General features: G+C 45.6%; 111 protein-coding genes, 1 riboswitch and 1 other annotated feature (2 of these 113 only partly in view). Of the genes, 38 read left to right on the top strand and 73 right to left on the bottom strand.

Features of this window, described 5'->3' with window-relative positions; all coding sequences use genetic code 11:
• The 7 genes from NYR53_RS08020 to NYR53_RS07990 form a co-directional block, all read right to left on the bottom strand.
• Nucleotides 1-360, bottom strand: partial view of an AraC family transcriptional regulator gene (locus tag NYR53_RS08020; protein ID WP_261304689.1) — the 5' end (the start) only. Its footprint begins 516 nt before the window's first position; the window shows 360 of its 876 coding nt (coding positions 1-360); it begins with the start codon at nt 358-360; the stop codon falls past the left edge of the window.
• A gap of 115 nt (nt 361-475) precedes the next feature.
• Nucleotides 476-1,486 (bottom strand): zinc-dependent alcohol dehydrogenase, encoded by a 1,011-nt coding sequence (locus NYR53_RS08015; protein WP_261304688.1) that lies wholly within the window; start codon nt 1,484-1,486, stop codon nt 476-478.
• Nucleotides 1,487-2,008: 522 nt separating this feature from the next.
• The gene (locus NYR53_RS08010; RefSeq protein WP_261304687.1) at nt 2,009-3,664 is read right to left on the bottom strand and encodes an ABC transporter substrate-binding protein; all 1,656 of its coding nucleotides are present in this window, start codon (nt 3,662-3,664) and stop codon (nt 2,009-2,011) included.
• Nucleotides 3,665-3,715: 51 nt separating this feature from the next.
• A complete protein-coding gene (locus tag NYR53_RS08005; RefSeq protein ID WP_261304686.1) occupies nt 3,716-4,612 on the bottom strand; it encodes a carbohydrate ABC transporter permease in 897 nt (298 codons plus the stop codon).
• A 24-nt stretch (nt 4,613-4,636) separates the two neighbouring features.
• The gene (locus NYR53_RS08000; protein ID WP_261304685.1) at nt 4,637-5,599 is read right to left on the bottom strand and encodes an ABC transporter permease; all 963 of its coding nucleotides are present in this window, start codon (nt 5,597-5,599) and stop codon (nt 4,637-4,639) included.
• A 162-nt stretch (nt 5,600-5,761) separates the two neighbouring features.
• Complete coding sequence (locus tag NYR53_RS07995) at nt 5,762-8,089, bottom strand: helix-turn-helix domain-containing protein (RefSeq protein WP_261304684.1); 2,328 nt, start codon at nt 8,087-8,089, stop codon at nt 5,762-5,764.
• A 319-nt stretch (nt 8,090-8,408) separates the two neighbouring features.
• A complete protein-coding gene (locus tag NYR53_RS07990; protein ID WP_261304683.1) occupies nt 8,409-9,071 on the bottom strand; it encodes a stalk domain-containing protein in 663 nt (220 codons plus the stop codon).
• Between the two features lie 468 nt (nt 9,072-9,539).
• Between NYR53_RS07990 and NYR53_RS07985 the strand changes: the two genes are divergently transcribed.
• Nucleotides 9,540-10,505, top strand: coding sequence for a cation diffusion facilitator family transporter (locus NYR53_RS07985; protein ID WP_261304682.1), 966 nt, complete (start codon nt 9,540-9,542; stop codon nt 10,503-10,505).
• 60 nt (nt 10,506-10,565) lie between these two features.
• Here the strand turns inward: NYR53_RS07985 and NYR53_RS07980 are convergent, their stop codons facing one another.
• Nucleotides 10,566-11,624 carry a LacI family DNA-binding transcriptional regulator gene (locus NYR53_RS07980; protein WP_261304681.1) on the bottom strand — a complete coding sequence of 353 codons (1,059 nt, stop codon included), beginning with the start codon at nt 11,622-11,624 and terminating at the stop codon, nt 10,566-10,568.
• Nucleotides 11,625-11,771: 147 nt separating this feature from the next.
• Between NYR53_RS07980 and NYR53_RS07975 the strand changes: the two genes are divergently transcribed.
• Nucleotides 11,772-12,533: a phosphodiester glycosidase family protein gene (locus NYR53_RS07975; RefSeq protein ID WP_261304680.1), complete on the top strand. Its 762-nt coding sequence runs from the start codon at nt 11,772-11,774 to the stop codon at nt 12,531-12,533.
• A gap of 167 nt (nt 12,534-12,700) precedes the next feature.
• Here the strand turns inward: NYR53_RS07975 and NYR53_RS07970 are convergent, their stop codons facing one another.
• From NYR53_RS07970 to NYR53_RS07945, 6 genes are all read right to left on the bottom strand, one after another.
• Nucleotides 12,701-15,574: an RCC1 domain-containing protein gene (locus NYR53_RS07970; RefSeq protein ID WP_261304679.1), complete on the bottom strand. Its 2,874-nt coding sequence runs from the start codon at nt 15,572-15,574 to the stop codon at nt 12,701-12,703.
• Nucleotides 15,575-15,675: 101 nt separating this feature from the next.
• Nucleotides 15,676-18,828, bottom strand: coding sequence for an efflux RND transporter permease subunit (locus tag NYR53_RS07965; protein ID WP_261304678.1), 3,153 nt, complete (start codon nt 18,826-18,828; stop codon nt 15,676-15,678).
• Nucleotides 18,825-20,816 (bottom strand): efflux RND transporter periplasmic adaptor subunit, encoded by a 1,992-nt coding sequence (locus NYR53_RS07960; RefSeq protein WP_261304677.1) that lies wholly within the window; start codon nt 20,814-20,816, stop codon nt 18,825-18,827. The genes NYR53_RS07965 and NYR53_RS07960 overlap by 4 nt, the downstream gene beginning before the upstream one ends.
• 310 nt (nt 20,817-21,126) lie before the next feature.
• On the bottom strand, nt 21,127-21,936 hold the full coding sequence (locus NYR53_RS07955; protein ID WP_261304676.1) for an ABC transporter ATP-binding protein: 810 nt from the start codon (nt 21,934-21,936) through the stop codon (nt 21,127-21,129).
• A complete protein-coding gene (locus tag NYR53_RS07950) occupies nt 21,937-22,746 on the bottom strand; it encodes an ABC transporter permease (RefSeq protein WP_261304675.1) in 810 nt (269 codons plus the stop codon).
• A 32-nt stretch (nt 22,747-22,778) separates the two neighbouring features.
• A complete protein-coding gene (locus NYR53_RS07945; RefSeq protein WP_261304674.1) occupies nt 22,779-23,801 on the bottom strand; it encodes an ABC transporter substrate-binding protein in 1,023 nt (340 codons plus the stop codon).
• A 65-nt stretch (nt 23,802-23,866) separates the two neighbouring features.
• A riboswitch (guanidine-I (ykkC/yxkD leader) is annotated at nt 23,867-23,975 on the bottom strand.
• A 160-nt stretch (nt 23,976-24,135) separates the two neighbouring features.
• On the opposite strand from NYR53_RS07945, the gene NYR53_RS07940 reads away from it, so the two are divergent.
• Entirely contained in the window at nt 24,136-24,321 is a 186-nt protein-coding gene (locus tag NYR53_RS07940) for a hypothetical protein (RefSeq protein WP_261304673.1), read from the top strand.
• A 162-nt stretch (nt 24,322-24,483) separates the two neighbouring features.
• Here the strand turns inward: NYR53_RS07940 and sdhB are convergent, their stop codons facing one another.
• From sdhB to NYR53_RS07925, 3 genes are read right to left on the bottom strand one after another with little or no spacing between them, the layout of a single operon-like run.
• Nucleotides 24,484-25,248: a succinate dehydrogenase iron-sulfur subunit gene (gene sdhB, locus NYR53_RS07935; RefSeq protein WP_047680827.1), complete on the bottom strand. Its 765-nt coding sequence runs from the start codon at nt 25,246-25,248 to the stop codon at nt 24,484-24,486.
• 2 nt (nt 25,249-25,250) lie between these two features.
• Entirely contained in the window at nt 25,251-27,014 is a 1,764-nt protein-coding gene (sdhA, locus tag NYR53_RS07930; protein ID WP_261304672.1) for a succinate dehydrogenase flavoprotein subunit, read from the bottom strand.
• A 16-nt stretch (nt 27,015-27,030) separates the two neighbouring features.
• Complete coding sequence (locus tag NYR53_RS07925; RefSeq protein ID WP_290428989.1) at nt 27,031-27,684, bottom strand: succinate dehydrogenase cytochrome b558 subunit; 654 nt, start codon at nt 27,682-27,684, stop codon at nt 27,031-27,033.
• Between the two features lie 288 nt (nt 27,685-27,972).
• Here NYR53_RS07925 and NYR53_RS07920 point away from each other — a divergent pair, with 288 nt between their 5' ends.
• Nucleotides 27,973-28,869 (top strand): LysR family transcriptional regulator, encoded by an 897-nt coding sequence (locus tag NYR53_RS07920; RefSeq protein ID WP_261304671.1) that lies wholly within the window; start codon nt 27,973-27,975, stop codon nt 28,867-28,869.
• 52 nt (nt 28,870-28,921) lie between these two features.
• Here the strand turns inward: NYR53_RS07920 and NYR53_RS07915 are convergent, their stop codons facing one another.
• The 4 genes from NYR53_RS07915 to NYR53_RS07900 all read right to left on the bottom strand — a co-directional run bounded on the left by NYR53_RS07915 (nt 28,922) and on the right by NYR53_RS07900 (nt 33,034).
• Complete coding sequence (locus NYR53_RS07915; RefSeq protein ID WP_261304670.1) at nt 28,922-29,662, bottom strand: response regulator transcription factor; 741 nt, start codon at nt 29,660-29,662, stop codon at nt 28,922-28,924.
• A 92-nt stretch (nt 29,663-29,754) separates the two neighbouring features.
• The gene (locus NYR53_RS07910) at nt 29,755-31,005 is read right to left on the bottom strand and encodes a cation:proton antiporter (protein WP_261304669.1); all 1,251 of its coding nucleotides are present in this window, start codon (nt 31,003-31,005) and stop codon (nt 29,755-29,757) included.
• Nucleotides 31,005-31,667 carry a potassium channel family protein gene (locus tag NYR53_RS07905; RefSeq protein WP_261304668.1) on the bottom strand — a complete coding sequence of 221 codons (663 nt, stop codon included), beginning with the start codon at nt 31,665-31,667 and terminating at the stop codon, nt 31,005-31,007. The genes NYR53_RS07910 and NYR53_RS07905 overlap by 1 nt, the downstream gene beginning before the upstream one ends.
• A gap of 14 nt (nt 31,668-31,681) precedes the next feature.
• Nucleotides 31,682-33,034, bottom strand: a complete 1,353-nt coding sequence (locus NYR53_RS07900; protein WP_261304667.1) for a TrkH family potassium uptake protein — start codon at nt 33,032-33,034, stop codon at nt 31,682-31,684.
• 213 nt (nt 33,035-33,247) lie between these two features.
• Here NYR53_RS07900 and NYR53_RS07895 point away from each other — a divergent pair, with 213 nt between their 5' ends.
• Complete coding sequence (locus tag NYR53_RS07895; protein ID WP_261304666.1) at nt 33,248-34,882, top strand: CPBP family intramembrane glutamic endopeptidase; 1,635 nt, start codon at nt 33,248-33,250, stop codon at nt 34,880-34,882.
• Here the strand turns inward: NYR53_RS07895 and uvrC are convergent.
• The 3 genes from uvrC to NYR53_RS07880 form a co-directional block, all read right to left on the bottom strand.
• Nucleotides 34,842-36,806, bottom strand: a complete 1,965-nt coding sequence (uvrC, locus tag NYR53_RS07890; RefSeq protein WP_261304665.1) for an excinuclease ABC subunit UvrC — start codon at nt 36,804-36,806, stop codon at nt 34,842-34,844. The genes NYR53_RS07895 and uvrC overlap by 41 nt on opposite strands.
• Nucleotides 36,807-37,016: 210 nt before the next feature.
• A complete protein-coding gene (gene trxA / locus NYR53_RS07885; RefSeq protein ID WP_029194765.1) occupies nt 37,017-37,331 on the bottom strand; it encodes a thioredoxin in 315 nt (104 codons plus the stop codon).
• Nucleotides 37,332-37,472: 141 nt separating this feature from the next.
• A complete protein-coding gene (locus tag NYR53_RS07880; protein ID WP_029194766.1) occupies nt 37,473-37,856 on the bottom strand; it encodes a MerR family transcriptional regulator in 384 nt (127 codons plus the stop codon).
• Between the two features lie 210 nt (nt 37,857-38,066).
• Between NYR53_RS07880 and NYR53_RS07875 the strand changes: the two genes are divergently transcribed.
• Entirely contained in the window at nt 38,067-38,210 is a 144-nt protein-coding gene (locus NYR53_RS07875; protein WP_261304664.1) for a YqzM family protein, read from the top strand.
• A 207-nt stretch (nt 38,211-38,417) separates the two neighbouring features.
• On the opposite strand, the gene dnaI is transcribed toward NYR53_RS07875, so the two are convergent.
• The 4 genes from dnaI to NYR53_RS07855 all read right to left on the bottom strand — a co-directional run bounded on the left by dnaI (nt 38,418) and on the right by NYR53_RS07855 (nt 42,481).
• The gene (dnaI, locus tag NYR53_RS07870) at nt 38,418-39,368 is read right to left on the bottom strand and encodes a primosomal protein DnaI (RefSeq protein WP_261304663.1); all 951 of its coding nucleotides are present in this window, start codon (nt 39,366-39,368) and stop codon (nt 38,418-38,420) included.
• A gap of 54 nt (nt 39,369-39,422) precedes the next feature.
• Nucleotides 39,423-40,943, bottom strand: coding sequence for a replication initiation and membrane attachment family protein (locus tag NYR53_RS07865; RefSeq protein WP_261304662.1), 1,521 nt, complete (start codon nt 40,941-40,943; stop codon nt 39,423-39,425).
• A 302-nt stretch (nt 40,944-41,245) separates the two neighbouring features.
• Nucleotides 41,246-42,121 carry an alpha/beta fold hydrolase gene (locus NYR53_RS07860; protein WP_261304661.1) on the bottom strand — a complete coding sequence of 292 codons (876 nt, stop codon included), beginning with the start codon at nt 42,119-42,121 and terminating at the stop codon, nt 41,246-41,248.
• A 75-nt stretch (nt 42,122-42,196) separates the two neighbouring features.
• Nucleotides 42,197-42,481 carry a YuiB family protein gene (locus tag NYR53_RS07855; protein WP_261304660.1) on the bottom strand — a complete coding sequence of 95 codons (285 nt, stop codon included), beginning with the start codon at nt 42,479-42,481 and terminating at the stop codon, nt 42,197-42,199.
• Nucleotides 42,482-42,672: 191 nt separating this feature from the next.
• On the opposite strand from NYR53_RS07855, the gene hemQ reads away from it, so the two are divergent.
• Nucleotides 42,673-43,419, top strand: a complete 747-nt coding sequence (hemQ, locus tag NYR53_RS07850) for a hydrogen peroxide-dependent heme synthase (RefSeq protein WP_261304659.1) — start codon at nt 42,673-42,675, stop codon at nt 43,417-43,419.
• A gap of 163 nt (nt 43,420-43,582) precedes the next feature.
• Here hemQ and NYR53_RS07845 read toward each other — a convergent pair whose 3' ends face one another.
• A complete protein-coding gene (locus NYR53_RS07845; RefSeq protein ID WP_261304658.1) occupies nt 43,583-43,864 on the bottom strand; it encodes a hypothetical protein in 282 nt (93 codons plus the stop codon).
• A gap of 27 nt (nt 43,865-43,891) precedes the next feature.
• Nucleotides 43,892-45,082 carry an NAD(P)/FAD-dependent oxidoreductase gene (locus tag NYR53_RS07840; protein ID WP_261304657.1) on the bottom strand — a complete coding sequence of 397 codons (1,191 nt, stop codon included), beginning with the start codon at nt 45,080-45,082 and terminating at the stop codon, nt 43,892-43,894.
• Nucleotides 45,083-45,496: 414 nt separating this feature from the next.
• On the opposite strand from NYR53_RS07840, the gene NYR53_RS07835 reads away from it, so the two are divergent.
• Nucleotides 45,497-46,498, top strand: coding sequence for an NAD(P)/FAD-dependent oxidoreductase (locus tag NYR53_RS07835; protein ID WP_261304656.1), 1,002 nt, complete (start codon nt 45,497-45,499; stop codon nt 46,496-46,498).
• 311 nt (nt 46,499-46,809) lie between these two features.
• On the opposite strand, the gene NYR53_RS07830 is transcribed toward NYR53_RS07835, so the two are convergent.
• The gene (locus NYR53_RS07830) at nt 46,810-46,965 is read right to left on the bottom strand and encodes a sporulation histidine kinase inhibitor Sda (RefSeq protein WP_082562636.1); all 156 of its coding nucleotides are present in this window, start codon (nt 46,963-46,965) and stop codon (nt 46,810-46,812) included.
• 303 nt (nt 46,966-47,268) lie between these two features.
• Between NYR53_RS07830 and NYR53_RS07825 the strand changes: the two genes are divergently transcribed.
• Entirely contained in the window at nt 47,269-47,466 is a 198-nt protein-coding gene (locus tag NYR53_RS07825; protein ID WP_261304655.1) for a mechanosensitive ion channel protein MscL, read from the top strand.
• Nucleotides 47,467-47,513: 47 nt separating this feature from the next.
• On the opposite strand, the gene NYR53_RS07820 is transcribed toward NYR53_RS07825, so the two are convergent.
• From NYR53_RS07820 to NYR53_RS07805, 4 genes are all read right to left on the bottom strand, one after another.
• The gene (locus NYR53_RS07820) at nt 47,514-48,194 is read right to left on the bottom strand and encodes a glycoside hydrolase family 73 protein (protein ID WP_261304654.1); all 681 of its coding nucleotides are present in this window, start codon (nt 48,192-48,194) and stop codon (nt 47,514-47,516) included.
• A gap of 152 nt (nt 48,195-48,346) precedes the next feature.
• Entirely contained in the window at nt 48,347-48,625 is a 279-nt protein-coding gene (locus NYR53_RS07815) for a hypothetical protein (protein ID WP_261304653.1), read from the bottom strand.
• 170 nt (nt 48,626-48,795) lie between these two features.
• A complete protein-coding gene (gene erpA / locus NYR53_RS07810) occupies nt 48,796-49,167 on the bottom strand; it encodes an iron-sulfur cluster insertion protein ErpA (protein WP_029194777.1) in 372 nt (123 codons plus the stop codon).
• A 132-nt stretch (nt 49,168-49,299) separates the two neighbouring features.
• Nucleotides 49,300-49,491, bottom strand: coding sequence for an aspartyl-phosphate phosphatase Spo0E family protein (locus NYR53_RS07805; RefSeq protein ID WP_261304652.1), 192 nt, complete (start codon nt 49,489-49,491; stop codon nt 49,300-49,302).
• 374 nt (nt 49,492-49,865) lie between these two features.
• Between NYR53_RS07805 and mqnE the strand changes: the two genes are divergently transcribed.
• Together mqnE and NYR53_RS07795 are read left to right on the top strand one after the other, a co-directional pair.
• Complete coding sequence (gene mqnE / locus NYR53_RS07800) at nt 49,866-50,966, top strand: aminofutalosine synthase MqnE (RefSeq protein ID WP_261304651.1); 1,101 nt, start codon at nt 49,866-49,868, stop codon at nt 50,964-50,966.
• Nucleotides 50,967-51,010: 44 nt separating this feature from the next.
• Nucleotides 51,011-52,075, top strand: coding sequence for an NAD(P)/FAD-dependent oxidoreductase (locus NYR53_RS07795; RefSeq protein WP_261304650.1), 1,065 nt, complete (start codon nt 51,011-51,013; stop codon nt 52,073-52,075).
• A gap of 2 nt (nt 52,076-52,077) precedes the next feature.
• Here the strand turns inward: NYR53_RS07795 and NYR53_RS07790 are convergent, their stop codons facing one another.
• Nucleotides 52,078-52,332 carry a YuzB family protein gene (locus NYR53_RS07790; RefSeq protein ID WP_261304649.1) on the bottom strand — a complete coding sequence of 85 codons (255 nt, stop codon included), beginning with the start codon at nt 52,330-52,332 and terminating at the stop codon, nt 52,078-52,080.
• 95 nt (nt 52,333-52,427) lie between these two features.
• On the opposite strand from NYR53_RS07790, the gene NYR53_RS07785 reads away from it, so the two are divergent.
• On the top strand, nt 52,428-52,673 hold the full coding sequence (locus tag NYR53_RS07785) for a NifU family protein (RefSeq protein WP_029194781.1): 246 nt from the start codon (nt 52,428-52,430) through the stop codon (nt 52,671-52,673).
• Nucleotides 52,674-52,739: 66 nt separating this feature from the next.
• Here the strand turns inward: NYR53_RS07785 and NYR53_RS07780 are convergent, their stop codons facing one another.
• The 5 genes from NYR53_RS07780 to NYR53_RS07760 form a co-directional block, all read right to left on the bottom strand.
• A complete protein-coding gene (locus tag NYR53_RS07780; RefSeq protein ID WP_261304648.1) occupies nt 52,740-53,531 on the bottom strand; it encodes an SDR family oxidoreductase in 792 nt (263 codons plus the stop codon).
• A gap of 7 nt (nt 53,532-53,538) precedes the next feature.
• Nucleotides 53,539-54,249 (bottom strand): Cthe_2314 family HEPN domain-containing protein, encoded by a 711-nt coding sequence (locus tag NYR53_RS07775; protein WP_261304647.1) that lies wholly within the window; start codon nt 54,247-54,249, stop codon nt 53,539-53,541.
• 37 nt (nt 54,250-54,286) lie between these two features.
• Nucleotides 54,287-55,243: a DMT family transporter gene (locus NYR53_RS07770; protein WP_261304646.1), complete on the bottom strand. Its 957-nt coding sequence runs from the start codon at nt 55,241-55,243 to the stop codon at nt 54,287-54,289.
• Nucleotides 55,240-57,003 carry a UbiD family decarboxylase gene (locus NYR53_RS07765; RefSeq protein ID WP_261304645.1) on the bottom strand — a complete coding sequence of 588 codons (1,764 nt, stop codon included), beginning with the start codon at nt 57,001-57,003 and terminating at the stop codon, nt 55,240-55,242. Before NYR53_RS07765 ends, NYR53_RS07770 begins: the two co-directional genes overlap by 4 nt.
• Before the next feature lie 138 nt (nt 57,004-57,141).
• On the bottom strand, nt 57,142-58,041 hold the full coding sequence (locus tag NYR53_RS07760; protein ID WP_261304644.1) for a COX15/CtaA family protein: 900 nt from the start codon (nt 58,039-58,041) through the stop codon (nt 57,142-57,144).
• 233 nt (nt 58,042-58,274) lie between these two features.
• On the opposite strand from NYR53_RS07760, the gene NYR53_RS07755 reads away from it, so the two are divergent.
• Nucleotides 58,275-58,796, top strand: coding sequence for a general stress protein (locus NYR53_RS07755; RefSeq protein ID WP_261304643.1), 522 nt, complete (start codon nt 58,275-58,277; stop codon nt 58,794-58,796).
• A gap of 98 nt (nt 58,797-58,894) precedes the next feature.
• On the opposite strand, the gene NYR53_RS07750 is transcribed toward NYR53_RS07755, so the two are convergent.
• Nucleotides 58,895-59,239, bottom strand: coding sequence for a thioredoxin family protein (locus NYR53_RS07750; RefSeq protein ID WP_261304642.1), 345 nt, complete (start codon nt 59,237-59,239; stop codon nt 58,895-58,897).
• 164 nt (nt 59,240-59,403) lie between these two features.
• Between NYR53_RS07750 and NYR53_RS07745 the strand changes: the two genes are divergently transcribed.
• From NYR53_RS07745 to NYR53_RS07735, 3 genes are all read left to right on the top strand, one after another.
• A complete protein-coding gene (locus NYR53_RS07745; protein ID WP_261304641.1) occupies nt 59,404-60,243 on the top strand; it encodes an SPFH domain-containing protein in 840 nt (279 codons plus the stop codon).
• 11 nt (nt 60,244-60,254) lie between these two features.
• Entirely contained in the window at nt 60,255-60,446 is a 192-nt protein-coding gene (locus tag NYR53_RS07740) for a type II toxin-antitoxin system antitoxin (RefSeq protein WP_261304640.1), read from the top strand.
• A 570-nt stretch (nt 60,447-61,016) separates the two neighbouring features.
• On the top strand, nt 61,017-62,285 hold the full coding sequence (locus tag NYR53_RS07735; RefSeq protein WP_261304639.1) for a DUF2515 family protein: 1,269 nt from the start codon (nt 61,017-61,019) through the stop codon (nt 62,283-62,285).
• A gap of 16 nt (nt 62,286-62,301) precedes the next feature.
• Here NYR53_RS07735 and NYR53_RS07730 read toward each other — a convergent pair whose 3' ends face one another.
• The 9 genes from NYR53_RS07730 to NYR53_RS07690 all read right to left on the bottom strand — a co-directional run bounded on the left by NYR53_RS07730 (nt 62,302) and on the right by NYR53_RS07690 (nt 72,391).
• On the bottom strand, nt 62,302-63,975 hold the full coding sequence (locus tag NYR53_RS07730) for a putative polysaccharide biosynthesis protein (protein WP_261304638.1): 1,674 nt from the start codon (nt 63,973-63,975) through the stop codon (nt 62,302-62,304).
• Between the two features lie 33 nt (nt 63,976-64,008).
• Entirely contained in the window at nt 64,009-64,488 is a 480-nt protein-coding gene (locus NYR53_RS07725; protein ID WP_261304637.1) for a DUF456 domain-containing protein, read from the bottom strand.
• A gap of 15 nt (nt 64,489-64,503) precedes the next feature.
• Entirely contained in the window at nt 64,504-65,238 is a 735-nt protein-coding gene (locus tag NYR53_RS07720) for a Cof-type HAD-IIB family hydrolase (protein ID WP_261304636.1), read from the bottom strand.
• 36 nt (nt 65,239-65,274) lie between these two features.
• Nucleotides 65,275-67,149 carry an asparagine synthase (glutamine-hydrolyzing) gene (gene asnB / locus NYR53_RS07715; protein WP_261304635.1) on the bottom strand — a complete coding sequence of 625 codons (1,875 nt, stop codon included), beginning with the start codon at nt 67,147-67,149 and terminating at the stop codon, nt 65,275-65,277.
• Between the two features lie 435 nt (nt 67,150-67,584).
• Nucleotides 67,585-69,648 carry a peptidoglycan D,D-transpeptidase FtsI family protein gene (locus NYR53_RS07710; RefSeq protein WP_261304634.1) on the bottom strand — a complete coding sequence of 688 codons (2,064 nt, stop codon included), beginning with the start codon at nt 69,646-69,648 and terminating at the stop codon, nt 67,585-67,587.
• 18 nt (nt 69,649-69,666) lie between these two features.
• Entirely contained in the window at nt 69,667-70,389 is a 723-nt protein-coding gene (locus tag NYR53_RS07705) for an HAD-IA family hydrolase (RefSeq protein WP_261304633.1), read from the bottom strand.
• Nucleotides 70,390-70,557: 168 nt separating this feature from the next.
• Complete coding sequence (locus tag NYR53_RS07700) at nt 70,558-71,706, bottom strand: transglutaminase domain-containing protein (protein WP_261304632.1); 1,149 nt, start codon at nt 71,704-71,706, stop codon at nt 70,558-70,560.
• Between the two features lie 40 nt (nt 71,707-71,746).
• Nucleotides 71,747-72,181, bottom strand: a complete 435-nt coding sequence (locus NYR53_RS07695) for a hypothetical protein (protein WP_261304631.1) — start codon at nt 72,179-72,181, stop codon at nt 71,747-71,749.
• A gap of 54 nt (nt 72,182-72,235) precedes the next feature.
• Nucleotides 72,236-72,391 (bottom strand): hypothetical protein, encoded by a 156-nt coding sequence (locus NYR53_RS07690; protein WP_261304630.1) that lies wholly within the window; start codon nt 72,389-72,391, stop codon nt 72,236-72,238.
• A 111-nt stretch (nt 72,392-72,502) separates the two neighbouring features.
• Between NYR53_RS07690 and NYR53_RS07685 the strand changes: the two genes are divergently transcribed.
• Nucleotides 72,503-73,669 (top strand): MFS transporter, encoded by a 1,167-nt coding sequence (locus NYR53_RS07685; RefSeq protein WP_261304629.1) that lies wholly within the window; start codon nt 72,503-72,505, stop codon nt 73,667-73,669.
• Nucleotides 73,670-73,840: 171 nt separating this feature from the next.
• A complete protein-coding gene (locus NYR53_RS07680; RefSeq protein WP_261304628.1) occupies nt 73,841-74,194 on the top strand; it encodes a toprim domain-containing protein in 354 nt (117 codons plus the stop codon).
• A gap of 21 nt (nt 74,195-74,215) precedes the next feature.
• Here NYR53_RS07680 and NYR53_RS07675 read toward each other — a convergent pair whose 3' ends face one another.
• The 8 genes from NYR53_RS07675 to NYR53_RS07640 all read right to left on the bottom strand — a co-directional run bounded on the left by NYR53_RS07675 (nt 74,216) and on the right by NYR53_RS07640 (nt 80,781).
• Entirely contained in the window at nt 74,216-74,848 is a 633-nt protein-coding gene (locus NYR53_RS07675) for an SCO family protein (protein WP_261304627.1), read from the bottom strand.
• Nucleotides 74,849-74,865: 17 nt separating this feature from the next.
• On the bottom strand, nt 74,866-75,843 hold the full coding sequence (gene cyoE, locus NYR53_RS07670) for a heme o synthase (protein ID WP_367618629.1): 978 nt from the start codon (nt 75,841-75,843) through the stop codon (nt 74,866-74,868).
• Between the two features lie 206 nt (nt 75,844-76,049).
• Entirely contained in the window at nt 76,050-76,904 is an 855-nt protein-coding gene (locus NYR53_RS07665) for an urease accessory protein UreD (protein ID WP_261304626.1), read from the bottom strand.
• On the bottom strand, nt 76,897-77,556 hold the full coding sequence (gene ureG, locus NYR53_RS07660) for an urease accessory protein UreG (RefSeq protein ID WP_261304625.1): 660 nt from the start codon (nt 77,554-77,556) through the stop codon (nt 76,897-76,899). The genes NYR53_RS07665 and ureG overlap by 8 nt, the downstream gene beginning before the upstream one ends.
• Nucleotides 77,557-77,599: 43 nt before the next feature.
• Complete coding sequence (locus NYR53_RS07655; protein ID WP_261304624.1) at nt 77,600-78,325, bottom strand: urease accessory protein UreF; 726 nt, start codon at nt 78,323-78,325, stop codon at nt 77,600-77,602.
• A 40-nt stretch (nt 78,326-78,365) separates the two neighbouring features.
• Complete coding sequence (ureC, locus tag NYR53_RS07650; RefSeq protein WP_437180170.1) at nt 78,366-80,048, bottom strand: urease subunit alpha; 1,683 nt, start codon at nt 80,046-80,048, stop codon at nt 78,366-78,368.
• A 13-nt stretch (nt 80,049-80,061) separates the two neighbouring features.
• Nucleotides 80,062-80,445 carry an urease subunit beta gene (locus NYR53_RS07645; RefSeq protein ID WP_261304622.1) on the bottom strand — a complete coding sequence of 128 codons (384 nt, stop codon included), beginning with the start codon at nt 80,443-80,445 and terminating at the stop codon, nt 80,062-80,064.
• A 33-nt stretch (nt 80,446-80,478) separates the two neighbouring features.
• Nucleotides 80,479-80,781, bottom strand: coding sequence for an urease subunit gamma (locus NYR53_RS07640; RefSeq protein ID WP_261304621.1), 303 nt, complete (start codon nt 80,779-80,781; stop codon nt 80,479-80,481).
• Between the two features lie 283 nt (nt 80,782-81,064).
• Between NYR53_RS07640 and urtA the strand changes: the two genes are divergently transcribed.
• The 7 genes from urtA (at nt 81,065) to gerQ (ending at nt 87,675) form a co-directional block, all read left to right on the top strand.
• Nucleotides 81,065-82,339: an urea ABC transporter substrate-binding protein gene (urtA, locus tag NYR53_RS07635; protein ID WP_261304620.1), complete on the top strand. Its 1,275-nt coding sequence runs from the start codon at nt 81,065-81,067 to the stop codon at nt 82,337-82,339.
• A 169-nt stretch (nt 82,340-82,508) separates the two neighbouring features.
• Nucleotides 82,509-83,414 carry an urea ABC transporter permease subunit UrtB gene (gene urtB, locus NYR53_RS07630; protein WP_261304619.1) on the top strand — a complete coding sequence of 302 codons (906 nt, stop codon included), beginning with the start codon at nt 82,509-82,511 and terminating at the stop codon, nt 83,412-83,414.
• 21 nt (nt 83,415-83,435) lie between these two features.
• The gene (urtC, locus tag NYR53_RS07625; protein WP_261304618.1) at nt 83,436-84,512 is read left to right on the top strand and encodes an urea ABC transporter permease subunit UrtC; all 1,077 of its coding nucleotides are present in this window, start codon (nt 83,436-83,438) and stop codon (nt 84,510-84,512) included.
• Nucleotides 84,513-84,561: 49 nt separating this feature from the next.
• Nucleotides 84,562-85,353 carry an urea ABC transporter ATP-binding protein UrtD gene (urtD, locus tag NYR53_RS07620; RefSeq protein ID WP_261304617.1) on the top strand — a complete coding sequence of 264 codons (792 nt, stop codon included), beginning with the start codon at nt 84,562-84,564 and terminating at the stop codon, nt 85,351-85,353.
• Complete coding sequence (urtE, locus tag NYR53_RS07615) at nt 85,346-86,041, top strand: urea ABC transporter ATP-binding subunit UrtE (RefSeq protein WP_261304616.1); 696 nt, start codon at nt 85,346-85,348, stop codon at nt 86,039-86,041. Before urtD ends, urtE begins: the two co-directional genes overlap by 8 nt.
• 317 nt (nt 86,042-86,358) lie before the next feature.
• On the top strand, nt 86,359-87,045 hold the full coding sequence (locus tag NYR53_RS07610) for a response regulator transcription factor (protein ID WP_261304615.1): 687 nt from the start codon (nt 86,359-86,361) through the stop codon (nt 87,043-87,045).
• Nucleotides 87,046-87,258: 213 nt separating this feature from the next.
• Nucleotides 87,259-87,675: a spore coat protein GerQ gene (gerQ, locus tag NYR53_RS07605; protein WP_437180169.1), complete on the top strand. Its 417-nt coding sequence runs from the start codon at nt 87,259-87,261 to the stop codon at nt 87,673-87,675.
• A 55-nt stretch (nt 87,676-87,730) separates the two neighbouring features.
• Here gerQ and NYR53_RS07600 read toward each other — a convergent pair whose 3' ends face one another.
• Nucleotides 87,731-88,027 (bottom strand): hypothetical protein, encoded by a 297-nt coding sequence (locus NYR53_RS07600; RefSeq protein ID WP_261304613.1) that lies wholly within the window; start codon nt 88,025-88,027, stop codon nt 87,731-87,733.
• A 253-nt stretch (nt 88,028-88,280) separates the two neighbouring features.
• On the opposite strand from NYR53_RS07600, the gene NYR53_RS07595 reads away from it, so the two are divergent.
• Nucleotides 88,281-89,264, top strand: coding sequence for a metal-dependent hydrolase (locus NYR53_RS07595; RefSeq protein ID WP_261304612.1), 984 nt, complete (start codon nt 88,281-88,283; stop codon nt 89,262-89,264).
• A gap of 129 nt (nt 89,265-89,393) precedes the next feature.
• Here the strand turns inward: NYR53_RS07595 and NYR53_RS07590 are convergent, their stop codons facing one another.
• Entirely contained in the window at nt 89,394-89,621 is a 228-nt protein-coding gene (locus tag NYR53_RS07590) for an alpha/beta-type small acid-soluble spore protein (protein WP_047681486.1), read from the bottom strand.
• 153 nt (nt 89,622-89,774) lie between these two features.
• Here NYR53_RS07590 and NYR53_RS07585 point away from each other — a divergent pair, with 153 nt between their 5' ends.
• Nucleotides 89,775-89,957: a DUF5325 family protein gene (locus tag NYR53_RS07585; protein ID WP_029194821.1), complete on the top strand. Its 183-nt coding sequence runs from the start codon at nt 89,775-89,777 to the stop codon at nt 89,955-89,957.
• 70 nt (nt 89,958-90,027) lie between these two features.
• On the opposite strand, the gene trpS is transcribed toward NYR53_RS07585, so the two are convergent.
• A complete protein-coding gene (gene trpS, locus NYR53_RS07580; protein ID WP_261304611.1) occupies nt 90,028-91,011 on the bottom strand; it encodes a tryptophan--tRNA ligase in 984 nt (327 codons plus the stop codon).
• A 65-nt stretch (nt 91,012-91,076) separates the two neighbouring features.
• Nucleotides 91,077-91,341, bottom strand: a binding site (T-box leader).
• Nucleotides 91,342-91,499: 158 nt separating this feature from the next.
• Here trpS and NYR53_RS07575 point away from each other — a divergent pair.
• On the top strand, nt 91,500-92,624 hold the full coding sequence (locus NYR53_RS07575) for a permease (protein ID WP_261304610.1): 1,125 nt from the start codon (nt 91,500-91,502) through the stop codon (nt 92,622-92,624).
• Between the two features lie 171 nt (nt 92,625-92,795).
• Here the strand turns inward: NYR53_RS07575 and ilvD are convergent, their stop codons facing one another.
• The 6 genes from ilvD to NYR53_RS07545 form a co-directional block, all read right to left on the bottom strand.
• Complete coding sequence (ilvD, locus tag NYR53_RS07570) at nt 92,796-94,481, bottom strand: dihydroxy-acid dehydratase (RefSeq protein ID WP_261304609.1); 1,686 nt, start codon at nt 94,479-94,481, stop codon at nt 92,796-92,798.
• Nucleotides 94,482-94,606: 125 nt separating this feature from the next.
• Nucleotides 94,607-95,593 carry an ABC transporter permease gene (locus NYR53_RS07565; RefSeq protein WP_029194825.1) on the bottom strand — a complete coding sequence of 329 codons (987 nt, stop codon included), beginning with the start codon at nt 95,591-95,593 and terminating at the stop codon, nt 94,607-94,609.
• Nucleotide 95,594: 1 nt separating this feature from the next.
• Nucleotides 95,595-97,103 carry a sugar ABC transporter ATP-binding protein gene (locus NYR53_RS07560; RefSeq protein ID WP_437180168.1) on the bottom strand — a complete coding sequence of 503 codons (1,509 nt, stop codon included), beginning with the start codon at nt 97,101-97,103 and terminating at the stop codon, nt 95,595-95,597.
• Between the two features lie 70 nt (nt 97,104-97,173).
• The gene (locus tag NYR53_RS07555; protein WP_261304607.1) at nt 97,174-98,268 is read right to left on the bottom strand and encodes a sugar ABC transporter substrate-binding protein; all 1,095 of its coding nucleotides are present in this window, start codon (nt 98,266-98,268) and stop codon (nt 97,174-97,176) included.
• A 153-nt stretch (nt 98,269-98,421) separates the two neighbouring features.
• Complete coding sequence (gene rnhA, locus NYR53_RS07550; protein WP_261304606.1) at nt 98,422-99,069, bottom strand: ribonuclease H; 648 nt, start codon at nt 99,067-99,069, stop codon at nt 98,422-98,424.
• Between the two features lies 1 nt (nt 99,070).
• Complete coding sequence (locus NYR53_RS07545) at nt 99,071-99,568, bottom strand: hypothetical protein (protein ID WP_261304605.1); 498 nt, start codon at nt 99,566-99,568, stop codon at nt 99,071-99,073.
• A gap of 160 nt (nt 99,569-99,728) precedes the next feature.
• On the opposite strand from NYR53_RS07545, the gene NYR53_RS07540 reads away from it, so the two are divergent.
• Nucleotides 99,729-99,968: an alpha/beta-type small acid-soluble spore protein gene (locus tag NYR53_RS07540; RefSeq protein WP_029194830.1), complete on the top strand. Its 240-nt coding sequence runs from the start codon at nt 99,729-99,731 to the stop codon at nt 99,966-99,968.
• 980 nt (nt 99,969-100,948) lie between these two features.
• Here NYR53_RS07540 and NYR53_RS07535 read toward each other — a convergent pair.
• Nucleotides 100,949-101,947: an ABC transporter substrate-binding protein gene (locus NYR53_RS07535; protein ID WP_261304604.1), complete on the bottom strand. Its 999-nt coding sequence runs from the start codon at nt 101,945-101,947 to the stop codon at nt 100,949-100,951.
• A 180-nt stretch (nt 101,948-102,127) separates the two neighbouring features.
• Here NYR53_RS07535 and NYR53_RS07530 point away from each other — a divergent pair, with 180 nt between their 5' ends.
• Genes NYR53_RS07530 through NYR53_RS07520 form a run of 3 tightly spaced genes read left to right on the top strand, consistent with a single transcriptional unit; the run spans nt 102,128 to nt 105,057 of the window.
• Nucleotides 102,128-103,159: a FecCD family ABC transporter permease gene (locus tag NYR53_RS07530; protein ID WP_261304603.1), complete on the top strand. Its 1,032-nt coding sequence runs from the start codon at nt 102,128-102,130 to the stop codon at nt 103,157-103,159.
• Nucleotides 103,156-104,205, top strand: a complete 1,050-nt coding sequence (locus NYR53_RS07525; protein ID WP_261304602.1) for a FecCD family ABC transporter permease — start codon at nt 103,156-103,158, stop codon at nt 104,203-104,205. The genes NYR53_RS07530 and NYR53_RS07525 overlap by 4 nt, the downstream gene beginning before the upstream one ends.
• Before the next feature lie 33 nt (nt 104,206-104,238).
• Nucleotides 104,239-105,057: an ABC transporter ATP-binding protein gene (locus NYR53_RS07520; protein WP_261304601.1), complete on the top strand. Its 819-nt coding sequence runs from the start codon at nt 104,239-104,241 to the stop codon at nt 105,055-105,057.
• A gap of 54 nt (nt 105,058-105,111) precedes the next feature.
• Here the strand turns inward: NYR53_RS07520 and NYR53_RS07515 are convergent, their stop codons facing one another.
• Entirely contained in the window at nt 105,112-105,480 is a 369-nt protein-coding gene (locus tag NYR53_RS07515) for an O-methyltransferase (RefSeq protein ID WP_171640948.1), read from the bottom strand.
• Between the two features lie 283 nt (nt 105,481-105,763).
• Here NYR53_RS07515 and NYR53_RS07510 point away from each other — a divergent pair, with 283 nt between their 5' ends.
• Nucleotides 105,764-107,023 (top strand): methyl-accepting chemotaxis protein, encoded by a 1,260-nt coding sequence (locus NYR53_RS07510; protein WP_261304600.1) that lies wholly within the window; start codon nt 105,764-105,766, stop codon nt 107,021-107,023.
• A gap of 59 nt (nt 107,024-107,082) precedes the next feature.
• On the opposite strand, the gene NYR53_RS07505 is transcribed toward NYR53_RS07510, so the two are convergent.
• Nucleotides 107,083-108,885 (bottom strand): M3 family oligoendopeptidase, encoded by a 1,803-nt coding sequence (locus NYR53_RS07505; protein WP_261304599.1) that lies wholly within the window; start codon nt 108,883-108,885, stop codon nt 107,083-107,085.
• 154 nt (nt 108,886-109,039) lie between these two features.
• Between NYR53_RS07505 and NYR53_RS07500 the strand changes: the two genes are divergently transcribed.
• Nucleotides 109,040-109,204 (top strand): YycC family protein, encoded by a 165-nt coding sequence (locus NYR53_RS07500; protein WP_082562639.1) that lies wholly within the window; start codon nt 109,040-109,042, stop codon nt 109,202-109,204.
• A gap of 3 nt (nt 109,205-109,207) precedes the next feature.
• Nucleotides 109,208-109,441 carry a hypothetical protein gene (locus NYR53_RS07495; RefSeq protein WP_261304598.1) on the top strand — a complete coding sequence of 78 codons (234 nt, stop codon included), beginning with the start codon at nt 109,208-109,210 and terminating at the stop codon, nt 109,439-109,441.
• Nucleotides 109,442-109,554: 113 nt separating this feature from the next.
• Here the strand turns inward: NYR53_RS07495 and NYR53_RS07490 are convergent, their stop codons facing one another.
• Together NYR53_RS07490 and NYR53_RS07485 are read right to left on the bottom strand one after the other, a co-directional pair.
• Entirely contained in the window at nt 109,555-110,256 is a 702-nt protein-coding gene (locus NYR53_RS07490; protein ID WP_261304597.1) for a DUF2225 domain-containing protein, read from the bottom strand.
• Nucleotides 110,257-110,301: 45 nt separating this feature from the next.
• A complete protein-coding gene (locus NYR53_RS07485; protein ID WP_261304596.1) occupies nt 110,302-110,694 on the bottom strand; it encodes a globin domain-containing protein in 393 nt (130 codons plus the stop codon).
• Nucleotides 110,695-110,974: 280 nt separating this feature from the next.
• Here NYR53_RS07485 and ylbJ point away from each other — a divergent pair, with 280 nt between their 5' ends.
• From ylbJ to NYR53_RS07470, 3 genes are all read left to right on the top strand, one after another.
• Nucleotides 110,975-112,213, top strand: a complete 1,239-nt coding sequence (gene ylbJ, locus NYR53_RS07480) for a sporulation integral membrane protein YlbJ (protein ID WP_261304595.1) — start codon at nt 110,975-110,977, stop codon at nt 112,211-112,213.
• A 46-nt stretch (nt 112,214-112,259) separates the two neighbouring features.
• Entirely contained in the window at nt 112,260-114,815 is a 2,556-nt protein-coding gene (glgP, locus tag NYR53_RS07475) for an alpha-glucan family phosphorylase (protein WP_437180167.1), read from the top strand.
• 127 nt (nt 114,816-114,942) lie between these two features.
• Nucleotides 114,943-115,343 carry the 5' portion of a flagellar brake protein gene (locus NYR53_RS07470; protein ID WP_261304593.1) on the top strand. 274 nt of this gene lie beyond the right edge of the window, so the window shows 401 of its 675 coding nt (coding positions 1-401); its start codon is at nt 114,943-114,945; its stop codon lies off the right edge, out of view.

Below are 115,343 nucleotides of genomic sequence, written 5' to 3'. Positions count from 1 at the left end.
AATTGGGATCGTAGATGCTAGCTGCATCTCCTTTTTATCAATTGCTTTACGCTCTTCAGTAATCGTTTGGTCCTTCCAAGAGCTTCGTTCTTCGTCATAATACAAATCAAAATGAAAGATATATTGGATCAATGGCGCTTCTGACGTAGAGCGAATAATATGCGCCATGAAGGGAGGTATAAGGAGAATGTCTCCTTCCTTCACTTGATATTTGACCCCGTCCAAAAAAAACTCAGCTTCTCCTTGCTCGATATAGGTATACACATGATCGTAATCCATCCATTCACCCGCCAGAGAGAAGGATTTATGAATTTTGACCATTCTGACGAATGGCGAGATGCTGTTCATCCAAGTCTCCATGATACTTCCCTCCTGCGGAATGATAATGATCTACTGCATGATTTTCAAAGTATAACTGAAGCGTATTCCTGTTTTCCATATCTTAACATACCAATATGAATTATTCTTTTACGACTTATGTCTCGCTCCAGTCAAATAAAACACCGTTGTACTTATCCTTAAGCAAACGGAGACCCTCATAAGCTTTCTTTGCTTCCTCCGGCTTCAGCACATGGCTGATTAAAGGTTCAACCTGCAACCGTTTCTGCTTCATCAGCTCGAAAACGATACTTGAGTTTCTAACCAAAGAATGTTTGACAAACTCATTGGGTTCGGTTGGAAATCGCCATTCGTGCGCTCCCTTGAACGTAATACAGCCTCGTCCATATAAATGGCAGTAATTCAAAATTTCAGTAACATCCGCATTATATTCTCCTCGAGGACTGCCCAGGAAAATAATCTCACCTAATTTGGCGATCCACTCAAGACTTTGGACAGCTACTTGAGGCACCCCTGTAGCCTCGATATGGGTTGAAACACCCTTTCCACGTGTGATGTCGGCAATCTGTTCGTTTACGCTGCCTTTTCCACCACTTATAGCATGAATAACACCACATTGCTCGGCAATTCGTAGGCGTTCTTCCGATAAATCAATACCAATCACAGTAGCTCCCTGCAAATGCGCCAGCTGAGCTGCCATATTTCCTATAAGTCCAAGCCCCGTTACGCTTACATAATCTCCGAGCTCAATATTCGAAACACGAATCGCAGTCGTTGCAACGGTCGCCATACGAGTAAACGGTACCCATTTCAAATCTAAATTCTCCGGAACTTTAAGAAAAGTCCCTCTGATCGAAACAACCTCATACTTCGTGTGGTTCCCATAATGAAAAACAATATCGCCGGAATTAAACTCCGTTACTCCTTCCCCTACTTCCACGATCTCACTTACTGCCGCATAGCCTGGAATACCCGGCATCGGGAACCAAGCCTCGTTCCCTGACAGCATAGCCAATTCAGTTCCTGGGCTGATTAAAGTATAAAGCTTCCTAACCAGAACTTCCTGATCGCCAATCTGTGGGGAGAACTTCTCTTCCACCGTTTCAACCTGCCATGGCCCGAGAAACATAACCTTCCTATTATTCATCGCAACGCACTCCTTTTTATTGAACTCATTTTCAATATAATTGTTTTTCTTGGAGGCGTCTTTGACGTAAGAAATGATTTTTTATCGAAAACAACGATGGAGTGTACCATGCAAGAAAAAACCTAGGCTTTGCCTCAGATCCTTGGTGTAATCCCATTCTTTAGTGCGTAGGGAGGGAGTGATGTGGATTCTAACTATACGATTATTATTTGCAGGTTCCTTAGTAAGGGACTACTGCGAAAGTACAGAGATTTTTGCTAAATTCGTTTGAAAAGAGAAAAAGGCTGCTAATTTGCAGGAATTTCCAGACTTTTCCATCCTGGTAGTAAAAAGGACCACAAAAGCCTGCACAATTGCAGGAATTTATGAATAGGAGCTATTCAAAGAAAAAAAGCATGTACAATTGCAGGCTTACCACCACACGGTCACTTCAAAGTGTATATAAATCCTATCTCAAAAAAGGGCCGACTCTCCAGAGCAATTCTCTGGATTATCGACCCCATCTATCGGATTGTATCAAATCTACTTTTTCTTCTTCGCATCATAGGCAGCTTGATAAATTTCCAGATAACGCTTCAGGTTCATATTATCCAAGTTTTTCAGGTAGCCGTCCCAATCTTTCTCCAGACTTGCGTCCCCGATGATGAAGCGAGCGGTCATCTCTTTGACATGATCGGTAATCGTCTTCTCGAGATCGGCTAGCTCCATCGCTTGCTCATTCGTGAAGAACAGCTGTGGCAGGAAAGTATCCAGCTTCTGCTTGTAAGGCTCATACTTGTTTTTCGTTTCATTGTACAAAATGACTTCCAATGGATTTTTCGGATCGGCGACCAAGCCTAAGCGGAAATCATTCGTTCTAAGAGACGGTCCGGTTTGAGCCCATTTCACATTTTGCACATTCGGCAGCTTGGCGTCGGTATATTTCCAGATGGCCTGCTTGCCATTGATGCCGAGCTCGCCTTGAGCCGCATTTTTCCATTCAATATCAGGACGTCCTTCTGTATTACGCAGCGTCATCTCCTGTGTATACATCAGATCAGCCAGTCGGAAAGCAGCTTCCGGATTTTTACTCGCTTTCGTAATCACGTAGCGCCCTTGAGAGACGCTGTTCGTATACGGAGCAACTTGCAAGCCTTTGGGCCCTTTGAGCACTGGCACGGCGGTAACCTCAAGCCATCTTCCGCTAGGTCCGTTGAAGGCTGTAAACGTCCCGTTATGCTGGGCTACCGCTGCGCCCAATATATTAATATTAGGATTTTCCCCCATCTGCTTCGCTTGATCCCGATCCTGCGTGAAGGACTGCGGCGCGATCAAACCTTCGGCATACAACTTGTTCAGATACTTCAAACCCTCTCGCCATTCCTGCTTGTTATAAGGCACATCGACCTTGCCGTTATTGAGGAACAAACGGTTGGTATTGTTAGGATTTAGTGTAAAAGCATTCATAATGAACGAATCGATATTGACGTTTGGTCCCACCGCTGCACCTGCAAGTGGAATCTCATCGGCTTTTCCGTTGCCATTCGGATCCTTTGTTTTAAATGCTTTCAGTACTTCGTACAGCTCATCCGTAGTCGTTGGCACAGCCAGCCCCAATTTATCCAGCCATGGCTTATAAATCCACATTTTTTGGGACATGGAGCAATGGAAACACTCGTTCACAAGCGGCAGCCCGTATATTTTACCGCCTGGCGCTGTAATCGCATCTTTCACTCCTTCAACTTGCTCAAACATCTTCTTGGTTTCGACGCCATACTTATCGATAAAAGGCTTTAAATCGAGGAAATCGCCTTGGCTGCCATAGATCAGCTGTTGTGTAGGGCTAACGTCAAAACCCATGATCACATCAGGCAAATCTCCGCTTCCGAGCACCAAATTAAGCTTTTCTACCGCGGATTTCTCCGGGGCAACATCCCACACGATATGAATGTTCGTCTTCTCCTCTAAGTACTTCGTATATTCATTCGTGGCAAAGTCTTCAACAAATGCGCTTCCCTTTACAAGTACTTTTATGGTCGTTTTTTCATTCGTGATGGGTAATTGCCCCGCGGCTGTCACCCGATCCTCTGCTACTTTAGGTGGTGCATCTGATTTCCCAGCTTCCTTATCTGAACAACCGCTTAAAACCGAAACTGTACCCAAGGCTAACCCTAAGCTTACGACCATCCATTTTTTCATCTAAAAGAACCCTCCCCAGCATTTTTCATTGGAAAAATTTTCATTGAATGACTAACCTTTCAACGAACCGATCATGACTCCCTTAACAAAATGCTTCTGTACAAAAGGGTAAATTATCATAAGTGGCAGCGACGAGACGACAATGAGAGAGTATTTAAGCAGTGCCCGTAGACCCTCCCGATTCGCTTCCTGTCCCAGATCGGTCAGCATAGCGGAATCTACCTCATTTTGAACGAGTATTTCCCTAAGTACAAGCTGTAATGGATAAAGACTCGGCTGCTTCAAATAGATCAACGCATTAAAATATTGATTCCAATAACCTACCGCCGAATACAAGGTAATGACAGCAATGATCGGGCCAGACAGCGGGATCACGACATTCCATACAAACTTAAAATCGTTACAGCCGTCCAGCTGAGCAGCCTCCAGCAGTTCTTCCGGTATCGTCGTTTTGAAATAGGTTCTTGTAATAATGACATTGAATACACTCATTGCCCCTGGCAAAACCATCGACCACATCGTATTTAACATGCCGAGATCTTTGACCAGCAGGTAGCTCGGAATGAGCCCGCCGGAAAACATGGTGGTGAACACCAGTAAAAGCATGACCACGTTTTTCCCAAACAAGTCTCTGCGTGCGAGCGGATAAGCGGCCATAATCGTTAATGCGACATTGATGGCTGTACCCAGAACCGTATAAATGACGGAATTGCGAAACGAGCTCCAAATCAGCTTATGTTTAAATACAGCCGCATAACCGTCGAATGTAGGTTGAACCGGCCACAGCCACACTTTCCCCGTGATAACCGCTTCAGGGCTGCTGAAGGATGCGCTTACAATAAACACTAGCGGATACATCACAATAATAAGAAATAAGGAAAGCACCGTGTAATTGATCACGTTAAACCAACGGTCATTGCTGGCTTCCCGAATGTTAGCATGCTCCATGATGACTTCCTCCCTCTATCCGCCTTACCATAGGCTTTCCTGCTTAGCTTTCTTCGCTATTTGGTTGACCGAGATTAATAAAATCAAACCAATGACTGACTTGAATAAATTGATAGCCGTGGAATAAGAGTAATTCATCGCCTGGGAGGCAAGGCCGACCTTGTACACAAATGTATCAATGACTTCCGAGGTGCGCGCATTCAGCGGATTCTGCAATAGCAGCACTTTTTCAAAGCCCAGATCCAGAATATGACCGGTATTCAAAATAAGCAAAATAATCATAACCGGAACGATGCTCGGCAGATCGATATGCAGCATGCGCTGAAATTTACTTGCCCCATCAATGACTGCCGCTTCATGTTGTGCGGGATCTACACCCGCTAAAGCTGCTAAATAAATGATGCAGGAAAAGCCTACATTTTGCCAAATACCAGACCAGACATAGATCGAACTGAAATATTCCGGCTTGGCCATAAAGTTGATCGTTTTCATGCCCAATTGACCAAGCAGCATGTTCACTAGTCCATTGCGGGGGTCCAGCAGCTCTATGATGATCCCTACCATCACGACGATGGATATAAAATGGGGAGCGTAAGTAATCAGTTGTACGGACTTTTTGAACACCTGGTTTTTCACATAATTCAAAGATAAGGCCAGAATAATCGGAAACGGAATCCCGGCAAGCAAGCTGTACAAGCTGATGATCAACGTGTTTTTCATCAATTTCACAAATTCATAAGAGTTGAAAAATCGGATGAAATGCTTCATACCGACCCACTCGCTCCCAGCAACACCCTTGGATGCAATATAATCCTTGAAGGCAATCTGCGCCCCGTACATCGGATAATATTTAAACACAAGGACATAGATGACTGGAAGCGCAAGCAGGGCATACAGTTGCCAACTTTTCTTCATTTGCTTCCTTGCGACAATCAGTAGACGACTGCTTGCCCCCGTGCTTGCTTTGGTTAAGACAACCTCTTTCATGGTGTGCTCCTCCCCCTTTCAATTGATACCTTTACGATACAAAAATTGCCTCACACCGTAAATTGGAAAGCGCTTTCTCCATGTGCAAATATTAAGATTCAGTCATGTGCACTTCTAAATAAATGTGCAAAAGTAAAGAATACGGCACAATAGTGCCGCATTCTATCCGTGTAATTTCTTATAGGAGGTCGCACTGACGCCATTCAGCCGCTTGAATGCCCGACAAAACGTATTAGAGGAACTATAGCCAACCTTATCGGAAATTTCAAGAATGGTTAGTTCCGTTGTCTGGAGAAGATCTTTGGCCCGATCCATGCGCAGATTTTCCAGATAGTCAGAGAAATTAATGCCCGTTTGCTCTTTGAAAAATTGGGACAGATACACTTTCGAGATGCGAAACCGATCGGCCACTACATCCAGACAAAGCTCACTGTCCATATAGGCGCTGCGCAGCATGCCAAGAATACTTTGAATCAGCAGCACATTTTGACTTTTCTTATGCTCGTTCACACTTTCGCAAATCCATTGATAGGTTGCACGGATCGACTGATAATTTTTGCGCATATTTTCATAGGAGTCTATCTCACTGCTGAGTGATTGGATGCGCTTGTAAACCTCCTGCTGATCGAGCTCCATTTGCGGCAGCAGCTTCACCAGACTTCCCCACATTTCAAACAAGAACAACTGCATAACTGCGAAGGAAAGGTGCCTCAGCTCGAAATTTTCATGGAATATCTCATCAAGCGTATGCTGAACCTCAGCATGGTCCCCCGCTTTCGCCAAATTAATTAAGCGGATCTCCACATCCTGCGGAAAATAGTAGTTATTCATATCTGTCGGGAGCTCGTCATGCCAGACGATTTCATTCTCATTTTTCCATAATTGTACGTTCAATGCTTCTCTTGCCTGTTCATACGATCTGGAGATGCTGGTAAGGCTATCACATAAACCGCCTACACCATAGACGGAGACTAGCTTTAACTGGCTTTTCATCTCCTCACTAACTTCCTTCAACTTCTGTTCAATTGGCGCCTTGTAGGGCTCCGACTGTTCAGCTCGATAGCAAAAAAGCACCGCGAACTGATCCTCCGCAATATCGTAAACAAAGCCTTCCTGATCGATCGTCCTTATCAACATTTCTTTGGCCAGCAAACGCTTCATATCCAGTTCTTCCAACAGGTCATCGTTAAAGCCGTTATCGAAGCCTCGCAAATGAACAACTACGACCCGATAGGACAACCCCTGCAAATCCATACCAACATACTTTAACAAAGCATCTGCATCACGTGCCGAAATAAATTGCCCGTTCAATAACCGCTGAAAATAGGCTGCCCTCAGCAAAGGAACCTGCTGTTCGATCTCAGACTTCATCCTGCGGTTATTGTGGAACAAACCGGTTACCGTTTCTCCGATTAATCCAAAGACATCCCTCTGGTGCGAGATGACGTCCCCTTTTTCCAGAATCACGTTTACGATATTACGTAACGGTTTACTGTTGCGATAAGCCAGCACATACGCGATAAAGACACCTACGACAAGAAAGACGAACGTTAAAGAGAAAGTGATTTTCTGAATATAACGAACCTTCTCTAGTACGACAAAAGTCGGTTCTCCCACCAGATACGTCCAACCGTTATAGGAGGATTTCGTATAAGTAATCATCATCTGCTTCGATTGCAGCGATTGCTCGATTACTCCCTTATCGCCAATAAGATTGCCGATCTCGATCGGTAAGGGGGCTTCACTCGCCGATAACTTGCTAATGATCTTCCCCTCTCCGTCCACAATATAGGCCCATCCCCCTTCGGAAATGTTCAGCCCTTGAAACAGCTTCTGGATTTCCTTCTGGTCAATCATGACAGCAATAGCGCCCTGAGGATTACCAGGGTACCCAAGCGATTGCATATACGTCAGCATAGAATAGGGCACACCCTGTACGACGACCTCCTCAGACGCAAAAGTCTTGCGCGTATGAAATTGCTTAGCGACGAAGTCATACCATGAGGCATAATCACGCTCACTGTAATGAGCTACCCGATCAAAAAAATGCTGAAACGAATAAGAAGCCCCCGGGGTTAGCACCATCTCACTATTTTTGAATAAGACATAATAATTAAATATGAAATTATTAGACATCCTATAGTCGTACAAGCTTTTATTCGTATCCAAAATCCGGTACGTATTCGTCCCCTCAAAAGGATCAGTGACAGACTGAAACCGCATAATCCTTGTATCGGCCGCTAACTGCTGAGTAATCGAGGCGATTTCCTCCAATCTTCGATCAAGGATATCTTTACTCTGCTCCAGCAGGTTCATATGGCTCGCGGTTGCTTCGCTTTCGATTAGCGCCGTCGTCTTCTGATAAATGACCCAGCCAATAATCATCGGCAGCATCAGAAAAACAAGATAAGGAACGAGAATTCGCGCAAACACGCGATGCCTTCCTTTGTTAACGTTAACATTACCGCTTCTCTCTCTCTTGAACAGCATAGTCAATATCCCCATTTCCTTCACGATTCCGTGTTGCGATCATAGTGGAGAGTAAACAATGTGGATGATTTGCTTCATGTATGCGTTTGCAAATTATGATTGAATGAAAACCAAAAAGATAAGCTGTTACTTCCAGTATACCTTGCTGATCTGGTAATCGGAAGCTTTTCATTGTTCTTCTAGTGAAAAGAATAACTATGAATGTTCGTTTTCATCAGATGAAATTAAAAAAAGCTCTCATGCTCAAGATGTAGAATAGATCTTGATACATGAAGCTTTTTAGTTGGTTTCGCATGAATTAAGCGATTTTATTGATATGTCACTTGTAATAAGAAGTAGTTAAAGGTACAAAAATGCCTGATTTACCGTCACTTTTATATGAATAAATAACTGTAACATCGCCTAATCCAGCTATATTGACCTCAATCGTTTTTAATCCGTCATTAACTGTCACTGTATCTTGTTTAAGTAGTTTACTATCCTTGTCTTGAATTTTCAATTCTACATCTGAACCGATAGCAGCAACTTGCAAATAAAGTTTCTGATACTTGCCATTTGGTTCCAATGTAAAATTCGATCCAGAACTTTTCGTATCTTTAATGACTTCCCCATAATCCTTACTTTTGTATTTCGTTAAGTCAGGGTCTTTAATTGCTTGATAAAAAGTTTGATCTGCATTAACCGGAATCCCTTCCACCTTTTCACCAAATAAAACACTATTTGATTCAGCATCGTAATCCACCGCTACGTTCAATGAACTTGCAATAGCTCTAGCAGGCAAATAAGTACTTCCATCGTATGTAATTGGAGTTACTACATTACCTTGCGCATCCAATAATTGTACGACATTTCCGTTTACCTTTACTTTAATATCGTTGTTCAAATAAGCCTTAATTTCCTGCAAATTCGCCCCTGCGTATACGCCTGCTGCCGCACTGAAAATCATAGAAATTCCAACAATCGAAACTATTGTTTTCTTCATAATAATCTCTCCTCTCATTTTAAAAAATGATCTCTCATGACCTAATATATATTACAAAATTAGGAAATACAAGCAAGTTGTGTAACAGGCTACACTAGGAAGGTAAGTGTTAAATGTAATCGCGCTGGTCTTGCTTCGCGAGGCGTATTGGCAAAAAGCCAATCGATGAGCCCGCTTGCTTTGTACCCAAACAAAAAAAGGAACCCAGCCAACGGGGCCGGGTTCAAAAGTTTATATTAAAAAGGGGGTCTTGGTTATTATAATACCTCCTAAACATTATGAAACCATAACAGAAACATTTCAATTATGTTACAAATTAGAAAGCGCTTTATTTTCATACCTTCTCCTTCTCCTACAATTACGACCTCTCACTCTCTTCATATACTCTTTACACAAAATCAGTTGCGCCTGACGAAGGTCTAGCATATAATAGTTTAATTAGAATAATTATAAATAAGGAGGAACCGTATGAGTATCGAATACGACTATCACCATCTTCATCATGTGAAAGAACAGAGCAAATCCAGAAAAACGTTATGGGTGACTCTCATACTGACCGCCTTTTTCACTATCGTAGAAATTGTTGGCGGGGTGCTCTCGAATTCCCTTGCTCTGCTGTCCGACTCTGCTCATATGATCTCTGACGTCATCGCTTTGGGACTTAGTATGGTTGCTCTGAAGCTGGCTACTCGTCAGCCTAATGCGCGGTTCACCTTTGGTTTCCTGCGGTTTGAGATTATTGCGTCTTTTCTGAATGGGTTAGCCCTCTGTATCATTGCTTTAGGAATTTTCATCGAGGGGATTCAACGCATGATTAACCCGCAGCCGATTAAACTGGCTCTTATGCTTGGAATTGCCTCCATCGGTTTCGTTGTCAATCTTGTGCTTACATTGGTTCTCCATAATAGTGTGAAAGAAGAGGACAATCTGAATGTGAAAAGCGCGCTGTGGCACTTTTTCGGCGATTTGCTCAGCTCGGTGGGTGTTATTATCTCTTCTATTATCATTTATTACACAGGTCTTCTCTTTTTCGATCCTCTGATTTCGATGGTTATTGGCGGCATTATTTTCATTGGTGGAAGCAAAATCATTCGAGAATCTTACCTGATTCTGATGGAGTCAGTACCTGAACGCTTCAACTTAGATGAAATTCGCAGTGAGATCGCGCATGTTGAAGGTGTCGAAGATGTGCATGAGATGCATCTGTGGGCAGTTTCGACTGATCATTACTCTTTAACCGCACATGTGTTCATCAATCCTAACATACAACCTTTCTGTGTTATTCTTGCGATTAATGAAACACTGAAAAGTAAATATGGCATCGAGCACTCCACCATCCAAATTGAGCATGCCGACATTAATCCACATGGGGATTATGGCAAAGAGTTTTTGAAGCATCAAAGACAAACGAATAGAAAAGAGCTTCAAATCTAATAAGGGTTCAGCCAAAAAGACCGCTATACTTCTCATCTTAGCGAGAGTATAACGGTCTTTTCATGTTGATGTAGACTTCCGGACAATCATCTCCAAATCAATGAATAGCTCATGTCCGTGAATACGCGGCAGGTGCTCATCAAGCAATTGTACATTCTCCTCGTCCAAGTCTTCACCTATCTGCCGCATCAGAATAGCAGCAACTAAGCTCGTTTGCAGATCGACTGGCATCTCGAAACTTGTGATAGAGGGAAAGCTAGCCTTAGAAAATAGTTCATTATCCATACCAATCAACTGCACATCCTCTGGCACGCGAACGCCTCGCTCATGACACACTGCTAAAAGCTCCAGCGCCAACGCATCATTAAAGGTATAGATGCCAATAGGTCGGTGATCGCCGCTTATACGCAGAGCTTCCTCCAGTATACCTTCGATACCAAGCTCTCCCGCATCCAAAAGAGCATGTACCGTCGACTTGGCATTATCTCTCAGCCCTGCCATAAACCCTTGAATGCGCTGGTCATTGGCCCCCATCCCTTTACGCCTGCCGGCATAAATAATGGAGTGACATCCGTTTGCGAGGAATTGTTGGACAGCTTCCGTCGAAGCCTTCGCGAAATCCAAATTAACCGCCAGCTTGACGATTTCGCTAGGCCAGCCCCAGCCATTAAAGATAACCAGCGGTGTGCCCTCACCGACTAACTGCTGGGTCGATTCCATACTCATCGCTAAACCATGGCTCACTAAACCATCTACTCTTCGCTGCAGCAAGTGCTCCAGGTGACGCTTCTCGATCACTGGATCCATGCCCGCTGCTGAAAATACCGATAAATGATAGCCGAATCGATGTACTTTCTGCTCCAGCTTCTCTGCAAATCGACCATAATAGCCGCCGAAATGCGGTATGATCAGCCCTAACTCATAGGATCGACGCCGACTAAGGTTCGTTGCCATCACATTGCGGCGATAACCCAGCCGTACAACGGCTTCCTCCACTTTGCGTATCGTCTCCGGCGACATCGGCACCTTTCTCCGATTCAAAACATTGGATACCGTCGCAATGGAAACGCCCGCTTCAGAAGCCACATCGACAATGGTGGGCTGTTTACTTCTCTTCATAGGAAATCCCTCATTCTTGAATTGCTTTAACTCATTTTATCGATAAGCAAATCGCTCGTCAAATTTCGATCATCTGTGCATTCCTGCGGTAATTCGTTATAATGAAAAGATTCGTGTACGCCTAGTCTAATTGGAGGAATTCGAAGAATGCTAAAGTATCGTCCACTTGCATTATGGCTCTTTTTTCCCATTCTTGGCCTATTTCTTTCTATGGCGTTATACCCTTTGGCTATCGAAATTGGTAAAAAACCTCATGCCTATACCTACTCTAAACTGCACGCCACCAATGGTGTTGAGCTTCATGTGCTGAAAACGAAGCCTGAGAACATCGCGCTTAGAGCCATTGAGAAAAATGTCACTGAAACAGGCTTATATGGTATTAATGGCGGATTTTTTTACAATGCCGATTTGCTCAGCATCGCTGTAACCAACGACCTTCCAGCCAAAGGAGAAGCCAATGACTACGGAACCGGTTGGTATAATACAGATGTGTCGCGCGGTACGCTCGTCTGGGATGAAGCGCTGCGAGCCTTCAATGTTCAAATCGTCAAGCATGCGGGCGAGCTTAAAGTCACGGATCGCAACCACTATTGGGCGCAAGGCGGAGTTAGTATGAAACTAGGGGATTCTATCGAATGGGAAGCTCAAATGATCGCCGAAGAAATGCCCGCTTATGATGAAAATCGTCTCCGATCAGCAGCAGCCTATGACACCCAAGGCAATGTCTGGTTAATCGTCACGCCGACTTCTTGTACCATAGAACAGTTTCGCAGCGCTATCTTGCAAACTGGCCCGTTAGTTGACGGTATTTTTCTCGATGGAGATGGTTCTTCTCAACTGATGAGCAGAGAGAATAAACTGCATGGCGATGGTCGCGAAGTGTATCAAATCATACAGATTATGAAATAAACCAAGAAGTCGTCTAGTCAGATCTTCATTCATCCTGAGGCAAGGGGAGAGTGGTGATATGAGCGATTTTTACTTAGTAAAGTTGCAGCAAAAATGACCGTGTTTAGAGAATTTACTCTCTAAGTCACGGTCTTCTTCGTAGTCTGTTCTTTTCTAATTCTCAAACTCTACTTATTGTTTCCAGAACTCTGTTTAGCTTGCTCGACAGCTAAGGGGTCTACAGGAAGATTAATCCCCTGCTGAACTTTCAAAATCCGCTCAATGACAATAACCGCTTGCGCTCTGGTTGTCGCCTCGGCCTGAGCGAGGTTTCCAGCGTTTAAGCCTTGAAGAATCCCTTTGTTCACTGCTCCGAGCATGACAAAATTGGGGTTTACAACTGTATTCATTTTTTGTAGCTCAGGGCTTACGAAGCGCAGGGCCAACGTCGCAATCTCCTGCCGAGTAATCGGTAGATCCCAATTTGCTTGAAGATCACCCGCTTGCAATATGCCCGTATTTTGTAGAACGTCTACATAAGGCTGATACCATGCTTGATCTGTACTGGCTGTAGATACAGGCACGTTCAGGGCCTTAACGGCTAGTTTTAAGAATTCGGCTCTGGTAATGGTGTGATCGGGAAGGAAGCTTCCGTTACTGTACCCTTCAACGAAGCCTTTTTCTGCTGCTTGAAGAATCGAATCTTTGGCCCAATGACCAGCAAGATCATTGAAATTAGCACTTAAACCACTAATGAAAGTCGGCAAGCTCCGATTCGTTAATGAGTTGTCACCGAGCTGCCCCGTGTAGTTGCCTCCCCATGACCAAATGGTGCCATCTTTCAACTTCACAATACTGTGAGTCCCGCCAGCGGCTGCTGTATCCGCAGTGCCTAAGTTCTTCACAAGCTCTGGTTTGTTCTGATTGGTTTTTGAACCATCACCTAATTGGCCAAATAAGTTCTGGCCCCAAACCCAGACTGTGCCGTCGTCTTTAATCGCTATGCTGTGATACGTACCGGCTGCAATGGATTTGATATTCATTAAACCGTTAACTTGAACTGGTTTGGTTTGTGTCGTTATGGTACCATCGCCTAGCTCCCCATAAGCGTTATAACCCCACGCCCAAACGGTTCCGTCTTCTTTAAGCGCAAGGGCATAATTTTTCCCAGCGGCTATCGCGATCACTCCGGTTACACCATTAATTTCAACGGGCTGCTGTTTGCTGGCCAAAGTGCCATCTCCCAGTTGTCCGCTCGTATTATCTCCCCAAGCCCAAATCTTCCCTGTATTTTGCAGAGCCAAATTGAAGTTGGAGCCTGCCGCCACTGCAACGATATTCGACAGCTGCACAATTTGATTAGACTCTGCCAAGCGATCATGGCCCAGCTGTCCGTAGGTATTGTCGCCATAGCTCCAAACGGAACCATTATTTAGCAGAGCAATTGTATGATTGCTGCCTGCAGCTGCTGCAACAACGCCAGTCAATGCATTGACTTGTGCAGGTGTAGTCCGAGCCGTCGTTGTGCCATCACCCAGCTGGCCAAAGAAATTTTGCCCCCAAGTCCACAAGGTTCCATCTTCTTTGACGGCCACGGTGTGAGCGTCGCCTGCTTCCACGGCCACTGCTTGCTCAAGTTTCAGTTGCTCTGGTGCTATTTTAGAGGAATTCGAACCCACACCTAGTTGGCCGAACGTGTTACTTCCCCAACCATAAAGACGATTATTCTTAATGACAAATGTATCATTTTCTCCGGCTGTAAGCGGGAGTACTTTAGGACTCTTCATGATGACCGTACCTTCACCTGGCTTTATTACCGGTGGATTTATCCATGTATTCACTTGGATTTGTATGGGAGCAGGTTGGTTATTCAAAGTCTTGTCACCAAGCTGACTGTAACTGTTATTCCCCCAAGCCCAAAGGCTATCATCTTTCCCTACGGCAAATGTAAAATTGGTACCAGCCCCTATACGAATGATCTCTGGGAGCCCATCGACATGATCAGGAAACGTTTGGTTCCACGTTCTACCATCATAAGCCGTTCCTACGCCCAATTGGCCTGAGGCATTGTCCCCCCATGCGTACACGCTGCCATCTTTCTTTAATGCAACAGCATGAGAAGTGCCGGCGGAGATTTGGGTTACGTTGTCCAGCCCTGTTACGAGCAGCGGCAGCTTCTGCTCTTCCGTACCCGAATTAACGGCATTATACATCGAGCTCGGATCAGATGTCATGAGTCCCCATGTCAACACGGTACCATCATCTTTGAGCGCCATGGAATAGTCAAAACCAGCCGCAATTTGCGTAATATGCCAATAAGAGCTCGTTACCATGATAGGCGTATTCAATCGATTTTGGTCATATCCGTAACCAAGCTCTCCAAAATAGTTGTCTCCCCACGCCCATACGACACCATCTTGATCAATCGCCAAGGTATGATAAGCGCCGCTGGCAATGGCTTTAACAGAAACGATGTTGCCTTTGACTTGAACAGGCTTTTTTTGGGCTGTATTCGTGCTGTCCCCTAGCTGTCCATACGTATTGTCGCCCCAGCTCCAGGCTGTTCCGTCATCTTTGACCACTACGGAGTGAAAATTACCCGCTGAGATCGCCGTCACATGGGTCAAGTCCGTAACCTGAACCGGTGAAGTGCGATCCACCGTGGTTCCGTCACCAAGTTGACCAAAGGTGTTTTCCCCCCAAGCCCAGACCGTGCCGTCCGCTTTCAACGCAAGTGTATGGGACTGCCCAACCGCAATTGCTTTAATATTCGTCAATCCGCTAATCGGGGTCGGTTGATTGCGGTTGTTCAATCCCGATCCGAGCTTGCCCCGCAGATTGTCTCCCCATGTCCACACGGTTCCGTCTTTCTTGAGAAGAACGGTGAAGCCTTTTCCGCCACTGATTTGAAGGATGGAAGACGGTTTGATATCGGCAGTCCCAGTGACTGGTACGCTTGCGTCCGCCCAAGCTTTCTCAGGAACTCCTGAGAAAACCGTAAAGGCACTAAGCAGCATAAAGCCTAACAACCAGAAGGAAACGTTACGTTTCATTGTTTTCATGAGCCTTCTCCTTAAAGCTTTCCTTTGGAAAGCTATCTTCGTAAGCATTAACTTGAGTTTTTCGCCAGAAAAACTGGCTTCGAAAGCATATTTTCCAACTATCACAACGAAATTGTCGTTCCCGACTCCTGCGTTGCAGAAGGGTTACGTTTGAATTTCTTTTTGATCCCGTTCATCCAGCCGTCAAGCAGTGTATAAACAACTGGAATCAACACTAAAGTTACAAGTGTGGACAAGGTTAAACCGAACGCGACGACTGTCGCCATCGATGCTTGTGTCTCCGCCCCATCGCCAAAGCCGATAACAAGAGGCAGCATCGCGAGCACCGTCGTTGCCGTCGTCATGAGAATCGGACGTAAACGCACCTTACCGGCTTCAATTAAGGCATCGAAGAGCGGCATTCCTTTGGCGCGCAGTTGATTCGTATAGTCGATCAAAACAATCGCATTGTTCACGACGATACCGACCAGCATAATCATCCCGATAATCGAATTCATATTGATGGTCCGACCTGTCACGACAAGTCCAAGGATCGCCCCAATGAATGTAGGCGGCAAAGAGAACATGATGATAAATGGACCGTATAACGATTCAAATTGACTCGCCATAACCATGTAAACCAATACGACTGAAAGAATTAGGATCAAATACAAGCTCTTAAAAGAATCATTTTGACTTGTCTGCTGACCGCCCATCGTTAACTGATATCCATCAGGTGGTTGAATGGCATCGATCTTCTGTTTCACCAGAGCAGATACTTCCCCAACCGAAGCTCCAAAAACAGATGCCTGAACTGTAGCTACCCGATTCTGATCTTGTCTGCGAATTTGCGCAGGTCCTGTGCCTGGCTCTACCTTGGCAATCTGACTGACAGGAATAACCGTCCCCGCAGTCGTATTAATGGTAATATTGTTGAAGTTTTCAATCTTGTTCGTAAAATCGTTCGGATACTTCACAAGAACCGAGATTTGTGAGCTCGCTGTTTTAAATTGCGTTGCGACATTACCCTGATAGGCTGTCCGCAAAGCCGTCATAACGTCTCGCAGGGAAACCCCGTAGTGTGCAGCTGCATCACGATCAATTGTTAGATTGAATTGCGGGATCGAACGATCCAGTGTATTTTGAACATTACGCGTTCCGTCTACAGAACTGATTTCTTGGGCAACCAAGTCACCCAACTTTTGCAAAATCGTTAAGTCGGGACCGGAAAGATTCACCTGAATGTCGCCACCGCCAAAATTCCCACCGCCGCCAAGACCTGGAAGCCTAACGCCAGAAGGTATACTGACACCAATTTGCGCACCAGCAAAGCCAGTTGTGAGTCCACGAATTTGTTCGGCGACTTGATCTGTGCTCTTCTTCCTATCACTTAGCGGTTTCAGCCTGATCTGAATACTCGCCGTGTTCGTTGCCGAGGATTGAAAAGCACCGCCCCCAGCGGAACCAACGGAAGTAAAAACGGAATCGATTTCCTGTACGTCTTTCAATCTCGTTTCGAGCGTAGTTGCTACTTGATTCGTAACTTCGAAATCTGTCCCCTGCGGCAGGTTGATATTTAAATTAACTTGGCCTTGGTCCGTCTTAGGCGTTAGTTCATTTCCTACAAACCGAACAGAATACACACTGGCTGCAAAAAGCAGCACAGTAATGGAGATAATAATCCACCGATGAAGCATAGACCAACGGAGCAATCGGCCATACAAGTCAGTTGTGCGGTTTAAAGCCCGGCCGAACCAAATGAATGGATTGAATGATCTGCCTTTTGGCAGTTCCTCATCGACTTTCCCCCGCAGAAGTTTGGCGGCAAGCATCGGTACTAATGTTACAGCCGCGAACCATGCAGCAATATGGGAAAAACATACCACGAGTGCCATCGGCCAGAAAAATTGCTTAACCAAGCCACCAATAAATACGGTTGGCAGAAATACAGCAATTTGTGCCAGCGCAGAAGCCATAACCGCCGTTCCTACTTCTGCGGTACCTATTTTTGCAGCTTCTTCCGGAGAGAGTCCTTCGTGCCTTTTGCGGAAAATACTTTCCAGTACGACGACCGCAAAGTCAACAAGTGAGCCCAGACCAAGAGCCAAACCACCTAAGGTAATGGTATTAATCGTTTGATGGCCGAAATACATCATACTAAATGTACTGATGATCGAAATCGGGATCACCACGCCAATAATGAGCGTCGCTCTTATGCTGCGTAAGAAAAATAACAAAATGATGACGGAAAACACGCCGCCCAGCAAAGTATGCTCGATGACCGTATTCAATGAATCGCGAATAAATTTGGCCGTATCGTTCAGTACAGCGACGTGAACGCCCTCAGGCAGCTTGGATTGAATAGATTGAAGTGATTTCTGGATGTTACTGGAAACGGAAACCGTATTGCCGTCGGATTGTTTAAGCACCGAGAGGCTGACACTGGCTTCCCCGTCTTTCCGCGCTTCCAACGTGACATCTTGATACGTGTCGATGATCTGTCCAAGGTCACTTAGCGCGATCGTTTGACCCTTGCCCAGCTGTACCTGAACTTTGCCAATATCTGTGGTGGATTTAAATTCACCATCAATATGCAAAGGCACTAGCTGTTTACCTTTATTAACGAGTCCTGCGTCTGTGGAAGAGTTATCATTTCCAAGAGCGGACACTAGGGTGCTGAAAGAGATGTTATACTGCTGCAGTCGGCTCGGCTCGACGAGAATTTGAATTTGTCTAACACGTCCGCCAGATACACCAACGGATGCTACGCCATCTGCACGCTGAACGTCAGGACTGACGATGTTATCAGCTAAATTACGCAGCGTCACTAAATCGGTTTTCCCAGAGAGTGCCAGTGTCATGATAGGCGTACTGTTTGGATCGACCCTGGAGACAACGGGCGCATCGGCATCGGACGGAAGCTGCCTGCGCACTCTGTCCAATTTATCGCGCATCGTTAATGTCGCCTGGTCAATATCCGTTCCATAGTTAAATTGCAGCGTCACATTGCCCGAACCCGTCCGCGAATTAGAGCTTATGCTCGTTACGCCAGCAACTGTCGCCATGGCATTTTCAATCGGCTTCGTAATTTGCTGCTCAATCTGGCCTGGTGAAGCGCCGCTCCATGAAACAGAAACCGTGGCCGATGGTATTTCTAGGTTCGGATAAAGATCAACTGGCAAAAGTGGAATTGCAATGGCTCCCACAATGACCAGCGCGATCATCATCATGAAAATAGTGACTGGACGATGAACCGAGAAATTAGCTAACTTCACTGTCCAGCCCCCGCTTTCGAAGTGCCTGCATCAGCTCCGTTTGGACTCGGCTTTGCGCCACCTTGACCGCCGGATTTCCCTTGGCCTCCTTGGCCTCCTTGGCCTTGACCTTGTCTGCCTTGACCTTGGCCCTGTCCGCCTTGCCCTTGGCCTTTGCCACCTTGACCTTGACCTTGACCTTGACTACCTTGGCCTCCTTGACCACTTTGTCCACCTTGACTACCTTTGCCGCCTTGGAAATTCCCCTTGCCAGCGCCACCTGCATCTTGCCCTGGTTGACCTACTTGAATAGGCACATTATCCGAGAGAAGCTCCTGACCCTTCACAACAAGCTCGTCTCCAACATTCAAACCGCTTGTAATTTCAAAAGAAGAGCTCGTCATCACGCCGATTTTCACAAGTACCTTTGAGGCTTTGCCATCCTTTACAATGAAAACGGCGTTGCCGCTTGGTTGGCTAAGCACAGCGTCGGCTGGCACGACGATAGATTGTTTGCCTTCGCTTTTCAAAGACGATGTTGCGAACATGCCTGGCAGCAATTCATGCTTATCGTCCTTCAGCTTAATGTCAACCAAATACGATTTGGAAGTAGCATCCATCGTCGGATGGACAATATATACCGTTCCCTCAAACGATTTATTCAGTGTAGGCACATTAACGGACATTGATAATCCCGTTTTGAATTTACCAACGGATGCTTCGGATACGTTCACGGTTGCGATGACCGGGTCAAAGGAAGCAATAGACATAACCGCGGATTGGCCTGTATTTTGTCCAACAGGTACTAGAATATTGCTAACAATTCCGTCTAGTGGACTAGTCAGCACACCGTCCTGAAGCTGCTCGCTCAGTAGTTTTAATTTCATTTGAGATTGCTGCAGCTGAGCGGCGCTAACCTGTACAGAATCCGTGGATTGCGCTGTCATCAGAGATTGTTTGGATTGGTCAAGCGTAGCTTCTGCCGTGTTCTTCGCAATATCCTGCGAAGATTGCGACTGTGCGAATTGTGTCCGGCTAAGCTCAATCTGAGCCGCAGCCGTCCCTTGTGTGTTTGCCAAAGATAAAAGCGCAGCGTTCAGAGACTCTTGAGCTACCTGCACGCTCTGAGAGCTTTGAGCTGTCAGAAGAGCATTTTGCAAGTTTGTCAGCGATTGTTGAGCCGACTGCGTGTCTTTATATTGAGCCTGCTGTGCTTGCTGCAATTGAAGCTGCGCACTCTGCAACTTGGCCATCGCAGAAGCTTTATCTGTTGCTGTATTGTAGGCAGCAACTGCTTGCTGCACATTAAGTTGGTAGGTATCTATATTGTTATTCTGTGTTGTAAGTAGACTATCCAGCTGCGAGTTCAAGTTCGTTTGGGCAACTGTTACGGCAGTAGCCGCATCGGCCTGCGCTTTGCTAAAGCTAGCTTGGGCGTTAGAAACCCCTTGTTTTGCACTCTCGATGGAGTTTTGCTGAGCAGCTATCGCGTTGTTAAGTTGAGCTTGCGCCAAAGCAACCGCGTTTTTTTGATCATTGATCGTTTTTTCGTAAGCCGCTTGCTGTACAGCCAGAGCCTTTTGAGCCAAAGCTACACTATTGGACTGATCATTAACCACTTTACTATACTGCGCTTGGCTTAATGCAACATCACTTTTAGATTGCTCAACGGATTGCTGCAGCACTGTGGTGTCTATATGCGCCAAGGCTTGTCCTACTTTCACACGATCGCCTACATTCACATCCATAGATGTAATGCGCCCGTTGACTTTCGAAGAAAGATTGGTCGTGAAAGCAGGTGTAATTGAGCCTGTAAATACTTGCCCGCCTCCAATGTCTGACAATTTGACTTGCTGTGTTTCTACCGTCATTTGACGTGTTCCCGAACGACCGCTAGCCCCTGGTTTAGCCGTGCTTGTTGCTGCCGTACTGCAACCAGTTATAGTGACGGTTATTGCGGTAACGACTGCGATGATTGTGATGCTGTTGAATGAACTGTACTTCCTCATTGGATTGAAACCTCCGTCAAATTCTATTCATTTGGGCAAATCGTTCTTTATCACCATACTAAAATTTCATGATAGAACTGTGATGCAAATGTGAAAAAAAAGTAAAAATTAAAGAGAATATTTTATCCTTTGGATGAAGCCCTAATTATCCGTATATTGGCGTTTGAAAGTACCGAAAATTTGCTTGTTGAGCCAGAATTTATTATCCGCGATTCATGCCAAAGAAGAGGCTATCCACAAGTCGGTTCTACTTGTGGGACAGCCCCTTTGTTTCGGTTATTCTGCTTACGTTATCGACACTCACTACAGATTACTCCTCATGATCCCCAATAAGCGAAATAATTTGCTTCTTCAGCTTAATAAACGACTCCGAATCTTTACAATCCAAGTTCTCCCGAATTCCTTGCGGAATCACGACTTCTTGGCGAATCCTTCCAGGGTGCGCCTTCATCACATACACGCGCTGCGATAAAAAGATCGCCTCCTCGATGTCATGAGTAATGAAAACGACGGTGGTTTTTTCCTTTTCCCAAATCCGCAATAACAGCTCCTGCATCGAATTCTTCGTCTGCGGATCGAGCGCACCGAATGGCTCATCCATCAGTAGAACTTCCGGATTGTTCGCGAGGGCCCGAGCGATGGCGACCCGCTGCTTCATGCCGCCCGAAAGCTCCTTCGGCAGCGATCTGGCGAACTTCTGCAGCCCGACAAGCTCCATGAAGTGATCGGAAATGGCCCTCTTTTCGAATAAAGGAACGCCTTTAAGCGTCAGTCCGAACTCGATATTCTCCCTCACAGAAAGCCAAGGGAACAAAGTGTACGACTGGAATACCATCCCACGGTCAGCGCCAGGACCATCAATTTCATGTCCGGAGATACGGAGCGATCCAGTCGTCATCGATTCTAATCCCGCAAGGATCCTCAATAAAGAGGACTTGCCACAGCCCGACGGACCTACAAAACTTACAAATTCGTGCGCATCCACATGGAATGAAACACGATCCAGCGCAACAAATTGAGATTTCTTAGTGCTATACACCTTCGTTACATCCGTCGCCGTAATTTTACTCACAGCCAAAGCTTTATCATCAAAGGGCTCCATATTCAAAGCGTGCAACATTTAACGCCCTCCTTCCAGCCACGGGAAAAATCTACGGTGACAATAAGCAAATGTGCGATCCGTTAGCAATCCAAGCAAGCCAATGGCGATAATTCCTACGAAGATCAGATCCGTATTGAGGAACCGCTGCGCTTTCATAATGGAGAACCCTAGTCCGCTGCTAGCCGCAACCAACTCAGCTACAACGAGATATGTCCAAGCCCAACCGATGATTAATCGCATGGTGTTCATTAAATCCGGCAGTAAAGCGGGAATAAGCACCCTCTCTATGACTTGCCAGCGGTTCGCACCGAGGGTATAGGAGGTTTGAAGCAAATCATTGGATACCGAACGTGTATTATCGGCAACCATCAGCATGAGCTGGAAGAAACAGCCGATGAAAATGACGATCACCTTCGCCCATTCACCAATCCCTGCCCAAACCATAATAAGCGGGATGAAAGCTGTCGCTGGCATATACCGGATAAACTCAGTAGGAGGAACGAGCAGCGCTTCTGCAAAGCGAAACGTCCCAGCCAGAATGCCAAGCGGAATACCCAGTAAACAAGCAAGCAGAAAGCCCGCCCCTACTCGAAATATACTAATGCCAACATGGTTCCAGAATACAGAGCTCTGCAGCTGAACGGCAAACTGACGAAGTACTTGATCCGGTGTAGGCAAGAACGTGCGATTCACAAAGTCGCCATAGCTGAGCACACTCCAGAAGAGCATAGCTATCACAACAACGAGCACGACACCGGATGTATAGGTTCTACGGCTAATATCGCCCCGTATGGCAAACAACGTTGATTTGCGCCTTTTTTTCACCATGGTGTTCATTTAGAGCCCTCGCTCTCCAGTAGTTATTTCTTCCGTTCCTTCAGTACTTCTTCTACAAAGTGTCCATCTAAGAAGCTTTCCGCCTTAGGAATGGAAGTTAGCATATCTAATCCCTTCAAGAATTCAGCTGTCTTCTGCGAAGTAAATTGTAGGGATTCTAAGTTATCACCCTTTTGAAAAGCTTTCACATTATCTTCAAGTTGGAAAATTTTAACGCTATCTACGCCAGCTTTATATTCATCTACCGGCGTTTCTGCCGCTTTGGCCATAATTTTCAATGACTCTTCTGGATTGGCCTTCCAATAATCCAAGGCATCGAACCAAGCGTTGATAATTTTTTTCACATCTTCCGGACGGTTCTTCGTTATTTCTTCTTTAAAAACTAGCAGATCAGGGATAAGTCCCGGTGTATCCTTGGAGGAAAATAATAGCTTACCTTTGCCCTCTTGAATCGCCTTGCTGAGGAATGGCTCCCATAGCACCGCGGCATCTAGGTTACCTGAAATGAAAGCAGGTCCTGCATCGTTAACCGTCATATTCGTATAAGCGACATCTTTCTCAGCAAGCCCCGCCTTTTCAAGTGCGGTTAGCATCAGTAGATGATCAACCGTTCCCAGCTCAGTCGCCACTTTCTTCCCCTTCAAATCCTTCAGTGAATTGATGCTTGGCTTCACAACAACACCGTCTCCGCCGTTGGAGTTATCGTTCACCAGTACAGCTTTGAGTTTAATCCCTTTACTTGCTGGAGCAAGCGTATCGCTTAAAGTTTGGCTGTTCGCATCCACTTTACCAGACGCCAATGCCGATAAGGAGTCGCTATACACCGGGAACCAAACGAGATCAACGTTAACCCCATTTTTTTCAAAGAACCCCTTTTCCTTCACTAAATACCATACAAACCAACCCGGCCATGGACTAAGTGCCAATTTAATCGGTTCTCCGCTCTTTCCTGTTGTTGAGCTTGTTGCCCCTTTGCTCGTACATCCGCTAACTACTGTAAAAATCAATAGCAACGCCATCATCAGAAAACCCACTCTTTGTCTCATTCCGATTCTCCCTCTCCATTTGTACTGGTAAAAAGAAAAACCCGGAACGATATCATATTCTGATATCCTCCCGGGCTTTTATCCCTCCGTGTGCACGATGAAGCTCACCGTGTGTCTTCTCTTGGACCTGACCAACAGCCTTCATTCTGTCGCGGAACCCTAGAAAACAAGTTTGCTATGAGGTTGGTACTTCGATGTCTTACATTTGTCTTAATCATACTTACATCCGACTTATATGTCAATATATATAACACAAAAAAATAATAGGTTGTCAAAATAGCTGCATGTGTAATAATATATAACATATAAAGCAACTATAACGGAGGTGTATACGATGTACTCGATTCATTTCCACATCACCATGTTAGATAATCAGCCTATTCCACCTAAACCTGTTGTATTTACGGGGCCTTCTGCTTCTGAAATTCAAGAAGAACACCCCCTATCCGAGCATCCTCTCCTGATTTCCCCTATAAATAATCAAGCAGCCACTCAAGCTGATAGCCTGCCCGCTGACTAGCCTCTTAATCCTGCATAGCCCATCAGGGAGATCATCCTGATGGGCTTTTTCTGTGAGCTTAACATCCGTGGTTACTTATCTTCAACAGCAATACACGAGCATGAAAAAAAGCCCAACACCCTGGAGAACAGGGCATCGGGCTTTATCCTTATTAAGCGGAGTTTACACGCCTAACCATTTTTTGAACATATGTTTCGTTGTATCTGCATTCAGTGCTGCGATTGAAGTCGTCAACGGAATGCCTTTCGGACAGGAGCGTACGCAGTTCTGCGAGTTACCGCAGCCTTCAATACCGCCATCTGTCATCAACGTATCCAGACGCTCGTCTTTGTTCATTTCACCCGTTGGGTGCGCATTGAACAGACGAACTTGAGAAAGTGCGGATGGTCCGATAAAGGAGTTTTTGTCGTTCACGTTCGGACAAGCCTCAAGACAAACGCCGCATGTCATACATTTGGAAAGCTCGTATGCCCATTGACGCTTCGACTCCGCCATACGAGGTCCTGGTCCAAGATCATACGTACCGTCGATCGGAACCCATGCTTTTACTTTCTTCAAAGCAGTGAACATGCGCCCACGGTCGATAACAAGATCACGCATAACAGGGAACGTGCTCATTGGAGCAACGCGAATCGGCTGCTCTAGCTTATCAACAAGAGCTGAACAAGCTTGACGCGGCTTACCGTTGATAACCATGGAACAAGCTCCGCATACTTCCTCAAGACAGTTGGATTCCCAGCATACAGGAGTCGTCTTGTCACCTTTGGCATTCTTCGGATTACGCTGTACTTCCATCAAACCGCTGATGACATTCATATTGGAGCGATAAGGAATTTCAAATTCCTCGGTATAAGGTTTGGAATCTGGACTCTCTTGACGAGTCACGATAAACTTCACTGTCTTTTGTGCGCTTAGTGTCTCAGCCATGATTAATGTCCTCCCTTTTTCTTCTCCGTGGAGTAGTCACGTTTCCGCGGTGCAATCAAAGATACATCGATATCTTCATAGCTGATTTTCGGACCTTCCGGCGTCCAATCGGCAATTGTTGTTTTCATGAAGTTCTCATCATCACGCTCAGTGAATTCTGGCTTATAATGCGCGCCGCGGCTCTCGTTACGTAGCAAGGCGCCAAGTGTCATCGCTTCAGCCAATTCGAACATGTTCCAGAGCTGACGTGTGAACGCAACCCCTTGATTGTTCCAACGAGCTGTATCTGTGATGTTGATGTTGTTGTATCTTTCTTTCAAATCCTTGATCTTACCAATCGTATCTTCGAGACGATCATTGTAACGAACAACCGTCATATTAGCATTCATCATATCGCCAAGCTCTTTATGCAGAACGTAGGCATTCTCGGTGCCGCTGTTCATTTTGAGCAAGTTCTCATAACGGTCTGTATGACGTTTCTTCTCGCGATCATATACGATCGAGGAAGTATCATCAGCATGTTTCTCTAAGCCGCGGACATATTCAACCGCTTTAGGACCGGAAACCATCCCATCATAGATGGCCGAAACGAGCGAGTTCGCTCCAAGACGGTTCGCACCGTGATGTTGATACTCACACTCACCTGCAGCGAATAAGCCGGGAATGTTCGTCATCATGTTGTAATCGACCCAGATTCCGCCCATGGAATAGTGAACCGCAGGGAAAATCTTCATCGGAATTTTACGCGGATCGTCGCCCATGAATTTCTCGTAGATTTCCATAATACCGCCAAGCTTAATATCAAGCTCCTTCGGATCTTTATGAGAAAGATCAAGGTAAACCATGTTCTCACCGTTAATACCAAGCTTCTGGTCTACGCACACTGAGAAGATTTCACGAGTTGCAATATCACGTGGCACCAAGTTACCGTATGCCGGATATTTCTCTTCGAGGAAGTACCAAGGCTTCCCGTCTTTGTATGTCCAAATACGTCCGCCTTCACCACGCGCAGATTCCGACATCAAGCGAAGCTTGTCATCTCCGGGAATCGCTGTTGGGTGAATTTGAATCATTTCGCCATTCGCATACTTAACGCCTTGTTGGTAAACCGCACTTGCTGCCGTACCTGTATTAATGACCGAGTTCGTTGTTTTGCCGAAAATAATACCAGGACCGCCTGTTGCCAAGATGACCGCGTCGGATGGGAATGTTTGAATTTCCATGCTCCGCAAATCTTGAGCTGCAATCCCACGGCATACGCCATCATCATCGAGAACGGAACCTAGGAACTCCCAATGCTCGAATTTCGTTACAAGACCAGCTGTTTCCCAGCGGCGTACTTGCTCGTCAAGTGCGTACAAGAGCTGCTGCCCTGTAGTAGCGCCTGCGAATGCCGTACGGTGATATTTAGTACCGCCGAAACGACGGAAATCCAGAAGGCCCTCTGGTGTACGGTTGAACATAACACCCATACGGTCCATTAAATGGATAATGCCTGGAGCCGCATCGCACAAAGCCTTAACAGGTGGTTGATTTGCTAAGAAATCTCCACCGTATACTGTATCATCAAAGTGCTCCCACGTGGAGTCACCTTCACCCTTCGTATTCACCGCTCCGTTAATGCCGCCTTGCGCACATACGGAATGGGAACGTTTAACAGGGACCAAGGAGAACAATTGCACGTGAACTCCGGCCTCTGCTGCTTTAATTGTCGCCATGAGTCCCGCAAGGCCTCCACCGACGACGATAATTTTTGAATTAGCCACTTCTGTTCACCCTCCCTTATTTCCCCGTATGCGCTTCTACCGGAAGCTGAAATTGCGTATCTGTAAATGCAGTCAAAGACATAATAAACATCACGGACATGACAACGAATAGAGCCATCCAAATGATGGAAGAGATGCGTTGCGCACGCGGACCAATTGTAATCCCCCAGCTAACTAGGAACGACCAAAGTCCATTACAGAAATGGAACGTAGCGGAAACGATACCTACTACATAGATCGTGAACATGACCGGATTCGTTGCAATATCGTGCATCGTTCGACCAAGCTCTTCATGCGCTACGTTACCGAAGGCAACCTGCAAACGAGTTTCGAAGAAATGCCAAGCAACGAACAGGAACGTGATAACGCCTGTAACCCGTTGGAGCATGAACATTTGATTACGGAAATACCCGTAACTCGATACGTTATTACGTGCTTGATACGCCACATAAAGTCCATAAACGGCATGGTAAAGAAGCGGAAGCCAGATCCCCACGATTTCCATGAGCAATACTAACGGCAAACCGTTTAACCAGTTAATTTGGTCCACGAACGCGCCTGGTCCTTTTGTTGCTTCATAGTTTGTGAGCAAATGCTCAATAAGAAAGAAGCCCACAGGAATTACGCCAAGCAAAGAGTGGATCTTTCGAAAGTAATACGAATTACCCATAATTGAACCAATTCCCCCCTCATAAAAATTCATTCATCATTTATCCGACATGATCAGACAAGACAAGCCACATACCATTGTACTCTCGCCGCAAACGAGCGTCAACCCATAATCATCCACGCCTATTTTGCCAAATCAGTGAATGATTATACACCTTCGTACAAGAAATGTGGATAAAAAGTGACATGTACATCGTACCTCTTTCACGCTTATAATGGAAGTGCCGTTTTTTTATATACACTTATAACTAAATCACATATGGATAGCACAAAAGGAGTCGATAGAAGCATGGAACTCTTGGATGTTTTCGCAGTTGTTGTCGAACAAGTAAGCCTCAATAAAGCATCTATGCTATTAAACATCTCGCAACCGGCTCTCTCACGCAAAATAATGAAGCTAGAGGAAGAGCTGGGCGTAGAACTATTTATCCGAAAAGGTAAAAGGCTGGAACTGACCAAAGTCGGTCAAATATGCTATGACCACGCCTTGGAACTGCGTCACTTAGAACGCAAGTTCAAGCAAGCGATCCAAACCTACAAAGCAGCGGGCAGCCACACATCGATTACGATAGGAGCAAGCCTGACAACGCTGCAAACAACGCTCCCGGATCTCATCACAGATTACTTGCAGGATTACCCGCTGACAGAAATTAAGCTGCTTACAGGTAAGACGCACGAGATCGTTACTATGGCGAAAGAAAACAAAGTGGATATCGGCATCGTTGCTTCCCAGATTAATGCTTCCAGCCTTCATTGCGAGCCATTATTCGATGATCACTTATGTCTGGTGCTTCCTTTGGGGCATCCTCTTATCGACCGATCCACCATCACAATGAACGACTTAAATGAATTGCCGATGATCCTCTTCTCCAAGGGCACTTGGTATCGCATTCTGATGGATGAGCTGTTCAACCGTTATACCATATTACCCAACGTGCAAATGGAGATTGACTCCTTCGAAGCCATTATCCGACTCGTTTCAACTTGCAAAACAGCTACCTTGCTTCCAAGATCCTATTTACGTGAAGATTTAATTCGTAATAATGAATTGATTTTGCGCAATTTAGTCGAGTTAGAACAGACGAAACGAACGACTTCACTCATTTACTCCGATCATACAGCGGATAATATGGCGTCTATGAAGTTTATCACGCAAGCGATCAATTACTTCGCCACACAAAAATAAAACCTCTATGCCACGCATCCTAAAAGGTGCAGAGGTTAGAGGTTCTTTTTTTCTAATAAACAAATTTGTATCCTACACCCCAAACCGTCCGAATCCACTTAGGTTCTTTGGGATTGTCCTCGATCTTTTTACGTAGGTTAGCAATATGTACATCAATGGCCCGATCCGTTACTAAACAGTCAAATCCGCGAACCGTTTGCAGTAAGTCTTCCCGGCTATATACGCGACCAGGATGATTAACAAAGCATTTCATAATTTCGAACTCCGAATAAGTCGTCTCTACTAAAACACCATGAACACGCATAGAGCGCGTATTCGGATTGAGCGTAATCTTCTTATCGATATCCAAGACAGCCTCTAATACCGCTGTCGTTGCTCCCCCAACTGCTGCTTCCGTCACTTGACGAGTATTCACACTCGATTTCAAATACAAGTTGGAGCGCCGAATAAGAGCATGGACTCTCGCACTCATTTCATGCATACTGAACGGTTTACACATATAGTCGTCTGCACCTGCCCCGAGCGCATTAACGCGTTCAACGACTTTATTTTTCATCGAGAGGATCATTATAGGTATTTTCGAGGTTTCCCGAACTTGTTTGCATAAGGCAAGACCATCCATATCAGGCAGCATCAGATCAAGCAAAATAACATCTGGATCAAACTGGGAGACGGCTGCAATGCCTTCAGCCCCATTTGCCTTTCTTACGACATGAAATCCTTCTTCACTTAGATACATGGTGACCATATCGCCGATCATGGCATCGTCTTCAATTATTAATACCTTATACATGGGGAGTCCACCTTCAGTTAGAAATTCTCTTGTTGGTAATGTACTCGCAATTTTATTAATTGAATAGTCGAATGGTGATCAAAGAATTTTTTTTAATCATGGTTGTCGGGATCGCCCGGCTTTATTTCAAGACCCAATTTACGCGCCACATAAGCCGTTGTACTTGCTTGAAACAAAATGGTTATAAGCACGGCCATGAACGTAACGCTGGCAATAAGATCACTGTGTTGAACCCCCAACCCAGCTACCATTCCGGATAACGCCGCGGGTATAACCCCTGTCTCCCGAACCCAGAACATGAACAGAATTTCATTTCGCTTCCACTTCGCTTTACGATCCGGCCACGTACAGATCAGAACCGTAAGCGGGCGTGCAATAAACATAAATACAAAGATAACACCTAAGCTTGTCCAGAAATGCTCAAGGATTAATGGGAAGTTCACTTGACTACCTAGTAAGATGAAAATAAGCATGCGCATGATGACCGTAATATTTTCTGAAAAATGATGCATTTCAAGCTGTTTATCCTTCATTTCCAGCTTAAAGGTATGCGCATTCCCCCAGATCAATCCTGCTGTAAAAGTTGCCATAAAGCCGCTTACACCTATTGCTTCACCCGCGATATAAGCACCTAGTGAAGTCACAACCATCGCTATCGTTGCGTAGTCTCTTAGATGACCCAATTTCAAATGTGCTGTCAGGAACGTCATCACATAACCAATGACCGCACCAACAAGAAGCCCGCCCAGTGCTGTCTTCACAAAATCAATGACACCTGAAGTCACAGAAACCTCTTGTGTGCCAAGAATAATCGCTAATAAAGAAAAAGTTAGAATCGAAGCGGTCGCGTCATTAAAAGCAGATTCGCTTTCAACCGTTTCACGTACTTTCGGACGGATCTTCACTTGCTTAAACACTGGGATCAGGGTTGCGGGATCTGTTGAAGCGATAATCGCTCCCAGCAATAGAGCATATAACCAAGGCAAATCCAGCAGTAAATGGGCGACTATCGCCACTGCGCCGCATGTGATTAGAACTCCAGGGACACTAAGTAGACTTACAGTAAGCCATACTTTGCGCAGACCAGAGAGTCTAATATTTCGTCCTCCATCAAATAGGATTAAGGTAGAACCAATGACAAGAATGAATTGATTCGTAAAAGATGTGCTGGATTCAGTAATCCAATGAAAGGCTTGTCCGACCAGCATACCTGCAATGAGAAACAAAGCAACGTCAGGAAGCTTCAACCATTGCGCCGCTTTCCCAGATATCATACCCAACCCAAAAATAAGCACAAGTAATATAAGAACATGTTCAATTAGGATCGAGGTTGTATTTTCCATTATCCGATGACTTCACTTTCAAACTTATCAATTTGGTTGTTGGTTCCGATGATGACCATCACATCATTCTCATTCACGATATCACCCGCGGTTGGTGCAATGATAATCCCATTTTGTTTATTGATAGCTACAATACTGCAGCCATACTTAGCACGAGGATCTAACTCCCTGAGAGCAAAGCCACATAGATTCTTAGGGACTGATAATTCCACGATCGTGTACTCTTTGGAAATCTCAATATAGTCCAGGAGATTAGGTGATACCAGTTGATGTGCAACACGAATCCCCATATCTCGCTCCGGATAAATCACACGATCAACACCAAGCTTATTCAATACTTTGCCGTGCAATTCGGACAATGCTTTAGCGACAACCTTTTTGATCCCCAAATCTTTTAATACAATGGCCGCCAGGATACTCGATTGAATATCATCCCCAATGGCTACAACAGCGCAGTCGAAATTACGTACGCCTAATGATTTCAATACTTCTTCATCCGTCGCATCCGCTACTACTGTATGGGTAAGCACAGAACTCAGCTCATCAACGACTTCTTCATCTTTGTCAATACCCAACACTTCATAACCAAGGTTTATGAGTTCTTTGGAAATACTGGCACCAAAACGACCCAGCCCGATTACGACATATTGATTTTTCTTCATGTTTGTAGTTCCCCTTATCCAATGGTGATTTTACCCTCTGGGTATCTATATAGTTCTTTTTCTTGCTTCGGCTGCAAAGCATAGGCTAGTGTGATGGGTCCTAAACGCCCAGCAAACATCGTCAAACTTATGAGGATCTTCCCAAACGTTGTTAATTCAGGTGTCAACCCCATAGTCAAACCTACAGTCCCGAAGGCGGATGTCACTTCAAACAATATTTTCAATAACTGCGCATCCTCTGTTGTCGATAACAGCATAGTGACAAAAATAACTAAAAACAATGCCATCATTGTTAAAGTAATAGCCTTAAGAATACGATCCTTGGCCAACCGATAACGGAAAATGACAATATCCTCTTTCCCACGGATCATCGTCACTATAGCACTAATTAGAATCGTAAAAGTAGTTGTTTTAATACCTCCCCCAGTTGACCCGGGAGAAGCACCGATAAACATAAGAATGACAATGAAAAATTGAGAAGCCTGGCGAAGTGCTCCAATATCTACCGTATTCGGACCGGCTGTACGCGGAGCAACGGATTGAAAGAAAGAAGCTAATATTTTGCCTCCCATATCCAGTGAACCCATGGTTCTGTTATTTGTAAATTCGAATATAAAGATGACAAGGGCTCCAAACACGATAAGAAATCCCGTCATGCTTAGCACAACTTTGGAATGCAGGGATAGCTTCTTCTTCGTCTTATAATCCATCAAATCGGACATAACAATGAATCCGATACCCCCGAGCACAATAAGTGCCATTACAACGAAGTTCACCACGAAATCATTGGCATAGGCTGTAAAGGAAACAAATGGTGCATCGACAGTTCCAAATAAATCGAAACCTGCGTTATTAAACATGGATATGGCATGCCAAATCCCGAAGTAAAGAGCTTTCGGAAAACCCAAATCAAACGTCCAACGAATCGTGAAAATCACGGCTGCAATAGCTTCAATCGATAACGAATAAATAATAACTTTACGGATAAGTCGTACGATACCTTCCATACTGCCTTGGTTGAAAGCCTCTTGCAGAACGAGTCGTTCTTTTAACGTGATTTTTTTACGGAAGGCAAAAGCAATTAAAGTTGCCATCGTCATGAAACCCAATCCGCCAATTTGAATCAAGCTCACTATGACGATCTGCCCAAACATCGTGTAGGCACTCCCAGTATCCACTACGACCAAACCCGTCACACACGTTGCTGAAGTCGCTGTAAACAGCGCATCAATAAATGCAATGGAATGTCCCGTTGCAGAAGCAAAGGGAAGGGTCAAAAGTCCTGCTCCTAAGAAAATAATAGCAGCAAATCCGAGTACGAGAATTTGCGGAGGCGTCAGCCGCCAAATGTTCATTTTTTTTATCATAGCGCCTCCTGTGTTTGCAAAAAAAGACATAAGGATTCCCAATTCGTTAACGGTAGGGTTCCCCCGTTATTATTTAGAAATTCCGAACGTTACCCAATTGATAGGTATTATATAATTGTTTTGAATTCTTTACCACTAAATTGGCTTTCTTTTTAAACTATGATAACGTGAAAGATGTGATTTTAGAATCGAAAAAGTAGAAGGGAACTCACTATGATCAGGCCAAAATTGAATCGTTTTCTCCTCTTGCTTGCATGCATTGGAGTAGCTCTGTACTTAGGAATATCAACATTATACGGACTTCGGACCGAAGAACCGTCAGCAGCAGACAATCCTTCTATCACGAAGCAGCAGGCTGCTGATCGCGCAGCCCAATTTGTAAGTGAGCGCTACGATTTGCGTAACCCGCAAACTTATGTTGTTTATCAGTCCAAGAAGGACCGCAGCGGTTATTTGCAAAAAGAGCATTTGTTAGAAGCCTATATGAAGGACTATGGGGAAAGATACCCCATTGATTATTATCAAGTAAGTGTAGAAGACACCAAAACCAACCGACAATTTGAAGTTGAAATTAATTACACGAATGCTTCCGTTATTGGATGGCGCGAAAGGCAGAATCCCTCCGATCAGGCAATCATTAGTAAGCAGAAAGCAGACATTTTGGCCAAGCAGGAAATTCGGCAGCAAGGATTTGAGCCTGATGACTTTGCACCCATAGATAAACGGACTGCCGAAGTCGATCAAGCACACGGTACGACCTTATTTTATGAAAAGCAAACAAAACCAATCGGTGAGGCAAAGTTACAAGTACGAGTTGATTTCGATGATAAAAATCTGACCGGTTATAACGTGCAGTTCAGCTTACCTGCATCACATAAACTCTGGATTGATCAGCAGGATCGCTCCGCATCTATCATGACTTGGATTTCCATGGGCTTCACACTCATCATGACCATTGCCGCTATTGTATTCGCCATCATCTATAGAAAACATATGAAATTCAGCAGAGGCCTGCTATTGACAGCCATTTTCTTAGCTATCTATATCACCAACAACTTTAATATGTACCCTGCGTTTAGGTCTATGAGTGGAGTTCTGAACGATGATTTCGCAACATGGGCTGCTATTATTTTCATGAATGTCGTGACTGTGCTGCTCGGCATATCTCTATATCTAGCTTTAGTAGCAGGTAATGGATTGTGGCATTCAATCGGGGAGCGGAAATGGCCAGCTTGGAAGGAGGCCTCATTTGGGACTGAGGTTTATAGCGGCATGGGGCGCGGTTATTTACTGGCTCTTTTCATCTTAGGCGTTCAGCAGGTGCTCTTTTACACAGGTGAAGTGAATTTCGATGTTTGGTCTGTGAACGATCCGTCCGACTCTGTTCTTAATATGGTGGAACCCCGCTTCTTCCCGCTTATGGCCTGGGTTGCTGCCATATCTGAAGAGGCAACCTACCGACTGCTCGGCATCATGCTATTCAAAAAGCTATTCCGCTCAAACTTTATTGCAATTGTCATTCCCAGTGTGATTTGGGCAGCCAGTCATACCCAGTATCCCATTTATCCAGTCTATACTCGGCTAATCGAGGTCACCGTCATAGGCATTATTCTAGGTTATGTCTTCCTCAAATATGGTTTCATTACCGCCGTTTTCGCTCATGCCTGCATGGACAGCATCCTCATGGGGATGTCCCTCTTCTCTCTCGGACATGTAAGCGATGTGCTTGCTGGCATTTTCTACATCCTGCTGCCTGGTTTGATCGGCTTGCTGCTAGCCTGGCTGCATGGAAAAAGGCGGGGTCCCCTTATTCCTGGGGAGCCGCCGCCTCGCCTTGAAGCGCTTTGAGAATCTCGCTAGCTAATTTCTCACCTATACCCAGAGGCTTGAAGTCTTGAACTTCAGCCTCTTTTATTTTGCGCACAGAGCCAAAGTGCTTAAGCAATGCCTTACGGCGCTTCTCCCCGATGCCGGGAATCGCGTCCAGTTGTGATACAACCATTGACTTCGCCCTAGTTTCGCGGTGAAATGTAATCGCGAAACGGTGAACCTCGTCTTGGATCCGCTGCAGCAGGTAAAACTCTTGGCTGTCTCGCGGCAGTGGCACGACTTCAGCGGGATCTCCAATCATGAGCTGCGCTGTTTTGTGCTTGGCATCTTTCACAAGACCACAGATCGGAATGAACAGGCCTAGTTCATTCTCCAGCACGTCGACGGCGGCTGAGATCTGCCCTTTCCCTCCGTCCACGACGATCAGATCAGGCATTGTGAGATTGTCTTTAAGTACACGCTCGTACCTCCGACGAATGACCTCGCGCATCGTTTCATAGTCATCCGGCCCAACGACCGTCTTGACTTTGTACTTGCGGTACTCCTTACGATCGGGCCTGCCGTCCACGAAGACGACCATCGCAGAAACCGGATTCGTCCCTTGTATGTTCGAGTTATCGAACGCTTCGATACGGCGAATCGTTCCCGTGCCGAGCCACTCTCCAAGATTCTCGACCGCTTTGGTTGTGCGGCGCTCATCGCGCTCCACCAAGCGGAATTTCTCATCCAGCGCATTGCGGGCGTTGTCTTTGGCCATATCGACCATTTGCTTCTTCAGCCCTCGCTGCGGGATATGCACCTTGACCTTGAGCCAGGATTCCAAAGCTTCGCGGACATCCTTCTCTTCAGCCTCAACTTGAGCTACAACTTCTGCTGGGACTTCGGCAGATGTGTCTATTGAGGCTTCAGTGGGAGCATCAGGTAGGGCATCTGATGGTGCAGTAGTAGGGGCAACTGCCGTCTGTACCGGTATCGTCGGCAGGAAGATCTCCTTCGGCAGCGCCGGATTGTCGCTGTAGACTTGAGTCACATAGGTGATGAAGTCATTGTATTCATCACCGTAATACGGAAACAGCGAGACGTGCCGCTCGATTAGTTTGCCTTGCCGCATGTACTGGATGTGCACAGCCATCCAGCCTTTGTCGACTGCGTAACCGAACACATCGCGGTCTAGCGCATCTGCCGTCGTGATCTTCTGTTTCTCCATCACGGCGTCGATGTTCATGATATGATCGCGCAGCTCCTTGGCGCGTTCGAAGTTCAGTTCCTCCGCTGCGGCCAGCATTTTGGCCGTCAGCTCTTCTTTAATAACGTCGTGTCCCCCGTTCAGGAAACGACTGATCTCTTGCACCATCCGCTCGTTCGTCTCGGCAGATACGTCGAATTCGCAAGGCGCGAGACACTGGCCGATATGATAGTATAGGCATACTTTCTCGGGCATGGTCTTGCACTTGCGCAGCGGATAAAGCCGGTCCAGCAGCTTCTTCGTCTGCTGGGCCGCAAAGGCATTCGGATAAGGGCCGAAGTACTTGCCCTTATCTTTAAATACCCGCCGCGTGACTTCTAAGCGCGGCTGCTCTTCATGTGTAATCTTGATGTAAGGGAACGTTTTATCATCCTTCAAGAGTACGTTGTACCGCGGATGATGCTGCTTAATCAGATTACACTCTAGAATCAATGCCTCCATGTTGGAGGAGGTAATTATATATTCAAAGTCGCGGATTTCGCTGACTAGTTTTTGCGTCTTCGCACTGTGACTCCCTGTGAAATAGGAGCGCACACGATTCTTAAGAACTTTTGCTTTTCCCACATATATGATGGTACCTTCGCGGTTTTTCATAATATAACAACCTGGCTTATCCGGTAATAAGCTCAGCTTGTGTTTAATTACTTCCAAACTCTGTTCGCGGACTCCAGCGTCCTCATGCTCATGCTCGGTCATGCATCCAATCTCCTCTCACACAAAAACTCATTCCATATTTCCCAGCTAAGTTCTGCACGAACAATTGTTGTATTTCGTACAACATATTCGACGCAGTAGTCACCATTTTTATAAACGCTCCCCTTTTTCGGAAAACAAAAAAAAGCTCCTTTTCAGCATAGCAGAAAAAGAGCTTTTTCTCACGAACAATTGTTTCTAGTTTGTAACAAATTATTGATGACGAGAAACAACATTTTTCAGCGCTTCTTTGGATTGGAAGCCAACCACTTTATCAACAGGCTGTCCGTCTTTGAAAACGATCAATGTTGGGATACTCATAACGCCAAAGCGAGCAGCAGACTCTGGATTGTCATCCACGTTTACTTTTGCGATTTTCAAGGACTCAATTTCTTTATCAAGCTCTTCCAAAACGGGAGCGATCATTTTACAAGGTCCGCACCAAGGTGCCCAGAAGTCTACAAGTACTGTACCTTCTCCTTCAACTTCGGTTTTAAAGCTGTTATCAGAAACATTCACGATTGACATGATAGTTCCTCCTTCTAAGAATGGATTTGATTTATAACATCAAGTAGTACCTAGCTACCGATGAACGTCAACATGTAAAGTATACCACACCAGTGGGTCATTTCAACCAAGCCATAAGTTAGCAAAAAGTTGAAGATGGATCTACTTAGCAGGTAAACCTACAGGCAGCCCCTGAAGTCTTTGCTGCTCGATATAAGCAATACGATCCTTCAAATTCGCTTGCAGCAGCTGCAGCATCTTCATCTGTTGTTCGATTTCTTCGAGCTTCTCTGTGTAGAGTGGCAGCAAATCATCGCACATAGACTCCTGATTTTTCATGACGCAGTTCAGAAAGCTTTCAATCTGTTCGGTCGTAAAGCCTAAGCTCAAATAAAACTGAATAGTCTTCACGCGCTCAACAGCCATCTGGTTGAATACCCGATATCCGTTTTCTTCACGCTGTGTTGCGATTAGCCCTTTCGCCTCATAATACCGCAAAGAACGAATACTGGCTCCGGTAAGCTTGGATAACTCACTAATCCGCATGGCCTTCACCTTTTTCCTTTTCCTTGATCAAGTAAGGATGATTTCATTGTAAACCATGACACTAATGTTAGAGTCAAGTCTTATTTCAACCTTTCCGCTGCTATCTTTTATTGTTTGCATAATTGTCACTTTGATAAGCTTTACAACTTTCGACGAATTTGGGTATACTAAGCTTAAACATACGAATGTCGGACGTTGGGGGGTAACCACATGAGCGATCCTAAACACCCTGAGCTTCACGTGTATGAAGAACCGCGCAATGATTTCATGGATGTAGGCATTGGCTTTGGCGTTTTCTTTGGCTTTTTGTTTGTAATTGCAGCCATTGCAACCGTGATTCAAGTTATGAAATAAGAATGTCCAAGCCTGGAAGAGAACCGTTTTGCACTTGGTGCGAAGCGGTTTTTTTCATGCCGTGCTTTTTATAGGCGGTAAGCTGCAAGTGCTCAGGAATTAACGCCATTCGTGCAAATGATTGAAAATGTGACCGCTGAATTAGAGTTGTTGAAGAAGCAATAATGTAAAAAAGCTGTACAGATGAACGCATCTGCACAGCTTTTGTTATTTCCCACGCTTGTTCGTACCAGTTACCACAACCACATCGACGAAAGGACGAATGCGGTCCATTATCCGCTGTCCCTTGTACTCTTCGTCACCATCTTTATTCGTGAAGCTGAAATGCTTCTCCAAATCAGAGAGCGCATAATTGGACGTGAAAAAGGTCGGCTTACGATTCATGCGATGATTCACGATAGCGCCAATAACATGATCTCGCAGCCACGGATTCAAATTCTCCGCGCCAATATCATCGAAAACTAACAGATCCGTTTCCTTTAGTAGATCAATCGTTTCCTTCAGTTTGGAGGGCTCTTGGAACATTCCTTTCAAGTCCTCGGCAAAATCCGGCATATAGACAATTGCACCTGTCATACCGACTTTGGCCAGCTGGTGCAGCATGTAGCCCATCAGGAACGTCTTCCCCGTTCCAAATGATCCTGACAAGTAGAGTCCTCTAGTCTGAAGTCCTTCTTCCATCGTCAGGCTGACATAGTCGTTAATTTGCATAACGGCTTTCGCCCGATCCAGATCCGTTTCAAGGATATCTCCAAACGAGTAGCTGCGCGAGATCATCCGCGGATCCACGTGAAAGGTGCGGATTCGGCCGTTTATGGCATCCTGCAGCTGTTTCGCGTTGAACTTCTTGCAAGCAACCTTCTCCTCATGAACAAACGGTTTTTCATTGACGGAGTCGGCTGTTAACATCGTATAATGTCCTGTCATATCATTGGGACAGTTTTCTAAACCTGGACAGTTGGAACAGTTTTTGTACTCTGTCACATATTGATAAAGCTTGTTCATATTAATCTTAATAGTATAGTCATCGACGAATGGATACTTTTGACGAAATTTGTGAACTAGGACGTCGTCCATGACAACTTTAATTTTCGCTTCTGCCTTCCGTCTCCATTCGGATTGCGGCATTGATTTGAGTAAGTGAGACAGGGAATCCATGCTTCCTGCACCTCCTTATAATTCTCTTGTACGTTGTTCCATCGACACTAACCGTCAGCTCTTCCGATTAAAGCGCTCGTCCAGCTTCTGCGCCATCCTTCTTGCGGCTTCCAGCTCTTCATCCGTCAGTCTCGAAGCAGCCGCTGTCCCGGCATCCGGCACTACGATCGGAATATGAGGCTTCTGCGTCTTGCCTTGTCGACCTCTCGTTACAGAACCGCCGCTAGCTTTAGCGGCCTCCACTTTGGAAGCGGCCTTCTGTTTGTAGCTGATTTTCTCACGCACGTATTCCACGGCTTGTTCGTAAGTGGCAATTTGCTTGCCCAGCAGATCCGATGCGACCGCTTCAATCGAAGACTTAGCCCACGAGCGGCGGTCGATATGTAGGAAGTGGATCAAAACATTAATGACTTCCTCTTTCAATTTATAATTCAAATCAATCTTCTCAAATATATTAAGTACACCGTCCGGAATGGAGCCCTGAGTGAAGAACATTTTCAGAACTGCCGTGTACGGCTCATTTCGCATAATGTAATTGTATTGATGATCTGTGCATTCGCCGCGGAGCTGCTGCGGCACTTCTAAGTAATAAGCCATTTCGACTGACTTGTCTCCAGACGTGTCTAGCATATCCTCGTTCGCTTCACCTTGAGACTTCTCTTCCGACCTGGACAACGTTCGCTCTCGTTCCTCATCCCGCTTCTTGCTCTGTCGGTAGAACAGATTCGCATTATACTGCATAAGATCCATCTGCAGTTCGCCCTCTTCGGTGAATGCGCCATCCTCATCCAGCAAACGGCATGTTTCCTGAAGTGATAGGTTATACTTCTTCGCCACAATATTAATCGCAGCCATCTGATCCGGTTTATGCTTGAGAGCCTCAACAAAAACTCGATTGCTCGCCCCTCGCGGGAACCTCATAATAATATCCGCATACTGGAATCCTTTGGTTGTCACGTCCATCCGAGCCTCTCCCTGTTTACTGGCCGAGGCCTCATACAGGGCTTGCTCTAGTTCGTAGTCGACCACCTGGGTATTGAGGCGGAATAGATCATAGAACGGTACAGACAGATTCTCTTCACTCGCGTCACGGCACTCTTCCGGCTCTGGCGAGAGCAGCTCTTCCCGAAGGGATAGGAGCATGAACTTACCGACCTTATCGCGGAGCAGAAGAGTCAAATGCTGATTGCGGAAAAACTCATTGGGGCCAAGCGGGGGGAACAAGGTGTATACGAAGACATAGTCTTCTTCGCCCGGCAGAAATTTGCGAGTTGTCTGCAGGAGCCCAATGGCTTCAAGCTTCGAAGATTGCTCTATTAGATATTTGCGTCCTCGCTCCCCCTGCTCAAGCTCGAGTAGTAGAAACAGCTTTCGCTGTTGTTCCAGAGGCGAATATCCGACTTTTTCTGCACTCATCTGCAGATAGAGAGCTTGATAGAGACTAATCGCCAATCCGCCAATCATAGGTTGATACATCATTGCTAACATTTTATAATCCAGACTGCTCAAAGAAAACTCACGGTTCACACAAAACCTGTGGTTCTCGGTGAAATGCAGCATATTCGTCATTCTCATTCCGTTACAGCACCATCCTGCCTCAACCAATTACAGCTATGTAAGCTTCTCGGTTTCTCTCTATTAGTCTACCACAAAAATCGACACGCTTGGTATCTCAGAGAGAAAGATAATATTACCTAAAATGAAAAAACCAACCTTTCGGATGGTCAGATTCCGACAAATTAGCTGTTAGACTGTACTTCCAGCATGTTTTTATAAGCATTACGAACCTTGCGGCGGATAAATTACCCTTGATTTTTGGATATAAAAATAGAGCCAGTTGAGTTTAATCAACAAGCTCTTCAAGCTACCGGTTGGTTTTAATGAAGTGGCAGCTGAGTTTCATGGGTATCCTCACCATACAAAGCCGGATTTAGCTTCTTTGCAATCGCTAAGTCCAACAGTATTCGCTGTGTCTGATGATCATCCAGACTGTCCGCCCAGAGGCGGATCAAGTCATTCATCTTTGAAGGGTTTTTAAGCGGGATTTGATGCTTAGCATCCTTGATGAAATAGAGGGAGCTATGCGGCAGCTCTTCATGGAGTATGTTCGCATACCGCTTAAATGCACGGTCCTTTTGACCATAAATCAGTAGGATCGGATGATGGATGCCCCGGAGACGGCGGGTACAGTTGTAGGTAAGTGACTGTTCAAAATACGGCTTCACAATTTTTGCATCATCGCTAACGGAGCTTTGGTACAGTTCGTGATAAGTAGCCGCATTATCCGCATTCCCAATGGCAATCGATTTTTTCAACAAATTCATAAAGAGACCAGAACCGGCCATCTGCACTGCGAGCCAAACCCTGCCTTTATTATAAGGATCTGTTAATTCAGACATCCCGCTAACTACGATTCCCCCAAGGAAGCGTTTCGGATATGTGAGGAGCGCTTCCAGCACTAAGGTGCCACCTGTCGAATAGCCGCACAGGAACACTTTTTCAATACCCAGGTAATCCAGCAACTGTCTTATATCTTCAACAATAAGCGCATAGCTAAATGTACGTGCTGACGACTTGCTCGCGCCGTGCCCCCTGATATCGAAAGTAATGACTTGAAAATGGTCCGAAAGCCGCTCTCTTTGATAAGCAAAAGTCTGTGACGTTAATAAAGGTGGATGAATAAAGACGATTGGGGTGCCAGTCCCCGTAATCTCATAATACAATTGGGTTCCGTTCACAAGAGCCAAAGGCAAAATAGTCTCCTCCGTAAGGTCAAATTAGGTAACTCAACCTTATCGTGACCAGTTCTGCCTATTTCTATGAGAACCTTAAAACATTTTGAAGCCTCTAATCCTCAGCGCTTTAATGGCCGATCCACTTAAAATAGCGCCAACCAAGCCACCGATAGCCGGAACAATATCAACAATTGTAAAACTATCTCCGCTGGAAAGAAAAGACGCCTCTCCTATTGAACCATAAATAACAACACCGATAACCAAAGCTATAAAAGCATAGAGTGGAAACCATGTTGTTTTCATTAGCATATTCAAAATAAACCCGATCCCAAAAAATAACACTACCATTAAGACAGTGGCAATGACCATTTGTAACAATGTATGTTCCCCCTTAGCAATGTAAGAAGCCCGTTCATCTATCTGACTTCCTTATAATTGTAATCCACGAAATGTCGCAGGTAAAGTGTACACAAATTGAACATTTCCCTCTTCACCCTTTGTTCATTTGCCCTTTCCCCATGAATTGGATACAATGTAGGGGATATTAGCCCTTGAATGGAGGAAAACCAATGAGTGAAGCCGTACAAACCCTTGAAGGCTGGTATGCGCTCCATGATTTCCGTCTGATCGACTGGAACGCATGGCATGCCGCAACCCCGCAGGAGCGTAAGCATGCAACGGACGAGCTGAATACATTCCTGTCCCAGTGGCAGCAATTCGAGAACGATAAACTAGGCAGTACTGCCGTTTATAGCATCGTTGGTCAGAAAGCCGACTTTGTATTCATGCAAATGCGCGAAACGCTTGAAGAACTGAATGAATTGGAAAATACGTTTAATAAATCAAGCTTCGCCGCTTTTACAATCCCGGTCTATTCCTACGTATCCATTGTAGAATTAAGCAGTTACCTAGCTAAGCCAGGCGTGGATCCTTCGGAAGATCCGGAAATTCAAGCCCGCTTGAAGCCTATCCTGCCTAAATCGAAGCACATCTGCTTCTATCCGATGAATAAGCGTCGCGAAGGCAATGACAACTGGTACATGCTGCCTGCCGAAGATCGCAAAACGATGATGCGCAGCCATGGCATGATTGGTCGAACATACGCAGGTAAAGTCAAACAAATCATTACGGGTTCCGTAGGACTCGATGATTGGGAGTGGGGCGTAACCCTGTTCTCCGATGATCCTCTTCATTTCAAAAAGCTCGTATATGAAATGCGTTTCGACGAAGTGAGCGCACGTTTCGGTGAGTTCGGCGACTTCTATGTCGGCAACCTGCTGACACCTGATAAATTTGTAAAATTAATTCAAATTTAAGATATAACGTAAGAGTGAGGGACCATGTCCTTCACTCTTTTTGTATAACTACATACAATCAACATTGTGCACATTTTTGAAAGAGGGTAAACAGCCCTTGAAGGTGAATGAAGCAAAAAAAGAAAGCTTGCTCAATGAGGAGCAAAGCTTTCTTATCATACAATCAATCCTCATCGTCGTCGTCACGCAGAGCAGCCGCTAATTCGGCTTCCATCTGAGCTTTGCGGGCTAGATACTCTTCGGTATCTCGGTCACGCTGACGACTTTTTTCCTTCAATCGTTCAATTGCGGGAAGAATAAGGATATCAATTTCCTTTTGCACAACAGCTACATGATCATAGCGTTTCTCAGTCTCTAAAAAGTGACCGACCTCGATCAGGGCATGGTAACGATCCAGTTCATCCCGGGTAAGAAGTCCTCTTACTTGGACACTGCAGTGCCGCATGGCGATCCCCCCGTTAAATAATGATGACTAGAAACGTCCCTTACGTATAACTAGTGGAATACCGCCGATAATGTAGAGGTATCTCATATCAACCACTTTTTTCATCATGGCTGCAACGTTACCTTTGAGCTTACGGGAACCAACAATACCGATAGCTTGACCTTTACCTAAGGAAGCAACTGTACCTTTGTTGGAGTATTTGAAAGTTTTCATTTGCGAACCGCGAATGGAAGCAATCAGGTTGTGCGCAACAGCTTCACCTTGCTGCATAGCGATTTGAGCTGTTGGAGGGTATGGTCTGCCTTCATCGTTCATCACGATAGAACAGTCACCTACAACATAGATGTTATCGAACCCAGGTGCATGCAGGTACTCATCGACTTTAATTCTGCCGCGCATCGTTTCGAAGCCAGCTTCATCAAGCATATGGTTACCGCGGATACCGCCTGTCCAAACAACTGTAGCTGCTTTGATGAACTCATCACCAGCGATCAGCACACCTTCAGGTGTACATTCTTTAATTGCTGTGCCAATTTTGAAAGTAATGCCTTTGTCAGTCAACACTTTCATCGCATACTCAACAAGCTCTGGATCAAATCCAGGTAGCGCCGTTGGAGCTGCTTCAATATTATAAATCTTCACAAGGGAAGGATCTACGTCGAACTCTTTGCAAAGCTGTGGAATACGGTCAGCAAGTTCACCAATGAACTCGATGCCAGTAAACCCTGCTCCACCGATAACGAATGTCAGGTAATCTTTGCGGTCTGGTTCACGCTTGAACTTCGCGAATTGATATTCAATGTGTTCACGAATGAAGCGAACGCTGTTGATACTGCGAATGTTCAATGCGTTTTCTTTAAGACCTGGGATACCGAAAGTTTCAGCTTCACCACCAAGACCAATAACCAGGTAGTCATAAGAAAGTGTACCATCTTCGAGAATAACCTTTTTCTCGTGCGGACGGATTTGAGTAACGGTGGATTTCACGAAATCAACTTTAAATTCATCAATCAATTTCAAAATGTTCACGCGTGCATTTTCAGGATTATCCGTTCCTGCAGCAGGCATATGAAGATGGGTAGTAATGTAATGATAGTCATGTTTGTTTACAAGTGTTACATCGGCTTCATTGTAATTTAACTCTTTTTGCAAACGAATTGCGGAAAGGATTCCGCCATAGCCTGCTCCTAAAATTACGATTCTTGGTATTCTACTCATTTCTCTCTCACTTCCATATCCGTATTTATTGTCCTATGGTTTCTCTATCTTGTGAAAAATTACACAAACAGCTTCAAAAGTAGTATACTGCCTCTAGTTTGCTCACAATCGCAGCGAATTATGATGAAACAGGATGAAATTAGTCACAACATGCTTAAAACTATTCTCATGATATAATATAATTTTCATAAGTAAATATCAAGTGCTATTTTCCTTTAAAATAAGGCGTACAGGCCCTTCTAACCTGACCAACCAATGTAAGCATTATTTATCATATATATAAGCGATTTATATAAAGAAATCTCACTTTTCTGTTTCCTTCAATAGAAGAGACGTTTATAATGGAATAATGATTGTGACTGTACTCAGGAGAATCACACACAACAAAGGAAATGAATCGGAGGAGTTTAAACAATGAACGAGAGAGAAACAAATCAAGATATCGTAGATATCATAGTAATTGGCGGTGGCCCTGCTGGCATGTTCGCATCATTCTATGCAGGTATGCGCCAAGCATCCGTTAAAATTATCGAAAGTATGCCGCAGCTTGGTGGTCAGCTTGCAGCTTTATATCCTGAGAAATACATTTATGATGTAGCTGGCTTTCCGAAAGTAACTGCACAAGAACTAGTGGACAACTTATTGGCTCAAATGAAACACTTTCAAATCAACACTTGCTTGGAAGAGAAAGTACACCAAGTGATCAAAAAAGAAGAGCGTCTCTTCGAAATAACAACAGATAAAGGCATACATTACAGTCGCGCCGTTATTATTTCGGGTGGGGTTGGCGCATTCGAGCCGCGTCGTCTTGAATTACCGGAAGCTGCGCAATTCGAGAAGAAAAACTTGCATTACTTCGTTAGCGATTTGAATGCTTTTGCTGGCCAGAAAGTGTTAATCAGCGGCGGCGGCGATTCAGCTGTTGACTGGGCTTTAATGCTTGAGCCTATCGCGGAGAAAGTTACGCTTATTCACCGTAGAGATAAATTCCGTGCACATGAGCACAGTGTAGAAAACCTGATGAACTCCAAAGTAAACGTTGTAACTCCAACGGAAATCACTAAACTTCACGGTAGTGACCGCATTGAACAAGTCACGCTTAAAGATATCAAATCAGGCGAAGAAACCGTACATGATGTCGACGCTGTTATCATTAACTTCGGCTTCGTTTCTTCCCTTGGACCGATCTCCGAGTGGGGCCTTGAGATTGAAAACGGCTCAATCGTTGTTGACTCCAGAATGGAAACAAACATTCCAGGCATCTTCGCTGCTGGAGATATCACAACTTATCCGGGGAAATTGAAACTGATTGCTGTTGGCTTCGGTGAAGCACCTACTGCAATTAATAACGCTAAAGTCTATATCGATCCTAATGCAAAGCTTTCACCTGGACACAGTAGTAACTTAAAATTTTAATCTTCTTAAATAAAATGGGGTATTCTAAACCTAATCTATGGATTAGGAGGAATACCCCTTTGTCATATATATGTCCAGTTTGCAACGGTCTACAGGAGCTGAATGCCGAGTGTCCTGTTTGTTCACAACAGATGAATGATTGCGGAAAATGGAGTGACTATCTAGGCCCCTACTCTCCTTATCGAGAGATTGATGATATCTCCATGTCAGATGGGACACTAGATTCACAGCATAATCAATGCCTTCATCTGGTAAACTGCGCCAACTGCCACCAGAATTTTACCATCCAAATAACTTCATGAAGAAACGCTCTAGTTTAGCGGGGTTTCATCCTTGATGTAGACGTGCAGTTTTAAATTACGTCTCTGTATTTCTGCGAGCAACAGGTCAACAAAATCTGATTCCAATCTCAAATCCAATGCTTTGTAATAAGAGTCGATCAATGTTTCGTCACTAATTTGTCTCACTGAAATCACCTTTATTCTATAATTTGTAATTATATTATCATGGGGGCAAAATTAGAACAAGCGTTCCGTTATCCACAGATACATGTGCATATCCTGTGGGTAGATTGTTAATATGTCCCATAAACGCGCTGTATGGATAGGGGATATTGTGCATAAAGTTATGCACACGCTAATCCTTCCGTCTGCCGATAAAAAAAATTGATCGAAATCTTAGAAATACTTTACGCTCACTTAACAAAACTTTAAACTTGTTCACACAATTGAAAAGAAATTTTAATCGTCAATTAATATTCATAGCCTACAATGATAGTAGAAAGACAAAACAAAGGAGCGAAAGACATGATCGTCTACGATATTGTACTAAATGGTGAAATTAAAGAAACGATTAAACCTCGCAAGAACCGTTTGAAAGAAATTTACGCATTTATGCTAGAGCAAAGTAAGCTCATGAAAGCCAAGTATGGTGATAATGTTAAAATTAAAGGCCGCATGGTGTATTAGGGAGAAATAACCCGTTATACACTAGCGGCCTTTTTTCTTCCATGCCATTAGATGATCCCTTTGCGATGCAGCACCGTTAATAATCGATAGAAATCATAACTCCCTTTCTCCGGAGTATCGATTAATGCTGCTTTGACCGCAGCGTCTACAGCGGCTTTCGCCCATTGTGGTACAACATCCAGCGCCGCTTGCTCCTCTAAGGAACTAACTCTATTTTGTAAGTCTACGATTTGTTCCTGCAATTTCTCTAACATACGAACGACCTCCTCATCAAAGTGAGTTAAACCATAGGTTTGAATAATCGTATCCAACTTACTCGCATAAGAGGGATCCGTTGCATATCCACTGCTTTGCAATGCTTTCGCTTGCTCACTAGGACTTCCAGCCGTCCTGACACTAGCATAACGAGGGAATCCAAAAAGTAAATCCTGATCACGAAACCCTGCCTCAATCGTCGGATATGCGCGAAAATCTCCCGGTACGTTATCATAGCGTATACCTCCAATAACTTCCCATGTCGTTGTTGAAACGCGATCCCCCTGCCAATAAGGCGTCAGAAGCCCATTACCAACCTTATAACCGACTAGATTGTTCCACGCATTCAAATTGCCCCCTGTCTCCTGCATAGCTTGCGCGATTCTTACTGAAGGATAGATCGGTGAGTTCTCTAGGCGAAGCTTCACTGCAATAGGTGCAATGATCTCAATAAATTCCTGTTTAGTTGCCATGGACACACCTCCTTCTTCTATCACTAGTAACTAAACCAAACCTTACAATCTATTCTATTCTCTCCATGCTTAAAGGGGTTCCGCTAGTTTTATATTTTATATAATTAATGTAAAAAAGGCTCCGCAAGTGCAACTTTCCTGCACTCGGGGAGCTAATAAATCCAATGGCCAATCAACATCATAAGTAATCCAAAAATAGCTGAATATCTCTTTATTATTCGGTTCGTCTTCGGGTAAAACAACAGCAGCCAAATAATAAATCCAATAGGAATTAAAATACCAACTTTTAAATTGAATGTACCTAAAATGTAATATCCGACTAATTTCCACCCTAGATATCCTTCGTCCTCTTCCCTATTTCGGTAAAACAACACTAAAACGAAGATGACAACAATTGTAGAGATGATTGAAACATTAAAATTCCAATTCACTTAAGGATTCAACTCCTCTCACCAACTGAAGGAATTCCTATTTATGTATATTGTAACACTCCATGGTTTGTCTTTACTAAGATGAAAATACAAAGATGAAAACAAAAAAACCTCCCAAGACAAGTGTATTAAAAAATACACATGCTCAGAAGGATTAAATCTTATCGTTATTAAGCTTCTACTTTATCGTCGCATTTCTCAACTAAGCCCTCTTCGTCCTTCACTTTGAAGGAAGAGCCGCATCCACAGGAAGCTACAGCATTCGGATTGTTAATGGAGAACCCGCCGCCCATGCCTGCGTCTGTGTAGTCAATTTCAACACCGTATAAATATTTGGAACTGTCTTCGTCCACAACGACCTTGAGGCCATGAATGGTGAAAACTTTATCGTCATCCTTCTGCTCATCATCGAAGCCCATGCCGTAAGAGAAACCGCTGCAGCCTCCGGCTTTGACACCTAGACGCAAGAACAGGTTCGGTGATTCTTCAGAAGATAGAAGCTCTTTAATCTTATCTGACGCTGATTCACTAATGTTAATCATAACGGAAATCCCTCCCTAAAGTTCTCCTTATGGAAAACTGGCATTATACTAAGTTTTCGTAATGCTTACTATCAAGTATACTCCTATCTGGCGCATTGCTCAAGGGCAGCTGCGCAGTCATTCAGAGCCATTTCATCCATAAACTTTAAGGTTATGTCCTATAGCGTAATATTGCAGCAGCAATTGATCGAGCTCTCGACTGCATTGCTGCACTTCAGGATGAAGGAAGCCGTATGTCGTACCTAAGGAAACCATTTGGCCTCGAAGCTGTTCTATTTTTATATTTAATCGTTCCTGTGGTTCGGTCACGAATACTGGTATCACGATATAATCACCTTTAGCCCTACGTAATCACATTGCAATAGTATACAGGAATTTGTTAATATTGGGAATAACATTTCCTAATATAATAGGAAAAATTATGTCCTATTTGTATATTGTCAATTTATCTCCATCTAAATGATATTGCCCCTCCCAACACGTAGGTTTATAATGGGATGGATGGATTGCACGTATATAGAAGAAACAAAGCTCAAAGGTTCCCTGAGCGAGGAGACTTTGAACTGGTGTGAATTCCTGAACCGAACTGGATGAACAGGTACGCGAGCGTCTCACACCGCCTAACGCATTTGGTCCTTAACTAGGTGAATGCGTCGATTCAGTATGGACTTTATTTACTATTCAGAGGAGGAATAATAATGAGTGTTGTGACGACAGACCCGGTTAAACGGATGGCCGAAATTACTGAAAAAGTTGAGAACGGCAGGCGTCTATCTATGGAAGATGGGCTATTTTTGTATGAATCGGACGATTTGCTAACCATTGGTCAATTAGCTAACAAAGTGAATACGCGCTTGAACGGAAACAAGGTTTATTTTGTCCAAAATATGAGTTTGTACTTTACGAATGTGTGCGAGGAACATTGTGCTTTTTGTCATTTCCGCCGCGACGAAGGTGAAGAAGGCTCATACACACTGACACCTAGTCAAATGTTAGATTATGTAGCTGAACATTTTAATCCAGAAATTAAAGAATTTCATATTAGCCAAGGGCATAACCCGCATTTGCCTTTTGAATATTATGTGGATTGTATCCGCCAGCTGAAGCAAGCCTACCCTGACGTTACGATTAAAGCTCATACAGCAGCTGAAATAGAATTTTTCTCGCGTATCAGTGGTCTCAGCTTCCGCGATGTCCTGAAAACGCTAATGGATGCAGGTTTGTCCACTCTTCCTGGAGGAGGAGCCGAAATTCTGACTGAGCGCTACCGGACTAAAATGAAAGTAGAAAAAGCGTCCTCTGAGGAATGGATCGACGTACACCGTAACGCTCATTTGCTCGGTATGAAAACTCACGCAACGATGCTGTACGGCTCCATTGAAACGAAAGAAGAACGTATTCGTCATATGATGCTGCTGCGTGAGCTTCAAGATGAAACAGGCGGCTTCTTAGTATTCATTCCTAATTCCATTCAACCAGCAAGCAAAAACGCAGGCCTCAAGCAACGGGTACCAGCTTGGGATGAACTGAAAACCATTGCGATTAGTCGTTTGATGCTGGATAATTTCCCACATATTAAGGCTTATTTCATCAACATTGGTACGAAATTGACTCAGCTATCCTTCGCTTTCGGTGCTTCAGACGCACATGGTACGATTGTGAAAGAGAAGATTTCTCATGCTGCTGGAGCATTATCACCGGAAGGTCTTACACGTGATGAACTCGTTTATCTCATTAAAGGCGCAGGACGCGTTCCTGTTGAACGCGACACCTTTTATAATGAAATCAGAGTATATTAGTCATACTAGAGAAGAGATATTGTTCAGAAGGGATATTGGATGGAATGAAAAAGTTCGTGATTCTTGGAGGAGGTTATGGCGGTTTGACCATAGCCTTAAACATGCTGGAGAAGGATTTACCAGAAGATACACTGCTAGTACTTATTGACCGAAGCCCTTTTCAAGGGTTAAAAACAGAATATTATGCACTAGCTTCAGGTACGATTGCTGAAACTCATATTCGCGTTGCCTACCCGAACGACCCACGGTTGCTTCTAACGTTCGGTGAGGTATCTAGTGTCGATTTGAACAACAAGCAAATTCTTTTTGAAGATCAAGAACCGCTATCCTACGACTGGTTAGTTATTGGTCTGGGTTGTGTGGACAGTTATCACGGAATTGTCGGTGCTAAAGAGTACTCTTCCAGCATTCAGACTCTTTGCCAAACACGTGCTACCTACCAGCGCATTAATGACATTGCACCATATGGACAAGTCTCCATTATTGGAGGAGGTCTAAGCGGTGTTGAAATGGCTGCTGAGCTCCGTGAAAGCCGTGCTGATTTGAACATTCGATTAATTGATCGTGGTCCAAGCTTACTTTCGGCTTTCCCAAGCAATTTGCAGCAGTACGTCCGCGAATGGATGACCGAACATCATATTGAACTTCGTCCTCAAGTATCGTTAGTCCGACTAGATGGTGGAGATTTGTACAATGGGGATGAAATTATTAAAACCGATGCTACAATCTGGACAGCAGGTATTCAGCCCAATCCAATCGTAGAGGCTTTGAATGTGCCCAAAGACCGCCAAGGCCGTATCCTCCTTAACGAGTATCATCAAATTCCAGATTACCAAGAAGTGTTCGTCGTAGGGGATTGCGCTTCCCTACCGTTCTCTCCAAGTGCGCAAGCAGCACAAGCTCAAGGCAAGCAGATTGCCGAAGCCATGCTGGCGATTTGGAAAGGCGATACGCCTCGTCTTGGTAAAATTAAACTCAGAGGTACGCTGGGTTCACTCGGTAAAAAGGCCGGCTTCGGGATCATGGGTAAACGTACGCTAATGACGGGTAAAATCGCTCGTATTCTCAAAAGCGGAGTACTGTGGAAATCGAAACGCCACTTCGGGTAAGATCAGTCTCCAAGAAGTTCGTACATCGCTTCAATTTCTTTGATTCGGTCTAAAATGCGCTCGTGGAGAGCATCTGCGCTTTCAGCTGCAATGATTTCGCCATTCACAAGCGCATAAGTTTCCATATAACACTGCCCGCAATTGCCTAGGCAGCCGTATTCCATGACGTCAAAGTCAGGGTTTTGTTCCAAAGCTTTCATGACTTTATCCGTTCCATGGTGCATATTACTGGCACAAAACTCAATGATTGGTCTCATTATATAAATTCCACCTTATGTTGATATTCAAGCCCACAACCATTTTCATTTAAACATTATTGTAATATAATAATAGAAGAAAGGAGATGAATCAAATGACTGAAAAAACAAAAGAAGTAATTTATGATGAAGTCCTTGAGGTTTTAGATAAACTCCGTCCTTTTCTACAACGCGATGGCGGTGACGTAGATCTCGTTGATGTAGAAGACGGTGTTGTGAAACTGAAACTTATGGGTGCCTGCGGCAGCTGCCCAAGCTCAACAATCACGTTGAAAGCTGGTATAGAACGCGCATTGGTTGAAGAGGTTGAAGGCATAACTGAAGTCGTACAGGTATTCTAATTACGACTATATCATAAGAAAGAGCTTACCTCTATGGTAAGCTCTTTTTGCAATATGTAAGAAGGACTAGTTTTTACGTTGGTTAAGCACCGGTAATGGCTGGATCGGATCCAAGCCCCCGGAAATATCCATAATATTTCCAGTAATGAAATCAGATGCCTGTAAACAAAGGAAATCAATGACTCTAGCCACATCTTCACCTGTCCCCGGTCTGCCCACCGGTGTTTCCCCATCAACTTCCAGACGCGCTTCATCCATTGTCCGTTCTTTGTTCCTACCTCGAATGTCGCCTGGGCATACCATATTGACAGTGATCCCATGACTCGCTTCTTCTTCGGCTAATGTCTTCGTGAAGGAAACCAAGCCTACCTTAGCTGCCGCGTATACAGCGCGATGGGTCCAGCCCCTAGCTTCAGCCGCCTTGCCGAATCCAAAATGGATGATTCGTCCCCAGCGTCTCTCCCGCATCATAGGCAGTACCAGATGATCAAGCTCCATGACACCGAGCAAATTGCCGCGCATCAGATACTCAATCTCATCGACGTTATAATCAGCGAAGAAGCGCCGCTCTCGGAAAAAAGGGCCGGCATTATTCACGAGAATATCAATCGGGCCGAGCTTTGATGTCGTTTGATCCACCATACGAATAATATCTTCGCGGTTGGCAACATCGCCTTGGACCGCCACGCTGCGAACACCTAGATCTTCCAATCGAAGAACGAGCTCAGCGGCCTCCTTTTCACTATGTACATAATTAACAGCTACCTGGCAGCCCCGCTGTGCTAAGGTGATCGCGGTCATTTTGCCCAAGCCTTTGGCGCTGCCTGTAATCAGAACCGTTCGGCCTTTTAATTCCATGGTCCTCTTACCCCTTTGCAATACTTGCCGTAATATAAGAGAAAGCTATTGTTAAGGTTCGGCACACCATATCAAATCCCTGCTGCAGATCGGCAACATTTGATTTAACATTTTCAACGTGAATTCGGTCTCCGGGCAAAGGTTCTTTTTGCATGAGATCATCCAGCATTTCAGCATTAATATAATGAATCTCCATATTTCGTTGATTTCGCAGTCGATCTAATGCTGATTTATAGTCCATTTTGAGATTATAAAGCTGGAGCTCCAGTGATCCGTGAATATGTTTTTCATGCATGCGGCGCAGTACGGTAAAGTAAGAGAAACGAGACTTAAGCGTCTCTGTTTTCAGCTCAAATAGATCATTCATAAACGTTCCCAATTTGTCCAAGATTGAAAACAATCGAATGAAGGCATTTTTATAAAAATAAACAAAGCGATGATATTCTTCGATCTCTTGCGGATTCATTTCCTCCACGAACGCCTTACTGATATGCTCAGCGTAACGCTCACAGCAATATTTGCTCTGTTCCAGCTCATCCAGTGCATCGATAAACCCCTTGCTCCAGATCGCCCGTCTATGGTACTTAGGATACTCTGCGGCTAGGTGGCTATGCTCCTCAAATTCCAACAGCTCAATATACGTTCTCACCGCGTTGCCGGCGTCTAGAAGAAGTCCGCTATCGATTCGTTTCGGTTCATTGAACAATACTCGCAGCACGGGCACACCCCTTTTTCATCCTCGCAAATTTGTTCGGTTATAGCTTTGCTGTTTGTTCGCTTAGCAGGGTCTGTTTCACCTTCTGTGAACGATCCCGCTGTACTAAGTACATAGCTGCCAAAACCCCAACACCACCCAAACATTGATACAGGGAAATAGACTCATGTAAAAAGATGTAGCCTGCAATAGCTGCTGTGACAGGAAGTAAGTACCCATAAGCAGAGGATCTGAACGGACCTAGCTTCGCTAAACTCCAGTTGTGTATAGAAAATCCTAAGGCAGTAGCTAATAGAGATGTATAAATTAAGCTGATCCAACCTGTCGAAGAGATGGCCGCAAAATAGGCGGCGTCAGCACGCCAGAGTACGAAGGGCAGCAGCGAAAGAGCTCCCGCAGTCATTTCGAACGAAATCAGCAGCGGCAGTGGATAGCGCAATACAAGTCGATTCATACCGATAAGATAAATGGCCCCCATCACACTGCGCATCAGTAATAAAATATCCCCTCGGAACGTTTCTCCTCCTAGATGGCAGCCATCAACGCCGCCTGAGACAATGACGATTACACTGCCTAAAGCTAATGGAATTCCTATTAGAATGCGCCAAGTGAGCCTCATTTGACCGGCAAATAAAGCAAAAAGAACGGTTATGACGGGCATGAAGCCGCGCCCCAAAACAGCACCATTCGCGGAGTTAGAAAACTGCAAGGCATACTGCAGAAGGGCTTCCATGCCAATAGCATTGAGAATGCCTAATCCGCATATAAGGAGAAGATCTCTACCAGCCATCTGTATCTTCAGCGAACGCGATCGATAATAAAAGTAAGTATAGACCCACAGCATCGGAATCATACTCGCGAATCGCAACCCGTTAAAAACGAGAGAATCCCATTCTCGTCCCCCAATTTTTAGAGAGGCTAAATTAATGCCCCAAAGGATATACACCAGAACAAACCCTGCATGTGGATAAAAGGAACGAAGTCGATCCGCACTCATGCGAAATATTCCTTCCAACGGCGGTCCACGAGTTCCACGATATCTTCCCGCGGGAACAGCTCATCGGGGTATCCCGGTTTCATACGAGCATCAATCACAATCGGAACTTCGTAAGCGATGTGATGACGATTCACGCTGGACTGCGCGTACATGTCACTAGCCGGATTGAAACGAGTGAACACGGTCCATAAGAACTTGGTTTGGTCGTGCGCGATGCCGCTGGCGTCATCTACTAAGATGACAAGCGGCCACTCCGTTAAGCGGCTGGCTGCATTCGCCAGCAGACGCTGTGGCAGCTCCGGCTCCGCCGCGTATGACGCGCCTGAGACAAGCAGACATCCGCCACAGTAAACGGCAATGTCATGGATCTCAGGCAGCTCACCAGCGGTGTAGGCTCTTGGCAGCTCGCGTACAGGGTCGCCTGTACCGAGAAGAACTGCTTTACTGCCGTGATTCAGCTGGCCACCTGTATAATCAAGCGTATCATGCGATGTTTTGTTGAAGATGAATAGGTCACGGCCTGGATCAAAACGCACGAGCACCGTTTCAAGCAGCTCGGTGAAGTTGGCTAGGACCGTCGGCTTGTCTGTGACGATCAAGAACTTGGTGAGTGAGAGTTGACCCTCACCTAGGATACGGAATGCCGTGCCGAGCGCCTCACGGCTGTAGCTCTCGCGGACGACGGCAGCTGCGAGCGGGTGGAACCCGGTCTCTGCATACGTCCAGAGGTCTTTCACCCCCGGCATCGCCATCGGAAACGCGGGCTCAAGCAGTCTTTGCAGGAACTCGCCAAGGAAGTAATCCTCTTGGCGCGGTTTACCGACGATCGTCGCCGGATAGATCGCGTCTTTGCGGTGCCATACATGATTCACGTTGAACACCGGGAAATCATGGATGAGTGAGTAATACCCGAAGTGGTCGCCGAACGGCCCTTCGGGGCGTCTCACATGCGGCGGAACGGAGCCGCATATCGCGAACTCCGCCTCGGCCACGAGGCGGTGCCCCCCATGGGGGTTCTCCACCATGGGGAGCTTCTGGCCGAGGATGAGCGAAGCGAGCATCAGCTCGGGCAGGTGCTCGGGCACCGGCGCAATCGCCGAGGCGATGAGCGCAGGCGGGCCGCCCAGGAACACGGTGACGGGCAGCGGTTTGTTGCGTTTCTCGGCTTCGTGGTAATGGAAGCCGCCGCCTTTATGTATTTGCCAGTGCATCCCGGTCGTGAAGTCATCATAAACCTGCATGCGATACATGCCAAGGTTATGATGGCCGCCGTCAGGGTGCTCGGTGTAGACAAGCGGCAGCGTGACGAACGGGCCGCCGTCTTCTTGCCAGCTCGTCAGGACAGGCAGTCCGGCGAGCGGGTTATCCTGCTTCAAGCCGCCGAGAATCGGCGCTTGGTTAGGCTGTACTCTCTTCGTTCCAACCTTCAGCAGATCCATAATGAGGGCGCGTTCTCCCCAGAGTGCTTGCGGCGTTGGAGGCATTAACGTACTTGTAGCGTTAATAACCGCTTTCATGAATTGCTCTGGCTTGGGGCCGAAGGCAAGATCAACCCGTCGTGTAGTCCCGAACAGATTTGAGACGACTGGGAATGAACTTCCTTTGACATTCGTGAACAGCAAGGCAGGGCCTTGCTCGTCGATGACTCTGCGATGAATCTCAGCGAGTTCTAGATTCGGGTCTATTGGAGCGCAGATTTCAATCAGTTGATTTTCGCGGCGCAAAATGTCTAGAAAAGCTCGTAGATTAGTTGGTACCATGTAATGTTTGTTCCACCTTTAATTGTGAGATTGTAGATGACTATGTAAGTAAAAAAGGAAATAGCCTTCCGCGTTAGAAGGCCTCCTCTACCGCAAAGGTAGCCCTGCCGTGCTTCCAAGGAGCTCGTCCGTCAGGTATTAAGCTTTGCGGTCATATAGCGTAAGTACGCATAGATAACATAAGAATCCAAACATGCAAGACACAATAACCGCGTGAATCATGCCGGTAAATAAATAAGCCACTTCATTCCCCATAGACCAGGTCACAACGGCTCCGCTAAACACTTGAAGAGACACTAAAATTAGCGCCCATTTGCTGCCAAACCTCAGCTTGTCTGAGCCTTGATAATAACGCTTGGCCTGTAAGTAAAGAAACAAAATACATATAAAAAGTAATAAAGCCGCTACACGGTGGGTAAAAACAATACCCGTTGCCCCGCTGAGTTCAGGGACTACTTCTCCATTGCATAAAGGCCAGCCCGAACATCCGCCTGATGAAACGGTGTGCCGAACAAAAGCACCCAGATAAACAACCACATAGCTGTAAATCGTCGTTATCCATACAAGGGCTTTAAAGCTGCTGCGAATGGCCGTGTCACGCTGAAATTGCCCCCATGGCGTAAAAACAATGGCTAATAGCAAAGAAAAAGCAAAGGCCAATAAGGATAATCCAAAATGCAGTGCCAACACGAGTGAAGATTGCGGCCAAACGACAGCCATAGCTCCCATTGCTGCTTGAATTAGCGTCATCAATACTGTACCAGAGATGAAAAATTTGGCATCTCTACGTTTCACATAACGAAATACAAGGATGAATGTAGCGACCAGGAGTAACGTCACAATGCCGACGACCAATCGATGGCTGTACTCAATAAGCGATGAGATCGTATGTGCCGGGACGAATTTCCCATGACACAGGGGCCACTCATCTCCGCAGCCTCTACCTGCATCTGCCTTCGTAACTAAGGCACCCATTGCAAGAATAAGAAACATGCCAATGGCCGAAAGATTCGCTAATCTTTGAATCAATTTTTGCATGATTGCACCTACTTTTATGTCGTGACTTCTGTTAATCATGTCGAATGATGTTGTTCCGCTTTCAATTATAGCTTTATTAAGTAGGCAAATCCATTCGCAATTGTTACAAAGCTCCGAAACCACGCAGAAGTTCATAAGTCATTCAATGTTTCAACTTTTGGGACGAGGGTAAATAAAAGATGAGCACCAAAATGGTGCTGTTCAACCAAAATCGATCGCAGGAGGTTTTATCTATGGGTAAGCACATTATTGGAGTATTCAATTCAGAAGAAGAGGCCATTCGCGTGATTAACCAACTCAAAGCAGAAGGCTACAGAGCAGATGATATCTCAGTTATCGGCAGGAATAACGAAGGCTTAAATCAAATCGAGGATCAAACAGAAACCAAGGCGGAAGAAGGACTAGCAACCGGTGCTGCTGCTGGCAGTGTATTGGGTGGTGTTACGGGACTACTGCTGGGTATTGGTGCACTTGCCATTCCAGGCGTAGGCCCTATCATAGCAGCCGGACCCATTGTCGCGACTTTGACAGGCGCAGCCGTTGGCGCTGGTGCAGGCGGCCTGGTCGGTGGTCTGATCGGCTTAGGTATTCCCGAGAATGAGGCCAAAGAATATGATAATTACGTCAAGGATGGTAAAATTCTAGTTCTCGTCGAATCTGACTCGACCCGCGATCATAAAGCCTATGAAACATTTCGCAAGAACCAATCGTTGAATGCTAATACCTATACCCCTGAGTATGGCTATCGATCCTAGATATATACTTGGGTTAAAAAAATCTCTCTTTGGTAAAAAGGGGTCAAACTTGACCCCGTTCTACTCAAAAGAGAGATTTTTGCGTTACGATTTTGTGCTTAAGACTTTAGAGCATTGGACACTTCGATAGCACGGTCGAGGAACTCTTCAATTTCTTCGCGTGTTTTGCGTAGTTTACTGACGAAACGAACCAGCTCTTGGCCTCCACGGAAAGCGATAAAGCTTGGTATCCCAAGGATGTTCAACTGCTCACAAAGATCAGGTACTTCGTCGCGGTCTAGCTCGATGAACGTGATGCGCCCAGCATAAGCTTGTTCCACTGCCGGCATGAAGGGTTCGATATAGTGGCAGTCTTTGCACCAACTTGCTTTGAATACAGCAATAGTCAACGTGGACTGCGAGATTTGTTCTTGAAAAGCTTGTTCATTAGATACTTTAATCATGACGATCACCTCACTGCTTAGAATTTTATTAACTTATAGCATGCCCTAACATTTGTGTCAAGATTAAATTAGACAGCACTTTGCTTGAATTTGATTTACATTAAAAGTAAAAAGTGATATCATATAAATATCAAAAAGATATACTTCGAAGGGGTGCTGCAAGAATGAAAGAAACAAATGCTTGGTCGTTAAACGGTTTTCTCGGTTTATTATTATTTATTATCGGCGGTGGGCTTGGCGTTTTCCTTCTTACACAAGAACAAATTGTTCCGGGGATTATCCTTATTATTCTGGGGCTAATATTCGTCTCCACGATCACTGCTGTTAATCCGAACGAAGCATCTGTCATCACTTTCTTCGGCAGCTACTTGGGTACCATCCGAAAAAGCGGCCTATGGTTAATTGTCCCTTTTTCAAGCAGAAGGAAAATTTCCTTGCGCGTGCGCAATTTTAACAGTGTGAAGCTCAAAGTTAACGATATTGAAGGAAACCCGATCGAGATCGCGGCCGTTATTGTGTTTAAAGTAGTCGATACCTACAAGGCCCTCTTTGATGTGGACAGCTACGAAAAGTTCGTCGAAATCCAAAGTGAAACAGCGCTGCGCCATGTCGCTAGCAAGTATCCATATGATCGCTTTGAAAGCGATGGTTACTCACTTAGGGGCAATGCAGATGAAGTTGCCGCTGAGCTCAGCCTTGAATTGCAGCATCGTCTGTCTGTAGCGGGTGTAGAGGTGATCGAGTCCCGCCTGACCCACCTTGCTTATTCGACTGAAATTGCCAGCGCTATGCTTCAACGCCAGCAAGCTTCTGCCATTTTATCCGCTCGCCAAATTATTGTTGATGGCGCAGTGGGGATGGTTCAGATGGCTATCGCTCGTTTGGAATCCGAAGGTCTTCACCTGGATGAAGAGAGGAAAGCGGCCATGATTAACAATCTTCTTGTTGCGATTGTATCGGACCGCTCAGCGAGTCCGGTCATTAACACCGGTTCGTTGTACTAACGGGACCAGCTATGGCTCCTAAGAAAAATTTCCCGCTCCGACTTGATCCTAAGCTGTACGAGGCTTTGGAGCGTTGGGCGGAGGATGAATTCCGCAGTGTTAACGGGCATATCGAGTATTTGCTGCGCGAAGCGCTTCATCGAACCGGACGTGTGATTAAACCCGGAACAGAACAAGCCACTTCGGAAAAGACGGATGAGTGATTATTATGACCTTGCGATTAACCCTCGCAAGGTTTTTCTATTTATAAGTTTCTAGGCATCGACTTCCCGGCTTAGGAATTCTCTTGCTTCTCCGGAGTAAGCTAGAGGTTGTATTTTCTACAACTTTTGGCAAGTAAATCCACAGATTCCACACGATTGTTGCAGCAAATACAACAATTCCAGCCAAAAGTATCTCTATCGCACATTTAAAGGCTAAATTGTTGTATACCGTGCAACATTCTTAGCTTTTTCAGAAGAAATCAAGAAAATTGTTGTACGCCGTACAACTTGTCTTCCCCTGCCCTGCACTTGGCGTCACTCTTTACTACATTTCCACTTAAATCATAGCGAAGTACCCGAGATTCGCCTGAGTCTGAAAATTTAGTGAAGTATAGGTCGTCTCCAACCTGACGAATCGTTAGCTGGCCTTAATGATTGGAAGCCCTAGCCATATTTGGCCCCGTTCCCACATACCTGTAAGTGAATAAGCAAACACTAGAGTCAAGGATTCGGTGAAGGTTGGGGAGGTGATTGGTGTTGGGAGGAACAGTAAAACCAAGAGGTAAGAACATGAAGGATCTTCTAAGCAAAATGAGAGGACTCCCGAATGCGGTCGCTCAGCTGTTCAAACAGCAAGCATCACTGCTTCTGGATTCCTCTGCTAAAATAGTTGACCCTTTGGAGGAAATCCCTGTCACTGCAGCATTCACAGGACGGTTGGAAAAGGGCTTAAAACATCAAGTAGCTCTGCTGCAAAGCGGTGTCGTAAGTTCTCCTCTCACCACAGATGAAAAGGCGATTGTGCATCGAATCAAGGAACGAACCCAGCAGGAAAACCGAAATAATGTGACACGAACAAACGCATACTGGTCTTGTTACCAGGATCACCCGGAGCTTCACTGGGCACTGCTTGCCCATATGGTTTCCCGCAACGGGGGTTGGTGCATGACCGATCTTCGCGGGGAGCTGCTGCCACATTTGATAAGCAATGAATTGGCCCAGCATCTATTTGCTTTTCTGGAACGAGCGAACGGTCTTATTTTTCAAGATGCTTATCCACAACTACTGCTCTACCTTGAAAGCAAGAAACGAAAAATGAGTTTGTTTCACCTTCTTCCGCATTTGGACATCTCGTCCTGGATGTTCCCTGTTTGGAACGACTTCTGGATAAATCAAGAATCGGCCGCGCTAACCATTGCACTAATTGTTAATGAGCAAAACTACATCGAAAAACGAATCGTAAAGAATAAACAGATTCAGCAAAACGTGTTGAATACGCCTTTGTTCAAAACACAAGCCTGGCTGCAATTGAATCAAATCGGGTTTCCCTTTTTCCACGCTTCCAGCGAATCCCAAGCACCTCAGCCGCATCTGGCTGGACTCATACTTGAGAATTTCGCTAGCTTAACAGAGCGCATCGAATTCGGAAAAAGCTTGTATGCGATACTTTTTGGAGCACCCGAAGTACGACAAGGAGTGCTTCGATTTGCGGCCGCAACTCCACACACAGGATCACGTTCCGATTACTGGCCTCACCTGTTTGCCCAAATAAGAAAAACCCCTCCCGATATGAAATATCAGGAGAGGCTGGATGGCTGCGCCCTTAAGAAAGGGACTCAGCCGTTTTATAGTCCTAAGCTTACATCCGTATGGCCTGACAGGAGCTTGGCCCCTGTGGAGCCCGGTGACTGGTTCAACAATGTGAAGGAGCCACTGGTACATATGCGCTCCATTCCAATACCGGTTCCTTATGATTTAACGAAAGAAGTGTACTTTGGTTTAAGCAAGATTGAGTTAGGCATTGTAGCTGCCCAAGCGATTAAGAAAGTGATTCGGTGATTCAACTTGGCTAAGGCTAAGAACGTTTGATAAGACGACTTACTTTGCCGATTAGCTTTTGCACTGGCGCTGGGAAGTTCTTCACATCATCCTTCGTTACAACACGTGTTGCCATCAGCATCAATGGATACAAGGCAGCCGAGAAGCCGCAAACAAGTACAGCATTTATGCCTTCATTTAGTCGATACCAGGGAGTTGGATGCACATACGTATGTGTAAGCCATTCTGCCCCTAGACCGAAGATGAGGATGACAACGATGGAAAGCAGTAAGCCGATGAAACGACGTCCGAGGATGTTAAAGTCGACTTCTTGACGAAGCGAGCGTAAATTGAGCCAAGACATGACAATAAAACAAAGACCGGTTGAGCCAATGATTCCATAGATGCCGAACCACTGCGCAAGCAAGAAGCTCCCAGCTAGCTTGACCGCAATACCAACGGCAACGTGCATCATCAGCGGCTTCATTCGGCCCATGCCCATCAGGACAGCACCCGATGTTTGCATCACAATTTGAAACATTGCACCTAATGTGAGCAGTGAAATCATATGAGGACCGTGACTCATGCCAAATGCGGTATCCTCATGCCCGAACATGAAGAAGTCTAAAGGACGGGCAGCAATGGCGATTACCAATACGGCTGGTAACCCAGAAAGAATCGAGAGCTGAAGCACCCTTGTTGTCTGGTGGCCAACCTGTTTCAAATCTTTGCGGGAATAGGCCGCTGAGATGATGGGAACGACGGATTGGCTTAGCGCGATGGCCAAAATAATCGGAATCCCCGCCAGGGACTGGGCACGTCCTCCTATAATACCAACAAGTCCAAGCGCTTCGCTTCTGCCAATGGTCCCTTCTAAGAGCGGGATAATGATCGAAGTGTCGATTGCATATACAAGTGTAACCGTCACTGAGAAAATAACGATCGGAATCGATAGCTTCAATAGGCTGCGATAGATTTCACTATAACGAATTGGCGCATGTGATTGTGGCAATTGGGTGCTTCCCTCAGCTATCTGTTCGGCCGCTATGTTCGACTGCGCATCTCTACGCTTCAGCTTCAAGGCATAGTAAAGCATAACAGCAAGTGCCGCGATCCCTCCCATGACCCCTCCGAAAGATGCACCCGCAACTCCCCAACCTAAGCTGATGTTCAATAAAATAAATGCCAGTCCGATTGAGGTGACGAGCCTGAATACTTGTTCCACAACCTGTGAAATCCCGTTAGGCATCATGTTTTGTCTACCTTGGAAATAGCCCCTCATAATAGCAATCAGCGGGAAGAACAACATGGCCGGCGCAATAGCGCGGGTAGCTAGTGTGGCATCTGGTCCACCATGTGAAATCTGTTCGGCATAGATCGGCGCAAAGACATATAGAATCGCCGTCATCACAACTCCTGCAACGATTGCAAACCAGATGGCCGCGCGATAAATCCGCTCCGCTTCTGCAGGTCTTCCGATCGCATATTTCTCGGACACCATTTTGCTTAGTGCACTGGGGATACCGGCTGTTGCTACAACAAGTAAAATCGAGTATAGATTAAAAGCAATGGAATAACTGCCCATTCCTTCCTCATGAAGCAAATGCACCAGCGGAATTCGCTGGAAAACGCCGAGAAACCGCGCTATTAGCGCGGCCACGGTGAGAATGAGCGTCCCTTTTACTAGAGAATCTTTGGTTTCCTTCGTCAAGTCCGTTCCTACTCTCTTACTGTATTCATTCCATTAAAAAACCCAGATAAAAAAGATAATAATCATCGCCAGCTGCAGCGCAATTTTCACCGCACTGCTTGCAAAGAAACCGAGTACAGAGCCGACACCGGCACTTATCGCCTTTTTCCACGACGTACCCATGATGACTTCACCAATCACTGCGCCTAAGAAGGGGCCAATGAGTAAGCCGAAAGCTGGAATAACAAAAGGCCCAATGATAAGACCAATTGTACTACCAATGATAGCTGCCTTAGAGCCTCCAAACTTCTTTACCCCTAACGCACCTACTGCGTAATCGGCCACCATAATGATAATGACAATCAAGGATTGGATAAGCCAGAACCAGAATCCGAACGGCTCAAAACTGATCAACCAACCATAGATGAAAAAAGCGCCATAAATCGCTAACACACCAGGCAGCACCGGATAAACCGCACCGATCATACCCACTACAAATAAAAGGATAACTAATGTCCAGCCTAAGGTGATCATAGATCGCATCTCCTCCTACAGCATATAAGTGCGAATCACTTTAGCAATGGCATGTTCATTGTTGGTAACAGTCGTAATATCCGCAATACGCTTCACTTCATCCTGTGCATTGCCCATAGCTACCCCAAGACCTACTGCACGAATCATCGCGATGTCGTTCTCACTATCTCCCATCGCAATGACTTCGGACATGCTAATGCCTAGAAGCTGACAGACCGTCTCCACGCCGCTCGCTTTACTAATGCCTAATGGGTTAAGTTCAATATTAGAAGGATGGGAATTTGTTATTTCGAGTGTTCCCCATCCCTCAACGATTTCCCGGATTTGCTGCAATTTTTCCATATTTTCGGTGTAATAACCGAACTTTAGCCATTCTTGGCTGTCAATGTCCATGGTTTCGCTCTCGCGATTGAACACACCTTCTACCGAATAAGCCCACCACCAACAATCATACGTTTGAGCTAATCTATGCAAATTACGTACCGTCTCAGCAGGAAGCAGAGTCCGCTTAAGTAATTTAGACGGAGACTCCCATACTTCACCACCATTTACCACGACAAGCGGTGAGGTAAGTCCAAGCTCCTGAATATAAGGCATAGCGCTTGCAGCTCCGCGTCCAGTAGACATAATAACGATCTTACCCGCTTCAGTCGCTTCCTGAATCGCTTCTCGGTTTTCAACTGATATTTTTTTATCATCGTCCAGCAAGGTGCCGTCCATATCGAGGGCAAGTAATTTATAAGATCCCACGGTTTCCCATCCCCTGTCTCTACGTCATTAGTAGACCTAGTAAGCAGCGAGCACTTTCTTAGGCAGTTCTTCCATGAATGTCACATGCCAGAGGGCAAATATATAGATGGTCCAAATGCGGCGAGCATAATCGCCCTGATTATTACGATGCTTATGCAGCATGCGCTCCACAGCGTTGATGTCAATATAATCTTCAATTCCGCTGGACTTAATTAGTTCCAGAACCATATCGCCCATCGAACCTTTCATCCAATCACGCAGCGGTACCGGAAAGCCTAGCTTCGGACGGTTCAAGATCGGATCAGGGATGATACCTTCCATGGCCTTCCGGAAAATGTACTTCGTCGTTCCATTCGCGATTCGGTACTTGGCCGGAATGCGGCGTGCCACTTCGAACAGTTCCTTATCAAGGAAAGGAACACGCAGCTCGAGTGAGTGTGCCATCGTCATCTTGTCAGCCTTCATCAATATATCGCCAGGCATCCATAGATTCATGTCGATATACTGCATCCGGCTCACTGGATCAAGATGCTTCGTCTTATTGTAGTAATCGCCAGCAATTTGCACTGGATTCTTATAGGCGCGCAGCATCTCATTATCAAGACGCAGCACCTCCGCTTTCATATCCTCGGAGAAAATTTTGGCGTTGCCGAGGAAACGCTCCTCAAGCGGTGTCGTGCCGCGCAGCAAATAGTTGCGGCCCTTGACACTGCTTGGCAGCATCCGAGCAAAGCGGTTCAGCATGCGCTTCACCGATGTCGGCAGCTGGTCAATCGGACGTAAGGATTGCGGCTCGCGATAAATGCGGTAGCCGCCGAACAGCTCGTCCGCGCCTTCGCCGGACAGAACAACCGTCACTTGCTCACGTGCAAGCTTCGCCACGTGATAAAGGGCAATGGCCGAAGGATCGGCGACAGGCTCGTCCTGGTGCCAGATCGCCTTCGGCATCGTGCCGAAGAAATCATCCTGCGTGATGATTTTGTCGTAATGCTCTGTGCCTAGTGCCGCAGCTGTTTGAGCGGCAATCGGCGTTTCATTGTTGGCGCCTTCGAAGCCAACGGAGAACGTGCGGATCGGTTCGATATTCCGCATATGTGTAGCAATCGCCGTCGAGTCAATCCCGCTCGACAAGAAGCAGCCGCGATCCACATCACTAACCATGTGGAGCTTGACCGAATCCTTCAATGTTTCACGAATTTGCTCCACATAATAGTCAAACGGACGATCCTCCGGCTCAAACATGGGATCCCAATACTTATTTATTGACATTTCTCCGTCAAACGTTATTTTGACCGTATGCCCTGGGGGAAGCTTATGTATGCCATGGAACATCGTGTTAGGCTCCGGCACGTATTGAAAGGTCAGATAGTTCAGCAAGCTGTCCGTGTGGATCAACCGGTTCATGCCGTCCGCAGCCAGCAAGCTCTTAATTTCGGAGCCGAACAAGAACTGGCGGTCATTGACATGATAGTAAAACGGCTTAATGCCGAAGTGGTCTCTCGCTCCGAACAGCTGCTTCTTTTTCTTGTCCCAAATAACGAAGCCAAACATGCCGCGCATGTATTTGACGCATTCCTCTCCATACTCCTCATAGAGGTGAACGATAACCTCCGTATCACTTTGCGTGCGGAATTGATGCCCGCGCTCCTGCAGCATACTGCGTAAAGCCTTATAATTATAAATCTCCCCGTTGAAAATGATCCATACGGAATCATCCTCATTGGCCAATGGCTGATGCCCTTCTTTTAGATCAATAACGGACAAACGGCGAAAGCCGAGCCCAATCCGATTATCCGTCCAAAAACCGGAATCGTTCGGACCCCGATGAACAATAACATCTGTCATTTGCTGCAACATTGCAGTGGTTGGTTCTCTATCTTCAAAATACATGACACCCGTAATACCACACATGGTGAAACTCACTCCTCCGTACCATTCATCAATCTTTCTCTTCGACAACCGATATATAAGTATACCATATCTGTCCGTCATTCTGGAAATGCGATGAAAGTACGTGAAAGCGCTGTATCCTATAGAAAAATGATGGAAATCAGAAGTCGCTTTAATGAAGCTGATAACCTGGTTTTTTTCATACGTGCCTCCACCTTTCCTCTGCGCATAAAAGTTTGCCTTGTGCAACTTTTAGGGTAGAACATGTTCTTTCCCCTAAACTAGGATATGCTCAAGGATTCGAAACGGTTCCTCCACTTGTGTTATTGCTTCACTATGTTTTAACATCCACTTTCTTATCCGTGTTATCCGCTGCATACAATGACTAAACAGGGCAAACTAAAAGGACCTGCTTTCGCAGATCCCCATGACTGATATTTTATAAATCCAAGTCTATTACCACGGCCTTTTCCCGCCGCCGAGCTTCGTCAGAATACCGTCGTTCGCCGCATCATATGCCTGAAAGATTTTGGCTGCAATCGGGGATGCTCCGTAGCGTCCGAATCCGCCTTCCGGCACAACAACAGCAACAGCTAGCTTCGGGTTCTCTACAGGAGCGAATGCAATAAACACCGCGTTTTCTACAGAACCTCCCGATACAGCTTGCGTCGATGTACCTGTTTTGCGTGCTACATTAAAAGGTAATTCATCAATGCCTTCGGCACCACTTTTCATCCCATGGATAATGGTATTCCAATCTTCTTTAGCAAATTCAGAGGAAAAATCTTCAATAACCTCTGGCTCAATTTTTTTAACTAGTTCACCTTGGTAGTTTCGGATTTCATCTACGAAAAGAGGCTTCATACGTTTCCCGCGACTGGCCAAAGTAGCTGTATATTGAGCAAGCTGCAGTGTAGTCGTTTTTTCATTTTGTCCCCATGAAGCGTAGACCATAGCGGATTGGTAACTGTCTTTTTGAGCATTTTTGATAAAATCATTGGAACCCGCGAATTCACCTGGGAGACCGCTTCCTGTTTTCACGCCCATGCCAAATTTCGCAAGATATTCTGCCCATTTCGCTGTGACCTTCGGTGTTTCTCCCCCATATTTCAAGTAGAAGGGAATACCCACTTTCTCGGACATAAATGTGTTAGAAGAGTGTTCAATAGCCCCAGCAGCATCAATATACCCGTAAGCAGCTTTACCCGAATTTGTGATGGTACTTGACCCACCCTTACCAAAGCTAAACGATCCTGAATCGTAGTAGTTCTCATAAGCGCCGAATAATTTCTCTTTAAGTCCGATTAATACCGACAAAGGCTTAATCGTTGAACCCATAAATACAATGGAAGACGGGTGCTTCGCATTTTCCTTCTCGTCCGGATATTTGGACTTAGCTGTCATGATGGAGCCATTGGAAATATACGTACCAATTTCTTTGTAAATATCCGGCGAAATCCCTCCCGTCCATGCATTAGCATCGTAATCCGGATAGTTCGCCATCGTAACGACACGCCCTGTATCCACTTCCATCGCAACGGCAAAACCAGAGGAGGCTTTCATCCCTGTTTTCATATACAGATCATTGGCATGAGTCGGGCTGCGTAAATATTTGATATGATCCTCCAGTATTCTCTCGGTTGCCTTCTGGATATCTTTATTAATCGAAAGATAGAGATTATTCCCCTTGACAGGCGCTGTCACTTCGGCTCTTCCGATAATTTTCATAGCCGCGTTGACGGGATATTTCCTACTCCCATTTTTACCGCGCAGCTCATCCTGATACATGCGTTCAATGCCGTCAAAACCGACATTTTCTGAGTTCAGGTATTCTTCGCTAGTTGGGCTGTCTTTATAAATATCTTTGGCCGTTTGCGTAGAAAATGATTTCAAATATCCAACCAAATGTGTGGCTATCGTCGTCTTGTTGTCATCGTCCATTTCATAAGTACGGATACTCTCTTCCGTCACTTCCAGCCATTTAAATTCATCTCGGTGCTCTAGTAAATAAGCCATTTCCCCTTTGGACAAATCTGCTTTAATCCGCCGCGGAACCCAATAGTAACTTGGGTCTTTCACCTTATTTTTGTTAATGTCGTAACCTAAATCCATCGCTAGAACGATTTCTTCCGGAGTGGGGCTGACCGAATTCGGTTTGGCATATTTATCAAAAACTTCGGTCTTTAGCCGCTGAGCAAGCGCAATTACTTCATCTTTGTTTTGTTGGCCGGGTTCAATACGGAAGAACAAGGACTGAACAGGAATCGTATAAGCAAGAGGAGATTTGGTAGAGTCGTAGATATTGCCTCGAATAGGAGCGATACTCGTGGTCTGATTCGTGTTTGTATTTTCTGCCGCTTTAAGATCCTTGGCTTGAACGAATTGTAAGATAGCTAATCGCACGATCAAGATCGAAAATAATACAAAGGTTAGAAAGAAAAATATATTGATCCGAAACGAAAAGTGCCGCTTTTTGGTAATTTCTTTTTTCTTCGGATCATCCATAATGGATGACTTCATCGCTTCTCAGATCCTTTCTTATGCAATAGCTTGCTCATGAAACAACTCAAGAAGGGAATGAATTCCCTCCCCTGTATGATAAGAATAACGGATAATTCGCACAGCATCGATACCGACTTGATTTGGCGCCCAAATATCATTCGTTTCATGGTCGCCGATATAAAGAATATCCTTTGCCTCTAACCCCGCCCTATCGAGTGCAAGCTGGAAAATGGCCGGATCTGGCTTCTCTAGACCCACTTCTGTTGAAACGATGACAGGGTCGAAATCATGCAAAATCCCCTTATCCTCCAATATGGCTTTCAAGGTAGGAGCAAAATTGCTGATAATCCCTATTCGAAAACCTCGGGACTTCAAACCATCTAAGAATGGCTTAACATCATCAAACAATTCATAATACTCGGGTGCCGTGTAAATGTCGTAGAGCTCGTGGCAGCAGGTATAAATCTCTTCCTCTGTCCATTCTTCGTGAATGCCTAATTTATGAAGCACATATTTATATAGATTAACCCAGAACTCGCGATCTGACTCTGGACTGCAAACCACGAAATTGTCCTGCTTATTCACATAATAAAAAAGACGAAAAGCTTCCGTAAATAGTTCACTAATATGAGCTTCATCGCGATCCACAGATCGCAATTGTAAATACTGTTTGAGTATCGTCTGGGCTGCTGGAATCGTGAGTAAAGTGTCCCCGGCATCTAAGTAAATCATCTTATATTCCTGAAGTGGTTTCCGCATACAATCTCCCTCATTCTTATAAACAATCCTATCTTATTAGTGTACCACATTTAATCATCATATGAGAAAACCTCCGGAACTACCCATGATTTTCTAGAAGGAACAGCCACCTTAACAAAAAAAGCCTTCCCTTCGAAATCCAAAGGAAAGGCTTCTTGCTGATACATTCTAAGCGTCCTTAACATGTGTTTGATCGAAGTTAGGCGGATTGAACCAGTTGCCTCCGCTTGCCACCCAGGTAGAATCCAACGGTACCCAGCGATCCGACTCTTTCAGATAAACCTCATTCCAAGCGTGAGGCCCGTAGCTGCCCTGCCCGTCATAGCCTAGCCCCGTGACAACTTTCACATCAAGACCGATGGATCTGGCCATCTGTGCATATAGCCTAGAGTAGTCTATACAAACCCCTTCTTTGGTGTTGAAGGTATCCTCTGGCGTCTGTTCTTTCCAGATTCGTTTCTCTTCATAAAGGTTTACCTTATCCCAATCATATTTGATGCGGCTGCCTACCCATTTATACAACAGCTTGGCCTTCTCTTCATCCGTCTTCCCGCTGGCGGTTACTTCTTTGGCCGCATCTGCAATATTGCCTGGAATTTTCGCGTCCAGAACTTCATACTTACGCTGCAGGATATTCGTAAATTCTTGTTCGACAGCACGTGTGAACACGGGCACTTTGTCGGCAATGAAGTCACCCGTGAAGGGTGAAATAACTTCTTTGGCGCCTTTTTGATACATCTGTGACGATTCAATGTAAGGTGTAATCATAGAGTGCGGGAATAACGTTACATAAATGAAAAGCACAGCGATAAGAATGAGCGCCCTAGCGAGTCCTGCGATAGAACCAATGGCTCCACCCGAGACAGAACTAATAAAAGAGCTGCTGCGCTCCCTGTAAGGATCTCGATTGGCCAACCAACTTCCTAACAACGGATCAACCAATAGGTTCAGCAATTGCTTCACGATCATATAGCCAAGTAAAAACAATACACCGAAACGCAGCAGCGGGAAATCACGGATACTCGTCATCACTGTATAATAAGTTTGTTTAAGCATGCTGATCTCTACGGATGGAATTTGTAAATTCTGCCCTTTCAACCAGGTTTGAATCACAGGCGATACCCACTGGACCCCTTTCCACGCGATAAACATGGACAGAATGACGATAACCGCCTCCACGAGCATAGACAGAAGATGTTTAGCTGAACCTGAGCCTCCCCGGAAAAACCCTTGAACGACAGAGCCTACAAGTGTGAGAACGATCACAATGGATATTACATTTATCGAAGTTGATTGTAACCACGTCATATCCGTCATGATTGCTCACCATCCTAATTTAATCAAACTATTACTCTGCTTACTGCTTTGCGTTTTTCTTTGCTTGTTCGATGAAAGCATTAACGGCTGCGTTCGCGTTCATCTTAAATGTTTTACCAAGGAAGGTGACTTGCACTTCATCCGTCCCTGCTTTGCCTTCCACCTTTAAGCTCTTCGTCGTAATGAGGAAGGAACCGTCAGGATTCGCTTTAAACTCTGCATCTTTAGCTTCCGAGGTTAACGTACTGACAGCTTTATCTTTGATTTCATCACCGACTTGTGAAACCACGCTTGCCCCAATATCCTTTATTTTATCCTTATAGCTCGCTCCATAAACGACAAGAGCCCCAACAATCGCGATGACCAGAATCCATTTCACCACAGTTTTCACAATACCGATCACGATAAAAAGCACAATAATAGCAGCTACAATTAAGTACCAACGATCCTGCGCAAAGGAAATCCACTGATCCAAACTAACCCCTCCTAATTATCCAAAAGTCCCTTCCTATCATACTACAGGGAATCCTTAATCTTCATCTCTTTTTTTCCTTAACAGGGCTAACTTTCGTTCGATCTCTTCTGTTTGATCGACGCCGCTTCTTGTTTTTCGAAAAGACTGTCTCAACCGAAAAACCAGGAAAATAGCCACGCCAGCGAGTAAAACAATCACATATGCGTCCATAAAGCCTCCTAAAAACAGAATTGTGTCATTTGTATGGAAAGGTCATATCTATCGGACGAGCGGCGTACATCTTAAGAAGAGACAAGTCTAAAAGATTGAGGTGGTGAGAACATGCGAACAGCTATTTGGTTGTACTTATTTATGTTTGTTGCTTTTTTTGATTTACACGCGCAGTACCCAATTCTTTCTCCCTTCGCCTTATCGTTAGGAGCAGCTCCTTCTTTTATAGGGCTAATTATGGGCGTATACTCAATTACACACTTGCCTGGGAATCTAATCGCTGGCTACGGCGTAGACAAATACGGAAGTAAAATCTTTATTGTCTTTAGCCTGATTGTAGCAGGGATCATCTTACTTTTTCAATCCAATGTGAAAGATCCTTGGCACTTGCTATACATTCGTTCGATTAGCGGATTCGTACTCGCCTTCTTATCCCCTGCCTGCTTATCGCTGCTTGCACGCATAGCCAAGGATCGCATCCACCAAAGTAAACTGATGGCTGGCAACGGTCTCATACATACCCTTGCTTCCGTGGTATCTCCAGCAGCAGGCGCTGTATTAGTTGCCAAAATCGGGTTTACAACAGCCTTCTCCGTCTTAGGTTGGATTCTTATTGTCACAGGCATTCTTGCTATCTTCGGTGTGAAAGAAAAGCAGCTCTTAGCCCAAACAGGGAGCAAATCCCCTATCTTAGATCATCATGGTCATGGCATGTTGAGTCATGAATCAGATCTACCCGCCAGTGTAACGATTCCATGGTTATTCTTTCTCATTCCGATGGCACTCTCCTGCTCACAAGGCATTCTTTTCTTTGAGCTTCCACTTATGAAGTCGGCCAGAGAGTCTATCTTAACGTCCGGCGTTTTTTTCACTTTAATCAGTTTAGGCGCCCTGTTAAGCATCAGCTTCTGGTTCTTAAATAAGATTCCGCCGTTTATCCGAACGGTTTGCGGAAGTTTATCGCTTGCGGTCGTTTTCTTCGGTTTAGCCATTCAGTGGCCAGTACCGCTCGCTGTTTCCCTTTTCCTAATCGGAATGGCGAAAGGTGTCATTTACCCCGCTCTTGCTGCCCTTCTTGCCGGTATAACAAGCAGCAATCGATATGGACGCGTCTTTTCCCTTCTTTCCATTTCCTATTCCGTTGGCGCCTTTATCGGTCCGATGATGGCCGGGCAGCTTCGAGATCACATTTCCTCTTACTTCATCGCGTTCTTCATCTTAATGCTGGCACTTTCCCTCTTACCGCTGCGCACATTTAAAACGCCTATCACGACGTAATTTCTCGGGCAAAATGGCGGCTTGAGCTTATCAAGCCGTCTTTTGTGCTGTCAATCCCTGTCATTTCCCGGGAAATTACGCAATCCTATTCGCCTAATCGTCGAATGAAATCCTTGGATCACTTGCGAAAACGGGTTATACTACAAAAAAACCTAAAAGTGAGGAAATCTCATGTCGATTGTCATCATAGTAGAAGGTAAAAATGATAAAAGCCGGTTAAAACGCGTGGTTGATGAAAGTGTCATGATCCTCTGCACATTCGGTACCCCTAGTTCATTGACTCTCGAAGAACTGAGAAAAAAAGCGGATGACAATCATGTATTCATATTCACTGATAATGATGCTTCCGGCAAAAAAATACGTTTTCTATTGCGAGAAACATTTCCAGACGCAGAACAAATCTATACGCGAAGAGGATATGCTGGCGTGGAAGGGACACCCGAGGAATACATCATTCAGCAATTAGAAAAAGCAGGGCTAGATGAGTATATCAAATACCCTGCTCCAGACCCTGCTTTTGAATAGTTAATAGGATGAAAGATTGACTTACTTTCCTTTAGATAAAGTCACAACATCTTTGACAATATGGTCCACATCCAACTCCGGGTTGCTCGCATCATAATAATTCCGGAGTTTTCCTTTGGGGTCAACCAGTAGAATAGCATTGGAATGCGAGAAATTACCATCCTTCTCTTTAATCACCATAATGCCGAAATCTTCAGCAAGCTTGTGAATTTTCGATTCCTCTCCGCGGAGGAAAGTCCACCCGCCCGGAACTGGCTTCGACTCGAATCGGTTACCGAATTCTTTAAGCACTTCCGGTGTATCTCGTTTTGGGTCGACAGTTATCGATACAATTTCTGCTTTAGTACCCAGTAAGTCTTTCTTCTTCAAAGATTCCTGAACCTGAGAAAGCAAAAAAGTCGTCGGCATGCAAACGTCCGGGCAAAAGGAATAAAAGAAGTATACAAGTCTAACCTTACCATCCATATCTTGAGAGGCAACTGGTTTGCCATCTAAGTCTTCCAATTGAAACGAAGGAGCTTGTTTCATTGCTGTTAAACGTTGGTCCGGTTCACTGCCGTTAGCCCATAATTTATAGGCAAATGATGCAATCATGGCAATTAAAATAGCGCCCAGCGCTAGCTTAAACCAATTTTTCCCGATAAACGTATTCATTACTTCAGCCCTCAATTCTAACTAATTTTCACAGTATCAATAACCATGAGGAACGATAGGAGAGTTAAATACAACAGAGAGAACAGAAACATGCGCTTAGCCCATACCACTTCGGCCTCACCTGTTGCCTTAAAGCCTTTGATACTCATGAAAGCCCAAATCAATCCTAAGATGGTTGATGCGAATAAAAACAAGTAACCTACATATCCATAAGCCGTTAACATCACGGTTACAGGAACAAGTAAAACGACATAACGCACCATACTAATCTTGGTCACGTAAGTCCCCTTCACGACGGGTAGAAGCGGGAATCCTGCAGCGCGATATTCTTCCATACGGCGAATCCCAAGAGCCCAGAAATGCGGAGGCTGCCAGAGGAATAAGAAAGCAAAAAGGAGAATAGCACCTAGATCAACTGTACCACTTACGGCACAATATCCAATAACGGGGGGTGTAGCTCCAGAGAATGCTCCAACGAATGTACTCCATACGGAAGTCCTTTTAAACCATGCCGTATAGAGCCAAACATACAAGAACAGGCCAATCAGTCCGATCAACGTTGCTAGAGGCGATTGCGCTCCAAAATATAGGACTCCCAGACCGATCGTTCCTAAAATAATACCGTACCAAAGAACGACATTCGCACTCATTCTCCCGCTTGGAAGAGCTCTATTCTGCGTCCGCTCCATCTTCGCATCCATTTCACGGTCCAAATAATTGTTGAGTACCGTTCCTCCTGCCATGACCAGAGCTGTTCCTAGCATCGTCATAATTAGGTGTACCCAGCTTACATCCCAATGGGCAGCGACCCAATAGCCAGCAAAAGCTGTCATTAAATTGGAATAAATAATGCCTGGCTTTACCAAGCGGTAGAAATCTTTCATGGTTACCGGCTCAGCCGATGCTTGCATATTGCTAGCTTCTATGGTTTCTGCCCCAATGGACCCTTGTGACGAACCATTCGAAACGCTTTCGTAGCTAACTTGATTTTCCACGTAAACGTCCTCCTCTATGTCGAATTTCCGAGCAAACTTAATCATGAACACTCCCATCATACCAACCCCTACATCGTTTGACAATGAAGTGCAGGCAGTTGTCATCATATTGTCGATTCTCCTTCCAGTATGCGTGAAAAATGATCGGAGCATGCGATTCCATGGAAAAAGGAGCCCCCAAGGGCTCCCATCCATGTTTAATCTTATTATTTAGTAACCATTAATGGCGTTAATGCTAATAAGCTGCGACGAATATCCTGCCATGCTTTCGTCAAAGCCAGCTGCAATTCCCAAGCATGTCTTCCCATAACAGTGACGATTAAACCGTATTTATACGTCAGACTGGCTCCGATACGGACATCTACACCCTCAAGCTTCGCAAGACTCTCCAATACCTCCTCGAGATGACGTTGTTTAAGGCGATCCGAGAAAATATACAAATTACCGAGATGAGTTTCCCGCTCCCAGCAGCCTGGTGCTGATAGCTGCATAGTCTTTGGTTCAATTCTTTGATTCTGATAAAAAATCAATTCCTTGCCGTGCCAAACTTTCATACGATTCATATAACGGGAGTATTGAAATATTTCGCCTCGCTGTGTTCGCCCCGGACAACATACATCCGAGAAAATCAATGCTGACCCGGCTGCTAAATGAACATCCATTTCAGCGGCTAGGCTGGCATCTTTATAGAGCATTAAGGGCTCTGGGATGTATTCCAGCATCGCGTCTGCTTCCAAATGAAGCGTCTGGCGCTGCGTGCTTCCCTGACCAGCTTCAGACGGATGAACCTTCGTGAACGATTGGTTCGTTAGAAAAACACGCGCGCCGTCTCCAAGGCGCACGTTGATTTCGTAATGATCCCCTGACATGAGTCCTGGGGAGCAGTCCATCATATAGACGCCTAATTGATCCGTAGGATGGGCGTCCTGGAGCAGCGTTTCGTTCTCGTAACGAAACGTTTTGGCGATTTTGAGCGGGGAGGCATGGTATTTGTGGGCGAGCTGCGTCAAGCCGCTGCGTACCGCAAATTCCGCCTTAATCTCCCCGGTCACGCTAGGCATGGCTGAACTCCTGTTCCACCCATGTGACAATGTCGTCCAATCCTGTGCCGCCCATCAGGTTGGAGAAAATGTACGGACGGTCGCCGCGCATCTTCTTCGTATCCGAATCCATCACTTCCAGGCTGGCGCCTACATACGGGGCTAGATCGATTTTGTTAATAATAAGCATATCGGAACGCATAATGCCGGGACCGCCCTTGCGCGGTATTTTCTCCCCCTGAGCAACATCGATGATATAGATGAAGCGATCCACCAGCTCTGGGCTGAACGCTGCGGCTAAGTTATCTCCGCCGCTCTCGATGAAAATAATATCGAGATTCTCGAAACGCTTCTCAAGCTCTTCAATAGCTTCGAAATTCATCGAAGCATCCTCACGGATCGCTGTATGCGGACATCCGCCTGTTTCTACCCCAATAATGCGTTCCTCAGGGAGTGCCTCGGAGCTAATTAAAATACGGGCATCTTCCTTCGTATAAATATCATTCGTAATCACCGCAATACTATAGCGGTTGTTAAGTTTCCGCGCTAGACGCTCCACTAGCGCTGTTTTACCAGAACCCACAGGTCCGCCGATTCCAATACGCATAGGGCGACTCCGATCCACATCAGGTTTCTCCCAGTGGTGGTGATGGTGACCTTGACCTTGACACATAGTCATTCCTCCTAAAAATTATGATTAGGGCATAATTGCTTCATTAAGACATGAATAATCGCGAATAGAGCGTTTCGTGCTGCATCATGGCGATATCTGCTGCCGGTGCATTCGTATACGCATCCAAGGGATCCAAATGCGCTACACGCTGCCACTCGCTTCCTGTCAAAGGAAGCAGCTTCGCAAGAAGAATTTGTCCTTGGGTTTGACCCATGGACATGAGTCTAAGCGCGCTGTTGATACAGGTCATGATACAGCTGTACAGATAGCCTTCCGCCGCTTGATATAGCGGCACACCGAGGTGATAGCTTACCCATCCATGGACAAGCGGATGATTCGAGCTGCAGCGGCCGGCTTGCACAGCTTCGTCCAGAGGCTGCCAGTTTAGCTCAGGGTACATCGAACGCGATAGCTGGAGCAGTCTGCGGCCCATCTTTTGAACGCCGCTCCTCGCTTCACTAGATATACGCTGCACATGCAGCATATGGTCGATTTCCCAGAGCTGATCCCATTCCAGCCTTGGAATATGGGTATAGGCAGCTTTGATTACCATCGTATCTGACGGTGCCCAGCTAAAAGCGAGCATCGTGCGAATATAAGCTTCGAGTTCATCAATCGTTGTTAATCGCTCTTGCTGCACGAGCGTTTCCAAACCAAAGGAATGAGAGAATCCGCCAATGGGCAAAGCTGAATCCAGAAGCTGCTGATAAGCAAGCCAGTGAAACCTAGGCGCTATCTCTTCCGTAAATGTCGTTGTCTTTGTTGTCATCGCTTTGTGTCATCACCTCGATCGGGGACTTCCCACTCTTTTAAAATAAGAAGTATAACTGCGCCATTGGCACTTCGGTCGCCGGCTCACAAGTAATGGCTTCCCCATCAACCTTCACTTCATAGGTCTCTGGGTTTACTTCTATGGAAGGCGTGCCGTTATTATGAATCATGTCTTTTTTCGAAATATCGCGACAGCCTTTCACAGGCTCGACACGCTTTTGCAGCCCTAATTTCTCAGCAATGCCGCGATCATAGGCTGCTTGAGAGACGAAGGTAATCGAGCTTTGCGTCAAAGCTTTGCCAAAAGCAGCAAACATCGGACGCCCAAATACAGGCTGCGGCGTTGGAATTGAAGCGTTCGGATCTCCCATTTGCGCATAGGCAATGCTGCCGCCTTTGAGTACCAGATCCGGCTTAACCCCGAAGAACATCGGGCTCCATATGACAAGATCCGCGAATTTCCCAGGCTCAATGGAACCGACAAGATGCGAAATCCCATGCGTAATCGCCGGATTGATCGTATATTTGGCGATGTAACGTTTAATGCGGAAATTGTCGCCATCTTCCGTATCGGGAGCCAGCGGCCCACGCTGCTTCTTCATTTTATCGGCCGTTTGCCATGTACGGATAATAACCTCGCCAACCCGCCCCATGGCCTGGGAATCCGAACTTAGCATACTGAATACACCTAGATCATGAAGTATATCCTCGGCAGCAATCGTTTCTGGGCGAATCCGGGAATCCGCGAAAGCAACATCCTCGGGTATACGGCTGTCCAAATGATGACACACCATGAGCATATCCAAATGCTCTTCAATCGTATTGATCGTGTAAGGACGTGTCGGGTTTGTCGAAGACGGTAGTACATTAAGTTCAGCAGCGGCACGGATAATATCCGGCGCGTGCCCTCCGCCTGCTCCTTCGGTATGATACGTATGAATCGTACGGCCCTTAATAGCTGCGAGCGTATCCTCGAGAAATCCCGCTTCATTTAATGTATCCGTATGAATGGCAACTTGAACGTCATATTGATCTGCTGCTTCGAGACACGTGTCGATTGCTGCCGGCGTCGTTCCCCAATCTTCATGAAGCTTCAAGCCAATAGCTCCCGCTTCAATTTGCTCTCTCAACGGAGCTAGAAAAGATGCATTGCCTTTACCCGTAAAGCCCAAGTTCATGGGAAAAGCTTCGGCTGCCTCCAGCATACGCTGCATATGCCATGCACCTGGTGTACAAGTCGTGGCATTCGTACCAGTAGCTGGCCCCGTCCCTCCACCAATCATCGTTGTCACGCCTGAGGAAAGCGCCGTTTCAATTTGCTGAGGACAAATAAAATGAATATGAGCATCAATCCCGCCCGCGGTTACAATTTTACCTTCACCCGCAATAACTTCCGTGCTTGCACCAACGATCATATTGGGATGTACGCCATCCATAATGTCCGGGTTCCCCGCTTTGCCGATACCCACGATATGACCATCTTTGATGCCGATGTCACCTTTGACAATACCCCAGTGGTCGATAATGACTGCATTCGTAATCAGGGTATCGAGAACACCTTGGTCACGGGTAGCTCCACTGGACTGCCCCATCCCGTCACGAATGACCTTACCGCCGCCAAATTTACATTCATCACCATAAACGGTGTAATCATGCTCGATTTGTGCCCAAAGCCCGGTATCAGCCAAACGAATGGCATCTCCCGTTGTAGGCCCGAACATTAGCGCATAACTTTTACGATCTATTCGATTCACCGGGCTTTCCCTCCCATGTTTGCCATCTTTCTCTCGCAGCACTTGACATATTCCCTTTAGCAGCTAAGCCTTTACTCAAGTTATTTAGCCCATATGAAAGTTTGGCTCCACCAAGTTCAACAAGTTGAATAGGTTTCTGTTCCCCAGGCTCAAAACGGACAGCCGTTCCCGCGGGAATGTCCAAACGCATGCCATAGGCGTGTTCTCTCGTGAAGTCCAACGCTCTGTTCACTTCAAAAAAATGAAAATGCGAACCCACTTGAACGGGACGATCCCCTGTATTCGTAACGATCAAATGAACCGTTTGTCTTCCTATATTCATTTCAATATATCCCTTGACTGTTCGATATTCGCCTGGAACCATCTTCTCGCCCCTTTCGATTCATCATTTGTATAGTTAGGTTATGGGTTCGTGTACAGTAACTAATTTGGTCCCATCGGGAAACGTAGCCTCTACCTGTACTTCATGAATCATTTGAGGTACACCTTCCATGACTTGCTCTGCTCTCAGAATCGTTGTACCGAATGTCATCAATTGAGCAACGGTCAATCCATCCCTGGCTCCTTCCATAATTTCGGAGGTTAGCAGCGCTATGCTTTCGGGATAATTCAGTTTCAAGCCTCTGGCAAGTCTTCGGCGTGCTAGATCAGCAGCCACAGTAATGAGCAGCTTTTCTTTTTCTCTCTCCGTTAAATGCACATCTTCACCTCATTAAAATCCGAATAATGGTAATTCTTTATCTTTATTATATTCGTGTATTTCATGATTGTAAATCATTTATGTTAGTTATCATGACATTTAAACAACTGTTTCTGAAGTCATTCTTCGTATTTTATGTGATTTTCACAAAGAAATAACTGGTCTTTGTGCAAAGTTAACAAAAAACACTTCATGCATGTCATCTATATTGACATTAACTTGTTTTGCACTTTATCATAAGCCTTGTAATCCAAATCTTGTAAGCAAAGGGAGTGGGACGTGAATGAGAGAGATAAGAAATAAAGGTAAGCTCACAGTCGCTTTGAGTATGGCTTTGATGATGGTCATGGCTGGCTGTGCAAAAACAGAGCCAACTACATCCACGACAACTACACCTATGGCAACCAAAGCCGCTGAAGCTAAGGCGGAGACGAAGGATGAAACGGTACCTGTTGGGATTCTTCACTCACTCACAGGCACCATGTCCATTAGCGAAGTATCTGTAAGAGATGCTGAACTTATGGCGATTGACGAAATTAACGCAGCTGGGGGACTCTTAGGTAAAAAAATCAAGCCCGTGATTGAAGACGGGGCATCCGATTGGCCGACTTTTGCAGAGAAAACGAAGAAGTTACTGCAAAAAGACAGCGTCGTTACGATCTTTGGCTGTTGGACATCTGCCAGCCGCAAAGCGGTGCTTCCGGTCGTCGAACAAAACAAAGGATTACTGTGGTATCCGGTACAGTATGAAGGCGTGGAATCATCACCTAATATCTTCTACATTGGGGCAACAACGAACCAACAAATTATCCCAGCGGTAACTTGGCTTCTGCAAAACAAAGGCAAGAAATTCTACCTACTCGGTTCTGATTATGTCTTCCCAAGAACAGCCAACAAAATTATTAAAGAGCAGTTGAAAGCTGAAGGCGGAACACTTGTTGCCGAAGAATACACACCACTTGGACACACCGACTACAATACAATCATTAGTAAAATCAAAAAAGAGAAGCCGGATGTCATTTTCAATACGCTTAACGGCGACAGTAACGTAGCCTTCTTCAAGCAATTGAAAGATGCAGGCATTTCATCCAAAGATCTAACAACAATGTCCGTAAGTATCGCAGAGGAAGAGGTTCGCGGTATAGGAGCTTCTGTCTTAGATGGACACTACACGGCTTGGAACTACTACCAAACAACTGATGTTCCTGAGAACAAAAAATTCGTAGAAGCTTACAAAGCCAAATATGGGAAAGACCGCGTTACGGACGATCCGATTGAAGCTGGTTACACGGCCGTTTACTTATGGGCCGCAGCTGTGAAGAAAGCAGGATCCTTTGAGGTGGAGAAAGTGAAAGCTGCTGCCAAAGGTATTGAGTTTAACGCACCGGAAGGTAAAGTGGTTATTGATGGAGAGAACCAACATATTTCCAAAACGGCACGTATCGGTCAAATTACGGCGGATGGCCAAATCAAGGAAATTTGGAACTCCGGCCAACCACTCAAGCCAGATCCTTTCCTCAAAACATACCCATGGGGCGGAGAAGTAACGAAAAAATAAAGTTAGTTATTGGAGCCAGGATTGCCTAACGGCAGTCCTGGATTTCACCAAAATATAAGAATTTATATGTTTCACACGATAAGTCGCTATATTTCTGGATAAACGCCCCCGTCCAAGAAGGACGGTAGACGTTTATTTTGTTTACTTGGGTTTACTGGGAGGGATTGCCATGAGTCTGCTGCTTCTTCAATTATTTAACGGTCTAAGCCTTAGTTCCATTCTGCTGCTGATCGCCATCGGTCTTGCGATTACATTCGGCTTGATGAATGTTATGAATATGGCCCATGGCGAATTCATCATGATTGGCGCCTACATGGCTTATCTAGTTCAGCAGTGGTTCCAAAAGTTTCTACCGGCCTCCGCTTTCGGATGGTATTTCATCGTGTCGTTAGGTGTTGCCTTTGCGGTAGCCTTCCTCGTCGGCTGGCTGCTCGAAGTTTTTCTTATTCGATTCATGTATGGCAGACCGCTAGACAGCCTGCTTGCTACATGGGGAGTAAGCCTTGCCTTGCAGCAGCTTGCACGCACCATCTTCGGTGCTCCTAATGTGGCTGTTAAAGCCCCCGAATGGTTGGAAGGCGGACTTCATCTGTCAGCCGACCTCATTCTCCCTTACAAGCGCCTCTTTATTATTGCTTTGGTAGCGCTGTGTATCTTGGTGATTTATATGTACCTGTATCACTCTGCCGGAGGAAGACGCATGAGAGCCGTTATGCAGAATCGTGAAATGGCTGCTTGTCTCGGTATTTCCACACGTAGAGTAGATGCTCAGTCCTTCGCTTTTGGCTCCGCAATGGCAGGAATTGCCGGATGCGCCTTAACGCTGCTTGGACCTATTGGACCGACCATAGGCACTTACTATATTGTGGATGCTTTCATGGTTGTTGTACTTGGTGGAATTGGCAAACTGATTGGAACCGTAGCAGGAGCATTAGGTATTGGGGTTTTCAATACAGCTTTGGAATACACAACAAGTGCTACGCTCGGTAAAGTGCTTGTCTTTACGCTCATAATCGCCTTCTTGCAATGGAAACCGATGGGACTTGTGACGATCCGTTCAAGATCCTTAGACTGAAGAAAGGATGTGGCATCTTCCATGCTCTTAGCGGGACAATCCAAGCTTAAATTGATCGTTTATGCCGTATTTTTGATCGCTATCGCTCTGGCACCTCTGTTCCTGTCAGACTTCCGACTATCCCTTCTTGGCAAGTTTCTCGCTTATGCCATCATCGCCATGGGAATTGATCTCATTTGGGGCTATACGGGTATTCTTAGCCTCGGCCATGGCGTCTACTTTGGACTTGGCGCTTATTGTATGGCCATGCATCTTAAGCTCGCCGCGTCGCCAGACCAGCTGCCGGATTTCATGTCATGGAGCGGCGTTGAGAGATTACCCTGGTTCTGGGTTCCTTTCCAACATGCAGGGGCAGCATTCCTTCTAGCCCTCATTGTTCCAATGATCGTCGCCTTCATCTTAGGATATTTTACATTCCGCAATCGAATCAAAGGTGCTTTCTTCTCTATATTGTCTCAAGCGTTAGTCATTATTACCGTCACGTTATTCGTTGGTCAACAAGGCTATACAGGCGGAACTAACGGTCTAACCAATTTCACCACGTTTATTGGCTTAAACCTGCAATCACAATCTACGAAATTATTATTCTTCTATCTCACTTTAGCTGTTGTTGTTGTCATTCTTATCCTGTGCAGTCTGCTCGTCACCAGTCGGATGGGCAATATTCTCACGGCCATTCGTGACGGGGAAAATCGGGTTCGCTTTATTGGCTACAATCCAGTCACTTTTAAAGTATTCATTTACTGCGTTTCAGCAGGATTAGCTGGACTTGCAGGTGTGCTTTTCGTCCTTCAGGAAGGCATTATCTCACCTGCACAAATGGGCATTGTCCCTTCGATCGAGATGGTTCTTTGGGTAGCTATCGGAGGGCGATCAACGATCGGAGGCGCCGTTCTTGGAGCGTTAATTACCAACGCAGCCAAAACAACGTTTAGCGAGGCTTACCCTGCTTGGTGGCCGATTATGCTCGGGGCCATGTTCATTATTGTTGTACTGCTGCTGCCCAAAGGTATCGTCGGTACGATTACACATTACACCTCCAATTGGAAAAAAAACGTGCTTCCTAAGCCGATTTCTTCATCGCAAGAAGCTAGCTGACCATACTCCAAATCCTTAATGTTATGAAATTTGAAGGGGGAACATCCCAATGCTAGGACAATTAGCGAAACAACAACCTGTAGCCGGCGAGAAAATCCTTAGCGTTAAAGGGCTTGAAGTGAGCTTTGATGGATTTAAAGCCTTAAGCAATCTGGACTTTTCCTTGCAATATGGAGAGCTTCGGTTCCTTATCGGGCCGAACGGAGCAGGTAAAACAACGCTCTTGGATGTCATTTGCGGGAAAGTGAAGCCTTCACAAGGTCACGTTTATTTCAAAGAATCGATTGATCTCTCCAAGCACCAAGAACATCAAATCGCACAACTCGGCATTGGACGTAAATTCCAAGCGCCTTCCGTCTTCTCAACATTAACCGTTTTTGAAAATTTGGCTCTTTCTATGAAACAGCAGCGCGGCCTCCTCAGCGCTCTATTGACCAAGACGACGAGTGAACAACGCGACCGCTTGCATCTCCGACTCGAGATGATTGGCCTGCAAAATAAAGTCAAAAAACGCGCAGGATCACTCTCTCACGGCGAGAAGCAGTGGCTTGAAATCGGGATGCTGCTCATGCAGGAGCCCGATCTATTGTTGCTGGACGAACCTGCCGCCGGCATGACAGATAGCGAAACCGAGAAAACAGGTGAGCTGCTACACGAAATTGCGGCAAATCAGACGATCATCGTCGTTGAACACGATATGGCGTTTGTTCGTAAGTTCGCTAGAACCGTCACGGTACTTCATGAAGGCACCGTGCTTCGGGAAGGCACGATGCAGGACATTCAGAATGACGATAAAGTTGCTGAAGTTTATCTTGGAAGGAGAGTGGAGCGAGGTGCTTAATCTTCAGAAGATAGAAGCCGGTTACGGCGAGAGTATGGTTGTACGCCATGTCAACCTTCAGGTGAAACCTGGCCAAATCGTTTGTCTAATGGGCCGCAACGGTGTAGGGAAATCCACACTCATGAAGAGCATTATGGGACTCATTCAGCCGAAATCCGGCACGATCCACTATAACGAAGGGAACATAACGTCCTTTCTGCCGGATCGACGAGCCAAATTAGGGATCGGCTACGTGCCGCAAGGCCGTGAGATTTTCCCACAGCTTACTGTCGAGGAAAACCTGCTGCTTGGGCTTGAAGCTGCAACAGATGGAAGAAAAAAGCTCCCTGAATCTCTCTTCGACACTTTTCCCGTACTTCGTCAAATGCTTCACCGCAAAGGGGGCGACCTCAGCGGAGGGCAGCAGCAGCAATTAGCGATAGCCCGTGCCATGGCCCCCGGCCCTAAGCTACTCCTGCTGGATGAGCCGATGGAGGGTATCCAACCTTCTATCGTCATGGAGATTGAAGCCATCATAGAATCAATCAAACGCAATCGAGAAATTGCCGTATTGCTTGTCGAACAAAGCTTAGAGTTCGCTACCAGCATCGCCGATTATTATTATGTTTTGGACCGAGGGACCATAGCTGCCGAAGGCCATGCCGAGCATTTGAGCGAAGATCAAGTCCGAAAGCATTTAACGGTATGATTTTGACTTCAAGGACCCACACTATAAATGGAAGCTGGATGACTTGACCTAAGAAACTAGGCGTCAAGTACCGTCCAGCTTCTTTTTTTTGTAGATAAGAAAGTATAAGTTTTATACTTTTGCTTCGCATCTACCTTGACAAACACGCTCGTCCTAGAAGGACGACGGAGTCGTTTATCCTTGCATACAAAGGAACTAATTATAAAGTTAAACTGGACGTCACAAAATGTATAATGATAACATGCATATATAGGATCGAATGTTGCGTCCGGCATATCGAGCACCGAACCTTTTGAAGGAAAAGGAGGGGGACGTTTATGTCTAAGATATTAATTATTGAAGATGATTTAAGTATTGGCGAGATGATGGCGATTTATTTGTACGAGGAAGGCTATCAAGTTATGCGTGCGGAAACTGGACATCAAGGTGAAGTGCTATTCCGAGATTTCGAACCTGATGTCATCGTGCTTGATATTATGCTGCCTGATGTTGACGGGATTCAACTATGCACAGACTTCCGCAATTCGTCAGCCATCCCCATTCTTATGGTATCCGCCAAAAATGAGGTCTCCGATCGCGTCAAAGGCCTGCAGACTGGTGCTGATGATTACCTATGTAAACCATTCTCAATGAGGGAACTGTCAGCAAGAATACAAGCTTTACTGCGACGTTCACATGCCTTTCCTCCGCCAGTTCAATCTACCGATACGACCGAGCAAGTCGTTCATCTGGATCTAGAGAAGCGCTGCCTTTTTGTACATAGCAAAATCATAGAGACCACATTCTCTGAATTTGAAATCATGAAACTTTTTTGGCAAAATCAAGGGCGAGTATACAGCCGGGAGGAGCTTCTAAACCGGGTCCGTGGTTTCGATTCCTATGTAACCGAACGTGCAATCGATGTACATATCGCAAACCTTCGCAAAAAAATAGAAGCCGATCCCAAAGAACCGAAATATATTAAGACGGTATGGGGTGTCGGTTATAAATTCCTACTTACGTGAGCTCCTGATGGGGCTTTTTTTGTTTGGGAAAATTAAGCTAAAACCAGTCACCAAATGGGCATGAGCACAATATGATGATTATGGAAAATGACAATGACGAAGACATTGTTTCACAATTCAATTATGAAGAAAGCTTTCTCAATGAAAGCTCAAGGAGGAAATACCAACATGTTGAATAGCCCTTACAGAATCGGTAACCTAGGAAACCCAGCCATGATCCCGCAAGCCCAATACGGATCCTCTTATCCGGCTTATCCCGTTCCAACAACGAGTTCGAGTATGCCTAGTATGCCTGCACCAAGCGGAACTGGCTTCCCACCTGCTGGCGGTCTGCAAACAGGTGTAAATGTACCCGGTCAACTTCCTATGGAACAATCCTATATCGAGAATATTCTTCGTTTGAACCTTGGGAAAATAGTAACAATCTACATGACATACGAAAATAACTCGCAATGGAACGCCAAAATTTTCAAAGGTAAATTGGAAGCTGCAGGCCGTGATCATATCATCATCAGCGATCCTGCTACCGGCATGCGTTTCTTATTACTTATGGTGAATCTAGACTACATTACGTTCGACGAGGAACTCAATTACATGTATCCATACACAGGCGGAGTCGGCCCGAGATAATGGTTAGATCACATATAATGCCGTTTGCTCTTGTTAAGAGCAGCGGCTTTTTTTGTCATGTAGAAGTCACTTCTGCGAAATGCCACATATGCAGCTTGCGCAGGCCGCCTTCAATCCACTCTTCCCATACAGCTTGATGTGAAGCATATTCGATCCCGTGCAAACGTTCTTGTTTCAAAGAGAGATACTCCTCATAGGTAACTTCTTTCCAAATCTCTACAAAAAGTCCTTCCTGATCCGTTCCCTCCAGCAGCTCAAACCGCCCTTCCCGCCGCTGCCATTCCTGCATATAGATGAGAAAGGACTCCCGAAAAGCGGGTTTTATGGCATACTCTACAAAAACTTTAGACATTTTTAGATCTCCCTCTGATTTATTTTTTGCTCCAAAATGGTAAACTAATAAAAAGACGGAAAAATGTCCATGCTTACAAGGATGCATGATTCTGTCGTCTTATCAGGACGAGCGCGCTTGTCAAGGTTGATGCGAAGCAAAAAGTATAAAACTTATTCCTTCTTATCAACTGAAGTAAGTTTTCCTACGGAAAACTCAGCCCATGCTTACGAAGAAAATTTTCCCTACGGAAAATTCTTAGGAGGAAACCCATTTGGACACAGGCACTCATCTCGTAATTGGTTTAGGGTTAGCGGGACTGTCACAAATTGACCCAAGCGTTTCTGCGGACACTGCGGCAACCACTGCGGTCTTCATCGGCACGGTTATTGGCTCACAGATTCCGGATGTGGACGGGCTTCTTCGTTTTAAAGGGAACGCCACTTACATTCGAAATCACCGTGGTCGTTCTCACTCTTTGCCAGCTCTACTTTTATGGACGCTGCTGATCACTGGAGCTCTTGCTCTTTTCTTCCATGGAATTCCCCTGCTGCACCTTGGTATGTGGGTAGGAATCGCCGTTTGTTTTCACGTCTTTACAGATTGTTTCAACACATATGGTACACAAGCGTTCCGGCCATTCTCTGAAAAGTGGGTGTCATGGAACATTATACACATCTTTGATCCCTTTATCTTTTCAAGCCACATCGCAGCTATTTTCATGTGGTCTTTCCATGTCGCTAGTCCAAAGCTGGTATTCCCGACTTTGTACGGGGTTATCGCCCTATATTACATCTGGCGCTCTCTCGACCATTACATCGTAGAAAAAGGACTATATCGCAAAGACCCCACCCATATGCCCGGGGATAAATACACACTTATTGTAACATTCAACCTCTATGTGTGGAACGTAGTGAAACGCAGAACAGACGGCACCTTCCAGTTGGGTGAACTGAAGAATTCAAAGCTTAGGTGGATTGACACTATCAAATGTGAAGACCATCCAGCCATCGAGGCGTCCAAGAATCACGAAGACATTCAAGCCTTACTTTACTTCTCGTCCTATACTTGTGCGGAAGTGAAAGAACATCGGTGGGGGTATGAAGTAAGATGGGCTGATGTGCGTTATCGCCACCGCAAGCAGTATCCATTCGTCGGCGTAATCCTGATGGATCACAATTTCCAAACACTCGATTCTTATGTGGGCTGGGTAAATGACACTAGGCTTGAAAAAAAGCTAAAAGTGGATCTTTATTAGAAAAGAGGCGCGTTAACCAAACGCGTCTTTTTTACATGTAATAAAGACATACAAAAAGCCCAGGGGTTTATAGGCCCCTGAGCTTTATTGTTACTTAAATTGGGAAAACTATGGACGAAGTCAGGCTATCTAGCTGCGGAAGCCAGATTGTCCTGCTAGCGTTTGCTCAGCGATTTGTACCAACCGGCGAGTAATGTTACCCCCGATTGCACCAGCATCGCGAGTAGCCATATAACCCATGTAACCATCTTGAGGAATTTGGATGCCCAGTTCTTGAGCTACCTCATATTTCAATTGATCTAAAGCTTGAGTGGCTTGTGGAACTACCAGTGTGTTGCTGCTACGATTTTGCGCCATAAGGATCAGACTCCTTTCAGTCAGCTATAATCTTTGATGTATTTGCAAGCTTGCAAAGATAGTATGTGGAGGAAATGAATTTATATGCACAGCGATCAAAAAAGTTTAAAATAAGAAGACACTGTTCAATTTTCTAGAAAGTAGGTCACATTCATGAGCAAACCACTCGCTCTTCTATTCGCTGTTGTTGGCACCCTACTGCTCGCCTCCATCAGTTTGTTCATTGCCCTCAGGCAGCCTTGGATGATCCTTGCCTGTTCCATCATCTCCTTAGGCTTCATTGGATATGGATTTGCGGTTAAAGCGAAGATTCGCAAGAAGAATACGCGGTCTTAACGAAGGGAACAACACGATAAAGAGAAAGAGCCCAAGCAGCTATCCCAGCTGCTTGAGCTCTTTTTGCTTTTTATATAACGACGAAGCCCATCCGCTTCTTCACTTCGAGCAGGGTTTGATCAGCCACCTCAGCAGCTTCTTGCGCTCCTTTTTTCAAAATGTCGAAAATTTCGCCTGAGCTGCGAATTTCACGATAGCGTTGTTGGATCGGCTCGAGAACAGCGACGAGGTGCTCAGCTAGATCCTTTTTGAAAGGTCCATAGCCTTGCCCATCGTATTTGGCTTCAATCTCAACTAAGCTCATTTCTGCAAAATGTGAGTAGATCGACATCAAATTACTAACCTCCGGCTTGTTCTGAGGATCATACTTTACCTCACGGCCAGAATCTGTGACTGCACGACTAAGCTTCTTACGGATGACATCGGGCTCATCCAGCATGGCAATATAACTGCCGGCATTCGGATTGCTTTTGCTCATCTTTTTGGATGCATCATCCAAAGACATGATTCTCGCACCGATCTCAGGCATATAAGGCTGCGGCATGACAAACATTTCACCAAAACGGTTATTGAAGCGGTTCGCCAAGTCGCGCGTCAACTCCAAATGCTGCTTCTGATCATCACCAACCGGAATAAGGTCAGCATTGTATAACAGGATGTCTGCTGCCATCAGGGATGGATACGTAAAGAGGCCAGCACCGACGGATTCCTTGCCTTCGGACTTGTCCTTGAACTGTGTCATACGCTCCAGCTCTCCCATATGCGTCAGCGTCGTCATAATCCAGCCGAGCTCAGCATGCGCATGAACATGGGACTGCAGAAAGATGGATGCTTTACTAGGATCTAGTCCAGCAGCAATATATAGCGAAGCTATAGACTCTGTTTGCTCCTTCAAAGCTGCCGGATCCTGAGGAACCGTGATCGCGTGCATATCGACAACCATAAAATAACAGCGGTGCAAATGCTGCAGCTTCACATAATTGCGCAGAGCGCCAATATAGTTGCCAATCGTCAGCTGTCCGCTGGATTGCATACCGGATAATACTCGTTTCATTGGATAATCCCTCCAGAATTCTTAATTTCTTATTGTCTAAAGAAACAACAAAAAGGCCTCTCCCCGCAAGGGACGAGAGACCGTGGTACCACCCTAATTTGTCCGTGAAAATTATTCAACAAGACCTTCAGGCTCTGATAACGGGGAGCTGCCGTTTGGCATACTTGGACAGATGAGGATGTTTTCCGGCCTAGGTTCCGGCAACCTGCATACTGTGTTCAGCCTCATGCTCAAGGATCCATTCGGTTTGCTTGTTTCACCGGTTCACACCAACCACCGGCTCTCTGAGAAACAGATGACAAACTTACTTGTTCCTATCATCGCGAATTGATTTTATATAATTATACACCCTTACAATCCATTGTCAATCAAGGACATTGTCCTATCTGAACCTGCATGTACATAGGATAGATCATACTAGCCTTTCTAAGGATAAAAAAGCCGCGTCCTTCGAAGGATGCATCAACGGACAAAGGGGTGTCAACGAAGTGCCAACGACTCTATACCGCTGGAGCCTTCCAATCTCCACCTTGATTTGCGCGTTTCTTCTCATCTTAATCGTGACAACGAGAGAGCTTCCTCCTATGGGTTTGGTCATTTATGAAACCAAGCACGTCTTTACAGCCTTCATGGGTATCTTTCTCGACGCTTTGCCTTTTATGTTACTGGGCGTCCTTCTATCCACGGTTGTTGAAAACTTCATTCCAGAAGCGTTCATCAGACGCATGACGCCGCGGCACCCGCTAGGAGGTATCTTATTTGCCTGCGTTCTTGGCATCATGTTCCCGCTCTGTGAATGCGGAATGATTCCTTTCGTTCGTCGGCTCATGCGAAAAGGAATGCCTGTATACATAGCCGTCATCTTCATTCTAGTCGGTCCAATTCTGAATCCCATTGTCTTCGCTTCGACGTTCATGGCTTTCCGTGGCGAGCCTTCGATGGCTTACTCGCGAATGGGACTTACATTTGGCGTTGCCCTCATCGTAGGACTGCTGCTGACTCGTTTCATGAAAGACAGTCCTTTACGTCATCCTATCGAGTATCAGACTAACACGCACCACCACGGGGGTTCCAGCCCTGGACATCACGCCGAACACATTCATGCTCATGAACACGGTCACGATCATCATCATAGTCACAACCATCATCATGAACATGAACACAATCATGATCATCATCACGGCCACAGCCACTCGCACGGTGATGGCCGCATGATGACAATGTTCAGCCACGGTACAACGGAGCTATTCGAAATGAGTAAATACTTGATGCTGGGTGCTTTCCTGACCGCTCTTATCCAAACATTCGTCGCTCAAGACAGCTTATCTGCGATCGGTCAGGGACCATTCATTTCACATGTGTTCATGATGGGCTTTGCCTACCTGCTCTCCCTGTGCTCCACAACAGATGCGTTCGTCGCTGCTTCCTTCGCTAATTCCTTCTCTCCAGGTTCCTTACTGGCTTTCCTTGTATTCGGCCCGATGATCGACGTCAAAAGTACACTGATGATGCTCTCCATCTTTAAAGCCCGCTTCGTGCTGACTCTCTCTATCGTTGTCGCTGTTACGGTACTAGCAGGTTCGTTGCTTATTATGCACTTCTTTATAGCTTAAGGAGATTTTGGAACCAAGCTACAGGGATAGAAGTATGCAAACTCATAATTTGCTGCACATTTTGCACTTGCTGCTTTGCAAATTGGTCGCGCAACATTGAGCAATCATAGCAAATTTCCCCAAACAAAAAAGGAGCTCGCCACTTATGGCGAAACTCCTTTTTAATATATATTAGAACTTCAGAATGGCTCCTGCACTAGCATTTGTCACCATTTTTGTATAGCGCGCCAAATATCCGGTTTGGATTTTTGGTTGGAATTCTGTCCAGCTCTCGCGGCGTTTCGCGAATTCTTCATCGCTGATTTGCAGTTCGATTTTACGACCGTCCATGTCCACATCAATGATGTCGCCGTCCTGTACGAAAGCAAGAGGTCCGCCCTCAGCCGCTTCCGGTGAGATATGACCGATCGAGATACCGCGGGATGCGCCGGAGAAACGTCCGTCCGTAATTAACGCAACCTTCGCGCCAAGACCCATACCTACGATTTGAGAAGTAGGAGCTAGCATTTCTGGCATACCAGGTCCACCCTTCGGACCTTCGTATCGAATAACAACGACATGACCTTCTTTAACATGACCGTTCGCAATACCGTACAAAGCTTCGTCTTGCGAGTTGAAACAAATCGCTGGACCTACGTGACGTCCGCCAACGGATTTATCAACAGCGCCAACTTTAACGATACTGCCTTCAGGAGCGAGGTTACCGAACAGAACAGCAAGTCCGCCTCTTTCACTGTGTGGGTTCGACAACGGACGGATAACGTCTGTATTTTGAATTTCGCGGCCAGCTACATTCTCACGAAGCGTCTGCGCTGTTACAGAGAGACAATCACCGTTGAAAGCTCCCGGTTTTTTGAGCAGCTCATTAATTACCGCGCTCACACCGCCTGCCAAGTGCACGTCTTCAATATGGTAATCGGAAGCCGGAGCGATTTTAGCTAGGTGAGGTACGCGTTCTGCCACTTCATTAATACGGTAAATCGGATAGTGTATGCCAGCTTCGTGCGCAATAGCAAGTGTGTGAAGAACTGTGTTCGTGGAACCGCCCATCGCCATATCAAGAGCAAATGCATTATCGATCGCTTCGATTGTAACAATATCACGAGGCTTGATGTCTTTTTCAATTAGGACCATCAATTGTTTGGCGCAATCTTTCACGAATTGCTTACGCTCTTCTGCAACAGCCAGAATTGTACCGTTACCGGGCATTGCCAGGCCAAGGCCCTCAGCCAAACAGTTCATGGAATTCGCTGTAAACATACCTGAACAAGATCCGCATGTCGGACAACCGTATTGCTCTAACTCTTCTAAGCCAGCTTCATCTAATTTACCAGCTTGGAAAGCACCCACACCTTCGAATACGGAAGATAGGGAAATCGATTTACCGTTTTTATCTTTACCGGCTTTCATCGGACCGCCGCTTACTAACATCGTTGGGATGTTTACGCGGAGGGCTCCCATGATCATACCAGGTGTAATTTTATCACAGTTAGGAATACAGACCATTCCGTCGAACCAGTGTGCATTAACAACCGTTTCCAAGGAATCGGCAATAATTTCACGGCTTGGCAAGGAGTAACGCATGCCGATATGACCCATTGCAATCCCATCGTCAACCCCGATTGTATTGAACTCGAATGGAACCCCGCCTGCTTCACGGATGGCTTCTTTAACAAGTTTACCGAACTCTTGCAAATGAACATGTCCAGGAATAATGTCTATATAAGAGTTACAAACCGCAATAAACGGCTTGCCGAAATCTTCCTCTTTAACGCCGGCTGCGCGCAGCAAGCTGCGGTGTGGAGCGCGGTCGAAACCTTTTTTAATCATGTCACTGCGCTGTTTTGGATGTGCCATTCTCAATTCCTCCTAGATTTCATTTCTTTTGAGAAAAATAATGAATCTATCATACCACACTTCTCGTAATATTTCTCCCTTTAGTGTGATAACGCGTCAATGTAACACTTGACTATCTTACTGTATTAGGCTTTGCGTCGATTCAAATGGACGAAAGTAATCGCCAAAGCCAGCACCAGCACCCCGCCTTTAACAATATCAAATCCGAAATAAGGCACATTCAGCATGGTAAGTCCATTGAGCAATACGCCGATCAATACAGCGCCAAAGAAAGTCCCTATGACATTAGGCTTCCCCGCACCTAGCACGGAATACCCGACGAACACCGAGGCAACAGCTTCCATCAGAAGCGGAGCACCGGCATCAATCTGTCCTGAACCGACACGAGAAGCATACAGAATACCACCAAACGCTGCGAAAATGCCGGAAAGCACATAGGCCGCTAAGCGGATTTTGTTAACGGAAATCCCGGAGAGACGTGCCGCTTCCCGATTCCCCCCCGTAATATAGAGCTGGCGCCCCCAGCGGGTGTACGTCAGAAAAACATGCACAGCGATAACTGCCAGAATCATAAGAATAACAGGCACGGGTATGCCAAGCAATTTACCTTGTCCGATCCATAGAAATTCCGGCGTAAACTTCCCTTTGGCCACCGTGCCATCCTGGAACCTCATATTATTATAGATGGAAAAGCCTTTCGTATACGTTTTTTGAACCCCACCAATGATGTACATCACTGCTAAAGTTGCAAGTAAATCCGGAATGCGAATTTTTACGATGAGCCATGAATTTATGAGACCGATGACAGCTCCTATAACTAGAGGAACGATGATAACCAGAATAAGCGGCTGTTGGTACCACACCATTAAGGCCGCCGCAGCCACTGTTGATAATGAAACCGTTGAACCCACGGATAAATCGAAACCGTCTACAATCTGGGATAACGTGACCCCAATAGCGACAAACATCACAATGGAAATCGACCGTAGAATGTCTGCGATATTATCATAAGTCATAAAATTTTCATTGATGATCGAAAAAACGATAACGACCAACGCAATAATGAACAAAGCACCGTATTTAAAAGTAAAATCCAAACTTCTTTCCTTCATGCTATTCAGCCTCCCCCGCACTCGCATACGTTAAAATGAGATCCTGCGTCGCTTCCGCGCGGGAGAGCTCCTTCACCACAGAACCATAGCTCATTACTAAAATGCGATCGGCAATTCCTATAATTTCATTCAGCTCACAGGATAAATAAATAATGCCTTTGCCCTCCGATGCCAATCGACCGATCAAGCGGAAAATATCGCTTTTCGCGCCAACATCGACCCCTTTGGTTGGCTCATCAAACATATAAACATCGGCATTCGTCGGCAGCCATTTACCAACGGCCACCTTCTGCTGATTGCCGCCGCTTAGATGCTTCACCACGCGATTCGGATCGCTGGGCTGCACGCCCAGCTGCTCCACCATCTTGGCCGCGTGCACACTCTCTGCGCCGCGCTGCACGAAGCCTAGCGAGCTCAGCTTGCGCAATATTGGAAGCGACAGATTGTGCTTCACGGTCTCCTCCACGAGGACGCCCTGCTTGCGGCGCTCCTCGGGCACAAGTGCGATGCCGGCGCGCACGGCATCCTCCGGCTGGCGCAGCGCGAGCTTGCGCCCGGTCAGCCACACCTCGCCGCCGTCCGCGGCGTCGGCGCCGAAGATCAGCCGACTCAGCTCCGTCTTGCCGGCGCCGACCAACCCCACGACGCCGAGGATTTCACCTCGGCGGAGGGCAAAGCTAACGCCGCGCACCTTGGTGCCGCGGCGCAGCCCTTTCACCTCGAGGAGGGTATCGCCGATTGGAACATCGGCTTTGGGGAACTCCTCGGTGAAGGTCTTGCCCAGCATCGCCTCAATGACCCCGGCGATGTCCATGTCTGCGGCCGCCTGCGTGAGCACGTGGCGGCCGTCGCGCATGATCGTGATCCGGTCAGCGACCCGGAACACTTCCTGCAACCGGTGGGAAATGAAGATAATTCCCACCCCCTCGCGCTTCAGGCTGTCCATGATCTGGAACAGCCGCTCGGACTCCTCCAGACTGAGCGGGGCTGTCGGCTCATCGAAGATAATGATCTTGGCCTTGTGCGCCATCGCTCTAGCGATAAGTACCAGCTGCTTCTGTGAGATGCTCAGCTCGTCCACTTTGCTGCGGACAGAGAACGCAGCCCCGATCTTGGCTAGAATCGCTTTGGCTTCCCGATGCAGCTTTCTCCAGCTGACCCAGGCTCCGCCTTGAACCATTTTATCCATCATGACGTTCTCGGTCACTGTAAGCCCAGCTACTAAAGCGGTGTCAACTTCTTGATAGACGCAATAGATGCCTTGATTCATTGCTTCCTTAGGCGTCTGTATGTGGAGAGACTGGCCGTTTATAGAAATTTGCCCCGTATCATGGGTATATGCGCCGGATAAAATCTTCATCAAGGTGCTCTTTCCAGCGCCGTTAGCCCCGAGCAAGGCATGAATTTCTTTGTTTTGCAGGTCAAAATCAACCTCCTGCAGCGCCTTCACACCGGGGAACGATTTGGAGATGCCTCTCATTTGCAGCAGAGATTCGTTGTTTACCAACATCTTCATTCACCTCTCATCTCAATCTGAAAGTCCCATCGCATAATGACGATGGGACCTTATTGGGATTACCTTATTTTTTTTCTGCAGCTTTCAACCAGTCCGTATAGCCTTGTTGGCTTCCGCCCCAGCCTTTAACATATTCGCTAAGCTGTGTTGTATTGACTTGCTTGTCCTTCGGCAGTTGGTCTCTGGATACATAAACAGGCTCCAACACCACTTTCTCAGGCGTTTGATCACCATGCAGCTTTTGATACAGGTAACGCACTTGCACGCGACCGATATCCTTTGGATCTACGGCAGATGATGCCACCCATGGGCTTTTCGGATCTTGCAGCAATTGCAAGTCTTCATCACTTAAGTCAATTCCGTACACTTTAATTTCTGTACGGCCTGCTTGTTGAATCGCACGGGACGCGCCTTTTGCAAACTCATCCCAAGCTGTCCAGACCGCTGTGATATCACCTTTGTTCGGGTATTTTTTCAGAATCGCTTCCATTTGCGTTTGTGTATCCAGCGCAGGATCTTTGGCTGTACCGAATGCAGCTACTTCTTTAATGTCAGGATATTTCTTTTGGAAAGCTTGGTAAGCCAATTGTCTGCGTTCCATCGGTGCAAAGCCGGCTACCCATACTTTCACGATGTTCCCTTTACCGCCGGCATCCTTCGCAAGCTGCTCTAGTGTGGCTTCAGCCATCTTTTGATCGCCTTGCTCTAAGGACGTTACGCCCGGAACAGACAGAATCGAATCGAAGCTTACGACTGGAATTTTCTTTTCGAGTGCTTTCTTCACGCCTGCTTCCAACGCTTCCGCTGTTCCATGATCGATGAGAATACCATCGAATTTCTGATTAATCGCTGCATCCAGATTGGATGACATTTTCGCCAGATCCGTGTCAGCAACGAATACCGTAACCTTACCGCCAAGCTTTTCTACTTGTTCCTTTACACCTTCAACATACTGAGAGGAAAATGTGCCTGTATTAAATTGCATCACGAGTGCAATTTTCTTTCCGGTTAAATCTGCTGCTTTAGCTGCGTCAGTCGCCTTCGCACTTGCTGCAGGTGTTGCAGAAGCGCTGCTGCTCTCTTTTTGTCCGCAGGCCGCAAGCAAGCTTCCTACCAAAGCCAAGATGATGAATAAACCGCCTAATTTCGTTCTTTTCATGAGTTACCCTCCCGATCTAATGCTTTACTCTATTTCCTATCAACTCTATCGAAAATTATGCCGAGTAATTTAATAGGAATTACTGTATATTAGCATTGGTAGGATTTCCCGTCAATACATTTGAAGATATTTTCTCTTACATTTCGACTTTTTCTATTTACGTCCAAAATCAGCCTTGATTTCTCCCCATTTCCGCGTATCCCACTTAACAATTTTATTCGTATAGGTGTTCGTTTTGAGCCATTTCAACGCACGATCAACTAATGTCCAAATTTCTTCCGTGGAAGCATCCCTAACCAGATTCGTGGAAACCTCCTTTTTACGTATCCAACTCAAAGCTGTGACCGAATCGGTATAAATGGTTTTGTTACTGCCTTGCTTCTGCAAATAAGCGAGCCCGTGAACGATAGCAAGAAACTCGCCTAAATTATTCGTCCCTTTGGAGATAGGTCCTTGATAGAAAATAATCTCGCCCGTCTTCGTGTCGACACCTTTATATTCAACAATACCTGGATTCCCGGAACAGCCAACATCGACTGAGATACTGTTATAATCAACTTCCGGAGCTGTCTCAGGGGTAGCAGACTTCCCCTTAGCGGGCGCAGCTGCCCCCCCATTTCCTGAGAAATTCAGCGACTTCTGCCACCCTTTCTCCAGGGCCTGACGTGCTTCCACCTCTGATTCATACGATTTAAATCTAGCTTGCGGATAACCTTTGGTTTGCGCCTGACAATCAGCCCATGTCCGATAGATCCCTGGTTGATGTCCCACCCAAACCACATAATATTTCACTGCTGCCATCTTATTCACTCCGTAATTGTTGATGTATTTGATGTACAAGATCTTTGACCACTTTCACTGTATCAGCGAAATAAGGCCGATAGTCCAAATCTTTAATAAATGAAAGATAAGTCTCGCCTACCTCCAGAACCTTCTTGCTGTACTCCAAGTTAGGGATCAAATGCGTTTCTAACTCGCGGTACGTTCCATTAGAACGCTCCTCAACGGATGCGAGTTCCACTTGTTCATTCGCCAAATGACGGATAACGAACGAAAAACCTCTGCATTCCGGATCTCCGCAGCCGCATACAAAGAACGGCATTCGCTCCCATTGATCCGCTGGCGCAAAACGATTCGGTGCAGTATCATGCAGGGCACTGTACAAGAACGCCGGAAGCCCCACATCTACACACAGTGGCTCTTCAATAAGGATGCTTTCGTCCACCGCCATGAGGACATCTGCCTGAATAATTTGTAAATCCTTATCTAGGGACCAGCCCTTTATGGATATATCAAACATAACTCCTGCCTCCGCTCTCCCATTTATTCGGTTTTCTCATTATAGCAAAGACTGTGCGTTCCTGCTTTTAAGGTTTTTCATTATGGCGATAATTTCCAGTTTAGAGTGTGAGTATAATTCCTAAAAAAGATTATACTACCATTACTGGAGGTGATATCAGATGGCATCAGGACAATCTCGTAGCAGCAACCAACTAGTTGTTCCACAAGCTACACAAGCTCTAGACCAATTGAAGTACGAAGTTGCTCAAGAATTGGGCATCCAAATTCCTCAAGATGGATACTACGGCTACATGGCTTCTCGTGATACAGGAGCAATCGGTGGTAACATCACTCGTCGTCTCGTGCAAATTGCTGAACAGCAACTTGCTGGCGGCGCAGCCGGTAAATTCAGCAGATAACAGCTTCCCCTATACTTACGTTTAATAAGGGCTTTCTTTTAAGTAGCAACCTACTTGAAAGAAGCCCTTTTATTTTTTATGCATATGTTCGCTAACCATTTGCTCGGCATCCCTCCAATATTTGATTCTAGTGTCTTTCGGTAGCTTTTTTAGGGTAGATCAGGCTAATACGCATACCAATGTTGTATCTTCAGCAACAACAGAGCGAGAGAGCCGGGATCTGGGCAGTGTTGCAATTACTACAACATCACTCAAACGAGAATATGTATACATTTATCCGGCAACCTCATGTGTACCTAACCCAAAACAAGGACCTCAGGCTCTGCCTCAGATCCTTGTCTTGAAACCATTCTAGCAGTGAAATCCCATTAGGCTTCACCATCGTATGAGGAGGTATTATTATTCAAAGGCAAAAATAACTGCGAAAGTGCAGAAATTTTTGCTAAAATCGTTTGAAAAGAGGAAAAGCCTGCTATTATGCAGGAATTTCCAGCTTTTCCATCCTGATATTAAAAAAAATACCGCAAAAGCCTGCAGCGATTGCAGGAATTTATGAATAGGAGCTATTCAAAGAAAAATGCATGTACAATTGCAGGTTTATTTTAAAGCTCGCGCCAACCCAAAACACATATTTTTTTATACGTAAATAAGGGTTAAGCTTTCGCTTAACCCAATACAAAACATATAAATTATCTTAAACAAGGCCCATGCACAAAGTGCATAAACCTCCTACAGAGCCGTATTTACGAATTGTTGCATACGGCTCCTCCGAGCTTATCCCTCGTTGGATGATATTCATTGTAAAGTGGCCGCAGCCGCATCGTTTATATACCGAATCAGATCCTCGGATCCTCAAGGCCTACATTAAGGCGGACAATGTGTCGCTCGGTATCTCCGTTCCGAACCACATTTACGTTGAGTAAACTTTCAAACCCGCCCCAGCATATAAAGGACTGCTCATAATAAGCAGTCCCTTCATTTTAAGGCTTCACTTGATATAAATTATACAAATCATCCAGCATAATATTAGCCGCTTTGACACCGCCGGCTGTATTCCAAGTCGCATCGTTCACTTTGATTAACTTATTTTCTTTAACCACTTTAAGATTCTTCCAGAGCGGGTCATTCATCCATTCCTGCTCTTGCTTGGTCCCTTTGCCATCACCGGTCTCATAGGTAAAATAAAACACTTTATCCGCAGCATCAAGCTCCGTTAGACGCTCCTTGGTAATGTCTTCGAACGATTTCTCATCACTCTTAGCATCCGAACGAACGATACCGATTTGTTTAAAAATAACACCCGTGAACATATTGCCGAAATAATATCTGGTTTTCCCACCCATAAAACGAACAACAGCCACTTTCTCTTTCAGCTTATCGCCTGCTTTGCTTTTGAAATCCTCAATGCGTTTATCGAAAGCTGCGATGATTTTATCGCCTTCGGCTTTTTTATTTAACGTATCGGCATATAAGCTGAAGTTACTTTTCCACTCACCGCGCAGTGTCTCCGAATAGACTGTTGGAGCAATGGCTTTTAATTGATCATAAACTTTCTCATGACGCATCTTATTGCCGATGATTAGATCGGGTTTAAGCGACGCAATCAACTCCAAATTCGGTTGTGCTTCACCGCCGACTGTCGTCACACCCTGCATATCAGCTTTAATATGATCAAACCATGGGCTGCCATAATAAGATTCAACGGCGCCAACTGGTTTAATGCCTAACGCGAGAAGTGCTTCCGTTCCTTCATTGGTCAAAATAACAACACGCTTCGGATTCGCCGGTACGGGCGTCTCTCCCATGGCATGTTTAATGGTTCGAGGACTATCCGCCTTCGCTGATTGTTGAGGTGTTGTAGATGCCGAAGGCTGTGAACTTGGCTTTTCTCCACAAGCCGTCAAAACAACAGACAAAATAAACATTAGTGCAATAAGAGCCCAAGCTCTTCCTTTTTGACGATTTCTTTTTCCAAACATATAAATGAGTTCCCTCCACGCAGTCAGTTGATGATAACGATTATCATTATCTAACACATAGTACTAAACTTATCACATGCCTGTCAATCTATAGTGATAATGATTATCATATTCGTTGACTTCGCTAGTCAGACTCATTAAAATAAATGAAGCAGCATTTAAGGAAGCAGGCACTCATTCATGTACAATTCAAGCTATTCAAGCAAAGAACGTCTTCACCATGTCTATAAAAGTATTGGATTGCTCGCAGCTTGCTGCTTGCTGGCCGCAATGATGCTCAGCAGTGTCATGTTTGGACTACATACGTATTCATGGGATCAAATTATGAGCTCCTTCGGGCAAACCGCCCAACCAACAAACGAGGCTATCATCATTCAAACTGTACGCATACCAAGAGCCTTAATAGCCGCACTCGTAGGAGGAAGCTTGGCTGTTGCAGGCGCTCTTATGCAAGCTATTACACGGAATCCGCTGGCTTCTCCAAGTATGTTCGGCATTAATTCAAGCGCTGCCTTTGCGATCGTGTTATCCGTTGGATTTTTTAATGTTTCCAGCCTTACACAGTTTACTTGGATTGCCTTTCTCGGTGCTGCATTCAGCTCTGCCCTTGTCTATGGACTCGGTTCCTTAGGCCGCGACGGCTTAACACCTATGAAAATTACGCTAGCAGGCTCTGCAATGACGGCATTTTTCGCTTCGCTAACCCAAGGTATTTTGCTTGGAAACGGTAAAGCCTTTGACCAGGTCTTATACTGGCTTGTCGGATCTGTCGAAGGACGGACTATGGCCATGCTCCAATCCGTTTACCCTTATATACTCATCGCTTGGATTGGCGCTATCTTCTTATCTCCGCACATCAACATATTATCTATGGGGGATGATGTAGCCAAAGGGCTTGGACAACGGACTGTGTACGTGAAATTCATTGCCGCCGTTGTGATTGTCATTCTTGCCGGAGGCTCTGTTGCTGTTGCGGGACCGATTGTTTTCGTAGGCATCATCATTCCGCATATCGTTCGCTTTCTTGTTGGAATCGATTATCGCTGGGTCATTCCGTATTGTGCGGTTTTAGGCGGCATTCTTTTAGTTGGAGCTGACATTATAGCTCGTTTCATTGTTATGCCTAAGGAAGTTCATGTCGGTGTAGCGACAGCCATTCTCGGAGTACCCTTCTTCATCTACATCGCTCGCAAAGGGGGACTTCTGAAATGAGTCATTCCCATCGTTATGTCGCCATTCGAAGAAGAGGCTTCTCTTATCTGATCAGTAAGAAATCTCTGATTGTTTCTCTTTTTCTGCTGCTTGCCGTCATCATCGTGATGATTCTGAGTACAGGAATAGGAAGTATCTATATCAAACCTGCTGAAGTCGTTCGCGCTGTTTTTGGTTATGGGACAGATCCAAACACGATGATCGTCAGAACCTTGCGTCTACCTAGAGTCATTGTTGCAGTCTTGATTGGTGCATCGCTTGGTGTAGCCGGAGCCATCCTGCAAGGCATTGTACGAAATCCCCTAACCTCGCCGGATACGATTGGCACAACGGGCGGGGCTACGCTTGGAGCTGTTTCTTTTTTCTTTTTTTTCTCAGATAAAATCAGTATTCACTGGCTGCCAGTTGCCGCTATTATTGGCGCTTTCGCCGCTACATTACTGGTCTATTCACTCTCATGGAAAAATGGGATCACCCCTTTGCGGCTTGTCCTGATTGGGACGGGACTTACAGCTGCGATGAGCGCATTGTCCTATCTCATGCTGCTTTCCGGACCGATTATTCTGGCTAATCAATCTCTAACCTTTATGACAGGCAGTATTTACGGCGTTTCCTGGAAAAAAGCGGTTTACCCGCTCTTACCATGGGTTTCGCTGTTAATTCCTATTATCTTCTTGTATGCGCGTCACATTACCATTCAGTCCTTGGGTGAAGATGTCGCCCGTAGTGTTGGAAGCAACGTTGGGCGCCAACGCTTCCTTCTGATCATCCTTAGCGTTGCACTATCAGGGGCCGCTGTTGCCTTCGGAGGTGCGATCAATTTCATTGGTCTCATGGCTCCGCACATTTCCCGTAAGCTGGTAGGTCCTAGCTTCGGCGCGCTTGTCCCGGTATCCGCGTTGACAGGTTCCCTGCTTTTACTGTTAGCTGATTTAGCCGGACGCATCTTATTCAAACCGCTCGATATTCCGGCTGGTGTATTCACAGCTGCTATCGGCGCCCCTATCTTCATCTATGTGCTATATCGCAGTAGAAATCGCGGTTAATAACCGCGGTTTTACTTAAAGGAGAACAGACCTATGCCCACCCTGGAAAAAGAAAAAGCACTGGAAGCACAATCGCTTCAATTAACATACGGAGAGACGACCATCTTTCACAGTTTAAATTTACAAATACCTAAAGGCAAAATTACCGTTTTTATTGGCAGCAATGGCTGCGGGAAATCTACACTTCTACGTTCCCTTGCTAGACTGCTGAAGCCCAAATCAGGCGCAATCCTGCTGGATAGCACGGAAATCGCCAAACTCTCAACCAAAGAGGTAGCCCGGCGAATGGCCATCCTTCCACAAGGCCCTTCGGCGCCTGAAGGGCTTACCGTACGACAGCTCGTGAAGCAGGGACGCTATCCTTACCAAAGTTGGCTGCAGCAGTGGTCATCGGAAGATGAGACCAAAGTCATGCAAGCCCTCCAACTAACGAATATGCTCACATATGCGGATCGCAGTGTGGATTCCTTATCTGGCGGGCAGCGCCAAAGAGCATGGATCGCCATGACACTGGCGCAGGACACCCCTACCTTGCTCCTGGATGAGCCTACTACCTATCTGGACTTAACCCATCAGATTGAGGTTCTGGACTTACTCTTCGAGCTGAATGAGAACGAACAACGCACGATCGTGATGGTCCTGCATGATATTAATCTAGCCTGCCGTTATGCCCATCACATTGTTGCTATTAAGGATAGTTCTGTCTATGCAGAAGGTAAACCGGAAGACATCGTGAATGAACAGTTGCTTCTAGATGTGTTCGATATGAAATGCAGCGTTGCGCCTGATCCTATCTTCCGCACACCCATGTGTATCCCTTACGGAAAAGGTCGTGTTCTTCCCCATAAATAAAGACACCCCCGGTCATCTAAGTGGCCGGGGGTGTTTGCTATAAAGGTATGAGTGCTAAATCGTTCTTGCAAAATTTGCCATATTATAATTACTTTCGAACATAATACTTGCAGACACCAGGTTTTGCCTAATAGTGAAATCGAACAAAATTTCACCATGCGTCCAGCTTTTCTTCCGTTTCAATGATTCAATGGCCATCTGCCGAAAGGATTGATATTGCTGCTCCGTCAAACCTTTGGTCGTGGTTGCAGGCAATACGCCGTCCTTACTTTCAAACGGAAGGTGCTTAATACCAAATTTACCAATTTCGTTGTTGCGAATGTGAACAAATACAGTACCGGAATTCACGTGAGATAGCTCTTCTTTGATCTTTCTAAACACCAAATCGATTTGTCTAGCGAGTGGCATTTGATCCAAATTCATTACTTTCCTCCTTAAGTTTTAATATTTTACTTATTATGTAATTTGTGCGACTGTAGACCTATTATACTCACAGCATTTACAGAATTCAACAGTTTATTTACATTATTCACACAATTCTTACTATTTTTTATGCAATGTTAATATAAGTCCCATTTCGATTGTAAGAAACGAACGATATTTGTCGAAATGATGTAGAATATTTCCAGATTCAATGTTATAATTTGCAAGCATACATCATGGATTCCTACACAAATAAACAAATTTCGCAGAGGAGTCGGTCGGATTGGATAAAGTATCATCCTTATCGTTCAGAAAGAAACTGCAACTTGGTTGTTACGCACTTATTGGTTTGAACTCAATCTTCATGCTGATTGTTACATTTGCCTCAGATTGGAATCGCTTACTTGGTATAATCTTCCTGCTTGTTATTCTTGGAGGCAGCTACCCGTTCATTCGATGGTTCGAGAATCAGCTAACGGAACCTATTGCTGATTTATCCCGAATAGCCCTCAACATTTCCAAAGGAGACTTCTCTCAAAAAGTAACCGTAACCTCAGATGACACACTTGGACAGCTTGGCCAATCTTTTAACAAAATGATAGATAAACTCCGCGATATTCTTCGCGACACAGGTAACATCTCGAAGCAGGTTTTTCAAACAAGCCGCGATATATATGTGAAAAATGAAAGCTTCCGTACAGTCCTAGAACAAGTGAGCATTTCGGCCCACGAGCTCGCCTCAGGTGCCGGGCAAATTTCAGAAGAAGTTTCCGGTGTTTCGATCACTTCCAAAGATATTGAAGTGAGAATCGAGGGCTACGCCGGATCTGCCAAAGAAATGAAAGACCGCTCAGATCAGATGATGACTCTTGTAGAAAAAGGACGCACGTCCGTTGAAAGCCAAGGCATCGGTATGAAACGAAATGTAGAAGTTACACAGCAGGTGTCTGATACAATCGACATGCTGGCACGTCAAGCTGAAGGCATTAGCAGTGTTACTCGTTCTATATCCGAGATTGCTGAGCAAACGAACCTCTTGTCCCTCAACGCTTCCATCGAAGCTGCTAGAGCAGGCGAACACGGCCGGGGCTTTGCCGTCGTCGCACAGGAAGTGCGCAAGCTAGCTGAAGAGTCAACCTCTCTTACTCGTGAAGTATTCGGTTTCGTGAAGAGCATCGAGCAAGGCATTCAAGAAGCCATTCGCAGCATTCAAGTGAACGAAGATGTCGTGAAGAAACAAACCGTGTTAATCGAGCAAACCGAAATTGTCTTCGCTGAGATTGTCGGAAGCGTAAGTTTTATTTCGGAAGAAATTACCCGCTTCGCAGAAGAAAGCGAGCAAATGCTAACAAGCTCCGAACAAATTGCTGCGGCGATGGAGAACATATCGGCGATCACGGAGGAATCAGCGGCTGGTACACAAGAAGTTTCCGCTTCTATGAATGAGCAGATCGCTACGGTACAAGGGATCGTTACACAAGCTGAAGAGATGACGCGTGTTGTCACACAATTACAACAGACGATTCAGATTTTCAAATTATAAGCTTTATTCATGCAAAAAAAGGCTCTCCCATTTTCAAGGGAAAGCCTTTTTTCTCATGCTTAAACTTTAGCTTCTGTCAGTTTCATGAACTGCTTCACATCTTGAGCTGCCATATCGACAGCGCTTTGCCAGAAATCCGGCTCAGTCAGATCAACGCCGAGATGCTTCTGAGCAAGCTCCTCCACGTTCATGCTGCCCGTGTCTCTAAGCAAAGAGATGTACTTGTCTTCAAAGGCTGCGCCTTCCTGCACCGCTCTCGCGTAAATACCTGCACTAAACAGGTAACCGAACGTGTAAGGGAAATTATAAAAAGGGACATCCGTCGCATAGAAATGCAGCTTAGCCGCCCAGAAATGCGGGTGATAGCTGCTTAACGCATCTTTGTAAGCAAGCTTCTGTGCATCCACCATGAGCTCGTTCAAACGTTCCACACTTACTAAACCTTGACTTCGCGCTTCGTAAAAGTTCGTCTCGAAGATGAATCTCGCATGGATATTCATGAAGAAAGCGATCGCGCGCTGGATCTTATCTTCGAGTAAAATGATGCGTTCTTCATCTGTAGAAGCACTTTTCACAACTGCGTCAGCTACAATCATTTCAGCGAAAGTAGACGCTGTCTCAGCGACATTCATCGCGTACTCCTGCGCTAATGCAGGCATATCCGTCATGACATGCTGATGATAGCCGTGACCTAGCTCATGCGCTAATGTAGAAACATTGTTTAGCGTTCCGCCGTAAGTCATAAAGATACGCGTCTCACCCGCTATCGGGAAAGATGTGCAGAAGCCCCCAGGTCGCTTCCCTGCTCGATCCTCGGCTTCGATCCAGCGTTTCTCAAAGGCTTCTTCCGAAAAGGCTGCCAGCTTGGGACTGAACCGTTTGAATTGATCGACAATCAGCGTAGCGCCTTCGTCATAAGAAATTTTCTTTGAGGAATCTCCAAGCGGCGCATCCACATCAACCCAAGCCAACTTATCAACACCTAGCAGCTTCGCTTTACGGTTCAAATAGTCAACGAAAATATCTTTGTTGCGGTCGATCACTTCCCACATGACATTCAGCGTTTTCTCTTCCATGCGATTGATTGCAAGCGGTTCTTTATGTATGCTTTTCCAACCTCTATATTTATAAACCTGAAGACGGAAACCTGCCAGATGGTTTAATGCTTCGGCGCAATATTCCTCTTTATCCGTCCATGCTTGTTCCCATTTTTCAAACAGATCCAGTCGTTCTTCACGATTCTCAGTATGCAGTTTATTAAACGCTTGACCGGCGGAAAGCTCCACTTGTACACCGTCAATCTCCACAGGCATACGGAATTGACCAACGGTCGTATTATACAGATCTCCCCACCCATGATAGCCATCAACGGCCAAATCATTAATTAAAGCTTCCTGCTCTGGCGGCAGCTTCTCTTGGGCCAAGGCACGCCGCTCATGGAGTGGAAAAGCTATGGCTTTGAACGGCTCTTTCTGCAGCAGATCTGACCATACATCATCTGGGATCCCCGTCAGAATTTGATCAAAATGGGTAAGCGAAGACAAATGCTCTGCAAACAAGCTTTTGACTTGTCCGCTAAGTACAGGCGCTTTCTTATCCTTCTGATTATCCGCTAACAAGCAGCCTACGAAAGAATCCGCCTCATGGATATGCTTCAAATTATGCTGGAACAATTCAATCAGTCTCACTAGCGAATCTGTATCTTCTGCCTGCCCAGGTGAAGGGGTATTTCGTACTTGTTCTTGAAAAGCAGCAATCGATGCTTGAAGCTCCTTTAGATGAGCTGCGAATGCAGAAGACTCGCTTCCCCCAGGAAAAAAGGTTTCTAAATTCCATGTTTGATTAAGAGGTAAATTAAGCAAAGCTATCACCTTTCCTTTCCATCTTTTATTAAATCATAAACGCCACCTGATCGCCAATAATACTCATCTTGCTCATTGCTTATAGGCAAAAAGTATGATTCAATTATAGGTAGTTCCACACCATATATTCGGAACAGGATGGGTGATTTCAATTATGAAACCGTTACAAATTTCTCCAGAAACGGCCGTTAAGCTGGCTGAACAGCTTAAGGTGCCTTTAGAACATCTCATGCATATGCCACAACATATTTTACTACAAAAATTAGCGGAGCTCGCTAAAGCTTCCTCGACGGAAAATAGCGACCCAGAATCGAAGTAAGCTTTGATCCCTTTCGCTAACACTTGGCCTTATGACATTATTATGAAGGACATTTATGTGGCTGAGTGTCCCTTTTGCCATAGCCCCAATGTGCTGCTGCCACTCAAAATCAACGAACTGACGTCCATTCACGAAGGTAAAAAAAAGCTGCTTGTGTTTCCTTGCTGCCATAATAAGCTGACGCTCGTCGACACAGATCGCGATTATTTATTGGCGGACACCGCAATACGCAAATGAATCGTAGTTTCACGAAATCAGATAATCAAAAAATGAACGCTTAACCATTCAAGGGATTGAAGTCAACTCCCAGAATGGATAAGCGTTCATTTGATTCATACGACAATAATTCATTAGGTAGCTTGTTTCATTTCGTCTGGAAGTTCCATACGAATGGCAAGCATATCTTCACGGGTTGCTATCCATTGTTCACGACTTGCTCTAATCATGCCAGCATCCATAATCTTACGGTCATTAATAATGCGTGAAAACCATTTGACCGCCTCATTGAAGCGGCTTAATCTGCGATTCAGTTCTCCAATTAAGTACATGAGTCTTGCATTATTGAGGTCCATTCCTTCTGTTTCATACACACTGACATATGCGTCCAAGGCAAACGTTAGGAAACGCTCCTCCTGCTCCCAGTCTCCTTTGGAACGATACAGCCACGCCAAATGATGTAGAAGACCTGCTACAACGCGGGACTTCTCCTCTTTAATCTGCGCACTGAGAAGGGCCAACTTGTAACTGAGAAGCGTATCTTCCCAGGTTCTTTCTCCGCAATAGTTGCGCATGGACCAGTTTTGAGCCACTCTCTCGTAGAAGACTTCCCGCTGCGCCGGTTTCCATTTATCCGAATAGTTCTCTGTATGCGCATATCCGCAAAACGGACAGACCCTTACAACATAGAAGTCGGGGTTAATCTCTTTATAATGAACACAGAAATCAGTATCCGTTTTGCTAGCCTTCTTGAAGCTTGGGCGAACCTTCATCGTTTTGTAGGAATTCTCGCAATATGTGCACTTCACTGAAATTTCATATAAAGGTTCGACCATTATTGAAACCCCGCCTTCACTAATGATGTATGTAGGGAAGAAGAACTACTCTTCTTTGGATGTGTTTATAAAATGATAGGCAGAACCTTTCAGCCGTTCAAGTAAAAAATCTCGTAAATCGGGCGGTAGTCCTACTTCCACCATGGCTTCCGACATACAGCTTAACCATGCATCTGCACGTTCTACCGTAATAGGAAATGCCATATGTCTTGCTCTCATCATCGGATGTCCGTGTGTATCTGAATACAAGGTTGGACCACCGAAAAACTGACTTAAAAACATGAACTGTTTATCTATAACAGGTCCAATATCAGAAGGGAACAGAGGCGATAGTAGTGGATTTTGCTGAACTTTTGGATAAAAGGCTTCCACGAGTCGGCGTATCGTCTCCGCTCCCCCCATCAATTCGTACAACGTGCTGCGATCACTTTCTGACATTAGGGCAAACCTCGCTATTCGTCTTACTTTAATAGTTTTCTAAATCCTCATCCCCTGCATGCATGAGCGTTTCTCGAATGACAAATACGAACATACATACAAACAAACCAGCAATGACACCTGTCATTTGAATCACTCCCGCTGCCTAGGATATAAGACTTTACTAGTTCTATTTTACCATAAAACCAAGCTGTGAACAGTACCAAAGTCTAAGTATTTTGGGACGGCATGTATGTCCCATGCTGCTCATATAGTTGAGTAGGAGGAGGTATCCAATCTCATGCAGAAACGAAATTTCACTGCTGCGCTACTCATGGCTTTTGTTGTTGTTGCTATTATTCTATGCTTATTTGCGTTCCCTCATGACGGCCTTCAAGCAGCCTTGCGCGGCGTTTCCATTTGGTGGGATGTGCTCTTTCCCGCACTTTTCCCTTTCTTTGTCCTATCCGAAATTATGCTTGGCTTCGGTATCGTTCATTTCTTCGGTACGCTGCTCGATCCGATGATGCGTCCCGTCTTCCGTATCCCTGGCATCGGCGGCTTCGTTATGGCGATGGGCTTCGCAGCCGGTTATCCGGTAGGAGCGAAGTTAACCTCCCAGCTGTGGGAGCAGAAGCTTGTCAACCGGGAGGAAGGTGAACGACTCGTTGCATTCACAACAAGCTCCGATCCGATTTTCTTAATCGGAGCCGTTTCGATAGGCTTCTTCCACGATGCTTCTTTGGCTATGATCTTGGCTATTGCTCATTATGGAGGCTCCGTGCTTATAGGTTTAATGATGCGATTTCACGGCAGGAAGAGCCTGCCTACTTGGCAGGAGACCAAGGGCAAGGGCTGGGTCTGGAAGCGTGCTTTTGAAGCGATGCACTACGCTCGAACTAACGATGGCAGATCTATAGGCACATTACTGAGTCAATCCATCCTACAGTCGGTCAGCTTGATTTTCGTAGTAGGTGGATTAGTCGTTTTCTTCTCAGTTGTTTTAGAAGTCTTAACCGCAGCGAAGGTCATGAATACGATCTACCTGCTCATCGCTTCCATCCTGCAAATCACAGGACTCCCCCATGAGTTATCACAAGCAGTAATGAATGGTTTGTTTGAAGTAACACTAGGGGCGAAGGCTGCCGGGAATGCTCCCGCGTCGCTAGCTCTCTCCAGCAAAGTGGCTATCGGCGCTTTTATTTTGTCATGGGGAGGCATGTCCGTTCATGCTCAAATTGTTAGCTTATTAAGTCATACGAATCTGCGTTACTTGCCATTTGTCACTGCGCGCTTCATCCATGCCTTGCTCTCCGCTGCTATTGTTCTCGTTTTTTGGGAGCCTATGCAAATTTTTCGAGAATCCAAAGCTGTTTTCTTACCTCAATATGATTCGGCTTCTCCTGTTCTCAGCTATCTAAGGCTTATGCTGCCAATTAGCGGAACGGTCTTCCTTGGTGCTTTTTCTGTCATTGCCGGCCTCTTTGCTGCATATTCCTTACTTAAACTCGTGTATGAAAAGGTTGGTGGAACAAGATAATATGGGTAATCACGATCATGATCATAAAGGGAGAGAACATCCAGATATGCAAGCAGCCTTCCCCCAAGTAGCGAAACTTCTGCCTCCTGCAATTGAGCGTTTGAATGAGCTGTCATTCAACTTATGGTTCAGTTGGAACCATGACGCCCTGCAGCTTTTTGCACAAATGGATCCTGTCAAATGGGATCAATGCGGCCATAATCCTGTTCTATTACTTCACCTTTTGGACCATTCACAGATTGAAACCGTCAGCGGAAACCAAGATTTTGTAGCCAATTATCAACAAGTCATTGCTAAGTTCGATGCTTATATGAATGGCACCACTTGGTTTCAAGAAAAGCATCCGGATCAAGGTTATGTCAAAATTGCATACTTCTCCGCAGAGTTCGGCTTTCATGAATCTTTGCCGATTTATTCAGGAGGACTGGGAATCTTAGCCGGTGACCATACGAAATCTGCCAGTGATTTGGGTATCCCTTTGATTGGTGTTGGACTTCTTTATAAAAAAGGTTATTTCACGCAGAAAATCGATGCTTCCGGTGGTCAGCAAAGTGAATTATACCCTTATGACTTCACCAAGCTTCCGATCGAACCTGTGCGGCAAAATGGCCAGCAGATCGCCGTTTCCATTGATATGCCTGGTCGCACCATCACCTTACAGGTTTGGCGTGTGCGTGTTGGCCGTAATGCGATCTATTTGCTGGATGCCGATCATGAAGCCAACAATCCAGCGGACAAAGAGCTGACCGCTCAGCTGTATGGGGGCAATCAAGATACCCGGATTGCACAGGAAATGGTTCTTGGCATTGGAGGCGTTAAGGCGCTTCGGCTGCTTAACATCTACCCGAACGTGTACCATATTAACGAAGGGCATGCGGCTTTTCTCACGCTGGAGCGACTGAAGGAGCTTCTGCATCTAGGTCTTCCCTTTCATGTGGCGGTTGAAACCGTTCGCTCAGCCACTGTATTTACGACCCATACGCCTGTGCCTGCGGGGCATGATACATTCTCCATCGAGATGGTGGAACACTATCTCGGGCCTCTCCTGAGTGAGCTGTCGCGGCACAAGCAGGACATTGTAGCACTAGGGCTCGATCACCATACGGGTCAATTCAATATGACCCATTTGGCCATGAATACAGCCGGACTGCGCAATGGGGTCAGTAAGCTGCACGGTCAAGTATCCCGAGAAATGTTCAAAGAATTTCACGGTCACATCGATGCGAGCGAAGTTCCCATCAGCTCCATTACGAATGGTGTACACCTGGATACATGGACAGCGCCGCAATGGAAGGAACTGCTTGATCGTTTCCTGCCTGGTTCATGGCGGGAAGAACAAGCCAATAAGCATCAGTGGGCGCAAATCGAGGTCATTCCAGATGAATCCATCTGGAAAGTGCATGGGCAGCTGAAAGAAGATTTAGTTCGCTACGCCAGGCGAAATTTAGTCGAGCAGCGAAAGCGCAACGGAGAATCAGAAGAGCGGATCGAGGAAGTCAGACAGTATTTGAATCCCAAGGCATTAACCATTGGATTTGCCAGAAGGTTTGCGACCTATAAGCGAGCTAATCTCATTTTTAATGATTTGTACCGGCTTAAGAAGATCATCAATGATCCCGAGAGACCCGTACAATTTATTTTTGCTGGCAAGGCTCACCCTGCCGATTACCCAGGTCAAGAGCTTATCCGTGAAATTTATCGCGTTTCGCAAATGAAAGAATTCGTCGGTAAAATTGTTATTCTCGAAAACTATGACATGAATATGGCTCGTTATCTCGTTCAAGGCGTAGACGTCTGGTTAAATAATCCTCGCAGACCTCTTGAGGCTAGTGGAACTAGCGGACAAAAGGCCGCCATGAACGGGGTACTTAATTTCAGCGTACTCGATGGCTGGTGGGAAGAAGGCTACAACGGCACGAACGGCTGGGCTATCGGTTCCACAGGAGCAGCGGACTGGGCTGCGCAAGAGAAAGAAAATACACAAGCCATCTATCACATTTTAGAGAAAGAAATCATTCCACTGTACTACAATCAAGGAGCACTCCCACACCAATGGATCAGCCGCATGAAGCGTTCTATCCAATCGCTTAGCCCGGTCTATAACACGCATCGCATGGTGCAAGACTACACAGAGCTCACCTATCTGCCGACAGCTCAGCGAGCCCGACTCTTTGTTTCTAATCACTATGATGTTGCAACTAAAGTTGCCGATTACAAACAATTCATCCGTACGAACTGGTATCACGTGAAAATCATTGGCATAGATGACCGCTCTGCCAAATTATCATCGGAAGTCCCGTTAAACGAGATAAAACCTTCTACGAAAGAAATTACGACGCAAGTTAACTTCGGCCCCATTTGGCCGCAAGATACGGCAGTAGAAGTCATTTATTACGAGGAAAATGGCGAAAAATGGGAGCAAATAATCATTCCAATGGAACCTATAGGCGAACTGATTGAACAGATGCAGAGCTATAAAGCGACCATTCCATCACATCTCATTCATGGACCTCACTTCTCTATTCGCGTTCGCCCCATCTCATCTAACTTCGCACATTCCTTTGAACTTTCCTTAGTCACCAGCACATTATCGTGGCAGTAAATACGTGAATTCCTAGATAAAGCCCCGTTTGGGGCTTTTCTTATTTTCTTTTATAAATTATTATGAATAGAGAACATACGGTATGTGCATGCGTTTGTGAATGCAAATCTAACCACTTGGTGATGCTATGGATTGGAATAAGGCACTGGAATTGGCATATATCGCACCGAATGCGGATTGTCATTTGATCATTGTCGGAGAATGTAAAGATGGGCAGCCTTTTTGCTATGAAGAAAATTTCTCCATTGATAAAATAGGTGAAACTTCATTCACCGTTTGTTTAGAGCTGTCCGGAACTTTTCCATTCGACAAATTAGAGCATATTTCTTTCATTGAGTTTTCTTTTAAAAACCGTGGAATTTTATATTACGCCTATGTCGATTTAATTCAACTTGAATTAAAGAAGACCATATGTTACCTTTCGCTATCCATTCCCGAAGAAATTCATCATCATCAGAACAGAAGGTACAGCCGAGCTAAGCTCTCCCTTCGAACACCGATCACACTGCGTATTGTTGGCATCCGCGG

The sequence above is a fragment of the Paenibacillus andongensis genome (assembly GCF_025369935.1).
GTDB classification, from domain to species: Bacteria; Bacillota; Bacilli; order Paenibacillales; family NBRC-103111; genus Paenibacillus_E; species Paenibacillus_E andongensis.
This window is presented reverse-complemented; position numbering and strand designations above follow the sequence as displayed.

What these genes read in the sequence shown, in the direction of transcription:
- NYR53_RS07915 (WP_261304670.1), bottom strand. Translation starts at nt 29,662, where the DNA reads ATGTATAAGGTATTAATAATTGAAGACGATGCCATGATCGGCGATATG.
- NYR53_RS07725 (WP_261304637.1), bottom strand. Translation starts at nt 64,488, where the DNA reads ATGATCACCTTAGGCTGGACATTAGTTATCCTTTTATTTGTAGTGGGT.
- urtA (WP_261304620.1), top strand. Translation starts at nt 81,065, where the DNA reads ATGAGAGAGATAAGAAATAAAGGTAAGCTCACAGTCGCTTTGAGTATG.
- NYR53_RS07665 (WP_261304626.1), bottom strand. Translation starts at nt 76,904, where the DNA reads ATGCCTAGCGTGACCGGGGAGATTAAGGCGGAATTTGCGGTACGCAGC.
- NYR53_RS07980 (WP_261304681.1), bottom strand. Translation starts at nt 11,624, where the DNA reads ATGAAGAGAAGTAAACAGCCCACCATTGTCGATGTGGCTTCTGAAGCG.
- NYR53_RS08015 (WP_261304688.1), bottom strand. Translation starts at nt 1,486, where the DNA reads ATGAATAATAGGAAGGTTATGTTTCTCGGGCCATGGCAGGTTGAAACG.
- mqnE (WP_261304651.1), top strand. Translation starts at nt 49,866, where the DNA reads ATGAGTGTTGTGACGACAGACCCGGTTAAACGGATGGCCGAAATTACT.
- NYR53_RS07975 (WP_261304680.1), top strand. Translation starts at nt 11,772, where the DNA reads ATGCTAAAGTATCGTCCACTTGCATTATGGCTCTTTTTTCCCATTCTT.
- asnB (WP_261304635.1), bottom strand. Translation starts at nt 67,149, where the DNA reads ATGTGTGGTATTACGGGTGTCATGTATTTTGAAGATAGAGAACCAACC.
- NYR53_RS07985 (WP_261304682.1), top strand. Translation starts at nt 9,540, where the DNA reads ATGAGTATCGAATACGACTATCACCATCTTCATCATGTGAAAGAACAG.
- NYR53_RS07825 (WP_261304655.1), top strand. Translation starts at nt 47,269, where the DNA reads ATGATAGTAGAAAGACAAAACAAAGGAGCGAAAGACATGATCGTCTAC.
- NYR53_RS07995 (WP_261304684.1), bottom strand. Translation starts at nt 8,089, where the DNA reads ATGCTGTTCAAGAGAGAGAGAAGCGGTAATGTTAACGTTAACAAAGGA.
- NYR53_RS07515 (WP_171640948.1), bottom strand. Translation starts at nt 105,480, where the DNA reads ATGAATTTGGATCAAATGCCACTCGCTAGACAAATCGATTTGGTGTTT.
- NYR53_RS07500 (WP_082562639.1), top strand. Translation starts at nt 109,040, where the DNA reads ATGAAACCGTTACAAATTTCTCCAGAAACGGCCGTTAAGCTGGCTGAA.
- NYR53_RS07535 (WP_261304604.1), bottom strand. Translation starts at nt 101,947, where the DNA reads ATGTTTGGAAAAAGAAATCGTCAAAAAGGAAGAGCTTGGGCTCTTATT.
- NYR53_RS07700 (WP_261304632.1), bottom strand. Translation starts at nt 71,706, where the DNA reads ATGACGGATATGACGTGGTTACAATCAACTTCGATAAATGTAATATCC.
- ureG (WP_261304625.1), bottom strand. Translation starts at nt 77,556, where the DNA reads ATGTGTCAAGGTCAAGGTCACCATCACCACCACTGGGAGAAACCTGAT.
- NYR53_RS07645 (WP_261304622.1), bottom strand. Translation starts at nt 80,445, where the DNA reads ATGGTTCCAGGCGAATATCGAACAGTCAAGGGATATATTGAAATGAAT.
- uvrC (WP_261304665.1), bottom strand. Translation starts at nt 36,806, where the DNA reads ATGACCGAGCATGAGCATGAGGACGCTGGAGTCCGCGAACAGAGTTTG.
- NYR53_RS07785 (WP_029194781.1), top strand. Translation starts at nt 52,428, where the DNA reads ATGACTGAAAAAACAAAAGAAGTAATTTATGATGAAGTCCTTGAGGTT.
- glgP (WP_437180167.1), top strand. Translation starts at nt 112,260, where the DNA reads ATGCAAGCAGCCTTCCCCCAAGTAGCGAAACTTCTGCCTCCTGCAATT.
- NYR53_RS07555 (WP_261304607.1), bottom strand. Translation starts at nt 98,268, where the DNA reads ATGAAAAGAACGAAATTAGGCGGTTTATTCATCATCTTGGCTTTGGTA.
- NYR53_RS07525 (WP_261304602.1), top strand. Translation starts at nt 103,156, where the DNA reads ATGAGTCATTCCCATCGTTATGTCGCCATTCGAAGAAGAGGCTTCTCT.
- ilvD (WP_261304609.1), bottom strand. Translation starts at nt 94,481, where the DNA reads ATGGCACATCCAAAACAGCGCAGTGACATGATTAAAAAAGGTTTCGAC.
- NYR53_RS07950 (WP_261304675.1), bottom strand. Translation starts at nt 22,746, where the DNA reads ATGGTGAAAAAAAGGCGCAAATCAACGTTGTTTGCCATACGGGGCGAT.
- NYR53_RS07680 (WP_261304628.1), top strand. Translation starts at nt 73,841, where the DNA reads ATGTCGATTGTCATCATAGTAGAAGGTAAAAATGATAAAAGCCGGTTA.
- NYR53_RS07520 (WP_261304601.1), top strand. Translation starts at nt 104,239, where the DNA reads ATGCCCACCCTGGAAAAAGAAAAAGCACTGGAAGCACAATCGCTTCAA.
- NYR53_RS07560 (WP_437180168.1), bottom strand. Translation starts at nt 97,103, where the DNA reads ATGTTGGTAAACAACGAATCTCTGCTGCAAATGAGAGGCATCTCCAAA.
- NYR53_RS08000 (WP_261304685.1), bottom strand. Translation starts at nt 5,599, where the DNA reads ATGAAAGAGGTTGTCTTAACCAAAGCAAGCACGGGGGCAAGCAGTCGT.
- NYR53_RS07750 (WP_261304642.1), bottom strand. Translation starts at nt 59,239, where the DNA reads ATGATTAAAGTATCTAATGAACAAGCTTTTCAAGAACAAATCTCGCAG.
- NYR53_RS07880 (WP_029194766.1), bottom strand. Translation starts at nt 37,856, where the DNA reads ATGCGGATTAGTGAGTTATCCAAGCTTACCGGAGCCAGTATTCGTTCT.
- NYR53_RS07900 (WP_261304667.1), bottom strand. Translation starts at nt 33,034, where the DNA reads ATGATAAAAAAAATGAACATTTGGCGGCTGACGCCTCCGCAAATTCTC.
- NYR53_RS07755 (WP_261304643.1), top strand. Translation starts at nt 58,275, where the DNA reads ATGGGTAAGCACATTATTGGAGTATTCAATTCAGAAGAAGAGGCCATT.
- NYR53_RS07835 (WP_261304656.1), top strand. Translation starts at nt 45,497, where the DNA reads ATGAACGAGAGAGAAACAAATCAAGATATCGTAGATATCATAGTAATT.
- NYR53_RS07770 (WP_261304646.1), bottom strand. Translation starts at nt 55,243, where the DNA reads ATGAGTGCGGATCGACTTCGTTCCTTTTATCCACATGCAGGGTTTGTT.
- gerQ (WP_437180169.1), top strand. Translation starts at nt 87,259, where the DNA reads ATGATCCCGCAAGCCCAATACGGATCCTCTTATCCGGCTTATCCCGTT.
- urtD (WP_261304617.1), top strand. Translation starts at nt 84,562, where the DNA reads ATGCTAGGACAATTAGCGAAACAACAACCTGTAGCCGGCGAGAAAATC.
- NYR53_RS07910 (WP_261304669.1), bottom strand. Translation starts at nt 31,005, where the DNA reads ATGGAAAATACAACCTCGATCCTAATTGAACATGTTCTTATATTACTT.
- ureC (WP_437180170.1), bottom strand. Translation starts at nt 80,048, where the DNA reads ATGTTCGGGCCTACAACGGGAGATGCCATTCGTTTGGCTGATACCGGG.
- urtB (WP_261304619.1), top strand. Translation starts at nt 82,509, where the DNA reads ATGAGTCTGCTGCTTCTTCAATTATTTAACGGTCTAAGCCTTAGTTCC.
- NYR53_RS07690 (WP_261304630.1), bottom strand. Translation starts at nt 72,391, where the DNA reads ATGGACGCATATGTGATTGTTTTACTCGCTGGCGTGGCTATTTTCCTG.
- NYR53_RS07920 (WP_261304671.1), top strand. Translation starts at nt 27,973, where the DNA reads ATGGAACTCTTGGATGTTTTCGCAGTTGTTGTCGAACAAGTAAGCCTC.
- NYR53_RS07840 (WP_261304657.1), bottom strand. Translation starts at nt 45,082, where the DNA reads ATGAGTAGAATACCAAGAATCGTAATTTTAGGAGCAGGCTATGGCGGA.
- trpS (WP_261304611.1), bottom strand. Translation starts at nt 91,011, where the DNA reads ATGAAACGAGTATTATCCGGTATGCAATCCAGCGGACAGCTGACGATT.
- NYR53_RS07565 (WP_029194825.1), bottom strand. Translation starts at nt 95,593, where the DNA reads ATGAAGGAAAGAAGTTTGGATTTTACTTTTAAATACGGTGCTTTGTTC.
- NYR53_RS07905 (WP_261304668.1), bottom strand. Translation starts at nt 31,667, where the DNA reads ATGAAGAAAAATCAATATGTCGTAATCGGGCTGGGTCGTTTTGGTGCC.
- NYR53_RS07960 (WP_261304677.1), bottom strand. Translation starts at nt 20,816, where the DNA reads ATGAGGAAGTACAGTTCATTCAACAGCATCACAATCATCGCAGTCGTT.
- NYR53_RS07735 (WP_261304639.1), top strand. Translation starts at nt 61,017, where the DNA reads ATGAAGGATCTTCTAAGCAAAATGAGAGGACTCCCGAATGCGGTCGCT.
- NYR53_RS07530 (WP_261304603.1), top strand. Translation starts at nt 102,128, where the DNA reads ATGTACAATTCAAGCTATTCAAGCAAAGAACGTCTTCACCATGTCTAT.
- NYR53_RS07765 (WP_261304645.1), bottom strand. Translation starts at nt 57,003, where the DNA reads ATGGTACCAACTAATCTACGAGCTTTTCTAGACATTTTGCGCCGCGAA.
- sdhB (WP_047680827.1), bottom strand. Translation starts at nt 25,248, where the DNA reads ATGGCTGAGACACTAAGCGCACAAAAGACAGTGAAGTTTATCGTGACT.
- NYR53_RS07685 (WP_261304629.1), top strand. Translation starts at nt 72,503, where the DNA reads ATGCGAACAGCTATTTGGTTGTACTTATTTATGTTTGTTGCTTTTTTT.
- NYR53_RS07940 (WP_261304673.1), top strand. Translation starts at nt 24,136, where the DNA reads ATGTACTCGATTCATTTCCACATCACCATGTTAGATAATCAGCCTATT.
- NYR53_RS07820 (WP_261304654.1), bottom strand. Translation starts at nt 48,194, where the DNA reads ATGGCAACTAAACAGGAATTTATTGAGATCATTGCACCTATTGCAGTG.
- erpA (WP_029194777.1), bottom strand. Translation starts at nt 49,167, where the DNA reads ATGATTAACATTAGTGAATCAGCGTCAGATAAGATTAAAGAGCTTCTA.
- NYR53_RS07865 (WP_261304662.1), bottom strand. Translation starts at nt 40,943, where the DNA reads ATGAGAATGACGAATATGCTGCATTTCACCGAGAACCACAGGTTTTGT.
- NYR53_RS07585 (WP_029194821.1), top strand. Translation starts at nt 89,775, where the DNA reads ATGAGCAAACCACTCGCTCTTCTATTCGCTGTTGTTGGCACCCTACTG.
- NYR53_RS07540 (WP_029194830.1), top strand. Translation starts at nt 99,729, where the DNA reads ATGGCATCAGGACAATCTCGTAGCAGCAACCAACTAGTTGTTCCACAA.
- NYR53_RS07545 (WP_261304605.1), bottom strand. Translation starts at nt 99,568, where the DNA reads ATGTTTGATATATCCATAAAGGGCTGGTCCCTAGATAAGGATTTACAA.
- NYR53_RS07955 (WP_261304676.1), bottom strand. Translation starts at nt 21,936, where the DNA reads ATGTTGCACGCTTTGAATATGGAGCCCTTTGATGATAAAGCTTTGGCT.
- NYR53_RS08010 (WP_261304687.1), bottom strand. Translation starts at nt 3,664, where the DNA reads ATGAAAAAATGGATGGTCGTAAGCTTAGGGTTAGCCTTGGGTACAGTT.
- NYR53_RS07970 (WP_261304679.1), bottom strand. Translation starts at nt 15,574, where the DNA reads ATGAAAACAATGAAACGTAACGTTTCCTTCTGGTTGTTAGGCTTTATG.
- NYR53_RS07780 (WP_261304648.1), bottom strand. Translation starts at nt 53,531, where the DNA reads ATGGAATTAAAAGGCCGAACGGTTCTGATTACAGGCAGCGCCAAAGGC.
- NYR53_RS07925 (WP_290428989.1), bottom strand. Translation starts at nt 27,684, where the DNA reads ATGGGTAATTCGTATTACTTTCGAAAGATCCACTCTTTGCTTGGCGTA.
- NYR53_RS07610 (WP_261304615.1), top strand. Translation starts at nt 86,359, where the DNA reads ATGTCTAAGATATTAATTATTGAAGATGATTTAAGTATTGGCGAGATG.
- NYR53_RS07600 (WP_261304613.1), bottom strand. Translation starts at nt 88,027, where the DNA reads ATGTCTAAAGTTTTTGTAGAGTATGCCATAAAACCCGCTTTTCGGGAG.
- NYR53_RS08005 (WP_261304686.1), bottom strand. Translation starts at nt 4,612, where the DNA reads ATGGAGCATGCTAACATTCGGGAAGCCAGCAATGACCGTTGGTTTAAC.
- NYR53_RS07845 (WP_261304658.1), bottom strand. Translation starts at nt 43,864, where the DNA reads ATGCGGCACTGCAGTGTCCAAGTAAGAGGACTTCTTACCCGGGATGAA.
- NYR53_RS07745 (WP_261304641.1), top strand. Translation starts at nt 59,404, where the DNA reads ATGAAAGAAACAAATGCTTGGTCGTTAAACGGTTTTCTCGGTTTATTA.
- ylbJ (WP_261304595.1), top strand. Translation starts at nt 110,975, where the DNA reads ATGCAGAAACGAAATTTCACTGCTGCGCTACTCATGGCTTTTGTTGTT.
- NYR53_RS07655 (WP_261304624.1), bottom strand. Translation starts at nt 78,325, where the DNA reads ATGACAACAAAGACAACGACATTTACGGAAGAGATAGCGCCTAGGTTT.
- dnaI (WP_261304663.1), bottom strand. Translation starts at nt 39,368, where the DNA reads ATGGATTCCCTGTCTCACTTACTCAAATCAATGCCGCAATCCGAATGG.
- NYR53_RS07490 (WP_261304597.1), bottom strand. Translation starts at nt 110,256, where the DNA reads ATGGTCGAACCTTTATATGAAATTTCAGTGAAGTGCACATATTGCGAG.
- NYR53_RS07795 (WP_261304650.1), top strand. Translation starts at nt 51,011, where the DNA reads ATGAAAAAGTTCGTGATTCTTGGAGGAGGTTATGGCGGTTTGACCATA.
- rnhA (WP_261304606.1), bottom strand. Translation starts at nt 99,069, where the DNA reads ATGGCAGCAGTGAAATATTATGTGGTTTGGGTGGGACATCAACCAGGG.
- NYR53_RS07990 (WP_261304683.1), bottom strand. Translation starts at nt 9,071, where the DNA reads ATGAAGAAAACAATAGTTTCGATTGTTGGAATTTCTATGATTTTCAGT.
- trxA (WP_029194765.1), bottom strand. Translation starts at nt 37,331, where the DNA reads ATGTCAATCGTGAATGTTTCTGATAACAGCTTTAAAACCGAAGTTGAA.
- NYR53_RS07710 (WP_261304634.1), bottom strand. Translation starts at nt 69,648, where the DNA reads ATGAAGTCATCCATTATGGATGATCCGAAGAAAAAAGAAATTACCAAA.
- NYR53_RS07895 (WP_261304666.1), top strand. Translation starts at nt 33,248, where the DNA reads ATGATCAGGCCAAAATTGAATCGTTTTCTCCTCTTGCTTGCATGCATT.
- NYR53_RS07590 (WP_047681486.1), bottom strand. Translation starts at nt 89,621, where the DNA reads ATGGCGCAAAATCGTAGCAGCAACACACTGGTAGTTCCACAAGCCACT.
- NYR53_RS07875 (WP_261304664.1), top strand. Translation starts at nt 38,067, where the DNA reads ATGAGCGATCCTAAACACCCTGAGCTTCACGTGTATGAAGAACCGCGC.
- urtC (WP_261304618.1), top strand. Translation starts at nt 83,436, where the DNA reads ATGCTCTTAGCGGGACAATCCAAGCTTAAATTGATCGTTTATGCCGTA.
- NYR53_RS07760 (WP_261304644.1), bottom strand. Translation starts at nt 58,041, where the DNA reads ATGCAAAAATTGATTCAAAGATTAGCGAATCTTTCGGCCATTGGCATG.
- NYR53_RS07705 (WP_261304633.1), bottom strand. Translation starts at nt 70,389, where the DNA reads ATGCGGAAACCACTTCAGGAATATAAGATGATTTACTTAGATGCCGGG.
- hemQ (WP_261304659.1), top strand. Translation starts at nt 42,673, where the DNA reads ATGAGTGAAGCCGTACAAACCCTTGAAGGCTGGTATGCGCTCCATGAT.
- NYR53_RS07945 (WP_261304674.1), bottom strand. Translation starts at nt 23,801, where the DNA reads ATGAGACAAAGAGTGGGTTTTCTGATGATGGCGTTGCTATTGATTTTT.
- NYR53_RS07740 (WP_261304640.1), top strand. Translation starts at nt 60,255, where the DNA reads ATGGCTCCTAAGAAAAATTTCCCGCTCCGACTTGATCCTAAGCTGTAC.
- NYR53_RS07790 (WP_261304649.1), bottom strand. Translation starts at nt 52,332, where the DNA reads ATGAGACCAATCATTGAGTTTTGTGCCAGTAATATGCACCATGGAACG.
- NYR53_RS07485 (WP_261304596.1), bottom strand. Translation starts at nt 110,694, where the DNA reads ATGTCAGAAAGTGATCGCAGCACGTTGTACGAATTGATGGGGGGAGCG.
- NYR53_RS07675 (WP_261304627.1), bottom strand. Translation starts at nt 74,848, where the DNA reads ATGAATACGTTTATCGGGAAAAATTGGTTTAAGCTAGCGCTGGGCGCT.